This is a genomic window from Paraburkholderia sp. EG286B (assembly GCF_040965655.1).
GTDB lineage: Bacteria > Pseudomonadota > Gammaproteobacteria > Burkholderiales > Burkholderiaceae > Paraburkholderia.
Genome location: NZ_JBFRCF010000011.1, coordinates 168,992 through 280,494, shown reverse-complemented (window position 1 = coordinate 280,494; position 111,503 = coordinate 168,992). Strand labels below are relative to the sequence as shown.

Below are 111,503 nucleotides of genomic sequence, written 5' to 3'. Positions count from 1 at the left end.
GGCGCGGCGCGTCGACTGGGCTTGAGCGCCTCGGCAATGAGCCGGACCTTGACCCGCCTTCGCGAGGCGACCGGCGACCCGCTCCTCGTTCGCGCCGGCCGCGCCATGGTGCTCACGCCGCACGCCCAGGCGCTGCGCGAGCGCACGCGAAACGCGGTTCACGAAGCACGCGCCGTCCTCCTGCCGTCGGCCGCCGAGCCCGATCTCGCCACCTTGCAGCGGACCTTCACGATTCGCGCCAACGATGGTTTCGTCGAGGCCTTCGGCGCGCCGCTCATCGCCGCGGCTCGAGCTGCCGGTCACGACCGAAAACATCACGGTGTCGCAGATGTGGCATCCCCGCATCGAGGCCGATCCCGTGCATCGCTGGCTGCGGCAACTCGTGCTCGCCGTATGCCGGCAACGCGTGCCGCTGCGATGTCGCCGCGATCAATGCGCCGCGGCCCAGGCGACGATGAAGTCGATGAATGCGCGCGTCTTCGCGGGCGTGTAGTGGCGCGACGGATAGTAGACGTATAGCGGGAAGCGTTCATCGGGCCAGTCGGGGAACAGGTTCACCAGCCTGCCATCGGCAATCAGAGGCTCGGCGCCGAGCAGCAGCATTTGCGCAATGCCGGAACCGGCCAGGCACGCATTGAGCAAGGCGCCCGGATCATTCACGGTCAGCCGCCCATGCGTCGCCAGCACGACATGCTTGCGCTTGCGATGAAACTCCCACGGATAAGGCTTGCCTGTCTCGGGGTCGCGGAATTCGAGGCACCGGTGAGCGGGGCCTTCGAGATCTTCGGGGCGCAGCGGCCGGCCCCAGCGCGAGAGATAGGCCGGCGCCGCGACCGTCACGACGGCGGTATCGAGCAGCTTGCGGGCGACCAGCGTCGAGGAGCGCGGCTTGCCGAATCGCATCGCGACATCGAATCCCTCCGCCACCAGGTCGCCAAGACTATCTCTTGCGATCAGCTCGATCTCGAGTTCGGGATGAGCGTCCATGAACCGGTCGAGATCCGCGCCGAGAATCGCCCGATAGCACACCGGGTCCAGATTCACGCGCAGCCTGCCGCGCACCGCCGACGCACTCCCCGATGCCGCGATGGCCGCTTCCTCGAGCCCCGCGAGATGCGGGACGACCTGCTCGTAGAAACGGCGCCCGCCTTCGGTGAGTGAAATCGATCGCGTCGTGCGATTGAAGAGCCGGATATCGAGCCGTTTCTCCAGCCTCGCAATCGCGCGGCTCACGCCGGGCGGCGACATGCCGAGCACGTCTGCCGCGGCGGCAAAGGTCCCCGCGTCGACGACGGCGGCAAACACGCTGATCGCGCCGGAAATGTTCTCGAGTGTCGTTGTTCTCAATGTCGTCGTTCCAATGGCGGCCGGTACGGCGGCCCCTGGCAGCCTTTGGCGATGATGGCCCGGCCATCCGATTCGTGCGCCCGAGTCACTGATCTCGTGCCCTTCGCGGCATTTTGCTTCGGCCGCCTTGCGTCCAGAATGCGTCTCACCGAAACGGAACCAGGCAGCACCTCGCTGCCATCGTGTTCGGCATTTTCGACGAATTCGTCGTCGCATGCGGAGGGTTTCAAGTGTACGCAATTACAGGCATTACCGGAAAAGTGGGCGGCGCACTCGCCCGTGCGCTGCTGGCCTCGGGGCAACCGGTGCGGGCAGTCGTGCGCGACGTCGCGCGCGCCGCGTCGTGGCAAGCGCAAGGATGCGAACTGGCCACGGCAAGCATGGAAGACGCCGCCGCGCTGACCGCTGCATTCAGCGGCGCGCAGGGCGTGTTCATCCTGCTGCCTCCGCAGTTCGATCCCTCGCCGGGCTTCCCCGAGTCGCGCGCGGTCATCGACGCCGTTTGCACCGCAATCCACAACGCACGGCCCGCGAAGGTCGTGTGTCTGTCGACCATCGGCGCGCAGGCGCAAGAGAGCAATCTGCTCACGCAACTCTCGCTGATGGAGCAGGCGTTGGCCGCGCTGCCTGTGCCGGTGACTTTCCTGCGGCCCGGCTGGTTCATGGAGAACGCTGCGTGGGATGTTGCGAGCGCGCGCGACGATGGCGTGATCGAGAGCTACCTGCAACCGCTCGACCAGGCCGTGCCGATGGTCGCGACCGCGGACGTCGGCCGCCTCGCCGCCGAATTGCTCCAGCAAACATGGAGCGGCACGCGCGTGGTCGAGCTGGAGGGACCGCGCCGCGTGAGCGCGAACGACATTGCCTCGGCGTTTGCCCGCGTGCTTGGCAGACCTGTGCGCGCGGTGGCGGTGAACCGGCAGGAATGGGAGTCGCGCTTTCTGGCACAAGGCATGAAGCATCCCGTGCCGCGTATGCGCATGCTGGACGGATTCAACGAGGGCTGGATCTGTTTCTCGAAGCCCGCCGACGAGATCCTTCGCGGGCATGTCGAACTGGACACCGTGCTCGAAGCGCTCGCAAGCGGTGCGTGACGAAAGGCATTGGCGCGAATGACGCCAAAGTTGGCGGGTTCGGCCGTGGTCCGCCGAACCCGCCTCGTCTAGACTAACCTCGCAATCCGTTCACATTCTCTACTGGAGCGCGAATCATGTTCGATGTGCTGGCAACGAAACCGGCGGGCAGCAAAACCGCGCTCGACAACGTGCCAGGGCACGCGCTGACCGGCCGCCAGCGCCATCTCGCCGTTGGGAACGAGCGCGCAGTGCGGTATGCGCACGCCGTCGCCCCCTTTGCGGCGATGACGGACACGACGCCTGAATCGTTCGACGCCCTGCGAGGCCTGATCGAAGAGCACGCACCCGTCGCCCTGACCACGCTGGATGCCGTGGAGCCTCCCGAGGGCTTCGCGCTGATCCGGCACGCCACGCTGCTGCAAATGGTCTGGCAAGGCGAAGCGCCTGCGCCCACCGCGCTGGAGCACGTGCGCCTAACGGAACATGACGTGCCGGAAATGCTCGCGCTGGCTGCGGCAACGCAGCCCGGCCCGTTTGGTCCGCGCACCATCGAATTCGGCGGCTACCTCGGCGTGCGCCGGGAGGGCAAGCTCGTCGCCATGGCCGGCGAGCGTATGAAGGTCGAACGCCATACCGAAATCAGCGCCGTGTGCGTGGACCCGGCCTTCCGGGGGCAAGGGCTCGCGGCGGCCCTCATGAAGCTGCTGATGGCGGCAATCTGCGCGCGCGGCGAGACACCCTTCCTGCACGTGCTGACGTCGAATCACGGCGCCATTTCCATCTATCGCACCCTGGGCTTTGTCGAGCGCCGCGAGATGCATCTCACGGTGCTCGGCATCGCGCCATAAAGAGCCCGCTCGTTCACAACAAGTCGGTACGCAGCTCCCGCACGCCTCTTCCCAGGCGCTGCCGCAACAGGCTGCGCAGCGTCGCGCCGTCGCCGTAGCCGACTTCGGCGGCGATCCTCTCCAGGTCGAGCTTGCCGCTGCGCAGCAGCGACTGCGCGTGCTCGACCCGCAAATCCTGAAAGTACGCCAGCGGCGACTTGCCGAGCACCTCCTGGCAGCGGCGCTGCAATGAACGCGAACTCGTGGCCAGCGCCTTCGCGGCGTCCTGCAACGAGAATCCCGACTTGAGATTTTTTCTCGACCATTGTTCGAAGCGCTGAATGAGCGGATCGGCTTGCGCCAGATGATTCGGGATGATGTACGGCGCCTGCGAAGAGCGGATGTCTGCGAGCAGATAGCGCGACACGAGCGACGCGAGTTCCGGGCTTGCCGAACGGATCAGCCAGAGCGCGAGATCGAGATGCCCCATGGCCGCGCCGGCCGTCACGCCGATATCCGAAGGCACGAGCATGCGCGATTCGTTCAACTGAACATGCGGATAGCGTTGCCGGAAGAACGGTGCGAGCGACCAGTTGGTCGTGGCTTCGCGGTGATCGAGCAGCCCCGCCTCCGCGAGGAGGAACGTCCCCACGCACGAAGCGCCGACTCGCGCGCCCCCCGTTTGCCATTCGAGCAAGCGCGCCATGCCCTCCTCGACGTCCCGCCGCTCGAACGATTGGATCAGCTCCTGTGCGGACAACGTCACCAATGCCGGCACGATCACCCAATCGGGCTTCGCATCCGGCGCGACCGTTTGCACCGGCACCGCGAGGCCGTGAGCGGAGCGCACCCGCTTTCTCACCCCCACGAGCGCGACGTCGAAACGCGGCACGCCGCCCATGGTCGCGGCCGAAAGCTTGTTTGCGACCGAGAACGCGTCGAGCGTGACGGAGAGCCCGGTATCGAAGACGCCGTCGAGAGCCAGGATAGCGATGCGCATGGCGTAAATGCCTCTAAAGTTGTCGTTTGTGACAGTACAGCCGACGAGACCCCAACGATACACTCAATCGCGTTGCAAGTCGCAACAAACATGGATCAAGGAGGTTGTCATGAAGGTTCTCGCCATTGGATCGATCGTCAAGGAACTCACGCCCGCGCAGCGCGACGAGATCATGCCGCACGAAGTGCCGGCCACGCTCAAGCTCTACCTGGACGACAAAATCGAGCAGTACTGGTTTCGCCAGGACAAGCCGGGCGTGGTGTTTCTCATGAGTTCGGGCTCGGTCGACGATGTGACGGCCACGCTGGATACGCTGCCGCTCGTCGAGGCCGGCATCCTCGCGTTCGACCTGCTGCCGGTGGGCCCGCTCGCGCCGCTCGGCCTGCTGCTTCAAGGAAAGTAAGCGCTACCCAGGAGGCGCCGTCGACGCATGCGCCATGGGTCGTCGGCGGCCTCCTGGCAGCCTTCTTCTCCTCGCCGGAGATTTCACCTACAACGTACTGATCCGCCGCTTGTTTTCGATGCCGTCCGGCGGCGGGCGCAGAACCTTGGGGAACCTGCAGCACCTGGCAAAGGGAAGAAGGATGAAAACTAACGGTAAATACCAGATCGCCCGCGCGCTGGTCCTCGCGGCCATCGCGAGTGGCGCGGGCTATGCACATGCACAAACGGCGGCGAGCGCGCCCGGCGAGGCGTCCGCTCAGGAAGGCGCGCCCGCACAATCGGCCAGATCGGACAGCGCGTTGGTGCGCGACGTCCGCCGGGCCTTCACGCGCACCACGGGACTGAATTTCGCCAGCATCCACGTGACGGCGCATAGCGGCGTCGTCTCCCTGACGGGGTCGGTACCGCACCAGTCGCAGATCGCGCGTGCCGGCGACGCGGCCGGGGCGGTGCGCGGCGTCACCTCGGTGGAGAACCACCTGACCGTGCGGACGGCCCGCGGCAGCGGACCTTGATTGACGTATCCACAAGCGGACCTGGAAGCGGAGTCTTCGGAGGATTTGACCGGCGGCACAGCAGGATCGTCCTATTCCTCGCGCGCGCGTCCTGTCAAAGTGAGACATCGAACTTCGTTCAAGCAGCCCGCCGTATCCGGCCAGCCTGCGTCCTCGAGCCTCGTCTGCGAGACTTTCACCGATTCCGACATCGGGGGCGCCCACGCGCTTTCCCTGCAAATTCCGCTGGCCGCATCGTAGCGACCACTGGCGTTTCGCCGCCGCGACCGGACAAGCGCATCGAGAAGACGGAGCACGGCGCGCCGTTGCACGTCGATACCCAGTTCAGGCAGTTTGCAATCACGAGCCAGGCGGTGTGGTGAGCGCGGTCGCGTGGACGGAATCCGGCGTGCTACCACCCGGGCAGCGAACGGATTACCATTAGGATTCTCGTCTCGAGGGTGACGGTTATGGCTACCTATGGTATCGACGGTGTCCGCATCAGTTCCTCAACGGACCGCGTAACGCACGTGCGCTGGGCGCTGATCGACCCCCAGACGCACGACTGGCTCTCGACACCCACCATCTCCGAGGTGGCGGCCGTTACCAGCGACATCCGCTCGGGCGCCGTGGTTTATTCGGTGTTTACGCTGGGCGGCATGCGATTTCTTGGCCCGAAGATCAAGCCGGTGCCGCATCCCAACGGAATCGATGGAATCGATCTGGAAGTGCCGGACGGTAACGTCGAAAAATCCATCGACGATCTACCGCGTGTCTAGCGGCGCGTCGATTGTTCTGCCGGCTACCGGATAGAAGAGCGCGATGCGCCCGGATGGGCGCACATCGGCCGCTTGTCGACAACGTCGAACCGTTGAATCGCCGAATCAGATAATTCGGAATACCGAGTATTTGACCCGGCAATCAACTAGCGAACGTTGCTTGTCAGTTGTAGCCCAGTATCGCCGACGTAGCGACGTCTGCGCGGTCGCTTGGGTTGCCAGCCAGTACGACGGTGGGTTCGTGCAATAACGCACGATACGGATGCAGAAACGGTTCGTTTTCCGGATCAACGTCGTCCTGTTCGATCTCCTGGGAGTGGCTGTACTCACGTTTATCCATGATCGTCTCCTGATGTAGGGTCTAGTTGTTCGACTAGTAGGGTTCCCTACACACCGACTCAGCAAGTTTGGTGCCGTAGCCGCAACTGCGGCGGCCCATGCCGGGCCATCGCACGGATCCGCGCGGCCGCACGCCTTGTCCCCAAATCGCCGCACGGATTCGGCCTTGCATCGACTGGCGAACTCCCTGGATAGATATTACATCACATTGTGATGCTTCTACTTTCTATCCCTGCCGAGGAGTTTCTTCTGCCGCGCCCGACTATTGCGAAGTCGTGAGCTTCAGGTTCGGACGCAAGTCGTGCGTAACCGCTTCACGTTGCCCTTTGCGCAGGTCCGACACCTGTTCGATGCCCGCCTTCAGCACCTCCTCGCAAAACGCAATTCGCGTGCGGTAATACTCGGCCTGCAGTTGCGCATCCAGAACCCGCTGTTCGGCCTGGAACAGTGCCATGCGCAACTCACTCATCGCGCGTTGAGCCTGCTTCTCCGGCGTTGCGGCATTGTGGGCAATCAAGTTTGAAAGCCAATGCAACATGGATAAGCCCCCCTGTCTTCGATTTCACGATCGCACGCGTCAAGTTTGATAACCGCCCGAACTGTCGCTGGGAAAAGACTATCAGAGGCGAAGAAAACCAGTGTGTGTGCAAACGAACGTGTTGTATAAACGATGCAAAAGGTCGTATCCACGACGCGCTTTCATAGCGTGTTTTCATCGCGCGCTTTCGTTGCACGCTTTGCTCGCAAATGGGGAGCGATACATGTCCGTGGTGCCGGATCAGCCGATCGAGATGGGGCGCAACCGTGACTATCCACAAGCTGAGGGTTCGCACACTCGCGCTCTGCATCGCGTTCGCGTTACTGGGCCCCGGCGTGTGTCTGGCTGACCAGGTGAAAGTCATGATGTCGGGCTGGTTTGCGCCAGCGTATCGTGATCTGGGCCCGCAATTCGAGGACGAGAGCGGCTATACGCTGGCCACCGTCTGGGGGGCGGCAACAGGCAACGCCCTGAATGCGATTCCCGTGCGGTTTGCGCGCGGCGAGTGGGCCGACGTGCTGATCGTGGTCAGCAATGCGCTCGACGACCAGGTTCGGGCCGGCAACGTGGTGCCCGGCAGCAAGGTGGACTTCGCACGCTCGCCAATCGGCCTCGTGGTGCGCGACGGCGCGCCGAAACCGGACATCAGCACGGTCGACGCCTTGCGCCGCACGCTGCTTGCGGCGAAGTCGATTGTCTATCCGGATAGTGCGAGTGGCGCCTATATCGCCAACGAACTGTTTTCGCGCCTGGGCCTTGACGGGCGCGTGAAAAGCAGGAGCCGCATGGTCTCCGCCGAGCGGGTCGCCACTGTCATCGCGAACGGCGACGCGGAGATCGGCTTGCAACAGGTCGTGGAACTGTTGCCGGTGAAGGGGATAACGGTGGTCGGCAGTCTGCCCGCGGAAGTGCAACGTTACACGGTGTACTCCGGCGGTATTGCGACCACAGCGAGAAATCCGCTCGGCGCAGCAGCGCTGATCCGCTTTCTGTCCTCGCCCGAGGCGGCGGCCGCGATTGCGCACAGCGGGCTCGAACCGATCACGGCGCCGCAACCTCCTCCGCTGCCGCTGCTGCAGCCACAGCCGCAACTGGCACCGCAAGCACCGCTGCAACCGGTACCGCCGCCGCAACCACAACAGGCGCCACAAGAGCAGCAAGCGCAACCTCAACCTCAACCGAATTGAGCGAAGCAGTCGTCCCGCCGATCAGCCATCACCGAAAGCTGGACTTCAACTCGCCGCCATCCCTTTTTCGGCCAGTTCTTTCTTCGCGCTTTCGTTCTTGGTCAGGTGCGTCAGGCCCATGCCGCGCAGGACGTTCGGCGCCTTCGTGAACTGGATGTTGTCGTAGCCCACGATCTCGATGCGATTGCCCCAGGGATCGCGAAAATCCAGAAACGGACCGTCGAGCGGTTTCACGCCCGCCGCCGCGAGCGCGGCGCGCGCCGCCTCCTTGTCGTCGACAACGAGGCCGACATGCCGGCCGTCGTCGGCGGGCTGTTTGCGTCCCGCCTGCAACGCGATGAACTGATCGCCAAGATCGATGAACGCCATCGTCCTGCTCTTGCCGCGCAACTGAAAGTCGAAGATGCGACCATAGAAAGCCAGCGCTTCCTCGATATCGCCGACTTCCAGCGCGACGTGATTGAAGCCGATGACGCGCGGCCTGGTGGTTGTGGTGTCAACCATTTCCCTCTCCTTCTGCAGCCAGTGCATAGCGTTCGCAAACTCGCCCGGAACCGAAATTCCGGCGAGACACCTCAAGTATGGGGATTGAAGTCGACTCACACTAGCGGGTCAAACAAGATTTGTTTGAGGTATTTTTGAATAAGAATCGTACCCGATGCGGCGCGCGTGCGAAGCGTAACCTATGATGGTTCGAGCGCAATGAGCCGGCAAACCGTGAGGGCACCAGCACCATGGACAGGACAGAGCGAACCATCAAGTGGCGCAGTCTGCCAAATGTAAGCAACGGCGCGAGCGAGCCCCGCAATCCGCTGCCGGCGGTCTGCGACGTTTCGGTGACGAACGTTTGCAACGCTGCGTGCGACTTCTGCGGCTTTTCGCGCGAGAAGAAAATGGCAGGCCCGCGCCGCTATCTCGATCCCGATGCGTTCGCGCGTGCCATGCCGATGCTGCGCAGACGCAAGATCCGCTACATGACGCTCCAGGGCGGCGAGCCGCTGGTGCACCCGCAAATCGAATCGCTGGTAGGCTCGGCCACGCAAGCCGGCATCCAGTGCGGCGTGATCACGAACGGCTGGTTCCTCCCCCGCCACATCAAGCAGCTCGCTGAAGCCGGCCTCAAGCGTCTCCTGATCTCGATCGATAGTGCGGACATGAGCGAGCACGAGCGCAATCGCGGCTTGCCCGGCCTCGCGGCCCGCATCCGCGAGGGCATCGCCCAGGCGCACACCTTCGGCATTCCGGTCTGCGCAACGGTGACAGTGAGCCATCTGGTCCGCTACGCAGCGCTTCCCGAAACGCTCAGCCAGCTCGGCTTCGATTCCGTGGTGTTTTCCTACCCAAGGCGCGACGCATTCGGTTCCACATCGCTGGTTTACGACGAAAATTCGAAGCTCGTCGACCTCAGCCGTGACGAGCTGCTCGAAGCATTGAGTGCCATCGAGGCCCTCAAAAAGCGCTTTCGAGTGATGGACCCGGGCGCCGCACTGGACGAAGTCGCGCGGTTCGTGCGCGGCGAGCGGCAACTCGTTCCGTGCATCGCCGGCAGCAAGTATTTTTATATCGACTGGAACCTCGACGTCTGGCGTTGCGAACCGTGGCATGAACCCATGGGCTCCGTGTTCGACCTCGACCGCCTGCCCGATCAACGCGAACCGTGCAACGCCTGCATGATGGGGTGCTACCGCCACGCCAGCGTCCTGATGCACGGTGCCAAGGCCGTTACCGACTCGGTTTATGCGCTCGGCAGGGGCGAGCTTCGCAATGCTGTCGGCTTGTTGTTCCAGCGCGGCGTGGCGTATTCGCTGTGGGCACTGGCCACTGAAGAATTACCTCGAACGGCGCTCACCGCATTGGCAGGACGGACTGGCGCGCGCCGTTCATCGCCGCAAGGCGCATGAATCGAGGCTACGGGCAAATCACCGTCATGTTGAACGGGCCGCCGTTCGCCGCAGCATGCGCGACGGCCTCGTTCGCATCGTCGAGCGCGAAGGTCGTCACATCGAAATGGCCCAGATCGAGCAGTGCGCCGCGAATCAAGCCTGACATGAGCGTCACGGCGTGCGTGGGGTACATCCACTTGCCCCGCACCGTGATGTCATTGCGCATGAGCCACGGATAAGGCAGTTCGAGCCCGGCTCCGCCGAGCATGCCGACACCGCCCATCAGGACCACGCGCCCGTAAGGGCGGACCGCCATCACCGCGGCACGCACCGTCGTCGCCGGAACGGAGGGCGGCATCAGGTCCATCACGCAGTCGATCGGCCCAGGCGCCGCTCGTTGCATGCGTTCGCGGTCCGTTGCTTCGTCGCCCGAAAGCGCCACGGTTCGCACGCGCTCGCCGAATTTGCGCGCGAGCTTCTCGAGCGCCTGCACGTTGCGTCCGGGTGCAACGACGCAGCGCGCGCCCATGGCGAGCGCGACCGCGACGCACGCGCTGCCGAAGTTGCCGGTCGCGCCGCTCACGAGCAGGATTTCGCCGGCCCGCAGATCGGACGCGAGCAGTCCGCCATACGGCACGAGCAGCGTATTGAGCGCGCACCAGCGCGCGGCCTCGGCCGGATCGATATCGCCGATACGCACCGCGTTCTCGGTCGGCACCCTTACCCGTTCCGCAAACGGGCCGTCATGAAAATAGCGCTGCAATTTCTGGCCGCCCTCGCCTCGCGCGCTCCAGCCCTGCAGCACGATGTCGGGCATGAGTGCGTCGTCGCGCGCACGCACCGTCGGATCGCAGAACACCCAATCGCCCGGTTGCAGCTTCGTCGCATCCGGGCCGATGGTTCGAACCCGGCCGATCGCGCCGCAGCCAGGCACGATCGGCAGCGCGATGGCATAGCGGCGCTCTCCGCTGAACACTTCCTTCGCATAGGACAACACCGGCGCCGCAACGACGTCCACGATGACCTCGCCGGTGCCGGCAGAGGGGTCCGGTATCCGTTCGATCGCGAGCGGCGTGTCGAGCGTTTTCAGAATGGCAGCTTTCATGGCGCTTCCAGAAGGGGGAACGAGCCGATTCTGGCAGGCTTAGAATGGGCAACAAGGCCCGCTGCGATCCCAGGATTGCGCCGTCCCACCCTGCACGAAGCGAACGCGATGACAGCCACGACACAAACCCAATTCGGCGATTTTCTGCGCTCCCGGCGCAAGAAGCTGAGCCCCGACGACGTCGGCCTGGGCGGCGGACGGCGCCGCCGCACGCCCGGCTTGCGGCGTGAAGAAGTCGCGGAACTCGCGGGCATCGGCGTCGACTGGTATGTCCGGCTCGAGCAGGGACGCGCGGTCAGCCCCTCGAATGCGACGCTCGATGCGCTTGCCCAGGCATTGCGGCTCGACAAGGCCGAAACCGCCCATTTGCGCGCGCTCGCGCAGCGTGGCGAGGCACGCACTTTCGCGCGTGAGAGCGTGCCGCCAACCCTTGCGCGAATCGTCGCCAGTCTCGCGCTGCCGGCCTACGTGACCGGCCGGCGCTGGGACATCCTCGTGTGCAACGAGGCCGCCTCCGATCTGCTGGGCTTCGATCGCCTCGCTGCGAAAGACCGCAACATCATGGTCTACATGTTCATCGAACCCGAGGCACGGCGGCTCTTTGGCGCGGGCTGGTCCGACGAGGCCCGCCGCATGGTCGCGCTGTTTCGCACGAGCCACGACCTCCATGCGGGCGACCCGGCGTTCGTCGAGCTGGTCGAGCGCCTGCGTTCAGGCAGCGAGGAGTTCGCGAGGTGGTGGAGTGCGCACGACGTGCGCAGCGGCGCGTCGGGCCAGAAGGTCTTTGCGCACGCGAAGCGCGGTATGCAGCGCTATGAGTACGCGACGTTTCAGGCGAACGACGATCCGGCGCTGAAACTCGCAATCTATACGCCGGTCGATGCGGATGCCGTTTAGCCTGTCGCGGCAACCAGCGTATGGTGCGCCTGCTTGCCGGCGTGGTGTTTGACGCTCTGCCGGTGCGCACCGGACGTCGGGGCGCTCCGGTACGATGCGAGCCGCACCCTGACGCCGTGCGAACGCGCGAGCGTCGAATAGTGATGATGCGCACGGGCGCTTGCGTAATAGCGCGGTTCGACGACCGGCGTGTCTTCGCCGTTCAGCCAACGCCGTATCGTGACGAGATCGGCAGAGCGTCCCCACGAGGTTCGCGAGCCGAGCAGCGCAATCATCACCTGCCCGTTCGGCATGTTCGCATCGACCACGATGCAGCGCCCCGCCTCGCGGATATAGCCTGTCTTTGCGACCAGCACGTCCCAATCGGCTGAGCTCACTATCGGGTCGGTGTTGTGATAGAACCGCGTCCTCGTGCCGATCGCCTCTTCGTAACGGGGAAGCGTCGTGTATTCGCTGATCAACGGATAGCGCGCCGCGGCGTCCGCCATCTTCACGACATCGCGCGCCGTCGAGAGATTCTCGGGCGAGAGCCCGGTTGGATCGTCGAAGTGCGTATTGGCCATATGCAGCGCGCGCGCCTTTTCATTCATCAGGCGGATGAACGCCGGCTGGCCGCCCGGGAACGCATGCGAAAGCGCGGAGGCAGCGCGGTTCTCCGACGCCATGAGCGCAAGACGCAGCATCTCTCCGCGCTCGAGCGACGCACCGACAGGGAGGCGGGACCCCGTATGCTTGAGCCGATCGATGTCGTCGTTGTCGACGGTCACCGTGTCTCCCAAGGGCTGGGCGCTGTCCAGCACGACCATCGCCGTCATCAGCTTGGTGAGCGACGCGATCGGCTGGGCCTCGTCGGCGTTCTTTTCGAGCAGGACTTCGTGGCGCGCGACGTCGTACACGATCGCGCTGTGTGAATGGAGCAATGGCGTCTCGCCCCACGCGACGAACGGCGCCGAAGCGAGCAATAGCGCGCTGAGGAATTTATTCATGGCGTTCACACCCTGGGACGGCAATCAGGCGATGGCGGGTCCAACGTGCAACTGATCCCCAACGATTCAACTGTAGTTGCTCGTCGCACGAATGAGTGTGGGAAAGAGGACAGAATTCTTGTCCTTCAAAGCGGCTATTCAGCGCCTTGCGAACATACCTCCGACGTCTTGAGCTAGTGCGAGTGACGCGCGCGAGGCGTGCCGCGTTTCCTTGCGCGCCGCCCTCGCCCGTTCGTCTTCCAGTTCAGGAAGCTGGCCACGGCAGCCGCAATGAATGTGACGAAAGTCGAGGCCGACGAAGCGAGGAGCGTGTATTCCCCTGGATTCATCGAGGGCGTTGCCGACTGGAATCGGGATGCGGACGAGGATGGGACTGCCGGGGCGCTTCTCGGCGAGGCTGGCGAGATGCGCGACGCTGACGCGCCTTTGAGCTGCACGACGGTTGCTGGCGGCAGCGGAGCCGCCCACTTGTAGCGCACAAAGAGGGCGGCCGTGACGCAAAAGAATCCCATGAAGAGACCCAGAAACAACCGGCAAAACAGTTCGAGCCTGAGGGAATGAGCCATGTCAGCCTCCGTCGTCGTCAACGGTTCCCACAGGCTTATATTGCGCTGGCAATGGCAAAAGGGAATAGCTTCAGACAGATAGTCGCTCGACGATTTCATCGAACGACGGCCGCATTTCGACTTGCTCGGCGAAACAGTCTGCGATCAGCGCATCGAGCCCGGTATCGCGATCGCGAGCCTCTCCGGTCAAACGCTGCGCGAGTTCTTCCAGCAGGCAGCCAAACGCACGCACCTCGATGCGCTCGAGCGCCTGCGACTGTGCGCGATCGTCGCTATCGTGAAAGGACGCCGCGCCGAAGTCGCCGAGCAAGACGTGCCCTGAGCCGTCGTGCAGGATGTTGTGCGCATAGAGATCGCCGTGCATGATCCCGCGCCCGTGCAGATGCTGCGCCGCCGATGCGATCCCTCGTGCAATCTGCAATGCAACCGGGCGGTCGAACAGAACATCGGCCGCGTAGACGTCACGCGTACACGAGTCGAGGCTCGGAGGACCGGCGAGATTGGCGAACGACGGAGGGATGAGTTCCATCACGAGGCCGTGCTCGCCCAGCGGATGACCCGTGATCTTGCCGAGCACCGGGATGAGGTTCGGATGCGAACCGGCCTGCAGACACGCCGCCATTTCCAGCTCCGGCAAACCGTCGCTCGTGACCGCGCCCTTGAACAGCTTGACGGCCACCGCCTCCACCGGATGGCCGTCGCGCAAAAGACGCGTCGCGCGATGCGTCACGCCCGATGCACCCTCGCCGAGCGTTTGCCCGAGCGCGAGCGTATGCCAGTCGATATCGGGCACCGGCGCATCGGCCAGCGCCACCTGCTCACGCGCCACGTTCAGCGGATTGCCGGCATAGGCGAGCCACGCGAGCCGCGGCAGGCGCAACAGCCAGTCGGGCAAGGCATCGAGCCGGTTCGCCGAAATCCGCAGCAGTTCGAGCCGGCTGCAAGCGGCCATCGTCTCGGGCAACGCGCGCAGCCGGTTGCCGGCAAGCATCAGCTTCTGTAGATGCGGACGCTCGCCGATTTCGGCCGGCAGCGCATCGACGTCGTTATCGGTCAGGATCAGCCAGCGCAATTGCGGCGGCAGCGCGCGCCCCGAAACGCGGCGGATGCGGTTCGCCTTGAAGCCGACCATGCTCAGCGATTCGCAGTCGCCGAGGACGGGCGGCAACTCGGTGAACGGATTGTTCGAGGCGAACAGAATGCGCAGACGGCGCAGCTTCGGCAGGTCGTCGGGCAGTGACGTGAGCGCATTGCCCGAGAGGTCGAGCACCTCCAGGGTGTCGGCGAGGTCGAAGATCTCGCGCGGAAATTCGGTCAAGCCGCAGGCGAGCTTGAGCTGTCGGGCGCCGGCGAGTTGTCCGTCACGCAGTTGTTCGAGGGTAGCGGTCTTCACGCGTGGATGGAATCGAGTAATGGCAAGGAAGTCACAAGCGCCGCTGCACAACTCAGCGCCGACCCTTGCAATTCTAGCGGGTGACTCGCCTGGGCCGCATTTTGGGCTGCAAGCTTCAGGAACGCGCCTGCTCGCTTGCGGCAGCCTGCTCGTGCACGCTCGTCGCCGACCAGCCGCCGCCCAGCACCTTGTACAGCGTGACCTGATTCGAGAGCTTCGCCAGTTCGTCGCTGACGAGTTGCTCCTGTGCCGTATAGAGCGTGCGCTGCGCGGTCAGCACGGTCAGGAAGCTGTCGGTGCCGGTCTTGTAGCGCGCCTGCGCGAGATCGTAGTAATCCTGCGCCGATTTCACGTAGTCGCGGTCCGCCGCGACCTGATCGACATAGGTCGCGCGCCCCGCCAGTGCGTTCGACACTTCCTTGAACGCCGTCTGGATCGCCTTTTCGTAGTCGGCCACGTCGATATCCTTCTCGATCTTCGCCACGTCGAGCGACGCCTTGTTGCTGCCGTAATCGAAGATCGGCATCGTGATCGTCGGCGCGAACGTCCACGCGCCCGTGCTCGCCTTGAACAGCTGCGAGAGGCTCGTGCTGGCCGTGCCGGCGCTCGCTGTCAGCTCGATCTTGGGGAAGAATGCCGCGCGGGCGGCGCCGATGTTCGCGTTCGCCGCCTTGAGCGTATGCTCCGCCTCGACGATATCGGGCCGCCGCGCGAGCAGATCGGACGGCATGCCCGCATCGACGACGGCGAACATGGTGTCGCTCTCGAGCAGCGTGGGCCCGGTGGCGAAGTCGTCGGGCAACGGGCAGCCGATTTCGGCAATCAGATTGTTGCGGTCCTGCGCGACCGCGCGCGTGTATGACGCCACGCTCGCGCGTGCGCTCGCCAGCGAGGTCTGCGCCTCGCGCACGTCCTGCAGCGACGCGCTGCCGATCTTCATCATGCTCACCGTGAGGTCGTAGGTGCTCTGATCGGCCGCGACGGTGTCGGTCGAGACTTTCAGCAAGGTCTCGTCGGAGAGCAATTGCAGATAGTCGGTCGCCACGTCGGCCACGAGCGAAAGCTGCGTGCTGGTGCGCGAGGCCTGCGTCGACAGATAGTTTTCGAGCGCCTGGCGCTTGAGGCTGCGGATGCGCCCGAAAAAGTCGATTTCCCACGACGTCGTGCCGACCGACACGGTATTCGAGTGGCTGACCGCGCCATCGGTGCGCGTGTTCGTGAGCGAGCCGCCGGCGTCGATCGTCGGCGCCAGCTCGGCGCGCGTGATGCGGTACTGCGCCTCGTACTCGGCCACCTGCAGCGCCGCGACCCGCAGGTCCCGATTGTGGTCGAGTGCGAGCGCGATCAGCTCCTGCAGGCGCGGGTCCTTGAAGTAGTCGCGCCAGCCGACCTCGGCCGCGTTCGGTGCCGCAGGTGACGTGGCAGGCGCGGGGGACGTAGCCGCCGATGCACCCGCGTCGTACGCGGTGCCCGTTGGCCACGCGGTGGCGACCGGCGCAGCGGGCCGCTGATAAACCGGGTCGAGAGAACATGCACTCAGTGCTGCCGCACAAAGCACTGTCAAAAGCTTCAGTTTCATTGCTGGTCCTTTGCGGGCTGTGCGGCTTCGCCGTCGCCATGCTCCTTGAACAGCCGGCGCACGACGATGAAGAACACGGGCACGAAGAAGATGGCGAGCGCCGTCGCCGCGATCATCCCGCCGGCAACGCCGGTTCCGATCGCATGGCGCGCGGCCGAGCCCGCGCCGGTGCTGATCACGAGCGGCAGCACGCCGAACACGAACGCCAGCGAGGTCATCAGGATCGGCCTCAGACGCTGGTGCGCCGCTTCGAGCGTGGCCTCGACGAGCCCGCGGCCCTGCTCCTGGAGGTCCTTGGCGAATTCGACGATCAGAATCGCGTTCTTCGTTGCGAGGCCGATTGTCGTCAACAGGCCGACCTTGAAATAGACGTCGTTCGACAGCCCGCGCAAATGCGCGCCCAACAGTGCTCCAAGCACGCCGATCGGCACCACGAGAATGACCGCGAGCGGCACCGACCAGCTTTCGTACAGCCCCGCGAGGCACAGGAACACCACGATCAGCGAAATCGCATACAGATACGTGGCCTGCGAACCGGCGAGCACTTCCTGATACGACTGCCCCGTCCACTCGATGCCGAAACCGGCCGGCAATTGCTTCGCGAGGTTTTCGACGGCGGCCATCGCCTGGCCGGTGCTCACACCGGGTGCGGGCTGCGCGCTCATCTGCATCGACAGTTCGCGGTTGTAGCGTTCGATCTGCGGCGGACCAAACGTCCAGCGCGTCGTGGCGAACGCCGAGAACGGCACCATCTGGCCGTCGTAGCCGGTCGTCGTCGTGGACGATGTCGACGACGAACCCGAAGTCGAACTCGATGACGAACTCGACGATGACGAAGTACTCGACGACGACGAATCCGCGCGCACGTACCATTGCCCGATGTCGTCTGGCATCATCCGGTACGGTGCGTCCGCCTGCACGTAGACCTTCTGGATCCGCCCCGTATCGATGTAATTGTTCACGTATGCAGAGCCGAACGCGGTGGAAATCGTCGTGTCGACATCGGCGATCGACAGCCCGAACGCACTCGCTTTCTCCCGGTCGATATCGACATAAAGCTGCGGCGTATCTTCGAGGCCGGCCGAACGCGTCATGGCGAGCGACGGGTCCTTCGCGGCCAGCGCGAGGAACTGGTTGCGCGCCTTCAACAGCTTGTCATGCCCCTGGCCCGCGCGGTCCTCGATCTCGAAGTCGAGGCCGCTTTGCGTGCCGAGACCATGAATCGCAGGCTCGTTCATCACGAAGATCTGCGCATCGCGATTGCCCGCGAAGGCCGCGTTCGCGCGATTGATCACCGCCTGCGCGCTATCGTTCGAGCCGCGCTGGCTCCAGTCCTTCAGCTGCACGAATGCGAGCGCATTGTTCTGCCCCTGCCCGTTGAAACTGAAACCGTTCACGGCCATCACGTGCGTCACCGCGGGCTGCTTCAGAAAGTACTGTTCGACGGCGCCCACGGTCTGTAGCGTCTTCGAAGAAGGCGTGCCGACCGGCGCCGAAATCGACACCATGATCGAGCCCTGGTCCTCTTCCGGCAGATACGACGAAGGCAGCGTCACGTACAGAATGCCGACCACGCCCGCGATGAGTGCATAACCGAGCATCCAGCGCGCGGGCCTGGCCACCACGCGCGCAAGCGTGGTGCTGTAGCACGCGTTGCTCTTCGTGAAGAAGCGATTGAACGCGCCAAGCAAGCCGCGACTCTGCGCGTGCTCGACGGCCGACGGGTTCAGCAGGCTCGCGCAGAGTGCGGGTGTGAGCGTCATGGCGAGCAGCACCGAGAGCACCATCGCCGAAACGATGGTGACCGAGAACTGGCGATAGATCGCGCCGGTCGAGCCGGAAAAGAAGGCCATGGGGATGAAGACGGCGGTCAGCACGGTCGTCACGCCGACGAGCGCGCCGGTGATCTGGCTCATCGCCTTCTTCGTGGCCGCCTTCGCGTCGAGCTTCTCCTCGGCCATGATGCGCTCGACGTTTTCGACGACGACGATCGCGTCGTCCACGAGCAGGCCGATCGCGAGCACCATGGCGAACATCGAAAGCACGTTGATCGAAAAGCCGATCGCCGACATCACCCCCAGCGTGCCGAGCAGCGCGACCGGCACGACGATCGTCGGAATCAGCGTCGCACGCAGGTTCTGCAGGAACAGATACATCACGAGGAACACGAGGATCACCGCTTCGAAGAGCGTCTTCATGACCTCCTCGATCGAGATCTTCACGAACGGCGTGGAGTCGTACGGATACGCGATCGCCACGTCCTTGGGCAACTGCGGCTGCAGCTCCACGAGCTTCGCGCGCACGGCCTTCGCGACCGCCATGGCGTTCGCGCCGGTCGAGAGCTTGACGGCCAGCGCAGCGGCCGGCTTGCCGTCGAGCCGCGAGGACGTATCGTATGAATCGCCGCCCACCTCGACGCGTGCGACGTCCTTGAGCCGAACCTTCGAGCCGTCGCTATTCACGCGCAGGAGAATGTCGCCGAACTGGTCGGGCGTCGTCATCAGGCTCGACGCCGAGATCGTCGCATTGATCGCCTGGGAATCCGTAGCAGGCGCGCCGCCGAGTTCGCCCACGGAAAGCTGCACGTTCTGGTTGGTGACCGCCGTCGTTACGTCGGACGCGGTGACGCCGAAGCTGCGCAGCTTCACGGGATCGAGCCAGATCCGCATGGCATGCTGCGCGCCGAACAGCGTGACGTCGCCCACGCCGTTGATCTGCGTAAGCGGGTCCTCGATCTGCGTGGCGATGACGTTGCCGAGGTCGATCGAATTGAGCGTGCCGCCCGGCGACGACAGCGCGACGATCATCAGAAAGTCGCTCGACGCCTTCGCGACCTGCACGCCCTGCTCCTGCACCGTCTCCGGCAGCGAGGCGGTGGCCTGGGTCACCTTGTTCTGGACCTGCACCTGCGCGATGTCCGGATTCGTGCCGGGCCGGAACGTCAGGTTGATGGTCGCCTGCCCCGCGCCGCTGCTAGTCGACGACATGTACAGCAGGTTATCGATGCCGGAAAGCTTCTGCTCGATCACCTGGGTGACGGTCTTCGCGACCGTGTCGGCGGAGGCGCCCGGATAGGTCGCCGTGACCTGCACCGAAGGCGGCGCGATGGTCGGATATTGCTCGATCGGCAGCGTGGTCGTCGCCGCGCCGCCGATCAACATGATGACGATCGCAACGACCCACGCGAGGATCGGGCGCTGGATGAAGAAACCTGCCATGCGCCCTCCTTACGACTTCGCCGCTGAAGCTGCTGCTGAAGTCACAGCAACGCCCGAGGCGGCGTCAGCGGCCACGTGTACCGCCACGCCAGCCTGCACCTTCTGCAACCCGCTCACGATCACGCGATCGCCGGCCTTCAGTCCGCTCGTGACGATCCACTGGTCTGCATAGGCGCTGTCCGCGTGCACGGCCACCTGCTTCGCATGCCCCGTCGCATCGACGACCCATACGCTCGCGCCGCCGTCCGACGCGCGCGTGACCGCAAGCTGCGGCACGAGCAGCGCGCTCGTGCTCTCGCCCTCGTCGAGCTGCGCGCGCACGAACATGCCGGGCAGCAGTTCGCCGTCCGGGTTCGGGAAGACCATGCGCAGCGTGACCGAGCCCGTCGTCGCGTCGACGGTGATGCCCGAAAACTGCAGCACGCCTGCGTGTGCGTACGGCGTGCCGTCCTCCATCACGAGCTGCACCGCCGCGCCCGTGCCCGCGCGCTTGAGCCGGCCCGAGGCGAACGCCTTGCGCAAGCGCAGCCAGTCGGCGCTCGAGCGCGTGACGTCGAGGTACATCTCGTCGTATGCCTGAATGGTGGCGAGTGCCGTGGTCTGCTCCGAGGTCACGAGCGCGCCTTCCGTCACCGACGAAGCGCCGATGCGGCCTGAAATGGGCGCCGTGATCCGCGTGTAGCCGAGATTGATACGCGCCGACTCGAGCGATGCGCGATCCGCAATCACGTCGGCCTCGTCCTCGCGAACGGCCGCGATCGCATCGTCGTTGTCCTGCGCGCTGACCGCGTTGATCTTCACGAGCTGTGCGTAGCGGTCGGCTTTCGTCTTTGCGGAAGCGAGCGTTGCCTGCGCCTTGGCGAGCGTGCCGCGCGCCTGATCGTAAGTCGCCTGGTAGGTGGCCGGATCGATCTGGTAGAGCACCTGCCCCGCCTTCACGTCCGAACCCTCGACGAAGAACCGCTTCTGCACGATGCCGCCGATTTGCGGCCGCACATCCGAGACCTTGAGGGACGAAAGCCGGCCGGAAAGCTCGGCCGTCATCACGATGCGCTGCGGTGCGAGCGTCTTGACGCCGACTTCGACGCTCTGGCTGGCGGGGTTGGCGGGCATCCCAGCGTCGTGACGTTGACAGCCGGCGATCAATATGGCGGTCGAGCAGAAAAGCGCCGCGCCCAGGCGTTGGCTCTTCCAGCTCCGCCTCTTTCTAGCATGAATCTCTTGTGGCATATATCCCATCGAATCGTGCGTTGACTCGCCTTGCCGGAACATGGGCAGGCGCAAAGCCATTGACTCGCAGTACTAAGCGGTTGAAGTCTTGCAGCCCGGAAAGACTGATGCCTCGTTGCACATCAGCTTCCAACCCTGAATTGGATGTTCCCGGTCACATAACTAAACTGAACGGCATGGTTTATAATGGAACGATCGATGGCTGTCAATCGCCTTACCCGGCAACGAATGTTTCAATCCGTGACGGGCCGGGGTATTGGCGCGGGCGCTCGCGTCCCGGCCTGAGAGCGAGTGAGGAAGGGAGACCCCATGAGAAAGAAGACCGAAGAAAAGCGTCAATCCATCATCGAAGCCGCGCTGGCTGTGTTCCGGGACGTCGGCTTCGAGCAGGCGTCGATGACGCAAATCGCGGCTCGTTCGGGTGCGTCGAAGGCGACGCTGTATAGCTATTTCGAGTCGAAAGAGGCGTTATTTGCTGAAACAATGACAAGCCGCGCCGGGACGGAAATCCGCCATGCGTTCAGTCAGCTGACGCTCGATATGCCGCTGGGCGAGTCGCTCGTCGCGTTTGGGGTGCACTACCTGACGGCCGTGCTGCAGCCCTCTTTTCTGGCCACGCGCCGGCTGTGCTATCAGGAGGTCGACCGGTCGAACGTGGGGCGGACCTTGTACGAATCGGGTCCGAAACGGGGCTTGATGCACGTGCGCGATTTTCTGGCGAGCGCGATCGAAGCGGGCACAATCCGGCCGTGCGACCCAGGCGTCGCCGCGCACCATCTGCTGGCGCTGCTCGAAGCCGAGTTGGTCGAAATCGCGACGCTTGGCTATGAGGTCAAAGCCTCGCGCGCGAAATTGCTGGAGGTCGTAAACCGGGCAATCGATGTTTTCCTCGCGGGCTACGCCGTGGCAGCGCCGCAAGCGAACCGCAAGGGTTCGCAGAATGCGAAATGATGGCGGGCTTCACGACCGCAAGCCCGCGTCAGCAAGGCGCAACGTGCGGAATCATCGCGGCCTGCCCGTGCAGCACACCGGCTTCGTCGATCAGTTGCCATACGGTCGCGCACTCGATCCAGAAGCGCTGCCCCGATTTCGTGATGCGGATGCCGCGATAGTCTTTCACGAAGCCTTCGCGTGTCACCGAATCGAGAAATGACTGGCGCTCGCTACGCTCGGGTGCCTGCGCGGAAAGACGCGAAGGCAGCGCCGTGATTTCGTCCCAGTCGTAGCCGAAGATCGCTTGCGCGCGACGATTGCCATACATGAACACGGGGTCCGCCTGCGTGCCGTGCGCAAGCAAGCCGAACGGCGCGTGCTCGTAGAGCCAGGCCGCGCTCTCCGTGTCGCTCATGCCTTCGGGTACGAGCGCAACGCCCAACAGGCGGCGATAGCTGTTGGCGAGAAGGCGAAAAAACTCGGTATCCGTGTTCCGTGTCATGCAGACTGGCTCCTTCGAGTCGAGGGGTGGCTTGCGCGTTGCGCAATTCTATCAACCGCGCGTGAGGTGGGCGCCGAGCCCAGCGGCAAATACACGCCGGTACATACGCGCTAAAAACGGCTGCGTCTGCGCGCCGGGCCAGCTGGAATACGACCGGAACACTGAGTGTTCTGTTAGCGGATCAACATCTTGGGTCCGCCAATGGAACCTCACTATCTGAACACCGGCGCGGTGGGCTTCGGCCTCGCTACCGTCTCCCGCAACAACACGGTCCTCGACACGTGGTATCCATTCGCTTCGCTGCGAGCCGATGCCTGGCTTTCCCTGTTGTATTTGCCGAGGCTGGCCCTCATCGCCGTGCCCGCCTGGGACACGATCGATCCCATGTGGGACGGCATGCCGTTCTTCTACTGGTATCCGCTGTTCTGGCTGCTGGGTGGCTGCGTGACAAGCGGCATCGTGTTTCTCGCAAGCGACGTAAATGCCGCGAATCGCGCCGCAAGGGGCGACGGCACCTCGACGCCAGACCCGGACTCTGCGGCCGAGTTTCATTTCGAAGCGGTTGAAGGGGAGGCCGAGTTCTAGCTCGCGGCGCTGCACGCGCAAGGTGTTTACAACGGCATATGTATGACGAAAGCAGGCGTAATGCGCGAAAACTCAAGAACAGCAGGCTCGAGCCGTAATAAGGAGGTCGGCGCGTCATGCGCCCCTGCATTTACAGCCATACGACTCCCATGAAACTCAGCCGCAAGATTCCTCTCGCCTTCGCCGCGTCCCTCACCCTCATGTCGGCGGGTGCGTTCTACGGCATCCACACGCTCAACGAAGCCATCGATACTTACCGCACCACCGTGCAGGACGCTGCCGCGAGCGAGCGCATGGTGTCGGCCACGCTCGTCGAGTTTAAGCTGCAGGTGCAGGAGTGGAAAGACACACTCCTGCGCGGCAAGGACCCGCAAAAACTCGATCGTTACTGGAGCGCGTTTCAGAAGCGCGAGCGTACCGTGAACGATCTCGCCGCCGCGCTCGAAACGAAACTGCCCGAAGGCGAAGCGCGCACGCTCGTCGCGCAGTTCGCCGAGGCGCACGAGGCGATGGGCCAGGGGTATCGCAAGGGCTTCGAGGCGTTCAAGGCGGCGGGCGCCGATCCCGTTGCTGGCGATACCGTGGTCGCCGGCGTCGATCGCGCGCCAGCCCAGTTGCTCGACCGCGCCGCGCAGACCATTGCCGCCGCCAACGCGCAAGTGGCCACCCAGGCCGCGGTGCAGGCCGCGCACGCCACCATCGTGAGCGCGGTGCTGATGGTGGTCGCGTTCCTGCTCGCGCTGGCGGGCGGCGTGCTGTTCAGCCGCACGGTCACGAGCCCGCTGGGCCGCGCCGTGGACTTTGCGCGCGAGGTCGCCGACGGCGACCTGTCGACCGATCTGCACGCGCATGGCGACGACGAAACCGCGGAGCTGCTCACTGCGCTCGCGAAAATGCAGACGAGCCTCGCCCGTGTGGTGAGCGAGGTCCGCGCCAATGCCGAAGGCGTGGCAACCGCGAGCGCGCAGATCGCCTCGGGCAACCAGAATCTGTCCTCGCGCACCGAAGAGCAGGCGGCGTCGCTCGAAGAAACGGCCGCAAGCATGGAAGAGCTGACGTCGATCGTACGCATGAACGCGCAGAACGCGGAGCACGTCAGCTCGCTTGCGGGGACGGCGGCGCAGACCGCGGCGCGCGGCGGCACGGTAATGCGCGGCGTGGTCGGCACGATGCAGTCCATTGCGGACAGTTCGAGCAAGGTCGGCGAGATCATCGGCTTGATCGACGGCATCGCGTTTCAAACCAACATCCTTGCGCTCAACGCCGCCGTCGAAGCGGCGCGCGCGGGCGAGCAAGGCCGCGGCTTCGCCGTCGTCGCGGGCGAAGTCCGCACGCTCGCGCAGCGCAGCGCGAGCGCGGCGCGCGAGATCAAGGCGCTCATCGAACAGTCGAAGGAACACGTCGAAAGTGGATCGTCCCAGGTGGCCGACGCCGGCCACATCATCGACGAGATCGTCGAAGCCGTGCAGCGGGTTTCCGGCACCGTGCAGGATATTTCGACGGCGTCGCGCGAGCAGTCGACGGGCATCGAGCAGGTGAACATCGCCGTCACGCAAATGGACGAGGTCACGCAGCAGAACGCGGCGCTCGTGGAGGAAGCATCGGCTGCGACGTATGCGCTGGCCGAGCAGGCGCACGCGCTTCGCGAGACCGTGGCCGCGTTCAGGCTCAGGGAGGGCGCGATCGCCTGACTTCAAGCGGTTGCCGTGCGCGCGCTGGGGGACATAAGCGCCGCGGCATGTCCGGCATCTTGCGGGCGAGGCGCGCGTCCTCGCGCTCTGAGCCTGTTCCCCGGCTGGTCTGTGCAACGCAGGCTGGCCGTCACTGACTGACACGCCCGGCCGCGGCTCGCCTTGCGGCTCTGGCGGCCACCTCCGCCGTGTTCGCGCTCCAATTTTGTGAGGCGATACGCCGCACAAAAACTTCACCTCCATTGCTTGAAAGCAAATCTTACGAAATGTAAACTTGGTGCAAGCTTTGGATTCGGACGCAGTCTTCCCGGGGCTCCCCTCGAACCTCGAGTCAATCCATCGATAATTTAGTCATCCTTTATTTCATTGCCAGGGAGAAAACCATGAACTCGTACATCAACCGACTCAACGCCTCGTTCGCGATTGCCGGCCTCCTCATGATGGCGCCGTTCATGGCTATGGCCCGCTTGCCAGCGCCGACCTCTGTCCCGCACGGCGAATCCCTCGTCAAGAAGCGCACGTCGAACCGCGTCGCCGATGAGGAGCGTCGCGCCAGCGAATCCGGTGGAAGTGAATCCGTTAGTGAGTGATCAACATTCCTAAGGAAATTTCATCTCACTTCCTCTTTTCTTGAACGCTATTTGGAGCATTCACCATGAAAGCGAAAGTCACGACATTCTTCATTATTGCCGCCCTGCTCGCAACGACAGGCACCGCGTTCGCATCGCAGCCTGAACACCGTCCGGGCAACCCGCCGCCCACGTCGATCGAACGAGCCAACCGTCCGGTGGGTGCGATTCCGCATCGCGACTGGCAGCGCGGCGACCGCCTGCCGCCTGAGTACCGTGACCGGATTTTCGTGGTCGAAAACTGGAACCAGCACGGCCTGAAAGCGCCCCCGCGCGGCTACCATTGGGTCGGCGTAGCCGGCGACTACGTGCTCGTTGCCAGCGCGACCGGTGTGATCTCAACGGTTCTGCCCGCCGCCACCCATTGATCATGCCGTTGTTTTCCCACGCTTTGCCCGCTCTTCGCCGCCACGCGGCCAAGGGCCGGCATCAGATAGCGACCTGAAATCAAGCCGCAACGACGGCAAATAAAGCTAGCTCTCGCAAATACCCGGCACGGCCACTTTCTGGAAGATATGCGGCGACGCGATCACCGAGGAAGGGTAAGCGCCCAGGCTCGACCGGAACGCCGGCGCAGAGAACGCCGCCCGAAAATGCGCCGTGGATTCCCAGACCGCGTAATTCAAATAAGCCGCCTGCTCTCCGAGCGCCCGATGGAGTTGCGTTGAAATAAAGCCGGCTTGCTGTTTCACGAACGCAGCGTCTTCCTGCCAGGCCTCGAGAAACTTCGCCTCATCGGCCAGATCCAGTGTGAATACATTCACGAGCACAACGGGCTCGGCGTCAATGGCAAGTTGGCGTTCGATCGGGAAAGAAGGATCAAGCGGTCGCAATTGCAGCATGGTGCACTCCAGAGTCTAAAAGCATGATGTCAACCGGTCATGGCTAATTTATAGTAAATTGACATGATGATGTCAATTTGAAAATAAGGTGACATATGCATGAACCTGCGAGAACACCGGCCGGCGAACTTCTGTCGGGCATCATGCTCGACCTCTTCCGGCTCAATAGCGCCCTGCTCACCTCGGGCGACCGCCTGGTCGAGGGCCTCGGGCTCACGAGCGCACGCTGGCAAATGCTCGGCGCCATCCGAGCCGCGGAGCGGCCGCAGCCAGTGGCCTGGATCGCCCGCGACCTGGGGGCCAATCGGCAAAACGTGCAACGGATCGTGAACGACCTCGCCAACGACGGTCTGGTCCGCTTCGAGGCCAACCCCCACCATCGCCGCGCGCAGCTTGTCGTTTTGACCGACGAGGGCCGGCAAGCCTTCGAAGCGGCCATGCGTCTTCAGGCCCCCTGGGTCAACCAGCTCTCCAATGGCGTGACCGTCAACGAAATCAAGACCTTGCAGCGCGTCATCATGAAATTGCAGGCGAATCTGGACGACATGGCCGGAGCCGACGAGCCGGACTGATCGAGCGGCGCTGCTTGCGCATGCAATGTGCTACAGCAGGGCATCGTTACCATCCGCGAGGCGAGGCCCACGCATGTCGACCATTGCCCTCATTGTCGTGACGGTCGCGGTGACGCTCGTCGTCATCCTGGTGATCGCGAACCTCACGAGCGGCGAAAAGAAGATCGAGCACAAGATCAACCGGCTCTACGCGAGCGACAGTCCGCAGTTCATCCGTTCGATGGGGCTGCTGCTCGGGCCGCCCGTCGTGGAAGGCAACCGCTTCGAGGTGCTCGTGAACGGCGACGCAATCTTTCCGTCGATGCTGGCGGGCATCCGCTCGGCGCAGCACACCATTACCTTCGAAACCTTCATTTACTGGTCCGGCGCGATTGGCGAAGAAATCGCTTGCGCGCTGTCCGACAAGGCGCGCGCGGGCGTCGCTGTGCATGTGCTGCTCGACTGGATGGGTTCGTCGAAGATGGACAAGCGCTATCAAAGCATGCTGCGCGAGGCGGGTGCCCAGCTCGTGCTGTATCACAAGCCGCACTGGACGGGTCTTGGCCGCATGAACGACCGCACGCACCGCAAGCTGCTCGTGATCGACGGACGCATCGGCTTTACGGGCGGCGTGGGTATCGCCGACGAATGGACCGGCCACGCGCAGGACGAAAAGCATTGGCGCGACACGCACCTTCGCATTGAAGGCCCGGCGGTCGGACAGATGCAGGCGGTCTTCATGGACAACTGGGTCAAGTCGACGGGCAATGTGCTGCACGGCCCGGAGTACTTTCCCGAGATCGACGCCGCGGGCGACGGCCTCGCGCACATGTTCAGCAGTTCGCCCTCGGGCGGCAGCGACGACATGGAGCTGATGTACCTCATGGCGATCACCGCCGCCGCGCACTCCATCCATTTGTCGACGGCGTACTTCGTGCCGGACAAGCTGACGATCAACGCGATCGTCGAAGCGGTGAAGCGCGGCGTGAAGGTGCGCATCATCACCCCCGGCAAGCGCATCGACACCCACACGGTGCGCGAGGCGTCGCGCGCGTGCTGGGGCGACCTGCTCGCGGCGGGCGTGGAGATGTACGAGTATCAGCCGACGATGTTCCATTGCAAGCTGATCGTCGTCGACGAATATCTGGTGTCGGTCGGCTCGACCAACTTCGACAGCCGCTCGTTCAAGCTCAACGACGAGGCCAATCTCAACATTTACGACCGCGATTTCGCGCGCCAGCAGACGGCCATTTTCGATGCCGACGCCGCCCTCGCCAAACGCATCACGCTCGAAGACTGGCGCCGCCGTTCGCTCCAGGAAAAGCTGCTCGAACACGCGGCCGCCCTGCTCGATTCGCAGCTCTGAGGCCTGCGCGAGCGCGGCGATGCCAATCGACAACGAAGCGAAGATCGCCGACAATCGGTGCCCGACGTTGGGCAGTCGACAAAGCAAACAGAAAAAAGGGACCGCTATCCATGCTGCACATCGAGGACCTGGCCGCTCCGCCAGAGGGGTTTCTGCGCGACGAGCCGGAGGGAGCGGAGTTTTACCAGGCCTTTCAGACGGCCCGGCTGGACGATTTCAGCTTCGGTTATTTCGCCGTGTACCGCGACAACGCGCTCGTTACCGTGGCGCCCTACTTCGTGATGGATTTCCGGCTCAACACGCTGCTGCCCAGTGGCTGGCTAAAGCACAGCCTGAGCTGGATCCGCCTCAAGCTGGCCTGTATCGGGCATCCGACCGTCGATGCCGGCCGCATCGAGGGCGAAGTCTCGCAGGAGACGCTCGCGGCCATCAGCACGGCGCTTGCGAAGAAAGGGAGCCTGCTCGCGTACAAGGGTTTCGCCGAGGACCTGCCGCTGCGCGGCTTCGTGGCCGCGAAAGGCCTGCCCGTGCCGGTGCTGTCGATCGGCCCGGACTACTACCAGGCCATGAAGAGCGACCGCAGAAACCTGCTCAAGCGCAAGCTGAAAAAGGCCGCCGCGCTGCGCTATGAAGAATGCGCGGGTCTGCCCGATCACCTCGTCGCCCGAGTGTATGCGCTCTATCTGAACACCTGGCAAAAAGCCGAGTTGAAGTTCGAGAAGCTCACGCCGGAGTATTTCGCCAATACCCGCGGCCTGAGCCATTATCTGCTGTACTTTCTCGACGACGAGCTGATCGGCTTCACCCAGTTGATCGGCAAGGGACGGCATCTCGTCAACCGCTACATCGGGCTTGACTACGACAAGAGCCAGCAATACGGCCTGTACTTCGCCATGTTCATTCGCACGGTCGAATTCGGCATTCGCGAAGGCTACGAGGAAATCGAACTGGGCGCGACGTCCTATGAGTTCAAACGCATTCTGGGCGCCCGCCAGATTCCCACCTGGAATCACTATCGGCACAACAACGCGCTCGTCAACTGGCTGCTCGGCAAGCTGCGCAGCGTGCTGGAACCGTCGGAGTCCGAACTGCGTTAGCGCTCGCCGGATTGGCCCGGTGCGTCCCCGCTGCCGGCAACGCGCGTTACAGGCGATAATGTGCCAAACGCAATCGACTTGGGAAACGGAGTAAGCATGAGCAAGCAAGGCTTCACCACTGGCATCGTTCACGGCGACAGGATCGCGGGCACCGAGCACGGCGGCGTGCGCCAGCCGATTCATACGTCCGTGCAATATGGTTTCGAGCGCGTCGAGGACCTGATCGGCGTGTTTCAGGGCACGAAAAAAGGCGGCTTCAACTACGCGCGGCAAGGCACCCCCACGACGGCCGCGCTCGAGCGCAAGATCACGAGCCTGGAAGGCGGCACCGGCACGGTCTGCTTCAGCACCGGCATGGCTGCGATCACGGCGACCTTCCTCACGCTGCTGCGCGCGGGCGATCATCTCGTGTCGAGCCGCTATGTGTTCGGCAACACCAACAGCTTGTTCGGCACGTTGCGCACGCTCGGCGTGGAAGTCACGACCGTCGACGCCTGCGACGCCGAAAACGTGAAGAACGCCATCCAGCCGAATACGCGCATGGTGTTCGTCGAGACCATCGCGAACCCGGGCACGCAGATTCCCGACCTGCAAGGCATCGGCGAGCTGTGCCGCGAGCGCGGCATCGTCTACGTCGTCGACAACACGATTACCTCGCCCGCCCTGTTCCAGCCGAAGGCGGTCGGCGCGAGCCTCGTCATCAACTCGTTGACGAAGACCATCGCGGGCCATGGCGCCGCGCTCGGCGGCGCGGTGACCGATACGGGCCTGTTCGACTGGAGCGCGTATCCGAACATCGCCGACGACTATCGGCGTTCGGCGGCGAAAGATCAGGGGCTCCTGCAGATCCGCAAGAAGGGCCTGCGGGACATGGGGGCATCGCTGTCGTCCGAGCAGGCGCACGCCATCGCCATGGGCGCGGAAACGCTCGCCCTGCGCGTAAAGCAAAGCAGCGACAATGCGCTCGCGCTCGCGCAGTTTCTCGAAGGCCACGAAGCCATCGGCAAGGTGTTCTACCCGGGCTTGAAGAGCCATCCGCAATACGAGGTTGCCCAGGCGCTCTTCAAGGGCGCGTCGTGGCTGCTCGCGTTCGAACTGCTCAACGCGGAGCGCATGATCGACGTCGTCAACGCGCTCGAACTGCCGATCAAGGCGACCGGCCTCGGCGACACGCGCACACTCATCATTCCCGTCGCGCCGACGATCTTTTTCGAAGCCGGTGCCGAGACGCGCAAGGCGATGGGCATCTCCGACGGCATGCTGCGGCTGTCGGCGGGCATCGAGGATATCGACGACCTGATCGCGGACTTCTCGCAAGCGCTCAAGCTGGCGGCATAACGCCGGGAGCGTCGATGTCGTGAACAGGGCCAGCACTCGCTGGCCCCGTGCGTTTGCAGCGCTTACGGATTGAAGCGTTTTGCCTCGTCGCGCCAGTAGTGCTGCTGCTGCCAGCCGAGCAGCCGCTTGAGCTTCTCGTTGCTGAGCAGCGTCTCGAACTCGCCGAGGGCCTTCTTGACCGGCACGCCCGGATAGTAGCGATCCAGCAGCGTCTGGGTCGGCAAGTCGGACGACACGTCGTCCGCCGCGACGTTCATGATCTCGAAGCCGAGGCCGTCCGTTTCGATGGCGAGGCGGCATGCGTTGGCGAGGTCGCGCCCGTCGATATAGCTCCATGCAATGCGCTTGCGCAGCGCGGGGTCCTTGAGCCACGCGGAGAACTTCGCGTAGTCCTCGGGATCGAGCACATTGCCGATGCGAAAACAGTAAATGTCCGACCCGGTGCGCGCCTGGAATGCCTTGGCGGTCACTTCGTTGACCACTTTCGAGGTGGCGTAGCTGTCCATCGGATCCACCGGATAGTTCTCGTCGAGCGGAAAGTACGCCGGATCGCGATGCCGGTGGGCGAACACCACGCCGTAAGTCGTCTCGCTCGAGGCCAGGATCACCTTGCGGACCCCCAGCTTCGCAGCGGCGTCGAGAATGTTGTAAGTCCCCATCACGTTGATGCGGTAGACCTCGTTATCGGTCGTCAACATGATGCGAGGAATCGCCGCGAAATGAACGATCGCGTCGATCGGTTTCGGCTCGAGGTCGTCGGCGAATTCCACCGGCGCCGTAGTCGAGGCGATCGCATTGAAAACCTGGCCCGCGTCGGTGATGTCCGTGACCAGCGTGCGCGCGGTGCGCTTCGGCATGGGCACACGGTCCAGATTCAACACTTCGTAGCCGTGCGCGACCAGGTTCTCGACCACCCATTTGCCGGCAAGGCCGCTGCCGCCGGTCACTATCACTCGCTTTGTCATCTGTCTCTCTCCTGTTCGTGGCGTCATACCAGCCTCTGCAAACGCGCACGTTACCGCAAACATTGGCCGGCTGTAATGACCACCGCTCGCTTTCCAGCCGGATGGATTGTCTGCAGCGCGAGTAGACAAACAAGGGCTTTACGCGCCCGATTGCGCGGGCGCAGCCACTGCAGCGTGCCGATTGAACCGCTCCGCCAGAAAATCGATGAACGCTCGCGCACGCGCCGATTGATTGCGCTTGTTCGGGTAGTACACGAACAAATCGGCCAGCGGCTGCACGAACTCGGGCAGCACGACGCGCAAGCGCCCGCTCTCCAGATACTTCGCGAGGTCCCACTCCGAGCGCAGCAGAATGCCGTGCCCGTCGAGCGCCCAGCCGAGCACGATATCGCCGTCGTTGCTCGACAGCATGCCGTGGACCTTCACCGAATGTGCCTCGCCGCCGCGCTCGAGGCGCCATATGCCGTAAGCGTTGTCGTTCTGCCGATGCACGATGCATTGATGGTTGGCGAGATCGCCGAGCGTTGCGGGCGTGCCCTGCGTCTCCAGATAGCGCGGCGACGCGCACAGCAAGCGGCGGTTCGTCATGATGCGCCGCGCAATGAGCCGCTTGTCGGGCAGTTCGCCAAAGCGAATCGCCAGATCCACGCCGCTTTCGACGAGGTCGATCGGCCGGTCGGTGACATCGAGCTGCACTTCGACATGCGGATGCCGCCTCGCAAACTCCGAAACGAGCGGCGCGATCGTCGTGCGCCCGAAGCCGAGCGTCGCGTTCACGCGCAGCAAACCGCGCGTGACGGAGCGGCTCGACGACACCACATCTTCCATCTCCTTCACTTCGGCAAGGATGCGCGTCGCGTAGTGGAGGAAGGTCTCGCCTTCGGCGGTCAGGCTCACGCTGCGGGTGGTCCGGTTGACGAGGCGCACGCCCAGGCGCGCCTCGAGCTGCGCGAGCCGTTTGGTCGCCGCCGGCGGCGTGATGTCCATATCGCGCGCAACGCTTGAAAGGTTTCCGTAACGTCCGAGCAGGACGAAAAACTCCAGGTAGGAGGTCAGGTCATTCTTCACCGTGAGTTAATAAAGATGTGAAAACAAGTGAATCATAGTGCCGATCCGGGCGCATAACCTAGCGTCTCCCACAGCCAGCGCATCGCGAACGACCGCGAGAACGACCGCGCATGCTGGCCGTGCCACCAGGAGACACCCGTGAGAATCGTTGAAATCCGCGAAAAAACCGTGCCGATCAGTTCCTCGATCCGCAACGCCTATATCGACTTCAGCAAGATGACGCTCAGCCTCGTCGCCGTGGTCACCGACGTGATCCGCGACGGCAAGCCTGTCATCGGCTATGGCTTCAACTCGAATGGCCGCTATGGCCAGGGCACGCTGATGCGCGAGCGCTTCATCCCGCGCATTCTCGAAGCCGATCCCGCCTCGCTCGTGAACGACGCGGGCGACAACCTCGACCCGCACAAGATCTGGGCGACGATGTTCACCAACGAAAAGCCGGGCGGCCATGGCGAGCGCTCGGTTGCGATCGGCACGATCGACATGGCGGTATGGGACGCCGTGGCGAAGATCGAAGGCAAGCCGCTCTTCCAGTTGCTCGCCGACCGCTACGGCAACGGCCAGCCCGACCGCAAGATCTTCGTGTATGCGGCGGGCGGCTACTACTACCCAGGCCAGGACCACAACAAGCTCAAAGACGAAATGCGCAGCTATATCGACCGCGGCTACACGGTCGTGAAGAAGAAGATTGGCGGCGCGTCGCTCGACGAGGACTTGCGCCGCATCGATTCAATCCTGAGCGTGCTGGGCGACGGCCAGAAGCTGGCTGTCGATGCCAACGGCCGTTTCGATCTGGACACGGCGATCCAGTATGCGAAAGCGCTCTCGCAATACGACCTGTTCTGGTACGAGGAGCCGGGCGACCCGCTCGACTTCGAATTGCAGGCGACGCTGCGCAACTATTACGACGAGCCGATGGCGACCGGCGAGGATCTGTTCTCGATGCAGGACGCGCGCAACCTCATCCGCTACGGCGGCATGCGTCCCGACCGCGACTGGCTGCAGTTCGACTGCGCGTTGAGCTACGGCCTCGTCGAATATCTGCGCACGCTGGAGATGCTGCATCAGCACGGCTGGTCCGCGAGCCGCTGCATTCCGCACGGCGGCCATCAGATGTCGCTCAACATCGCGGCGGGTCTCGGGCTCGGCGGCAACGAGTCGTACCCAGACCTGTTCCAGCCTTATGGCGGCTTCCCCGATGGCGTGAAGGTCGACAACGGCTACATCACGATGCCCGACCTGCCCGGTATCGGCTTCGAGGGCAAGGCCGATCTGTTTGCGGAAATGCAGAAGCTCGCGGGCTGACGCCGCAGCGAAGAGAAAAGCGCGACCGGAAACACAACCGCTGCACGCATGGCGGTTGGCGGTCGCCGGAATTCACCTGGATGGCGCCATGCTCAGGAGACAGACATGCGGCCCTCGAAACTCAAAAAGTATCTTTCGAAGCTCTACATACAGGTCTTGATCGGGATCCTGGCGGGCATTCTCGTCGGCCACTTCTATCCGGATATCGGAGCCGATCTCAAACCGCTTGGCGACCTCTTCATCAAGCTGATCCGCATGGCGCTCGCGCCGATCATCTTCGCTTCGGTGGTCGTGGGCATTGCCCGCATGAACGATCTGCACAAGGCGGGCCGCGTAGGCGTGAAGGCGCTGCTCTACTTCGAAGTGGCATCGACCATCGCGCTTCTCGTGGGCCTCGTCGTCGTGAACGTGATCAAGCCGGGCAGCGGCATGAACATCGATCCGGCGCACCTCGATAGCTCGGCGATCGCCAGCTACGCGCACGCGGCCCACGATCACACGGCGCTCGGGTTCCTCATGAGCATCGTGCCGAACAGCATCGTCGGCGCGTTTGCGAACGGCGAGATTCTGCCGATCATCTTTTTCTCGGTGCTGTTCGCCATTGCGCTGGCGAAGCTCGGCCCGCGTACCGCGCCGCTCGTCGATATGCTCGACATGTTCTTGCAAGGCATGTTCGGCGTCGTGCGTATCGTCATGTATGTCGCGCCCGTGGGCGCGTTTGGCGGCATGGCGTTCACCATCGCGAAGTACGGGCTCGGCACGCTGGCGTCGTTTGGCGAGCTGATGCTTTGTCTGTACGTGACGTCGATTGTCTTCGTCGTGGTGGTGCTCGGGCTCGTCATGCGCGTTTGCGGCTTTTCGCTGTGGAAGTATCTCCGCTATATCCGCGACGAAATCCTGATCACGTTCGGCACGGCGTCGACCGAAGCCGTGCTGCCGCAGATGCTCGTCAAGATGGAGAACCTCGGCTGTTCGCGGCCGGTTGTCGGCATGGTGTTGCCAACTGGGTATACGTTCAACGCGGACGGCACGGCGATTTATCTTACGATGGCGGCCCTCTTCGTCGCGCAGGCGATGAACATTCATCTCTCGTTGCTCGATCAGCTTGTCGTGCTGAGCGTTTTGCTGCTGACTTCGAAGGGGTCTGCCGGGGTGGCCGGAGCGGGGTTTGTTGCGCTCGCTGCGACGCTTGCTTCGATGCATAAGATTCCGGTTTCCGGGCTCGTGCTGCTGTTGGGCGTGGATCGCTTTTTGAATGAAGCTCGTGCTGTGACTAATTTGATCGGTAATGGCGTGGCCACGATTGTGGTCGCACGGTGGGAAGGTGCGATGGATGTTGCGCGGGCTCGGGCGGTTTTGAATGGGGAGGTCGAGGTTGAGTTTGGGGAGGCGGCGGGTGCCGGTGACATGTCTTTGCCCAGCGGCGAGCCGGTTTCTGGCTCAAGGGGGCTGGTGGAAAACCATCTGTGAATTGAATGTTTTGGGGTTGCCTTGTGTTCGCTTCGGTCTGCCTGAGTTGCCACGATAGCGATCTGCCGATACCCGCTTACGCCCGAATCGTTGGCTCGAAGTAGCCGTTGACCGACAGCACGTCAGCAGCGCGGCAAACAGCCAGCTACACTACGGGCGCAGAGGCAATTGCAACGCCTGCGAGACAACTGCGCAAACCCCAGGAGGAGCACGCAAATGACGCTTTCGAAGAGAAAATTTGGGCGGACCGGCTGGAATGTGTCCGAAATCGGCTTTGGTGCATGGGCAATCGGCGGCTCGTGGGGCAGCGTCGGCGAAGACGACGCCAGAGCCGCGCTGAACGCCGCGCTCGATCACGGCGTCACGTTCATCGACACCGCCGACGTCTACGGCGACGGCCGCTCGGAGCGCATCATCCGGGACGTGCTGCGCGAACGCGGCGGCGAACGTCCCATCGTGGCGACGAAGCTCGGACGCCGGCTCGACCCGCATGTGACCAGCGGCTATCTGAACAAACGCGAACTCGAAGGCTTCATCGACCGGAGTCTCGCGAACCTGGGCGTGGACACGCTCGACCTCGTGCAACTGCACTGCCCGCCGACGGAGGTCTATTACCGCCCCGAGGTGTTCGACGCGATGGACAGCTTTGTCGCCGCCGGCAAAATCCGCTTTTACGGCATTTCGGTCGAAAAGGTGGAGGAAGCGCTGAAGGCGATCGAATATCCCAACGTGGTTTCGGTGCAGATCATCTACAACATGTTCCGTCAACGTCCTGCCGAGCTGTTTTTCCGCGAGGCGCTCAGGAAAAACGTTGCGGTCATTGCGCGAGTGCCGCTTGCCAGCGGCATGCTCACCGGCAAATTGTCCGCCGATTCCGCTTTCGCGGCAGACGACCACCGTGCGTTCAATCGCCATGGCGAGGCATTCGACGTGGGCGAAACGTTCTCGGGCGTGCCGTACGACGTCGCCTTGAAGGCGGTCGATGAACTGCGCGGCCTGGTACCCGTGGACGCCTCGATGGCACAGCTCGCCCTGCGCTGGATACTCATGGAGGACGCCGTCTCCGTCATCATTCCGGGCAGCAAGAACGCGGCCCAGGCGGCGGCGAACGTCTCGGCGGCGAACCTCGCGCCGCTCTCCGGCGCGGCGATGCAACGCGTGCGGGACGTTTACGAACGCCTGATCGCGCCTCACGTCCACCAGCGCTGGTAAAAGCCCTTGCGGTCGAGGCCGCTGGAATTTCTGCGCCCGCTTACTCCATTTTGCTGCGCCCCGATTGTTCGGCTGATCCTGCCAGTCAATTCGCGCCCGGCCGCTTTATCGCGGCGGCGCCGACCTTTAGATTCGTGGTGATCGCCGGCTGATGGCTTCATACGAGTCTAGACGCCGGTTCCATTCGATGCTGCGACTTACGGTAAGGAGAACATGATGGGCAAACTTGCAGGCAAGGTGGCGGTCGTCACGGGCGCGTCGAAAGGCATTGGCGCCGCGATTGCCAAGGCCCTCGCGGCCGAAGGCGCTTCGGTGGTCGTGAACTACGCGAGCAGCAAGGCGGGCGCCGATGCGGTCGTGAGCGCGATTGCCGCGGCTGGCGGCAAGGCGGTCGCCGTTGGCGGCGACGTGTCGAAAGCGGCCGACGCGCAAGGCATCATCGGCACGGCCGTCGAAACTTACGGTCGCCTCGACATCCTCGTCAACAACTCCGGCGTCTACGAGTTCGCGCCGATCGAAGAGCTCACGGAGGCGCAATACCGCAAGCAGTTCGACACGAACGTGCTCGGCGTGCTGCTCACCACGCAGGCGGCCGTGAAGCATCTTGGCGAGGGTGCGAGCGTCATCAACGTGAGTTCGGTCGCGACGACGGTTACGCCGCCGACAACGGCTGTCTATAGCGGCACGAAGGGCGCCGTGGATGCGATCACGGGTGTGCTCGCACGCGAACTGGGACCGCGCAAGATCCGCGTGAATGCGATCAATCCTGGCATGATCGAGACAGAGGGCACCCACGCGGCCGGCGTCATCGGCTCGGATTTCGAAAGCCATACGGTCAGCCAGACGCCGCTCGGACGCCTGGGCCAGCCGGACGATATCGCCTCGGCCGTCGTATTCCTCGCATCGGACGACGCCAAATGGTTGACGGGCGAGCATATCGTCGCCAGCGGGGGCCTGCGCTAAGGCGGGTGGGTGAAACCGGCTGGCGCGAAAAAACGCGTGCGTGCTACTCTCCCGAAGACCGGTCATGTCGCCCTGGCGGCGGCACGACCGGCAACGCTTCGGAACGAGGGGTTTGGCCCAGCCGCTTCATGCGAGTCTCCGACCTTGTAGACAGCCGCACGATCCTGCGCAGCCGGCGACGCTGGCTGTATTTCGGCGTGTTCTGGCTCGGCGCCATCGCGACCGGGCTCGTCGCGGTCGTGTATGCGCGGCTCGTCGACTTCGGTTACTCGCTCTTTGTGCAGATGACAGGCCACAACCGGTGGCTGCCACTCGTCATCACGCCGGCGATCGGCGCATTCTGCGTCTGGGCCACGCGCCGCTGGTTTCCGGGTTCCGAGGGCAGCGGCATCCCGCAGGTCATCGCAACGCTGCACGACGTGCGCAAATTCGGCCCGCGCCTGCTCACGCTGCGCATCCTGATCGGCAAGATCGCCCTGTCGTTCCTCGCCATTGTCGGCGGATTCACGATCGGCCGCGAAGGGCCGACCATCCACGTGGGCGCCGCGCTGATGTACAGCCTCCGGCGCTTCTATCCGGCGCGGCTGCGCAGCATGTATGGGGTTGGCCTCGAATACAAGCTCGCGCTCGCGGGCTCCGCCGCAGGCCTTTCTGCCGCGTTCAATGCGCCGCTCGCGGGCGTGGTCTTCGCCATCGAGGAACTCACGCGCAGCTTCGAGGCGCGAACGAGTGGCGTGATCATCGCGGCGATCATCTTTTCGGGCATCGTCTCACTTGCGCTCCAAGGCAACTATGTCTACTTCGGCACCATCGCCATCGGCAGTCATCTGCCCGATCTGCTCGCGGTCGCCGTCATTCTGGTCGGCGTGATTACCGGCCTCGCGGGCGGCGTGTTCTGCTGGCTGCTGCTCAACACCGAGCGATGGATGCCCGCCCGTTTATTGGTTCTCCGAAAGGAACAGCCCGTGGCGTTCGGTGCCGTGTGCGGATTGTTCATCGCCGTAATCGGCGTGGCGAGCGGCGGCAATCTGTTCGGCAGCGGCTATGCGGAAGCGCGCGGCATGCTCGAGGGTCATTCGCAGCTCGGCGTCGCGTATCCCGTGCTGAAAATGGCCTCGATGGTGGGCTCGTATCTGCCGGGCACGCCGGGCGGCCTCTTTGCGCCGTCGCTGGCGATCGGCGCCCGCATCGGCAATGCCCTGCACATGGTGTTCGGGCAGATGCAGCTGCCGATGCTGATCGCGCTCGGCATGGTCGGTTATCTGGCCGCCGTCACGCAGAGCCCGATTACGGCATTCGTCATCGTCATCGAAATGATCGACGGGCATGCGCTCGTGATCTCGTTGATGGCGACGGCGCTCGTGTCGAGCCAGGTTTCCAGGCTATTCGCTCCGCCGCTGTACGAAGCCCTGGCGCAACGCTTCCTGAAGCAGTGAAGCGCGCTCACGTCAGTTGATCGGCACGCGCCGCTACCAGCGCAGCAGCCGCGGCCCCAGCCACGCGCCAATGCCGGCGGGCAACAACATGCCGATCACGTACCAGACGCTCCAGAACGCCGGGCTCATCTCCGGGCAATGCAGGCAATACGCAATGGTCGCGAGCGCGCTCGCAAAGAGCCCGGCTACCGCGCCCGCCGCGCGCAGGCGGGTGGGCGCGAGACCGCGCACGGCCCAGAACACGGCCGCAAACGTGGGCACCGAAAGCAGCACGATATTGAACGGGCACGTGCGCCATGTGAGGCCCATCACGAGCGGCATGCGCTGCGCGGGTGCCGCGTCGGCCAGCGCGAGCCATGCGCCCGCCAGCACGGCGACGAACGGCAGCGCCACCAGCGCCCACGCATAGCCGCCGCGCCGGCCCGGCCGCCCGAGGCGGCTGACCGCGAGCGCCGCAGCGGCCGCGACGCACAACGGGAACGCGACCTTCGCCCAGAAGATCGGCGTGTGCATGACACTCATGAGATCGTGCCGCACGCCGAACACCACGCTCATCAGCACGACCGAGCCCGCAAAACCGAGCGCCAGCGCCCGCGCGAAGCGGCGCAGCACCGCCTTGCGGTCCACGCGCGCATCGCCGGCGGCGAGCAGGTTGATCAGATCGTCGGTTTTCATCGCGCTCCCCTGATGCGCGCGGCAAGCGCCTTCAACCCGCGATGAATGCCCACTTTGACCGCCGATTCGGAGAGTCCCGTGAGCTTCGCCGTTTCCACGACCGAAAGCCCTTCGAGCTTCACGTGGACGATCGGCAGGCGCTGCTTGTCGGGCAACTGCTCGAGCAGCTTGCCGATATCGCGGCGCGCCTGCGCGGGTTCGTCGTCGGGCGCGGCGAAGAGATCGGTGTGATCTTCGAGCGGGTCGTTGAGCACGTCGCGGCGTGCGCGCGAGCGGAAAAAGTCCATCAGCTTGTAGCGGGCGATCGCGTGCACCCAGGCCGTGAGTGGTTCGTCGGGGCGCCATGTGTGACGCGCGTTGTGAACCGCCAGCAGGATCTCCTGCACGAGGTCCTCGACGTCGTCGCGCAACTGCGGGATGCGGCGGCGCAGGTAGCCGCGCAAATGGCGCGTGAGTTCCTCGAGGAAGTCGCGATACGCTTGCGCGTCGCCTTCCAGGCCGCTGACGAAAAGCGCTTTGAGACGGGTTTCCGCGGAGTGCAAAGGTCGTCCTGGATGGTCGCGACGAATGGTTAACGGGCTTGCGGGCATGGTGCTCGCCGGGTCTTGCAATGACGAGCTTTCAAACTGATTACGAACGCCACCGCTTTCGCGTCTGTTCGCGTGAGCGTAGCCGAACGCTTCGCGCCCCGCAACGGCATGCGCTGCCCCGGCGCGCGCGCCGGGCGTCGCCCCTTCCGTCATCGCCGCCCATGTGCTGGTCAAACCCACCTTCTGCCTCTTTCGCGTAACGCGAGCGTGCGCCCGTTGCGGGTAGTTCGTTCGCCATGCCCGTTGGGTTACAGCCTCGGCGACTTATTTTTAGCCGCCCCGGCCGCGCGAATTTATTCTCGACGCGATGTAACCGGCACGCGCGCCACAGCGAATTCACTGTCAACTCTGCGCTAACCAGGAATCGCCATGCACACGTCGATCGGTGAATCGCCCGCACTTGCCGCCAGCGTGCGCCGCCCGCGCGCCATCCAGCCGCTCTGGCTGCGCGTCACGCATTGGCTCAACGCGCTCGCGGCGCTGGTCATGATGTTCTCCGGCTGGCGCATTTACGATGCATCTCCCGTGTTCGCGGGCTTCGTCATTCCCACCTCGGTCACCCTCGGCGGCTGGCTCGGTGGCGCACTGCAATGGCATTTCGCGGCAATGTGGCTGCTGTTTTTCAACGGCCTCTTCTATCTCGCCATGAATCTCGCCACCGGCCGCTGGCGCACGAAGTTCTTCCCGCTGAGCCCGCGCGCCGTGCTGCACGACCTGCGCGCCGCGCTCACGGGCCGGCTCTCGCACGCCGACCTGAGCCAGTACAACGCCGTGCAGAAACTCGCCTATCTCGTTGCGATCGCCGACCTCGTCGTCCTCGTGCTGTCGGGCCTTGCGATCTGGAAGTCGGTGCAGTTTCCACTGCTGCGCGAGTTGATGGGCGGATACGACCGCGCGCGCGTCGTGCACTTTTGCGCGATGTCCGTGCTTGCGGCGTTCGTGCTCGTTCACGTGACGATGGTCGCGCTCGTGCCGCGCTCGCTGCTCACCATGCTGCGCGGACGCTGACCAGGCCGACCGATGCCATTCGAGTCACTATCCTTCGATATCGATAAGGATTCCAGATGAACACGCAAGACCGCAAGATCATCGCAATCGACCGCGCGGCGATTCTTGTCGATGCACGGCGCGAACTCGACATGCCGTCACGGCGCCTGTTCGGCAAGCGCATGCTCACGCTCGGCGGTCTTTCGCTGCTGACCGGCTGCACGATCACCGACGACGCCTCGGTCAACACGTTCCTCAGCGCCGTTTCCCGGCTCAACGATCGCGTGCAGGCATGGCTGTTCGACCCAACCCGGCTCGCACCCACCTACACCGAAGCCCAGATCACGCGGCCCTTCCCCTTCAACGCGTTCTATAGCGAGAGCGAGGCGCCCGTGGTCGATGGCGGCGACTATCGGCTCAGGCTCAGCGGGCTCGTCAAGGGCCAGCGCGTCTGGACGCTGCCCGAGTTGTACGCGCTGCCGCACGCCGAGCAGATCACGCGGCATATCTGTGTCGAAGGCTGGAGCGCGATAGGCCGCTGGGGCGGCACGCCATTCGCGCATTTCCTGCGCCGGGTCGATGCGGATCTCACCGCAAAATACGTGGGCTTTCGCTGCGCCGACAACTACTACGAAAGCATCGACATGGCGACGGCGCTGCATCCCCAGACCTTGCTCGCTTTCGACTACGACGGCGAGCGCCTGCCGGCGAAATACGGCTATCCGATGAAGCTGCGCATGCCGACGAAGCTCGGCTACAAGAACCCGAAGCACATCGTCGAGATTTTCGTCACGAATACGTATCCAGGCGGCTACTGGGTCGACCAGGGCTACAACTGGTTCGGCGGTTCGTGACGTCTTCCTGCCGCCGCCTGATACGCCACTTCATGCGACGGCTCCATTTCACTTCCGCCCGCAAAAGGGGCAACGGTTTTTTCCACCCAGCAAGGAGCAATGCAAATGAACACGATCCGATTCGCAGCCATCGCCATCTCGGCCGCCCTGTTGAGCATGAGCGCGGGGGCATTCGCGCAGGCTAGCGGCGCGATGTCGAACGACGCCATGTCGAAGGACTCGATGCAGAAGGACACCATGGATAAAGGCGCCATGTCGCACGATACAATGAGCAAAGGCGGCGCGATGAGCCATGATCAGATGAAAAAGCCGATGAAGCACGACGCCATGGGCATGGATCACCCGGCATCGGGCGCCATGGCGCATTGAACCGTCGTAACGCGCTCCCGGCGTAGCTTGCGCCAGGAGCGCAGCGCGCGCCCCGGCACAATGCGCAAGCGATGCACGATTTCCGCGGGGCCGCACACCCTGCACCGGGAGTATGTGATGGGAAGCGAATGGCAACGCCGCCTGAAATTATTCGTTCAGCGCTTCTGGCAGCCAACCAGTGCGTGCATGACCTGCATGCCGGGGAGCTGGGGCAACGTCATGAGCCTGCCCCATTGGACCATCGCATTCAAGACGGGACTGTTCACCGGCGCGCTGGCCGTGCTGCTCACCTTCACGCCAGCAGCGAAGTGGTACGCGAATCGCTATGGCAACGCGCTGCTGGTGGGCTGCCTAACCATCATCGGCGATGCCTACGCGCACACGAGTCACTATCGCATTCATGTTCTCGAACACATTGCGACGGGGGTCGTCGCTGGCCTGATCGCGCTCGCAGCGTCGTATCTGTTTGACGAGCGCGCGCGCCGCATACGAACGCTATGGACGCGCCTGACCGGGTGATTCACGAGGCGAAGCGGGCTTCCGCATAGGCCATAGGTCCGATTGACTGCGCACCCACGCATGGCACTCTTCGACAAAGCCGTCCTTTGGCTCATCGAAGGGGAACCCAATGCGCGCTTGCCGATACGTGGTCCTTTGCGCTTTGCCATTCACGATCGTCGGCTGCAACACGCCGCCGATCCCACCGGGCAAGCCGGTTGATATTCCGACCGCTCTCGAGCAGGTTCTCACGGGCCTGTGCAATTTCAGGAAGGAACAGGCCGAGCGCAAGCAGGATATGGGCGTCGCAATCGACACGGTCACCGTGGAACTCGATTTGACCGTCGACGGCGCAAGGAATCCCCCTGTCGCGGTCGCACCGGATATCCAGTTCATTCCCACGGTGAGCTATGGGCAGATCATCACGGCGAACCGGGGCAGCCGGCTTACGCTCACCCTGAAAGGCACTGGCACGCACGGCGGCTGTGACGTCATGACATCGGCAAAGTAGCGGCTGTTCGTTTTCGCTATAGGACCATGGGCCCATAGCCAGATCGTGCGGTTGTGACATGATGGGAGGGCGCGTCACACTCGGCCCTGGCACCATGCGCATTGTTCATACGTTGCTGATCATCCTGGCTTTCGGGATGAGTATTGCCAGCCGGCCGACAGGCTGCCTCGCGGCCCAGGGAACGCCTGCGCAAGCCGCGGCGTCACAGGCCGCGACGGCTGCACCAGCTAGTGCGCCATCGCCCCTTGCGGCCCCCACCTCCACCACCACGCGCCGGCTCAACCTCGCCATCCAGCCGAAGTTCGGCGATTTCGATGCCATGCTCGACCGCAGGCTGATCCGCGTGCTGGTGCCATACAGCAGGACGCTCTATTTCAACGAGCTCGGTCATGAGCGAGGGCTGACCGCCGGGCTCATGCGCGACTTCGAGCGTTACCTGAACAAGACGTACCGGAGCAGCCTCGGCAAGCGTCCCTTGACGCTCGTGATCATCCCGACGACGCGCGACCAGCTCCTTCCCGCTCTGCTGGCCGGGAAAGGGGACATTGCCGCCGGCAATCTGACCGTCACCGAAACGCGGCTCAAGCAGGTCGACTTCGTCGCGCCGCGCGACCGCAAGCAGGTTCGCGAGCTGGTCGTCACCGGTCCGAAGTCGCCCGCGCTCACCAAACTCGACGACCTGAGCGGCAAGACCGTGCACGTGCGTGCGAGCAGCAGCTATTTCGAGAGTCTGACCGCCCTGAACGCGCGCTTCAAAAAAGAAGGCAAGCCGCCGATGAAGCTGGTATTGCTGCCCGATGCGCTCGAGGACGAGGACGCCATGGAAATGCTCAATGTCGGGCTGATCCAGATTCTCGTCGTCGACGACTGGAAGGCGAAATTCTGGGCGCAGGTGCTGCCGGGCATCGTGGTGCACGACGACATGGCCGTGCGTGACGCCGGCTATATTGGCTGGGCGATCCGCAAGCAGAGTCCCAAACTCCAGCAGGCCATCACCGACTTCTACGTTGGCTACGTGAAAAAGCAGAGCGTGGCGGAAGTGCGTCTGCAGCAGGAACTGCAGCGCGTCAAGCAGATCACCAGCAATACGGAGGACGCCGAACTGAAGCGCTTCACGCAAACGGTCGGTCTCTTCGAAAAGTACGGCGCGCAATATCACTTCGATCCATTGATGCTCGCCGCGCAGGGGTTCCAGGAATCGCAGCTCGATCAGAGCGCCCGCAGCCACGTTGGCGCGATCGGCATCATGCAGCTCATGCCGGCGACCGGCAGGGAGCTGGCCGTCGGTGACATCCGCGTGACGGAATCGAACATCCACGCCGGCGCGAAATACCTGGACCTCCTGATGTCCCGCTACTTCCCGGATGCGCACTTTTCCGACTCGGACCGCGCCCTGTTCGCGTTTGCGAGCTACAACGCGGGTCCGGCCAGGATCGCGAAGATGCGCAAGGAGGCGGCCGCCCGAGGGCTCTCGCCCGACAAGTGGTTCAACAACGTCGAGATCGTGGCCGGCGAGAAGATCGGGATCGAGACGACCACCTACGTGCGCAATATCTACAAGTACTACGCCGCCTACCGGCTCGTACAACAGGCGCAGGCGGCACGCGAACGCGCCATCGGGCAGGTGCGCAAGCAGGGCTGAGGCAGACTTACGTGTCAGGCGTCCAGCACCGCGAGATGAATCTCGCGATCTCGTCCAGCGCATACCGCGCACTCGACAGCTCGTGGGTCGATCGCTGGAAGACGTGGTGCAGTCCTTCGTAGATTTCCAGCTGGACCTCGTTGCCCTGCTCCGCCGCGGCCGCCGCGTAACGGCGCGCGTCGTCGAACAGCAGCTCGTCCGTGCCCACCTGGAGCGCGATGGGCGGCAGGCGCCCGGGAATGGCATGCAGCGGCGACGCGCGTCCATCCGCGGGATCGGAAGCGCCCAGGTACGTCGCGGCGGCATTGGCGAGCACAGGCCGCGTCAGGACGGCATCCCGCGTCGCATCGCTGTGGAACGACGGCCCCGTCAACCCCAGATCGACCCACGGCGAGAAAGCGGCCACGCTCGCGACGTTCAACGTGCGCCGCTCCTCGACACCCAGAGCCGCCAGTGCAAGGCCCCCGCCTGCGGAGTCGCCAACCAGGGCGACTTCGCGTATGCCGCCGTGCGCCAGCCATCGCAGCGCGGCGAGCACGGCATCGTGCGCCGCAGGAAACGGATGCTCGGGGGCAAGCGGATAGTCGAGCACGAACGTGTCCACGCCGGCGCGCACCGCGATCTGGCTCGCGAACCCGCGATACCCCCAGGCAGACCCGAGCACAAAGGCCCCGCCGTGCAGGAACAGGATCGCGCGATGGGCAGGCGCGGCGCGCGGCCGAATCCACCATCCTTGCACGTCCGCGCTCGCGATGCGCTCCATGCCGACGCCCTCCGCCACCGGCGTCTGCGCGGTCATGGCGTCGTACGCCTCGCGCATCGTGCCATGGAATTCGTTGAAATGCCGTTGCGTGCGCTCGATCGAGGCCCTCGCCGCCTCGCGGTCGTCATCGCTGAGGCTGTGCCGCACTTCGATCAGGTTTGCGCGTTGTCCGATGCTCATCATGGCTCAGTCGTTGCGTGAATGCGTTGTCGATGGGCATGACGATATCGATTCCATCTACACCATGGAAGAAGGCCAAATGGAATAGAATCCATTCCACTCAGGAAGTTTTGGAGAAGAAGCAATGGACCGGCTCGACGCGCTCAAGCTTTTCATTCGCATCGTCGAAAGCGGGAGTTTCGCCGCGGCGGCGCGCGACATCGGCGTGGGTCAGCCTGCAGTCAGCAAGCAGCTTGCGTCGCTCGAGCGCTATCTTGGCGCTCAGCTGGTGCGGCGCACCTCGCGCAGCATGACGCTTACCGAGACCGGTCAAACGGTCTACGAAGCGGGCTTGCGCATCATTGGCGACTTCACCGATCTCGAGTCCTCCGTCGGGCATGGCCAGCTGTCTCCGGGCGGGCTGATCCGCGTCACCGTGCCGCCAGTCTTTGGGCGGCTGTATGTCGTGCCGCACCTGCCGGCGTTTTTCTCCCGCTATCCGCAGGTGTCCGTGGACCTTTCCGCAACGGAGCGAATCGTCAATCTCGTCGAGGAAGGTTTCGATCTTTCGATCAAGATCGGACCGCTCGCCGACTCCTCGATGATTTCGAGGCATCTGGCCTCGAGTCCGGTCGTTGTCGTCGCAACGCCGCAATACCTCGAAAAGCACGGGCGCCCCGAACGGCCACACGAAATCGAACGGCATGCCTGTGTCGTTTTCGCGCCCCTGCACGAGCCGCGGCCATGGCGTTTCGGGAACGTCGAAGGATCGGGTCTGCAGGTTCCGTCCGGCAATTTCCGCACTGGCGACGCGGAGCAGATTCGCGCGGCCGTCCTGGCCCATATGGGCCTGGTTCAGGCGCCCGCCTGGCTCTTCGCCGCGGAGATGGCGAGCGGCGAGATCGTTAGCGTGCTGGAGGATTTTGCGCCGCCGCCATTGCCGATCCATGGGGTGCATCCATCGGGCAGGCGGCTGCCGAACAAGACTCGCGTGTTTCTCGACTTCGTTGCCGAAATGCTCGCGGCCGATCCGCGCCCGGCTTTCGTGGCGGTCTGATGACTTTGCGTGGTCTTCGCGCGCCTGTGCGGAACGGTGCTTGCTGGGATGAGAGGGTCACTCATCAAGGAGAGCCAAAATGCCCGAGAAGAAAACGATCGAGCGTGCGCGCGCTGACAAGCGCGCGGGGAAATCCGCAAGTACCCAGGCCGGCGAATTCGTGAAGGAGGAATTCGATCGCGTACGCGAAGGCAAGCATGGCGTGCGTTCTGCGAAGCAGGCCGTCGCAATCGGCCTTTCGAAGGCACGGCGCGCCGGTGTGGACCTGAAACCGCCGGCGCCCGGCAAGACCAGCGAAGCGACACGCAAGAAGGCCGCCAAGGATAGCGCGGCGGGCCACGGCGAGAAAACGGCCCGCGCGAGCACGGAATCGAAGGCCAAACGCTCGCGCACGACGACGCAAGTGCTCAAGGGCGAAAGCCGGGCGGGCGCGTCGCCACAGGCCGTGTCGAAGCAGGCGAAGAGCGCGGCGGCGCGCCGCCCCGTGGCAAGCCGCTCGGCGGCGGCGAAGAAGGCTGCGCAGACCAAGGGCGCAGCGGGCCGCTCCGCCGCGGCAAAAAAGGCAGCGAAGACACGCGCCGCACGTGCGCAACACACCCGCCACTAGCGGGGCGCGGGGTTATGAGACTATGTTCCTCATCGCCCCGCACGCGCATGCTGCACAACCGCCGATGTCCTCACCCGCTCTGCTGCTCGAACAGATCCTTCGCGACGTCCCACGCCGTTATCGCTTGCCGCTAGAGGCCGCGGCTTCGGCGCTGCCGCCTGGAGACGCCAATCCGGCGACGGCGCTGGCACGCGTCATCGAACAGGCGCGAGAAGCCATCGCGCATGGCCGAGCGCCGGACGCGACGCTGAAGCCGCGTTTCACCGACGCGCTCGCGGCCATGATCACCGAGGCCATGCACGCCGATTCCGGAGACCGCGCATTTCAGGCCATGGTGCTGCGGCACCGCGCCCCGCAGGTGCGCGAATTTGCGTCGCTTTCGGCACAGGCCGATCAGGACCGCCGGCAGATCCATGCGGCCGTCAATGCGATTGCGCATCCAGCCAAACAGCAGCGCGCCCTGCAAGCCTGGCAGCGCGAAGCCCTTGCGCGGCTGCATGCGTCCGCGTCTCTGGCGCACCACGAGGCCCATTACGCGGGACTTCACGAAACGGTGCTAAACGTCCTCGCCTTGCCGGAGCTTGCGAAGGGCTCGGACTTCGAGCCCGCGCTGGCGGATCTGCGGGACAGTCCGGCGCTTGCGCGCTTGTGCCGGATCGAAGCCCTGGCGCCCGATCCACTTGTGCAGCAGTACGTATCATTGCTCGATGCATATGGTCCGCGGCCGGGTACGCCGGCAGCCGTGGCGCAAGGCCGGGCGTCGCAGCGGCGCGGCGCGGCTGTCGAAGCGCTGGCCGTACAAGCCCTCGAAACTCTGGCTCAAAGGCTCAACGCCGCGCAGGAGAACCCGCACGCGTACCGTGTCGTGAGTTCAATGCGCGTTCCGGCCTCGATACCGGGCACGCACGAGCGCGCCAAAACGGAATGGGACGTGGTCCTGCTGGAGCGGCTGCACGCGAAGACCTTCGATATCGTGCCCGTCTGGAACGTGCGCCTGCTCGTTGAAGCGAAGGCATCCGTCGAGTCCGCGACGACCGACCTCCCGCGGCTCATGCGCGGTTTGCGCCTGCTCGCGCACGCCGAAGAAAACATCGTGTATACGTTCGAAACCCAGCAGGGGCCGGTACGACTGCACGGCGCCTCGCTACGCGCACAAGGCATCGACGAGTCCGGCTTGCTGAACGCCGTACTCTATTGCTGCGATGCGCCCGCCAACGGCACTTCGCGAATGCTCAACGCCGCGAGCCGCATGCAGCTTTTGTCCGCACCGGCGAGCCTCGCATACGCCAGCGCCCAGTGGGACGGGCACCGTGCAGATCCGGAAATACTGGCTGCCGTCTGGCAGCACCTCACGCAATCGCCGCGTTGGCATGCCGTGCTCGATCAGTATTCGATGCTGCGTCTCGTGCGCGAATTGATGGTCCACCCCGAAGACCTGATGGCCACGATTCGCGATGCAACGGGGTGTTCACCGGGGTGTTCACAGTACACGGCGAACGAACGCCCTTAATGACGTGTGCGTGCGTTCGTTCGAGAGAGGCGCGCTGACGCCTCAATGCTCCGTGCTTGCGCGCGCCGCCGCGGGGCACGCCGGATCCTTGCCCCAATGCCCGTCGCAGACGCGCCAGCGGCAAAGCTGATCCTCGAAAAAGCCCTGTTCTCCGCACGCCTTGACTTGCTGCGCGAGCGTGAGCTTGCTTGCCGCCGGCTTCGACGCGTGCGCGGACGCGTCCTTGCCATCGCCCGGCTTCGTGCGGGCAACGAGCACGGCTAGCAGGTCGACATCGGAATCGTCCTTCTGGCCGCCTGGACGCCCATCGTGCCGCTTCTTCGCCAGGGCTTCCGTCCTGGCGTTGCCTGCATGCGCGGCGCTTTTCGCTTCGTGGCGGGATTCTGCGCCCTTGGCCGGATGCTTGTGATTCGCGTCTACGGACGCGCTCGTCAGCGGCGCGGCGCCGCCTGCCGGCGCGCTCGCTCCGGCATCGCGCGCGCCATTGGCCAACGCACGCGAAAGCCGGCCGTCGTCGGGTACCGTTGCGGACGCAACGGCGTCGGGTCCGGGCTTCGCGTTGTCGGCGCTTTCGTCGTCGCTCACGATGGTGGCGGCGTGCGAAGCCGACGCCGTATCAGGCGCGCTCGCCGCGTTTGCAACCGCTGGCGCAGCGCCTGCGGGGGCAACTGTTGGGGTCACTGTCCCGGCAGCCGCCTGCGTCCCGGCGTTCGCCGGCGCGCTACGCTCGGCCACGTGCCAGGCGCCGAAACCGGCAGCGCTGATCAGAACCAGCGCGCCAATCAGCATCGGCGCGCGCGCGCGCCGGCCTGTGTCAGGCGGCGTGGCTGGCGGCACGACGCGGCCCTCGAGATTCGCGAGGATGCGCGAGCCGCCCGGCTGTGCGCCCGGCACGCTGGCAGGCGTGTCGGCGAGGAGGCTGGGGGCAGCCTTGGGGGTAGAGTTGTCCGGCGCACTCATTCACTGTCTCGTTGGAATCGTGCTCATTGTGCTCATTGAATTGAGCCTGTTTCACCGCAATAATACGGGGCGGCCCAACTTCGGGCAGCGCTGATTCTAAAATCAAGCATTACAAAAAACAATTGCCACTCCGCGGGTTCGCTTTTGGTCGCCATTGCTCTCGTCGCCTATTTTGCCATTGCCGTACCACTGGCCGCACTATTGCTGCTGCCCGCCGTACGTGCAGCGCTTTTCAGCACAATATTCGAATTGCATAGTTTGATTATGCGCCGCGCTTCAGCGAGCGCCACTCACGCCCGGAGTCAGTTCTTTAAGTCGGCAAAAATTTCTCATTCGAGAATGGCCGATATGAAAAATATACTCATCAGGCGGCGCTTGCTGATTTTCATTACCGCAGGTATTCTTGCGACGCCGCCGCTCATTGCCATTACATTGCGCGGTCACCTGTTATTTCAATACGATGACACGCCCCGGGTGCCGGACGAAAAAATCGCTGCCTTGCTGAATGGCGAGCAGCTGGTTCCACCGCCGCCGCTGCCTCCCGAGGTATTCGCCACGAAGGAGGTCGAGCAGGTGCGGCCCGCGCTGCACGACGCAAGCCGCGACTGGAATCTGCTGGACGCCGATTTCCGCACGCGGCTATTGCTCGTCTACAAAATCATGCGCGAGCAATACGGTTATGAAATGGCACTACTGGAGGGTTACCGCAGCCCCGAGCGGCAAAACCGGCTGGCGCAATTAGGCGGTAATGTGACAAATGCGGCAGCTTTCCAAAGCTATCACCAATATGGACTCGCGGCCGATAACGCATTTCTGCGTGACGGCAAGCTTGTCATTTCAGAAAAAGATCCCTGGGCGATGCGGGGTTATCAGTTATACGGCCAGGTGGCCGAGCAGGTTGGCCTGACCTGGGGCGGACGCTGGAAATTGATGGATCTGGGCCACGTCGAATATCACAAACCCGGCTTCGTTCTGGGTCGCGCGCCGGCAATTGTTAAATGAAGCGCAGCGGAAAAAAAATGGGGAGTTTATGGGGCGTTCATTCATTCTGCCGGGCGGCAAAACCTCTTGCTGCGTGACGACACCGCACACCACGACAAACAGCACCCAAGGCACCAGGACCTGAACGGCTTATGCAACGCTTCTTCAACGTGTTGACAAACACGCGCACGCTCTCTGTCGTCGGCGTGATCGCGCTCGCGGCCGCATTGTTCATCGCGGCCGATGCACTGCAAATCAGTCCCGTCTGGCCCGCTGCCGTTCTCGGCGCGCTGTTCGTGCTCTGGCTCGTGTTCTGGCTCTGGCGCCGCGCGCGCGTGCGGCGCGCGAACCGCAAGCTCGGCGACATGCTGGAGCAGCAGGCGCAGACCGACAACGCCGCGGCGCCGGCAGCCGCGCCCGCCAGGCAGGCGGAGCTGGACACGCTGCGCACGCGGCTCGTCGACGCCGTCAAGACCATCAAGACCTCGAAGATCGGCCAGCTTTCGGGCGGCTCAGCGCTGTATGAGTTGCCGTGGTACATCGTCATCGGCAATCCGGCGGCCGGCAAGAGCAGCGCCGTGCTGAACTCGGGCCTGCAGTTCCCTTTCGCCGACAAGCACGACGCCGTGGTGCACGGCATTGGCGGCACGCGCAACTGCGACTGGTTCTTCACGACCGAAGGCATCCTGCTCGACACGGCGGGCCGCTATTCCGTCCACGAGGAAGACCGCAGCGAATGGCTCGGCTTTCTCGGCCTCCTCAAGCGCCATCGTCCGAAGGCGCCGATCAACGGCATCATCGTCACAGCGAGCATCGCGGAACTCACGGGCAACCGCCCCGAGTTCGCCATCAACCTCGCGAAGAACCTGCGCCAGCGCGTGCAGGAACTGACCGAGAGGCTCGAAGTGTTCGCGCCGGTGTACGTGATGTTCACGAAGGCCGACCTGATTACCGGCTTCACCGAATTCTTCAGCAGCAACGACCGCCAGGAGCACGACCGCGTGTGGGGCGCCACCCTGCCCTACGAGCCGGACGAGAAGCGCGATATCGTCGCGCTGTTCGATGAGCGCTTCGAAGAGCTTTACGAAGGCCTCAAGGAAATCAGCATCGCACAGATGTCGCTCAGCCGCGGCAAGCAGCTCTCGCCCGGGCAACTGAGCTTCCCGCTCGAATTCTCGGCGATCAAGCCGGCGTTGCGCGCGTTCCTCGCCACGCTGTTCGAGAACAACCCGTTCCAGTACAAGCCGATCTTCCGCGGCTTCTATTTCACGAGCGCGCTGCAGGAAGGCGAAACCAGCAGCGCCGCCGCGCAGCGCATTGCCAACCGCTTCGTGCTCTCCGCCGAGGGGCTGCCCAAGCCGCATAGCGCGTTCTCCAAAAACGGCTTCTTCCTGCGCGATCTGTTTTCGAAAGTGATCTTCGCGGACCGGCAAACGGTGAAGCAGTTCGCGAGCCCCGCCAAGACGCGTCTGCGCTATGCCACGTTCTTCGGCTTCGTCGCGGTGCTCGCGCTCGCGCTGGGCGGCTGGACGTGGTCGACCATCGGCAACCAGCAGCTCGTGGCGAACGTGCAGGCCGACCTCGACAACGTCGAGCGCCTTCAGCAGAACCGCAACGACCTGCAGTCGCGCCTGCAGGCCATGGACATTCTCGAAGACCGCATCGAGCAGCTCGAGCAGTTCCGCCGCGACCGCCCGCTCGCCGTTTCGCTCGGACTCTACCAGGGCGACCGGCTCGAACAGCATCTGCTCGAGGAGTATTACAGCGGCGTACGGCAGATCATGCTGACGCCCGTCTCGCAGAATCTCGCCTCGTTCCTCAAAGACGTGGACGCGCATCCCGAACTGCTCGCGCCGATGTCGCATACGCCCGATTCGGGTGCGATCCCCGTCTCCGCGCACACGGCGATGGCGGGCAGCAGCCAGGGCGGCCTCTATAGCGCGGCCTCGCCCACGAGCGTCGAAGACGCCTATAACGCGCTCAAGACCTACCTGATGCTCTCCGACAAGCGTCACGTCGAGGCCGCGCACCTGACCGACCAGATCGCGCGCTTCTGGCGCGGCTGGCTCGAAACGAATCGCGGCAACATGCCTCGCGACGAGATGATCAAGAGCGCCGAGCGCATGATCACGTTCTACCTCGCGCGCGTATCCGACGACGACTGGCCGATGATCGACGCGAACCTCGCGCTCGTCGACCAGACGCGCGAAAACCTGCGCCACGTGGTGCGCGGCATGCCGGCGCGTCAGCGCGTGTACGAGGAGATCAAGGCGCGCGCCTCCACGCGCTTCGCGCCCATGACGGTGGCGCGCATCGTCGGCGACACGAATACCTCGCTGATTGCGGGCAGTTATGCGATTTCCGGCACCTTCACGCGCGAGGCGTGGTTCCAGTACGTGCAGCCCGCGATCCGCGACGCCGCGACGAAGGAACTGCAAGCGAAGGACTGGGTGCTCAACACCTCCGCGCAAGACGACCTCACGCTCGAAGGCAGCCCCGAGCAGATCCAGAAGGCGCTGGTGTCGATGTACAAGACCGAGTACGCGCAGAACTGGCAGAAGTTCATGCAGGGCATTGCCGTGCAGGACTTCGGCACGTTCGGCCAGGCCGTCGATGCGATGAATCGCCTGGGCGACCCGCAGGATTCGCCGATCCGCAAGATCCTCGAAACCGCGTACGACCAGACCTCATGGGACAACCCGTCGCTCGCGAGCGTGAGCATCAAGCGCGCGGAAAGCGGCGTGACGGGCTGGGTCAAGCAGTGGTTCTCGCGCATGTCGGGCAACACTGCCACGGCCAATCTCGACCTCAACGGCAATCCGGTCGAGCCCTCGATGGGTCCGATCGGCCAGGCATTCGCGGGTCTGGGCCGCATGGTCGTGACGCACGACAACGCGTCGCTGCTCGGCGGCTACATGGATTCGCTCTCGAAGGTGCGCACGCGTCTGAACGTCATCAAGAATCAGGGCGACCCGGGACCGGGCGCACGTCAGCTCATGCAACTGACGCTGGACGGCAATGGCTCCGAACTTTCCGATTCGCTCAAGCTCGTCGACGAGCAGATGCTCACCGGCTTGACCGACGCGCAGAAGAAGGCCCTGCGTCCGCTGCTCGTGCGCCCGCTCATGCAGGCCTACGCCGTGGTGATCCAGCCCGCGAGCGTGGAAGTGAACAAGGTATGGAATGCACAGGTGTACCAACCGTTCCAGGCCTCGCTCGCGAACAAGTACCCGTTTGCGGGCAGCGCGAAGATCGAGGCCGGCGCAAGCGAAATCGCCCAGATGTTCGGGCCGGAGGGTGCGATCTCGAAGTTCGTCGGCACGACGCTCGGACCGCTCGCCGTGCGCCGCGGCGACACGCTCTCCGCACGCACCTGGGGCGACATGGGCCTCACGCTCACGCCCGACTTCACGAACGGCTTCGCGCGCTGGGTGGCGCCGCTCGCGGGCGGCGCGGCGGGCGCGGGACAAGGATCGTCCGAACCGCAGACCGTGTTCCAGATCCTGCCGCAGCCTTCGAGCGGCACGACCGAGTACACGATTGCGATCGACGGCCAGCAAATGCGCTACCGCAACACGCCGCCGCAGTGGACGAACTTCGTCTGGCCCAATCCGCAGGGCGCGCCGGGCGCGACGCTCTCGGCCACCACGTTCGACGGTCGCACGATCCAGTTCGTCAACGAGCCGGGACGTTACGGCCTGGAGAAACTCATCAACTCGGCGCAGCGCACGCGCCATCCGGATGGCACGTTCGACCTTTCGTGGACGCAAGGCAGCGTGACGGTGTCGGTGAGCATGCGCATCGTCAGCACCTCGCAGCCCACGGCTGCGAGCAGTAACGCGCCGCAGCAGCAAGGCTTGAGCGGCGTGCAACTGCCCTCTTCGATTGCAAGCGTCGGGACGATGAACAGTGCGGCTGCCAACCCTGCGGCCGGCGTGAGTGCGTCGGCCGGCGTGAGTGCGTCGCCCGCCGCCGTGGCTGCCGTGACAACATCGGCGGCCGCCACTCAGACAGGAGGAACCGCGCAATGACGCAGTCCGTTCAGGCGCAGATCGCGTACTTCGGCAAGATTCCGTCGCGAGGCGACTTCGTCAAGAGTGCGCGCAATCCGCAGCTGCTGCAGACACTGGACCGCTGGATCGCCCAGGCGATGGAACTGCTCGCCGACGACCCGCGCTGGAAGATCGTCTATGCCGAAGCGCAGCCTATGCACTTCGCGTTTCTCGGCTCGCAAAGCAAACTCGCGATCGCCGGGCACATGGTGGCGAGCCAGGACCAGTCATCGCGGCGCTTTCCGTTTCTCGCGGCCACCGCGCTCGAAGTCGAGCAGCCGCTCGCCTTTCTCGCGCGCAGCCCGCTCGCCTTCGCGCGGCTGTGGTCGCGCGCGGCCCAGCAAATGCAGCCGCTCCTTGGCACGAGCGAGCCGGCGGGCGCGCTGCACGCGCTCGGCGAAACCCAGGTGCCCGTAGATGTGGGCGGCGTGGGCAACCCGCACGACGGCACCTTCAATGACTTCGTCGAACACCAGACGCTCGAAGGCCTCGAGCGGATGCTGCTCGCGAGCGGCCACCCCGTGCGCCTGCGCGGCGCGATGCTCGCGCTCGGCTCGCTGCTGCGGCCCGTGATGACGAGCGGCTCCTCGCATCTGGAGCGCGGCCTCACGCTGCCGCTGCCGGTCGACCCGTTCTACCGCAGCCTCGTGGCCGCATTCTGGCTGGAGCTGATCGCGCCGTTCGTTTCGAAGGCGGACTTCGAACTCGCCATCTTCATCGGCACCATCGCGCAGCGCGAGCGGCTCATCGTCGGCTTCAACGGCGCCTCGGCCCGAACCCTGCACAGCGTGGTCGATCCGCAAACCTACGCCGCCCACAACATCGATATCGACGATCCCGAATGGATCGACGGTCACGCACAAAGCGACCATGGCATCAGCAAACTCGTCAGCTACCTCGATCAGCCGCAATTGTCGCTGCGTCTTGCGATCGACACGTTCCAGGAAGCGTTCGTTGGGGAGGCTGGGCATGCGCGGCGCGGATAAACGGGCGCGGATTCCTGTGCGTACTGCGGTGGTTGCGGCGCTCGCGGCTGGCGTGTTCGGGTTCGCTGGCGCGAACGCGTGGGCCGACGAAGCGAGCCCTGCTCGCGTCACGCCCGTGAACAACAGCGGCGCGCAGGTCAGCACGACTGAGCTTCCTGCGGCGAACCCGACGGCCTCTACTGCTGCCACTGTGCCTCGCTCGACCGCCACGTCCACGCCAGCGCCCGTCGATACGGTGCCCGGTCAGGTCGTGGCAGGCGGCAAGGTACCCGACGAAGCCACGCATGCGGCCGTGCTCGCTCGCCTGCGCGAGACCTATGGCGCGGCGAACGTCGTCGACCAGATCGAAGTGGGCGACGTTGCGACGCCGCCCAACTGGTCGGACAACGTGCAGAAGCTGCTCAACGCGCAGCTCAAGCAGATCCACAAAGGACAGCTGAAGATCGACGGCACGCAAATCGACGTGCGCGGCGAGGTGGGCAACGAGGCCACGCGCCAGCAGATCGCGAGCGACATGGCCACCGCGCTCAATCCGACCTATACGATTCGCAATGGGTTGCGCGTGAGCGCGTCCGAGCAGGGCCTGCTAGATCAGACGCTCGCGAATCGCACGATCGAGTTCGAAACGGGCAGCGCGACGCTCACGCCGCAAGGCCGCGCGATTCTCGATCAGATGGCGGCCGTGCTCGTGAAGATGAATACGCGTACTGTGGCGATCATTGGGCATACGGACAATGCGGGCAATCGCACGTCGAATATTGCGCTGAGCCAGGCGCGCGCCGATGCTGTCAAGGGTTATCTCGTCGGCAAGGGGATCTCGCCGCAGCAGATGACTGCGACGGGTGTGGGTCCTGATCAGCCGATTGCTTCGAATGAGACGAGTGATGGGCGGGCAAGGAATCGGCGGATTGAGTTTCGGGCGGGGTTGTAGGGGGGCCGGGAGACGGGAAGGCGAACTCACTGTCTTTTCTCTTCCGGCGCTGGACGTTCATCGACGTATTCTTTGGATGCTTCAGCCACGGCGGTTTCATTTGGATACACATGCATCGTGAGTACTCTGGAGTCTCCCGGCAATTCCCGCAAGACGGCGGTTGCATGAATTCTTTCGCCTAATCTTGGGGCGCCCTCTGGCCCGCCCAGCGAATAATCGATCGAAATCGGGCCAGGCTTCACATTCACGCAGCAGACGGTCGAGCCACCCGCACCGCCTGGGTGATAGGCCATATAAGCACCACCTGCGTATTGACCGTTGACCGCGACATCGTAGATCGCGCGGGGCCAGTAGTTGTAGATTGAGACGTCGATGTTCATCGGCCGCTCCGAGCAAGCGGCGAGCGGCAATACGGACAGCAAACCGACGAGCAAGCGGCGGGTTAAGGTGTTGAACGCAGCGTCATACATCATGCATCGACGGACATGGACTGCTGCGATGCCACAAGCTTCGGCGGCGGATCGCATTTGCAAATACAGAGGTCATCGCTCAATGCCGCATGTCGTCCATCGGGCGCGGTCATCACCTGACGCGGTCCATCGCATTTGATTTTTCCCGTGGTGTTGCATGCGGGGCATTGCACATCATCGCCTTCGTGAGCGACGTCATGGCCTTCAAGTTGAATTGTGGTTGACATAGCGACCACTGTTCCGTTCGCGGTAGTTTTGTCGCCGTTGAGTATCAGGAAGCGTTGCATGGTTTTTAGTGCCTTCAGCGTTGCAAGATGGCCACGTCGGTCATCAGGTACGTCACATCAAATTTGATGTCGGACTGCTTTCCGGGGTTCGCTACCCGGCCACCAACACCGGCTTTCCGCGTTCCTTCTCAAGTTGTCTCGGTAGGAAGACCATGACGACATAGACGCGAACCAGCACCCCCCCAACCCACAAGGACACTGGCATGCCCAACACCGCCAGAAAAAACAGGACACCGTTCGTTCCGAAACTGGCACTCAGCACCCGACTTAAAATAAGATAAAACGGTGCAACACCGGAGACGATCCAGTAATAAATCTTCGGAAACGGCAAACGCTCGCTGTGGAGTTGGTCGAACAGCGTCATTCCAGGCTGTATCCGGAAGCCGAGGCAGGATTGCTGTTCGATAAAAGCCCGCTCGACGAAAGGAGTCGCCGTGATCGTATGAAGGACGCTTCGTTTGATACTGGCCAGCCAGTAAAACGTCAACGCGATGCCACCCAGAAGCCCCGGCCATTTAACCAGCGGCTGCAGGGGCGCAAAGATGAAATAGTAAAAGTACGCAAAAATTCCGAAAAAGAAGTAGACCGCAAATATGCCAATCGACTGCACCAGCCCACACACACCCACAGCAAGTTCGTGCGGCGGTACATCATGTAGATCATGAAGGGCGAGAAAAAACACGTCAAAGTGACAAGCATCGCGATTTTCCATGGCCATCCAGAGACTGACAGGTCATCGGCATAGGCGGCGTATGAAACGCCAGTACCTAGCAGAGGCAATAGCAGGCTCATCGGTGTGACTCTTCTCACCATGTGCCACACCGAATCCTTGGGTGCCGCGTCCCGGCCGTCTGTCGCGGATATCACTTGGCGCAGACCGTCGCGGTCGCCTTCGCCCGCGGTATTGCATGCCGGCCGCCGCCGCCCATCATCGCTATCGTGTGGAATGTCACGACCTCCAGATTGGATCGTGGTTGGCGTCGCGACTCCCGTTCCGTTCGCGGTGGTCTTGTCGCAATGAAGTATCCGGTAACGTGGCACGGTTCACCCCGTTTCGACGTCGGGTCATATTAGTGAACGTCATCACTAACAACGACGACCAATTTCCCTTGCGTGCGCTCCAGCTTTCTGGGCAAACGTATCATCACGATATACTGCCTCACGCCGATTGCGGCAATCCACTGCGAAACGGGAAATAGAATCAGGGCGACCAGCAGGATCGGGCCGTGCGCACCGAAAACTGGAGTCAGAATTCGCGCGATCACGAGCGAAAGAGGCGCAATCAGCAGCACCAGGTACATGTGAACCTTTCCAGACGGGCTGCGTGAACTCAGCACTGCCTCCAGCTTGGCGATACTTTGCAGCCGATACTGCAAGACACTCCCTTTGTCCTCAAAGGCCTGATGAACGAAGCGCGAGGTCGCTAGCGCCTTATTGACATCCCGGGCTGTAAATGCCATCCAGTAGCCGGTCAGAGTGATGCCGAGCGCGAGACCGCCGGCCTTTGCATACAGAGGCATCGGGGCGAACAGAAAGTAGAAAAAGAAGCAAACGATGCCAAAGAAGAAGTAAAACGCCGCCACCATGATCGCATTCGCGAGTCCCAGCGAAACGAGCCTCGATTGATCTCTGTCGATCAAAACAATGACGCATGGTCCCACAACGGCAACTATCAACATCGCCGTAGCCAGCCAGAAAGGCGCTAGTGACACACGAAACGCCAGCGCGTAAAAGCCATAGGCGACGGCGATCGAAACGACATTGACGAACAGCGTCAGCGGAATTGTCTTCTTCACCAAGTTCCACAGAATATGGTTCGATTGAGTCGTGGTTGTAGTCATGGCATGAACATCATAGGATATCCGTTGTAATCTTTCGGGTAGCTTTCTTCCAGAGCTTTAGCTGCGTGGCGTAACTTTTCGGCAACCCAGTGCGTAATGTGAAATTCATTATCGGCCAGATTGATCAAATATCCTACCGCCACCGCTACGCCGATTGCAGCGGCGGCCACCGCCCATACGGGTGCGCTGGCAATCAAACCCGCGGACAGTAACGCCGTCGTCACAGCACCCACCAGTGCTGTCGAAACAGCCGCGGTGATGCCGGCTGCCACGAGGTCGACGCCGACCTTTGCAAATAGATCGTACAAGTCCTTCGAGTGCTTTCCATCCGGGCCAACCTTCGAATAGTCGTGGTACCACTCGGCAGCATCGAGTGCAATCGTGAACACCAGCGCAATTCCGGTCGCACGTTTGAATGCACCCTTACTGGCCTCCCATGCCGCCGCCGTCGCCGATTCGAATGTCCCCGTACCTGCCGTAATCGCGAGAATCTTCGAGCTTTTCGCACCATACCGGGTGCCAGTAATCACTTTTCGTAACCCAGCATTGCCACGGAATACGACATACGTCTTTGCTCCCGCCTTCGGATGCACGATTTGCATCACGCGGAAGCTACGGTTCCAGAGGTCTCGCAACTCCCCAAAGTTATCCTTCACAAACGACGTTCCTCCGGCCAGTTGCCCCAATAGCCAATTGCGTGTGACGATCTTGTTTGTGTCAAGCGCCGTGTCTTCACCACCGTTTTCCGCAAACGCGACGATCTCCGCTGGCGCGTTTGACAAACTCACCTCAAAGACGTGAACAACCGTGTCTTCTTCCGCATGCGCCTGCAAAGCAGCCGGCATCGACGCAGTTGTGCTGACGTGCGCCTGCTCCCCGAAGTCGAGCGGGATCATCCCACCCCACCACGCCGCCCCAGGCAATTCGCCGTTTGTATTGCGACAAACTAACGTATTCGGCTTTGCAAATAGGCTCATACCCTGTTGTAGACCGCCTGTAAATTGAGCCTGCGTTTTCGAGCCGGGCTGATTACCAAGTGTCAAGATCAGCGGCGCCGGCTTGACCTTGGGATCGCTACTTTCGCCCCGCAGATTGAGAGCCGCAAGCGAATAGCGATGGAGCACGGTGCCGTTCATGCTCAGTACCAGTTCACCCTTGAAATCTCTCCCCACCCACAGGTGGTACCGCTCTCCGTCCTGGAACTGGCCTTTCTGCACACGCCTTTTCTTCTTGACGTCGTACATCCAGTCCTGCGTGGCTTCAACCGAATATGTAGCGCCTTTTTTTAATTCGATATCGAAAATCACGTCACGATGCTTGCGCAAAAGCACGGTCAAGTCTGTTTCGGCCCAACAGTTGACAGGTTCCCCGGGAAGGTCGATACAGGCTGTATGCTGCACCAGTGGACGTTCGCCCATATTCAATCTCCAACACGTTTCGTCTGAACCGCGGTCAAAGAGCCAAAATCGATATTTTTCAACACTGCCTTACCTTCTCTGTCAAGTGAAACGCTATGAGTTGCGCCATCCTGCGCAGCTAGCCGGAGTGGCTCGCCGGTGGGTACATTGCCGTCGGCATCGACGTAGCGGAGGCGCATTTCAGCCTTCTTGCCTTCGAGGTTGTATGCCTCGCCAAGACTTGTTGGACCAGCGAACGAATGTTGCGCGCCCTTGATATCAATCTTTCCCGGCGCATGAATCTCGATGTTCCCGTCTTTGACCCTGATGTATGCGCCGCCAGAGGTCAGGAGAACTTGTTCCTTCGCGGTCGCTTCTATGCTTCCTGTCGCTGAAAGCAGCTTGACCGTCTTTTGCGCCGTGACCTCCACATTGTCGGAATATGCGCGCAACTCAACCTTCCCCTTGGCCGCAAATAGTTTCATGCCCGCGTTCTGCACGAACAGACTGATCTTCTCGGCAGCACTGGCTACGAGCGACTTCCCGCTGGCGATGAACGTGCTCTGTCCACTAATGAGGTTAGTCTGCTGATCGCTCGCCACATGCACCGACTGCTGTGTCGACAACGCAATACCGGACGGACTCGCAACCAGCATGACGGGCGACTTGAACGCGTTCGCACTGCCGGTGCCCCCTCCGGCCGTTCTGCCACCAGACGACGCCCCACCCTGCGCACTGCTCTGTGTCGCATCGGTAAAGGACTTGAGCGCATCCTGCCCGTCACTGAGACTCTCCGCCTGATGCGCCTCACTAGCCTGCGACATCGACTCGACCACGCTCTCGGCGCCCATGAGTTGCTGTCTGGCCTCGCTCACGTCCAGTTGCTGGCTGCCAGCCTGTTTAGGATGCGTCGTGACGTACAGCCCCTGCGAAGCACGCACCGCACCGTACGAATCCGTCTTCAGATCGAATCCCGATCCAAGGTATGAACCGCGCGTATTTCCGCTCTGGTCGATCAGATACCCCAGGTGAAGCACGCTGCTTCCCGTACTACTGAATAACCGAGCCCGATTCTGCCCCGTCGCATCGTCGAGCACCATTTCATTAAAGCCGGAACCCGAATACTCCTTCGACCGGTAGCCCGAGAGAATCCCGTTGCTGTGCCATTGCGGCTGGACGCTCCCGTTGTAGACGCGATGCAAGACGATAGGTCTGTCGCAGTCTCCGCCCACATACCCGATCAGCACTTCTTCACCGACTCGCGGAACGTGAACGCTGCCGTACCCTCCGCCCGTATCCGACTGCGCGACCCGCACCCAGCACGAAGCACCCACATCTCCAGAATTCTGCCGGTCCCAGATGAACATCACCTTCACGCGGTTCAGTTCGTCCGTGTAGACCTCTTCGCCCTGCGGCCCGACGACGATAGCCGTCTCCAGGTGCATCTCCGGCTTCTTGTGCTCGAACGGGCTGCGGTACGGAACCGTCACACGCTGCGCCTCGACTTCGACCAGATAAAAACCCGCGGAACCGTCTTCCTGGGTCACAGTCTCTCCGGTGTATCCGGATTTGGCTCGCGCCAATTCGTTCTGCAGGCCGTGTGGAAAGCTCGCTTCGTGGTCCGAAAGCGGCAGGTTGTTCTCGATGTACCGGCGCACCTTGATCGCGGCGAATTCTCGCTGGCTCGCCGAATCGTGATCGTGTTCCGGGTGACCGGTCAATTCGAAGCGCAGTCCCGCATCGATACCGCGAACCCCACCCGCCGCGTAGAAGCGCTTGGCCCGCGATTCCCACTCCTCCAGATGAACCCTTGAAAGCTGCTCACCGCGAGTCTGATCCGAGTACGTATATGCACCGGTATATTCGTAAACTTCGGTCTGCTCGGGCAAATCCCCCTGGTTCGCCATCGTCGGCAGCGTTGTCCCTTTGGGGTTGACCGCCGACGACGGCGCCTTGTAGTCGAACGTGCGCGTCGTATGCACAGTACTCTGCAACGTCCGCGAACCCGACCACTGCGTGAAGGCGTCCGTTTCGCTGCCAGTGCCCGACCGGTAGAACGTAACCGGATTAGGCGACACCTCGTCGAGCGAATGAATGTCGTCGGTCACAACCAGTGTATGTGACTTGCCGTCCTTGGCCTGGCGCCAGAAGCCGAACAGGCCTTCCTCCTCCATCAGCCGGTGAACAAAGTTCCAGTCGGTTTCGCTCTGGCGACAATACGAGCGTTGCGGCAGCGGCTTGCTCAAGGCGAACTGGAACTGGCCTCGCGCCTGCGGATGCTCGTTGAATACGTCCGTGATGATGGCGTCGGCGCTCTTGTCCTGCCAGTACCGCATGTCGCTGCGAAACCGGAGAAAGTGCATCCATGAGGCGTAGATCAGCTGGTAGCTCGTGAAGCTGCCGTCCGCGCCGAGCCTTCGGGCCGTATGAATATAGCCGTTGACCGGGAGATAGGACTTGTCCGCTTGCTGAATCCACAGCGTCATTGGCTGCGCGATGAGCTTCTTGAGCTCGATGTCGCCAGCCGTAGACACCATGTCGAGCGTGCCGTTGAAATCGCGCGCCAATTCCGAACAAAGAACTGCCCTGCGCGGCACGAGCGCACTATCCGGCAAGGCTGGAATATCGGTCTTGATCAGGCGGTCCTGCTGGATCAGACCGCCCTGAATGACTTGAACAAGTTCAGTGAAATTCATGCTCAACCCGCATCATCCGTCTTCACACCAAGCATCTCGCGAATCTGCGCGAGCGTGCCATCGTCTTTCACCACCGTCGAAAGCCACTTGTGCAGCGGCATTTCCGCCCACTCGGCCGCTTTGTCCGCAAGATAAGCGGCTGGGCTATGCGGTTCGGTCTCGCGAAAGAAGACCGCCACCGCACGCAGTTGCGCAACGGCTTCGGCACGGCTCTGTATGCCCGCGTACGCGCGGACCGGCATTCGAATCGGATTCGCCATGGTGTCCTCAACGGCCAAAGGTGTCTTGAAGCTCGGTTCTGCGCGTTCGACAGCCACGGGCGAAGCGGCCGGCTGCACGGCAGGCTCCAAAGCCCCCGCATTCAGGTTCACGCCCACGTCACGCGCGAACCGCTCCGCAAGTCCATAGACGCTCTCGCTGGCCTCGCGCGCTTGCCGGAAGCTCGGCGCCGCATCACCGGCTCGCGCCTCGAGCACCATATCGAGCGCAGCGAGAGCGGCTTCGAATGCTTTCAACTGCGCGAGCAACGTTCGATAGAACGAAGCCGGCGTGGCCCGCTTCGAGGCGTCGATCTGCTCAACCGAAGGCTTGCCGCGCGCGATATCGTCCGCATGATCCGGATCGCGCTTGACTGCCTGCGCGACATGCATCGCGACATCCCAGTCGATCGCGCTGAAAGCCACCCCCGACTGCGTGAGCGGCACCGAACGCAGCAATTCCGCCGTGCGGCCCGCGAGCCACGCGACGTTACCAAGTCGATATTCCGTGTCGTCGCCTTCGGGTAGCGGATGCACCTGTTCCCAATACTGCTCGACCAGTCCGCTCAGGAGCGCGTAGCCCTGCGTGAGTCCCGGTACGCCCTCCTGAATGGCGAGCGCCTCGGTGAGCCACACAGCGAGCCGCAAGTCCTTCGTCTGCGTGCGTAGCATTGCCGCGCAACGCTCGACCACGAAAGGCCAGTCGGCTTCCTTGATCTCGGTAATCCACTCGCCCTGGTCGAGCGACGGGTCGTCGAAGCGGCGTGCATGCTGGATCGCATCGAAATCCGCCGAAAACAGCAGATCGGCGCCGCACGGCGACGCTTCATTAATGGGCGCTAGCAGCGCGGTCGTGTCAGTCGACATGGCGTTCTACATAATGGCTAAGGCGGTGCGCTTCGAGCGAGGCATGGCGGCCGCGTTTCATGGACATGGTCATGGTCATTGCACCGCGTACTCGAACTCGCCTGCCTCATCGGCGCGCACGCTCACGCGCGCGAGCGACGTGCCCTGCGCGATGCGCTCCAGAATCTGCTGTGCGAGTTCCGGCAAGAGCGTGCCGTTCAGAATGTGATCGACATTGCGCGCGCCCGAATCGACTTCGGTGCATCGCGCAAGCACCGCATCGACGAGCGACTCGTCCCATTCGAATGTGGCACCGTGGTTCGCCTCGACGCGGCGGCGGATGCGTTCCAGCTTCAGCTCGATGATCTCCGCGAGCACGTCATCGGAAATCGGGTAATACGGCACGACTTTCATGCGGCCGAGGAAAGCAGGTTTGAACGACTTGTACAGTTGCGGGCGCAGCAGCTCTGCCAGCGCCTGTGCGTCGGGCAGTTCTTCATTGGGCTTGTTCAGGCAGGCCTGCATGACAGCAGTCGATCCCACATTCGACGTAAGGATGATAAGCGTATTGCGAAAGTCGATCGCACGCCCCTCGGCGTCGTCCATCGTGCCTTTGTCGAAAACCTGGAAGAACATTTCCAGCACGTCCGGATGGGCCTTTTCCACTTCATCGAGCAGCACGACCGAATATGGATTGCGGCGCACGGCCTCGGTCAGCACGCCACCCTCGCCATAGCCCACATAGCCGGGCGGCGAGCCCTTCAGGCCCGACACGCTGTGCGCCTCCTGATACTCGCTCATATTGATGGTGATGAGCTTACGCTCGCCGCCGTAGAGAATGTCGGCCAAGGCGAGCGCCGTCTCCGTCTTGCCCACGCCGGACGGTCCCACGAACATGAAGACGCCGCGCGGCTTGTTGGGATCCTCGAGATTCGCGCCCGCCGTCCGCACGCGCTGCGCAATGGCTTCGAGCGCGTGATCCTGGCCGATCACGCGCTCGGCCAGCAGCGGATGAAGATTCAGCATGGTCTGGATTTCATCCTTCACCATGCGGCCAAGCGGAATACCGGTCCATGAAGCAACGATTTCCGCCACCGCGTGCGCATCGACCTGCAGCGGCACCATCGGCGCGTTCTGTTGCAGCGCGTGCAGGCGCGCGATGAGCGGCGGCAACGATTCGCGCGCGGCATCGGCTTCGCGCATTCGTTCGGATGACGTACTGTCTTCGCGCGCCGCGTCGATCTGGCCGCGCAGTTTCGTGATCTGCGCCACGAGTTCGCGCTCCTCGGCGTGGCGCGCCTCGCTTTCTGCCAGTTCGCGAGCGGCAGCTTCGCGCGCCTCGCGCAGCGTCACGAGGCGCTCCTCATGCTCGGCGCCATGCACGGTTTCCCGCTCGAGCGAGGCGATCTCCGCTTCGATACGTTCGATGCGCTTCTTGCCGTCATCGATCGCACCAGGCGTCGCGCCCTGCGCGAGCGCCACCCTGGCGCACGCGGTATCGAGCACGCTCACGGCCTTGTCGGGCAGTTGCCGCGCGCTGATATACCGGTGCGAAAGCCGCACGGCTTCGGTAATCGCCTCGTCGAGAATGCGCACGTCGAAGTGGCGCTCCATGAGCCCCACCATGCCGCGCAGCATGGCCGCCGCAAGCGTTTCGTCGGGTTCCTCGATCTTGACCACCTGAAAACGCCGCGCCAGCGCCGCATCTTTCTCGAAGTAGCGCTTGTACTCGCTCCACGTCGTCGCGGCGATTGTGCGCAGCTCGCCACGTGCGAGCGCGGGTTTGAGCAGGTTCGCCGCATCGTTCTGGCCGGCCTGACCGCCTGCGCCGATGATGGTATGCGCCTCGTCGATGAAGAGCACAATGGGCTGTGCACTCTTTTTGACCTCGTCGATCACGCTTTTCAGACGGTTCTCGAATTCGCCCTTCACGCTCGCGCCAGCCTGCAGCAGCCCCATGTCCAGCACGCGCAATGCAACGCCGCACAGCGCCTCTGGCACATCGCCCGCGGCGATGCGCAGTGCAAGCCCTTCCACCACGGCCGTCTTGCCCACGCCCGGTTCGCCGGTAAGGATCGGGTTGTTCTGGCGGCGACGCATCAGGATGTCGATGGTCTGGCGGATCTCCGCTTCGCGCCCGATCACCGGGTCGACGAGCCCATCACGCGCACGCTGAGTCAAGTCGGTCGTATAGGTGTCGAGTGCCGGCGTTTTCGTCGCAGCGACACTTGTTGCGCCCGCAACTTCGTTGCCAGCTTCTGCAGCGCCTTCGATAGGCTCGACCTCAACCGAACCTTGCGTCACTTCATCAAAGCGATGCTTAAGTTCGGCGACGGGAACCTCGGCGAAGCGCGCCGACATGCGCTGCGCGAACTGCGCAAGATCGGGCGCGCTCAACAGCGCGAGCAGCAGATGACCGGAACGGATGCGTCCGATCTGCGAGTCGAGCGACGCAATCAGCCAGGCCTGCTCGAACAGCGCGATCAGATGCGGGGAGAACACCGGCGTGCGCGTATTGCCCGTCTTGAGCCGTTGCAGTTCGCGCTCCAGATCCGCACGCAGCGCATGCGCATCGACGCGCGACGCACGCAGCACGCACGCGAGGTCGCTGGCCGGTTCCTCGAGCAGCGCGAGCAGCACATGTTCGAGGTCCACTTCGTAGTGCCCGCGTGACAGGCACGCACTGGCCGCACGCTCGGTAGCCAGCCGGCAAGTCGTGTTCAGCTTCGCGATCAGGGTTTTCAGGGGCGTGCTCATGTGGTCCGGTCCGGCCTCGGGTCTCGTGTGTTCAATGAATGACGTGCAGTTCGTAGCGCGCGTCGCGGCGGTCGCGGTCGACTTCGTGCGTGCAAAGGAAGGCATCCCAGCCCAGACGCACTCCGGCGCCCAGGCGGCTTGGCCCGACTTCCTCGCGGCGCAGCACCAGCAGCACCTCGTATTCGAGCGTCACGCGCGCGAGCAGCGTGAGCATGCGTTCGAGTGCGAGCGCGTGTTCCGCGCCCGGCAGGAAGGCCTCGTAGTCGCTCTTCGAAAGCGGCCCGATCACGAGGCGCGCACGCATGTCGCGCTGCCAGACGCGCTCGCCCGCAAGCGCCGTTGCACCGAGCATCACGTTGCGCTGGCCGAGCATGGAAAGCTGGTCGGGCGGCACGTCGTACCACTTGCCCACGAACTGCTCGACCTGCACGGGCACGCCGAAATAGTCGGAGAGCGTCTGGCGCAGATACGCGGCGGAAACCGGTTGATGACGCGCGGCCACGGCATGACCCGCGATCGCCTCGTCGAAGAGCGCGCCGCCGCCGTCCTGCAGGCTCTCGCGCGATGCATCGTTGGCCACGCCCGCAAGCGCGAGCAGCAGCGGCAGATAGCGTTCGTCGCGATCGAGCTCGTAGTGCAACGGCAGCCGGTACTTCTTCCACGCCGAATAGAACAGCGCCGTGGCGCGGTTCGAGAACACGTCGAAGAACTCGCGCGCCGCGCGGTCGCGCCGCAACTGCTCGCGCGCGACGATCTGCTCGGTATAGTTCAGCGGCAACGCGCCTTGCGCGCCCAGCAGCCCGAAGAACGCGGGCGTGAGATCCACGCGTTCGAGTTCGCCCGCATCGAGCGCGGCCGTGCGTTGGCCGGCATCGGCCAGTGGCGCGCCAGCCGCGTCATACGACACGGCGCCCGCGATTTCGCTGGCCGGAAACGCAAGCGACAGCGTGTTGCGAAAGCCGATACGCTGCGGGAGCACGTCGCGCTGCCGCGCGCCGGCCTTGTCGACGAACCAGCGTTCGAGCAGGCGCACCGCCTGGAAAAAACCAAAGCGGTGCGGTTCCTCGAGCAGCCGCTCGATTACGCCAGAATCGATTCGCCGCTGCGGGGACTGCATCGCATGATCTCCTCGCCGGTGCGCCGCGAGACGACGACCAGTTGCACGAAGCTGTTGATGTGCACGTAAAGCCCGAAAAACACGTCGATGACGCGTACGAACGTTCCGAGGCTTGTGCCGACGAAGTGATCCTCGTCGACGGTCAGGCGGATCTCGATGCCGCGCACGAAAGTCGCGAATGGCTTGCCGGGCAGCCATTGCACGGCGGCGCGCTGCTCGACGTCGACAATGCCGTCCACGTGCCGCGCCGACACCGCCGTGCGCCGCAGGTCATACAGCGCGAGCATTTCCTTGAGCGTGGTGGCGCCGTGGTTCACGAGCGAGACGTGGTTGAGCGCGAGATGCGAAATGAGCCGCCAGTGCGCGGCCTGGCGGCGCTCGAAGCGCACGCACGGCGTGGGCCGCATCAGGAGCGCGATGCTGATCGCAATCGCGCCGCCCTCCAGAAACAGATCGCCGCCTTCGAGTCCAGTCGCGAGCGCCGTGGGCAAATCGCGGTTGGTACAGGTCAGCTCGAGGCTCAATGTTTCGTTTTGCTCGGTATCGACTTCGAAGTCGATGTCGACGATCGAGATTTCGGTTTCGTAGCCCGGGCTCTTTTGCGCGACGGCTTCGTCGCGCCGGGCGAACCAGTAGTGGCCGGCGCGCATCGATTCGCCATGCCGCAGCGAATAGAAAGGCCGGAACTCGACGACCGTTTCTTCGTGCGCGCGTTGCCGTACCAGTTGCACGGAGTCGATCGAATAGACCTCATAGGCGAACGCGCGCCGCCCCTCTGCCACCACCGGATACGAGACCGCCTGATGATCGAGGCGAATCGGCTCGCCGTGCTGCTTGAAGAGGTTCACCACGGGCGTGCAGAAGAGCCGCAGGTGGTGCGCCGCGAGCGCGTCGAGCAAGCGCGCCACGTGCGAGTCGCCGCGCACGTCCTTCAGCACGATATGAAGCGTGAGCCGCTGGCAGCGGCCCGCCGCGGCGGTCATTGCCGCGAGGTCGAAGTCGACGAAATCGAACTTGTCCGGAAACGCGAAATACTCCGTGAGCAGGCGGTACGCGGGGTGCGATTTCGCGGGATAGTCGATCAGCGCGTCGGCCACGTCGAAGCCGGCCTGCGCGAACGGCAGCACGGAGAGCGCGCGCCAGCGGCCGTTGCGTTCGGGCTCGGCGTACGCGGCGATCGCGTGCACGAACAGGCAGTCGCCGAGCGCCGCGATGAACGACTGCTCGCCATTCAGATAAGTGCGCAGCCCGCCGCTTCTCCACGCCGAGAGGTCGAACTGCGGCGACGTCGATTCGAACGTGATCGACAGGATGCCGGTTGCATTCGGCGGGAGCACGGTCGCGCTCGGTGCGATCGCCGCCGGCACGTAGCGCGCCTCCGAAATGCGGATCGGCGCGAGCGTCACATCATAGGCGGTGCGAAAGCGGCATTGCACGCCGCGGATCGGCCGCGACTTCAGTTCCGTGCCGCGTTCGATCACGGCCGGCTCGGTGAGATTGCCGGGCGTGCCCGCAGCGCCGAACTGGGCGATCGAGCACGAGGGGAACGGACGCAGATAGTGCGGGTACAACACCTCCAGCAGCGCCTCGGTGAACTCCGGATAATCGTCGTCGAGGCGCTTGTTGATGCGTGCGCCGAGCAACGCGAACGACTCGATCATCCGCTCGACGTGCGGGTCTTCGCAGTGCTCCCCCGTCATCGCGAGGCGGGCCGCGATCTTCGGGTAGCGCTGTGCGAATTCGCGCGAATAACGCCGCAGGAACGACAATTCGCGCTCGTAATACGGCAACAGCTCTTCCATCGGTACGCTCCCGCCCCCCAAAACTACCTTTGTTTCATGCCATGTCGCGCGCCGCCGGTCGCGGCCGCATCATGCTTTTGCGCGTGCGCGCGAGACCGAATACTGCAGCGTCGAAGGCTGCAGCATCGCGTCGAAACTCACCGGCTCTTGCGCCGGATGCACCACCAGCAACGCCTGAATCGCGAAGTACAGTGCGTTGGTCGAGCGCTCGTTCAGTTCGAGCGTCACCGTTACGCGCTGCAAACGCGGCTCGTGCCGCTCGATCGCCTGCTGGATCGACTTGCAGATGAACGCGCGATCGTAATGGCTCGCAAGGCTCAAGCCCGCGAAATCGTTCAGCCCGTAGGTCAGAATCGAACGGCGGCACTCGGGCAACATCGCAAGTTCGTGCTCGGTGAACGCGATGCGCGAGTTCAGGATCGACTCCAGATCGCGCGCAACGGTCCCCTTGAGCTCTTCGATCGAAAACTGCCGCACTGCCGCCGGTGCCGGCGAATGCGGATCGTCGTCGAAGAGCTTGTCGAGCAGTCCTGGCTCGAAACGCTTCATCGGTTCAAATAGAGTCGATCAACAAGAAAACTTGCGCAGGCAGTGCACGCGATCGCGCGCACGCCGCCTGCGCGCGCCGCGTCAGACCGCGTAGGTCTTGTCGTTCTTCGTGAGGCTCCATGCGCCTTGCGCATTGCCGCCCTGGTTGCCGCCGATCTTCTGCTGCGTGTACTTCCACTGCACGGCCGCATACTTCAGCGAGAACTGCTCCGTGGGCAGTCCTTCGCCGATCACTTCCGGCGTGATGCTGGAAATGATCACGTACTTGAGCTTGATTTCGAGGTACTTGATGCGGTTGCCCTCGCCGTCCGAGCGCATGAAGTCGATGGTGACTTCGTCGAAGGTCGTGCCGCCCGAAGCGTGCTGATAGAGCAGCGGGCTCACCACGTCGATGTCCTTCAGGAAGCGCATGTCGGCATGCTCGCAGCGCTCGACCGTGTGACCGCCGGCCGTCGAGGCCGTTGCCGAACGCGGCTGCAGAATCGAGTGATTCCACGAATCGATTTCGATCCAGCCGGCATGGTCCTTGTCCTGCGACTCGCCCTTGATGGCCGGATTGCCGAATTTTAGATAGATGTCCTTCATAACGCCTCGACTCCCCAGAGTGGTGGTTTACGGTAGTTTGCGAACGCGGGCCCGAGGGCGATTCCTCGGGTTGCTTCCCGGAACGATCCGCGGATCAACGGCGGACCGCTCCGGCTCAACTCATTCGCACGCTTGCGCGACTTTACGAATTAGCCGGCTTCGGCAGATCCGCCACGAGCCGCAGCGAAATCGACAGTTCGTCGAGCTGGAAGTGCGGCCGCAGGAACGCGACCGACCGGTACGAACCCGGCTTGCCCGGAATCTCGCTGACCTGGATCGATGCCTCGCGCAACGGAAACTGCGCCTTTTGCTCCTGCGAGGCGTTGTCGTCGAGCAGCACGTACTGCGAAATCCAGCGGTTCAGGAACACTTCGACGTTCTGCGCGGATGCGAAGCTGCCGATCTTGTCGCGCATCATCGCCTTCAGATAGTGCGCCACGCGCGACACCGAGAAGATGTACTGCAGTTGCGCCGAAAGCACGGCGTTCGCGTTCGCGTTGTCGGTACTGTATTTTTTGGGCTTCTGCACTGACTGTGCGGCAAAGAACGCAGCGTAGTCCGAGTTCTTGCAATGGACGAGCGGAATGAAGCCGAGGTCGCTCAGTTCCTTTTCGCGCCGGTCGGTGATGGCGATTTCGGTCGGGCATTTCAGCGCGATTTCGCCGTCGTCGGTCTTGAACGTGTGCGTGGGCAGGTCTTCCACGAGTCCGCCGCCTTCCACGCCGCGAATCGCCGCGCACCAGCCGAAGTCGTCGAACGCCGCGGTCAGGCGCGCCGCGAAGGCCCAGGCGGCGTTACACCACAGGTATTTGGCGTGATCGGTGCCGTCCACGTCTTCGACGAAATTGAAGCCTTCCGCCGTCGCGCCGTCCTTCGGATTGAACGGCAGGCGGCCGAGAAAGCGCGGCAGTGTGAGACCCACGTAGCGCGAATCTTCCGCGTCGCGAAACGACTTCCACTTCGTGTATTCGACGGTGTCGAACACCTTGCCGAGATCGCGCGGCTTGCCGAGGTCGGCGAACGACTCGAGCCCGAGCAGTTCCGGCGACGCCGACGCAACGAACGGCGCATGCGCCGCCGCCGCGACATGCGACATCTGCTCGATGAAGTACATGTCTTCGGGCTGGCGCGTCACTTCGTAGTCGCCGATCAGCGCACCGAAGGGCGCACCGCCGAACGTGCCGAACTCTTCTTCGTAGATCTTCTTGAAGAGCGCGCTCTGGTCGAATTCGACGGCGGTCTTGAAGTCGCGCACGATGTCGCGCTTGGGCGCGTGCAGCGCCTTGATCTTGATGGTCGAGCCGGTATTGCTTTCCTTGCACAGATACTCGAGGCCGCGCCAGGTGCCTTCCAGCCCCTGGAATTCCGGCGCGTGCATCACGGCGCTCAGCTGCGCCGAGATCAGGCGGTCGAGTTCGGCCACGCGGGCATCGATCGTCGCGGATAGATTGTTCGAGACGATCACGGTGCCGTCCAGCACCTGATGCACGAGCTCGCCGATGAGGTCTTTCGCGCGCGCGTGCTCGGATTCGGATTTGGCCACCTTGCTCTTTTCGACGATCTCGTCGAGCAACGAGGGCGCGGCCTGGGCTTCTCCCAGGACCGGTACGCGAACTGCGCCAGTCTGTTGATTCATGTCGATCTCCCCTCGCGCTTATTACTCGTTGCCTTCGCCGGATTCGTTGCGTTCGCCACGATCCACTTCGCCAGCGCCACCCGTGTTGCCCGCGAGCGCCTGCAATTGCTGCGTATTGGCCAGCACCTCGCTCAGCAGGTCTTCGAGCTTGTCGTTGCCGGCGAGCTTGTTGCGCAGGTCCGCGAGCTTCGAGCGCGCCTCGAGCAGACGGCGCAGCGGCTCGACCTGCGCGACGACTTCGTCAGGATTGAAGTCGGCCATCGAACGGAAGCGCAAGTCCACGGCGAACTTGCCGCCCGCCTCGCTCAAGCGGTTCTCGACCTGGAAGGCCGCGCGCGGCTCGATGCCCTTCATGACGTCGTCGAAATTGTCACGGTCGATATTGACGAACTTGCGGTCGCGCAGTCGCGGCTGTTCGACTTCCGACTGCCCCGCGAGATCGCCCATCACGCCGACTACGAACGGCAGCTCCTTCACCTCAATGGCGTCGCCGAGCTCGACCTCGTACGTCAACTGGACGCGCGGCGGCCGCACTTTCTGCAAGCGCTTCTGAATACTTTCTTTCTTGGCCATCGAGGGCTCCCCTGTTCGAGTCGTTCAAGACCTGTTGTCTGCAATTCACCGCCGGGCGGTTCAGCGCAGTGCGCTGAACGGATCGGACGCACCACCGCTTGCCGCCGCTTTAGCCGGCGCCGCTTTGGCGGGCGCGGGAGCCGCGGCCGCGGGGGCGGCGGGCGCAGCCGGTGCAGCCGGCGCGACGTCCGCCGTTTCAACGGGCTTCGCCGCCGGCTTCTGCACGTGGCGCACGATGCGGCGCTTCTTGGGCGCGGGCTTTTCCGCCTGCTCGGGCGGGAACAGCGAATCCTCGCCGAGCGTGTCGCGCAACTGCTTCGCGAGCGCCTGGGCATCGGACTTCGCGTCGCCCTGCAGCGAGGCATCCTGGCGCAGTTCGCCGAGCGACTGCGTCGCGACCCGCAGGCCGGCCACGGCCAGCACGCTCTTCGCGGCGCGGTCGGTCTGGTCGCGCTGCAGCGCTTCCTGCGCCGCCACGATGGCCTGTCCATAGTGTTGCTGCTGGAACTGGATCTGTGCGATGCGCGACCACGGCTCTTCGCGCGTGGGATCCGCCGCGGCGAGTTTCTGGTAAAGCGCGATCGCGCGATCCTGATCGCCGCCCTTCGCCGCGGTATCGGCGTCGGCTAGCGCCTTGTTGAATGCGTCTGGCGATGCCGCGAGATTATGGTCCTGCGTAGCGCAGCCCGCGATTACCCCGCATGCCAGCACCACCCCGGAGAGCCTTGAAATGACCCGGTTTATCATTCTTTCACCAACGTGTAATTATTAATTCGATGGGAGGGAACTAGAGTTTTGCTTTAGCTCTAGCGCGCGGGTATAGTACAGCCCAAATTTTGATAATTCAACTTCTTAATGTAATGCGCCGACACTAAATAGCTTCTTTGACGCGGGGTTTACTGCCACAAGAAATTCACACAGGAAAGAATTTCTCACTCGTGCAATTGAAAACACGAGCGAGCCGGAAAAGTTTGCCGCCTCACATAATCGACCGCTTATCGGCTCCACGCGGGGTTAAATGCGCCTTTATGCGGATAGCATTATCCGGATCGCATATCACCACTTAACGGACCCCGGGCATTTGCGCCTGGCCAACAAATAATGAATGCGCGTCTTATTCGTTTCGCATCGATCCTCATGGTCACGGCGCAACTCGCCGGCTGCGCGGCGGCCGTGCCGGCGCTCGGCAGTGCGGCGTCGGCGGCCTTGCAGCTCGCGGGCATCGGCAAGCCCGACGTGCCGGACAGCCAGAAACCCCCGCGCGACCTCGGCATCACGCTACTGGCGGCGCAAAACCTCAACGCGGCGACCGACCACAAGCCGCTTGCGCTCGTCGTGCGGCTCTATGTACTGAAGGACCCGACCTCATTCCAGCAGGCGTCGTTCGATACGTTCACCGACCCGGCAAAGGAAAAGAGTGCGCTGGGCGCCGACCTGCTCGGCGTGCGTGAAGTGACACTCATTCCCGGCCAGCGATATAACGCCACCGAAAAGGTTTCGCGCGAGGCGCAGGCATTCGGCATCGTCGCGCTATTCCGCGATCCGGCCATGCAGCGTTGGAAGTTCGCCTTCGATCCTGCGAAATCCGAGAAATCCGGCATAATGGTCGGCCTGCATAACTGCGCAATGACCGTCACGAGCGGCACGGTGATCTCGCCGGACCAGGGATTACCGCCGCAGCAGCTGAATATGCTTTCGTCGGTGACTTGCGGGTGAATAAAGGACAAAGCACCGGGCAGAGTAACGAGCACGCGGGATATTTAACAATTTCAGTCCGCCGATCGCCGGCGCGAGCGGCACGGGCCGAATCACGCATAAAGCCGATTTAACATGAGTTATTCCTCGAAAGTGCTTTGGGGAGAAGGCCTGTTCCTGAGGCCTCAGCACTTCCAGCGGCAGGACGCCTACCACGAAGCGCGCCTCTTCGAATCGATCCAGGCCATTGCGCCGTACAACTGGGGCGTGCGCACCGCGCGGCTCGACCAAGACGCGCTGGGCAGCAACATGCTGCGCATGAGCGAGCTCGCGCTCGTGTTTCCGGACGGCACGCTCTACAGCGCGCCGCAGGCCGACGACCTGCCGCCGCCCGTGGCGCTCGACACGCTGCCAGAGGGCATCAACGAATTCACGTTCTACCTGGCGCTGCACCAGATGCGCGAAACCGGCACGAACTACGCGCCGGATCGCAACAACGGCTTCGTCACGCGCTACGTGAGCGAGCAGGCGAGCGTCGCCGATCACTACACGGACGCGGCGCAGGCCGACGTGACGTTCCTGAAAACGAACGTGAAGCTGATCGCGCACAGCGAGCCGCGCGACCAGTTGCTCTCGGTGCCCGTCGCGCGCGTGCGGCGCACCGCGACGTCGGGATTCGAGGTCGACGAAAGCTTCGTGCCGCCGAGTCTCGCCATCGAAGCGTCGCCGCTCCTGCACCAGCGGCTGCGCCGCCTCATCGACGCGCTGCAGGCCAAGGTCAATGCGCTCTATGGCTTTCATCGCGAGCCGACCAAGAACATCATCGAGTTCCGTTCGGGCGACATCGCCTCGTTCTGGCTGCTGCATACGGCGAGCGGCGCGTTCGCCACGCTCGCGCATCTCTATCAGCATGCGGCGCTTCACCCCGAGCGGCTCTTCCACGAGCTGCTGCGCCTCGCGGGCCAGCTCATGACGTTCTCCAAGGGCTACGCGCTGGCCGACCTGCCCACGTACCGCCACGACGATCCCGGCCCCGGCTTTGCGCGCCTCGATACGATTCTGCGCGACCTGCTCGAAACAGTGATCTCCACGCAATACTTCGCCATTGCGCTCGAAGAAGTGCGCCCGTCGTTCCATATCGGCCGGCTCGATTCGGGCAAGATCGACGACAAGACTACGTTCTATCTCGCCGTTTCGGCGGACATGCCCGCCGTCGATCTCGTCGAGGCGGTGCCGGCGCGCTTCAAGGTCGGCGCGCCCGACGACGTCGACAAGCTCGTGCTCTCGGCCATGCCGGGCGTGCGGCTCGTCTACACGCCCCAGGTGCCGCCCGCCATTCCCGTGCGGCCCGGCGCGTGCTATTTCGCATTCGAGGCGCGCAGTGCGCTCTATGAGCGCATGATTCAGTCGCAGTCGGCCATGGTCTACGCGCCTTCGGGCATCAACGATCTCAAACTCGAACTCATCGCGGTGACGTCATGAGCAATGCCCCTTCCCTTTTCGGCGACGCGGCGCCGCCCGTGTATCACCCCGCGCCTGCCGCGGAGCCCGCTTACCAGGTGCGCTCGCTGCTCGATCTGCTCTACGACGGCTTCTTCATGCTGTTCCTGTTGAAGAACGGCCGCGAGCCGGGCGACGCCAGCGAATTCGGCGCGCGCGTGCAGCAGTTCCTGGGCGACTTCGAGCGCGGCGCGAAGAAGCTGAACGTCGCGGCCGAAGACGTGTACGCGGCCAAATTCGCGTTCTGCGCCGCCCTCGACGAGTCGGTGCTGGCGTCGTCGTTCCGCATTCGCGCCGAGTGGGAACGCCGCCCCTTGCAGCTCGCGCTGTTCGGCGAGCAGCTTGCGGGCGAAAAGTTCTTCCAGTATCTCGAGGAAGGCCGCGCGCAGGGCGCACCGCGGCTGCAGTCGCTCGAGGTCTTCCATATGTGCCTGCTGCTCGGCTTCCAGGGCAAGTACATTCTCGAAGGGCCGGAAAAGCTCGCCTATCTCACGGCGCGCCTGGGCGACGAGATCGCGCATATCAAGGGCAAGCGCGCGGCCTTCGCGCCGCATTGGCCGCTGCCCGATCAGGTTGCGCACCGCCTCAAGCGCGAGGTGCCGCTGTGGTCGATCGGCGCGGTGTTCGCGCTGGTGGCTCTGCTCGCGTGGCTCGGCCTCAGCACCTGGCTGCGCGACAACACGGTGCACATGCTCGCGCCGTATACGCAACTCATCAAGCTCGGGCCGCAATCGGCGAATCTGACGATCTCGTTGCCTTGAGCGTATGAAAGGGGCGTGGCGTGCAGCCCGCCCCTTTTCGCACTCGATCAACACGAAAAGCCGGACCAAAGCAGCAGCAGCGGATATTTCGAAGCTACCGCAGAAGTAGCGGGATTGACGCATTGTCGATACGAACAACTAAGCAAATCATAATTCGTTGGTTTGCCTGAAATCGTTGCAGATCGACAATCATCGAGCATCGTCAATTCACATACCTACCTGCTCGTTGCCGAGTCTCCGCTCATGAAGGCGTCCCCCCCGAAATTCCGTCGGCGCTCCGCCGGAACCGTTCTGCTTGCCGCGTGCGCCGCTGCGGCCCTGATACTCCAAAGTGGTTGCAAACCGCAAGGGGAGCAGGCGCAAGACGCGTCTGTCACGACCCAACACGCGTCGGCGCAGCAGGCAATCACCTACTTCAAGTACCCCGACAATCCCGCGTTCGACCTGGTCTATCTCGCCGACAAGCTCGGCTATTTCGACAACACGAGCACGCGGCCCAGATATGTCGGCAAGATTTCGGCGCCGCAGATCATTCCGCTCGTGGGTACCGGCGATATCGATTTCGGCACGCGCATGGTCCCGCTCGTCATCTCCGCGATTGCCAGCGGCGCCGATATCAAGGTCATCTCGGCAGGCGGCGAAACGCTGCCCGACGCGCCGCACATGAAGTATTTCGTGCGCAAGGACTCGGGCATTCTCGGGCCGAAGGACTTCGAGGGCAAAACCGTGGCGTTCAACAGCTTCGGCGCGTGCGCGGAGTTCGTCACCAAAAAGTATCTGGCGCAGCACGGCGTGGATGTCTCGAAGGTGAACTGGCTCGTCGTGCCCGACAACCAGTCCGAGCAGGCGCTCGTCACGAAGAACGTGGACGTCGCGATCATTCATCCGCCCTTTTCCGGCTCGGCCGAAGCCGATCCGCAACTGCGCAAACTGTGGAGCGACTGGGACGAAGATCACGGCCTTGGCGGCATGGCGCCCTATAGCGTGAACGGCGCGTTCGCCCGCGCCCACCCGCAGGCGGTGCGCGACTTCGTCACGGCCATCGCGAAGGCGGGCAACTGGGTCAATGCGCATCCCGACGAAGCGCGCAAGCTGACGGCCGAGCGACTCGGCATCGACGTTCGGCTCGTGGAGCGCTATGCCTACGTGAAGGACCTCGTGGTCACGGAGCCGCCCATCCAGTACTACATCGATATCCTCGAGCAGGCCGGCAAGATTCCGAAAGGCAAAGTCAACGTCAAGGATGTCTACACGAACGACTTCAATGAGTTCGCGAAGCACGAGGCCCAGGCCAGCGCCGCGACCTTGCCGAACGGAACACGCTCGTGAACACGGAAGCTGCACTACGCGAGAAGATCGTCGCACGCGATCTCTCGCTCACCTATGGCAACGTCCAAACGGACACGCACCATACGGTCCTCAAGCGCTTCGATCTCGCCGTGCGCGAGGGCGAATTCATGGCGCTTCTGGGCCCGAGCGGCTGCGGCAAGTCGACTTTCCTCAACGTGCTCGCCGGCCTCACGCCGCCAACCTCGGGCGATATCCTCGTGGACGGCGCCCCTGTGAGCGCCGTGCGGCAAAAGCTCGGCTTCGTGTTTCAGGGCTACGCGCTCTTTCCGTGGCGCACGGTGCGCAAGAACGTGGAAGCGGGACTCGAAATTCGCGGCATGAAGCGCGCCGCGCGGCGCAGCGAGGCCGAGCGCTTTTTGCGCCTCGTGGGCCTGCTGGAGTTCGCGGATCACTATCCGCATCAGCTTTCCGGCGGCATGCGCCAGCGCGTGGCCATCGCGCGCGCGCTCGCTTATGGCCCCGAGATTCTGCTGATGGACGAGCCGTTCGGCGCGCTCGACGCGCAGACGCGCGAATTGCTTCAACAGGAACTGCTCGCAATCTGGGAGCAGAGCGCCACGACCGTCGTATTCGTCACGCACAGCATCGACGAGGCGATCTTTCTCTCCGATCGCATCGCCGTTCTCGGGCGTGGCCCCGGCCGTGTGAAAGAGATCATCGACGTCGATCTGCCGCGCCCGCGCGACGCCGCGCTGCGTCACTCGCCGGCGTTCGTCGCGCTGCGGCAGCGCACGTGGGCGAGCCTCAGCACGGAACTAGACACGCGGCTCGACGCACAGCCGCAAACCCATGCATTGACGGGAGCCGATCATGTCCGATTCGATGTCTGACTCGATGTCCAACCCAGGCGCGGTCCGCGAAACCTCGCGCAGCCTGCGGCGCGTGCGTGCCGCTTCCTCTTTCGCGCACCTTTACGTAGGCGTGGAGCGCTCCATCGCGCTCGTCGCCTTCCTGCTGTTGTGGGAGTTGGTGCCCCGGCTCGGCGTGGTCAACGCGGCTTACCTGAGCCCGCCTTCACAGGTCGCCCTCGCCATCGCGCGGCTCTTCGAAAACGGCGACGCGTGGACCCATATCGGTGCGAGCGCCGTGCGCTCCGTTAGCGGCCTGCTGCTCGCCGTGGCGGGCGGCATCGTCTGCGGCTTCGTGCTGGGATGGTTCCGGCGCGTCGAGCGCATCGTCGATCCCGTCTTTCAGTTGCTGCGGCAGGTGTCGGCCTTCGCGCTCTTTCCGGTGTTCATGCTGTTTCTCGGCATCGGCGAGTCGTCGAAGATCGCCATTGTCGTGTGGGCCGCGTTCTGGCCGGTGCTGCTCAATACCATCGCGGGCGTGAAGCAGGTCGAGCGCGTGCTGATCGACTGCGCGCGCTCGATGGGCGCCTCGCAGCGCTTCATCGCGACGAAGGTCGTGCTGCCGGCTGCCCTGCCGCAGATCCTCACGGGCGTGCGTCTGGCGGGCGCGTACAGCATTACGGCGCTGGTGGCGGCGGAAATGATCGGGGCGCGTTCGGGGCTCGGCTTCTATACGCTCAATTCGCAGGAGACGTTTCAGATTCCCGACATGTACGCGGGCATCGTACTACTCGCCATCTTTGGATTACTGATCAATCAAAGTCTGTCGATACTCGAGCGGCAATTGCTGCGCTGGCGCGTCGGGCTCGCGCAGAATGGCTAGGAACGCTCGACTCGAAGTGTCGCCAGTTCCGCGGCGCTGGCCGTGGCCGGCCACCGCGCGAACGGCCACGCTCGCATCGCTTGCATTACTCGCCCTGCTCGCGTGGGCGCTGAACGACGACTTGCCACGCGCCCTTCCCGAGAGCGACCGGCCTTTCGCTGCTGCAGCAGCGCGCGGCGTTCTGATCGTGGCGGTGCCGCCGCGCCCCGCGCCCACGCTTTACGTCGGCAAAGTCGACCGCACGCTGCGCGCGCCCGATCCGTTCGCGGCGGCGCTCGCTTCGGACCTTGCTCGCCGCGCAGGGCTGCCTGTGCAGTTCCTGCTGGCCGAACCGGCCGCCGCGCGCGCCGCCCTGCAGTCGGGCAAAGCCGATGCCGCCATCGCTGGCCTGGGCTTCTCGCCCGACGCGCGGGTTGCGTTCGCACCGGCTTCGTATTCGAGCGGCCGTGGCATGGCGCTCGTGCTGGGCCATGGCGACGCGCGGACATGGCGCGACCTGCGCGGTCGCGCGATTTGCGCATCGCGAGGCAACCCTTATGCACAGCGCGCAGCGCGCGAATACCACGCGAGCGTGCACGGTTTCGACCGGCCGCTCGATGCCCTGCTGGCGTTCCAGGCAGGCGATTGCGCCGCGCTGGTCGACGACGAGTTCGTGATCGAGGCGCTGCTCAAGCAGGCGGACTGGTCCTACTATCGCCCGCTACGCGGAACGATCGCGGCGCAGGCCGCGTTCATCGCCACGCGCGCGGGCGACACGGCAAGCACCGTCTTCGTCGGCGACACGGTGATGGCGTGGCGACGCAGCCGGTGGCTGGCGACCGTGCGCAAAGATCAGGCGATCAGCCTCGCGTTCGACATGTTCAATGCGGAAAACGACCTGTATTGCCACTAGTTGCCACTAACCACGTCGCTTCAGTTCTGCCACGCGCAGCTGATAGCTTTTCAACAGGCACGCCTTGTCGCCGCACGCATTGCGTGAGTTTCGAAGCCATGCCCGTTGCTCCGCCCTTAGCCGGTCTTTGTTGGTCGATACCTTCAGCTTCTGGTTAAAGAGTTCGGCCATGGTCTTATCGATGCTGGCGAGTTCCGAATCTCCGCAAACCAGCTGTGCCTGAGCGGAGATGAGTTCGCTGCAATTGAAGCTTTGCGCCAGCGCCGCTTTCGTTGCGGGCTGCGCTTCCAGCAGCCCTGGCCTGCAAAGCCCGTGAAGCAAGGTGCACGCGACACTGCGCCCGACCCACGCCATGTCCGACGCGCCATATTGCTCGACGAAGCGGTTGATGCCGGCGTGGCTCACGCCCCGTTGCATGGCGTTCGCCGCGATGATTTCGTTGCAGAGCGAATCCTCGGCATAGCTGCTGCCGGCGCGCCGATAACAACTGTGAAAGCCAAGCTGTCCCGTGCCCATGACACTTCTGCGCTCCCCAGAGGCGAACAGGATCGAGGCGCATGCGGACGCGCACCTCGCATTATCCGCAACGATCGTATAGACCCTGACCCGGTCCATGGCGTCTACCACGCGAAACGCTGCTTCGACATTTCCGCCAGGGCTATCCAGGACCAGGGGAACGAGTCCTTCGCGATCACGGCCGGCGAGTCTGGCGGCCGCCAGAAACTTTTCGGCATCGCCACTCTGAATCTTTCCCTTCCCGATCACCATGTTCAGTTTTAGATCGGGCTGGTAGTAGATCTTGAACTCCATGGCCCGCAAGACGCCCGGCGGCGCGAGCAGCGCAGCCAATAGCCACGCACGCGCGAGGCGGTGCGGGGTCGTCGAATGCCGCGCGTTACGCATACGCGCCTCCGTGAGGCGCAAGCCTCTGAACGGAACCTGGTCTAGAACCCGCGCCTCAGGTTCCGGTCGCGTAATGGATCGGGCGTCTTCTGCGTGAGCCGCAAGATGCCCTGATCATCGAAGTAGAAATGAAACATCATGTAATCGACGTTGTTCTCGATGTAGCGATAGGACCAGACTTCCCGCTGCATGCGCGAAAAGTAGGCCGTTTCCGCGGGCCGGCCGAAATTGATCAGGACGTCGTTACGTGTCCACTCGTTGACCTTCGCGCGATAGAACTCGCTCGCCTGCATGACCTGACGCACGCTCACGACCTTGCCGCTCGCGTCGATGTCGGCAACGGTGTTCGTCGACCCCATTGGCTGGGTCGGCCACATGAGACGTTTGCCGCCTTCCGGCAGGTTATAGGTTTCGCGCGGCGGCCCGAGACGCGCGATCAACGCGGACTGGTCGGCGCCGGGCTCGACGCTTTGCCACGGCTGGGCGCAGCCGGCCACGAGCGCCACCACGGCGGCAAGCCACGCTTGCTTCACGAACCTGGACAGAGTCCCCATTCTCGCTCCCCTGAGCAACGAACCTGGCGAGCAACACGTGCAGATCATGCCGGCCGCGCGGGCCGCGGACAATCGGACCATGGTCCTACCGGCAAGGCAGCCGTGGCGGCGCGCGAGCAAGCGCTGCCAACGCGCATGCCCGTTGAAAACGAAGCGCCAAAGAGTATGCTTTGCTCTGATATTCGGGCTCCCGGGCCTCTGAGGCGCCCCACCTGTGCGTCCAGTCTGTGGTTCGTTGCCTAACGTTCCATCCTCCGGGGTGCGAAATGATCAAGCGCATCACGCTGATTTCGGCTTCGGTCGCACTCGGGTGCCTCGCCACCCTCGTCCCCGTTTTCACGAGTCTTTACGTCGCGGACATGGACGTCCAGCGGCGCGATCGCGCCGAGCTCAGGGAGTTCGCCGACAAGGCGGTCATGCGCACGGACCTCGTGACGTACCAGGCCTTCGCCGCGCTTTCCGACCTGGACCGGGAAGCGGGCACACCCTGTTCGCCGTCCAGCCTCGAACGGGCCGCGCGCGTCATCTACAACTACCGCTATGTTCAGGATGCCGGCGCCTACGCCGAGGGGCACTATCTCTGCTCTCCGCTGCTTGGCGACGCGCGCGGCAAGGATCTTACGCTCCCGCCGCCCGACTATCGCAGCAACGACGGCTACCTGGTGTGGTTCGAGCAGAAGAGCCCGCTAAGCGATGTCCGCAAGGACATCCAGATTGGCCGCAATGGCCACTACGTCTCCATCGACCCGGGCTCCTATGTCGATCTCATCGATCCGGCGAGGCGCCCGATCGCCGTGATCCAGATTACGACAGGCAGGCTCCTCGCAGTCTCGGCCGGCGCGGATCCGGACGACATGCTCGACGCGTGGAAACGCAACGGCAACGTGAAAAGCGATGACTGGAATTACGCTGTCGCCCGCTCGGCGACACGCCCGCTCGGCGTCGTGGTGAAGTCGCCGCGCAGCAGCGTGGCGGGCGACTGGCCCAAGCTGCTCGCCGCGTGGCTGACCATCGGCGTGTTCTCGGGCGCCGCGCTCGGCTGGCTCGCCTACAAGCGCGTTTCGCGGCAGCTCTCGTTCCCTTCGACGCTGCAATGGGCCATCACCCGGCGCAAGATCGAGGTGGTTTTCCAGCCCATCGTGCGGCTCGAGGACAACCAGTGTGCAGGCGTCGAAGCGCTGGTGCGGTGGACACTGAACGGCCGCGCCATCTCGCCCGAGGTCTTCGTGCGCGTGGCCGAAGACAATCATCTCATTCAGCCCCTGACCGATCTCGTGCTCGAAAAGACCATCGCGCAGCTTGGGAAACTGCTCACGGCGAACCCGGCTTTATATGTCTCGATCAACGTGGGCGCCGAGGATCTGCAAAGTTTGCGCTTCCTGAACCTGCTGACCGCCTCGCTCGAAGGCACCGGCATCGCGCCCGCGCAAATCCGCATCGAGGCGACGGAGCGCAGCTTCATGAACGCCGAAGCCACGCGCGGTGTCATCGCAGCGTTCCGGGCCGCGGGCCATCCCATCTATATCGACGACTTTGGGACCGGCTACTCGAGCCTGGCGTATCTGCAGTCCTTCGAGATCGATGTGCTGAAGATCGACAAGTCGTTCGTCGATACGATTGTCCAGGATACCGCTTCGAGCGTGGTCGCGCCGCACATCATTTCGATGGCGCATGAGTTGGGTCTGGCAATCGTCGCCGAGGGTGTGGAGACGGGCGCACAGGTGACGTGGCTGCGCAGCAAGGGCGTGCAGTATGGCCAGGGCTGGTACTACTCGAAAGCGATGTCCGCCGCCGATCTCGCGAAATGGCTGGGCAAGCAGCGTGCGCCGCGCGAGGCGAACAGCATGCCGGCGAATCTCAGTTGATAAAAACACGGCGAGCCGCTGAGGCCGGCCACGCCGTGTGCAATACTGGCGCAACCTTGTTGCGCGTCCTGAACGGAGCCTCGATGACTCTCACCCCTCCTGCCCCCGCCCTCGTCGGCGACCCGCTTGCCTTGGTCGGCACCCCTTCGCTCCTGATCGATCTCGACGCATTCGAAGCGAACCTGCGCGACACGGCGGCGTTCGTCGCCGGCCACGGTGTTGCCCTGCGGCCTCACGCCAAGGCTCACAAGAGCAGCGCCATCGCCCTGCGGCAGCTCGAAGCCGGCGCGGTGGGCATCTGTTGCCAGAAGCTGAGCGAAGCGTATCCGTTTGCCGCTGCCGGCGTGCGTGACATCCACGTCACCAATGAGTTTGTCGGCAGGGACAAGCTCTTGATGGCCACCGAACTCGCCTCGCACGTCCGTCTGAGCGTTTGCGTGGACGCACTGCCACAAGTGCGCGCGCTTGGCGAAGCCGCGGCGTCCGCGGGCGTCACGATCGACGTGTTGCCGGAGATCGATGTCGGTCAGAACCGTTGCGGGGTGACAACCCATGACGCCCTGCTCGAACTCGTCGATGCGATCTCCGCGCATCCGGGCCTGCGCTTCGCGGGTTTGCAGGCCTACCACGGCGGTGCGCAGCACATTGCCGACTGGGCGGCAAGAAAGAACACGGCCGGCCGCGCCGCCGAGCGCGCCGCAACCTTCGTCCGCGCACTCGAGGCGCGCGGCGTGCGATGCGCGCGCGTGACCGGCGGCGGCACCGGCACGTTTGAATTCGACGTCGCCAGCGGCGTTTACACCGAAGTGCAGCCGGGCTCCTACGCGATCATGGACGGCGAGTATGGCGGCATTGCGTGGCATGGCGCCATACGGCCGCGCAACAGCCTGTTCGTGCTATCCGCGATCATGAGCGCAACCCGCCCCGGCATGGTGGTATGCGATGTTGGCCTCAAGGGGCTGGCCGTCGATGCCGGACTGCCGCGAACTGTGACGTGGGCGGGGTCCGAAGGTCCGCCGCTCGCCTACATCGCGGCCAATGACGAGCACGGCAAGCTGGAGACAGTCGGTGCGCCGGAAACCGATACGACCGAACTCCTGGGGCAGCGCGTTCTCGTGACACCGGGGCACTGCGACCCGACCGTGAATCTCTATGATCAGTACGTCTGCTTCCGGGGCGAGCGCGTGGAAGCGATCTGGCCGATCGACGCACGCGGTCTCTCCCGATGACGCCCTGATGCCGCAGCCATCGCTACGGCATCGGCTTTAACGTCAAGCGCCAGCGAACCTGAAAACCGACACCGCCTGCTGCAACTGCGCCGCCTGATCGGCCATCGAGTTTGCCGCGGCAGCCGCCTGCTCGACCAAGGCCGCGTTTTGCTGCGTGACCTGGTCCATTTGCGCGACCGCGCGATTGACCTGCTCGATGCCGGTGCTCTGCTCGCCCGAGGCGGCGACGATCTCGCCCATGATGTCCGTGACGCGCTGCACGGCCGCCGTCACCTCGACCATCGTCGAGCCCGCGCGCTGCGCCAGCGTGGCGCCATTGGCAACGCCCGCCGTCGAGGCTTCGATCAGCTCCTTGATCTCCCGCGCCGAAGCCGCGCTGCGCTGCGCGAGCGCGCGCACCTCGCCCGCCACGACTGCGAAGCCACGCCCCTGCTCGCCGGCGCGCGCCGACTCGACGGCGGCGTTGAGCGCAAGGATGTTGGTCTGGAAGGCGATCTTCTCGATGGTCGCGATGATGTCGGTCATGCGCTTCGCGTCCTGCGCGACCTCGCCCATCGTCCTCGCCACGTCGCTCACCAGTTCGCTGCCGCGCGCCGCGACTTCGGACGCACCACGGGCGAGCCCGCCCACCTGTCGCGCGTTCTCGGCATTCTGCCGCACGGTCGAGGTCAGTTGCTCCATGCTCGTTGCGGTCTCGCCGAGCGACGCCGCCTGCTCTTCGGTGCGCTGCGAGAGGTCCGTGTTGCCTTGCGAGATCTCGCGTGCGGCGAGCAGGATGGAACCGCTCGAGTCGTGAATGTTGGCGACGATGCCAGTGAGTTGCGTACGCATCTCGCCCAGCGCGTACAGCAGGCTGCCCGTATCGCCGCGACGTGTTGCTACGGATACCGAAAGATCGCCGGCCGCGATACGGCCTGCGATTTCCATGGCGCGAGCCGGTTCGCACCCCAGCTGGCGCGCAAGCCGTTGCGAAATCAGCCAGGCCAGCAACGCGCCGGTCGCGACCGTCCCAAGCAGAATCGCCATGATGAGGGTGCGCATGTGCTGGAATTGCGCCGTGGCTTGGGTCTGCGCGCTCTTCGCCTCGCGTTGCAGCGAATCGATCAGCGCGGCCACGCTGTCGCCTGACGCAACGCTCGCCGCAATGGCACGGCGTACGAGTTCGGCATTGTCCACGCCTGCGGGCACGGGCGCTGAACCGATCTGCTGATGCACGATCGCCTCCCATGCCGAGGTTTTCCCGAGCACGTCGTCGTAAAGCGCGCGGTCGCTGGCCGAGACGCCTGCAGCGGCATAGCGATCCAGCGATTCGTGCATGCGTTTGAGTTGCGCGACGATGTCTTCCTTCAGACGATGGCGTCCCGCTTCGTCGGCGAAGCCCAGATTTGCGGCGTCCAGGTCGGTGCTCAGCTTGCTGCGGGCCGCTTCCTCCAGCCAGAACTGGCCGCTCATGTGGCGGTTGCAGATTTCATCGGCGATGTCATGCATCGATGCCAGCGACGCAACGCCAGCCACACCGACGGCCACCGCAAATACGATCACAACGGCGAATGCTGTCAGCAGCTTTTTGAACACCGTCATGCGATCGAGCCACTTCATGGCTGTCCCCTTATCCGTTTCCGTTTTATGTGGCTCACGGCAAGAGAAAGCCTCGACGCGAGCGCGCCAAGCTTGACGCATTCCCCCCCACCAGGGGTAGGCGTGCAACGGATATAGGGAGAATCAGCCAGCGCTTCTAGCGGTGTCGGCGGAGTTCTGCTAACCGGCCGCGCGCGCCAACCCGAGCACCCTCAGTTTGCGGCCTGCTGCGCGCCGGCCGGCACGAGCTTCAGCGTATGCACCGCTGTGCCCGGCAGGAACGGCGCCGCGTCGCCATGCACCCACGTTTCGTGCCCCGCGAGGAAATACGGCGACATGGGATTGCCCGACTGCCCGCCCGGCATCTCGAAGATGCCGTCCTGCTCGCGCCCCGGCGACACCGCGAAACGCTCGGAGGCGCCGAACGCCGGCGTCTGCACGCGCGGCATGTTGATGTCACCCGGCAGCAGGTCGTGCGGCGCGCTGAGCCAGCCGCGAACCCACGGCACCCACGCCGGCACCATGCGCGCGAACGGATGCGCAATGACCGAGTGGTTGCGCTCGCCCCAGCGCGCCGCTTCGAGCGTGGTGCCCTTGGGCAACCGGGCGATCGCATGATCGATGCGGTCCAGCATGAACGCGCGCCAGTCCGCGAAGCCGCCCGGTATCCACGCGCGATGGTCGGCCAGCGTCTCCATCGTCGCTTCGTAACGCGAGTTCGCCGCGCGATAGCTGAGGTCCGGCGCAATTGCAGCCATCTGCTTGTCCAGTACACCGAACCATGCTTCGTAGAGCGAGTCGTAGAACCCGCGTACCAGCCGGTAGCCGACTGCATTGACATCGGCGCGGCCATCCCACGCCTGAACGAGGCGCTGGAACTCGGCGCGTTGGGGATGGCCATCGAGCGCGCGCGCATCGAGCGCGTCTAGCGCCACGCGTCGCCAGTACGCGATCCAGAACGCGTGGTCGTCGGTCTGTACCGCGAGCATGTCGCGCTCGCTCGCGCGCGGCAGCGCGAGCAGGTCGTTGCGAATCTGCGTGGCGCGCGCGCCGAGATCGGTGCCGGCGTCGCCGATTCGCGCCACATCTTCCATCGGCAAAGTGCGGTTGTTCGCGGTCCAGATGCGGCCGGCCGGCGGATCGATGCGCACTGGATACGCATCGGGCGTCCGATACCCTTGCCAGCCGGCGTACGTTCCGGAGGGGAATGGCAAGCTCGCGAGCGCTGCCGCCTGAGCGTCCACTTCAGCGTCCGCATCGGCATCCGCGAAGCGCGGCAGCGGGCCGGCAAGCGTCCAGCCGATATGGCCTTGCGCGTCGGCCACCATGAAGTTCTGCGTCGGCAGGCCGAAAGTCTGCGCGGCGCGCAACGCGTCGGCAACGTTCGTGATGCCTTCGAGCCGCATGAAGTTCATGTTGGTCGCCTGCGGATCCTGCGCGACCCAATGCAATGCATACGCGCGCTCGCCGGCCACGATCTGCGGCCCCCAGCGCGTTTGCACGACCGGCAGATCGACGCTCGCGCCGCCGTTCACGTCGAGCCGCTCGTGGATCACCTGCGCACGCGCCCATCCACCGTTCGGGACACGGTAGCGCAGTGGGTCGGCCGGATCACGTTGAAGTTCGACCAGATCGACGAAGCGCCCATAGCTGTTCGTGAAGCCCCACGCGATATGGCCGTTGCTGCCGGCCACGACGAACGGCGTACCCGGCAAGCTGACGCCCGTGATGCGCCGCTCGCCGCCCCCCGGCGCGGGATAGACGAGCGAGATCCGGTACCAGATGTTCGGCAGCGACAGGCCGAGGTGCATGTCGCTCGCGAGCAGCGCGCCGCCGTGTGCGCTGTGCGGGCCGTCGACCGCGAAACCGTTGCTGCCGACCATCGAATCGACCGCGCTCCCGGCGCCCGCAAAAGCGTTCACAAAACCAGGCAGGCCGGCGAGCAGCGCGGTGGCCTCCGGTTCGGCATCGACGGCGGACTGCGTTGACGGGAGCCATGACGGCGGCGCGGCGGGCAGTGCCGCCGGCGGCTGCGCCAACGCGCGCAGCCCGTCGAGTGGGGCGTCCCAGTGGCTCGTCTCAGGCAGCAGGAACGCAAGCAGATCGGCCGGCACGCGCTCGCGCAACGCCGCGCGCGAGAGCACGCGCCTCACCTGGTCATACTGCAGATCGAAGTACATCGCGTAGACGGCGAGCACGGTGTCTTCGGGACGCCACGACGCCGGTTGCGCGCGCAACAGCCAGTATTCGAACGGCCGCGCGCGAAGCGAGCGCAGGCCGTCGTTGACGCCCGCCGTATAGCGCTCGATCAGCTCCCGCTGGTCGGCGGAGAGTGCGGCGAGCGCCGCCTGCGCGTGTTCGCGAAAGCGCAAGGGCCGGTCGCGGCGGTCCAGCGGCAGCGCCGCCGGGCCGATGAGCGCCGCCATCTCGCCGGCGGCGACCCGGCGCAGCAAGTCCATCTGGAAGAAGCGGTCCTGCGCGTGAAGGAAGCCGCTCGCATACGCAACGTCGCCACGCGTGCCGCCCTGCACCGTCGGCACGCCGAGCGCGTCGCGCCCGATCGTCACCGCTGCGGAGAGCGGCGCGGCACGCGTGCCGTCCAACTGCGGCAAGCTGCCGCGCAACGTCAGCCAGCCCGCCAGCACCATGGCGGCCAGAATGATGATGACGGCACACAACAGCATCAGCGGCCACGCACGGCGCCGCTTTGACGGGAAAGGACTCGAACGGGTCATGGAGAAGCACGCGGGTCGTTGTGTTCAGCGCTTCCGGGCGCGGCGACCGGATCGGCCGGACGCCGTACGACCATAGCATGACCCTGTGGCAATAACACGCAGGCAGAGCGCCGCGACCTTTCCCCCTTCACCGCGCTTCCTGGGCGCGACACTCTGCCATCTGCCACCGTGCCGCGGAAAGAACACAATCTCAATATTGCGTTCTGCCCGAGACCGCACAGGGGCGACATCCATGGCAAAGAAGTTTCCGATTCACCCGCTGCACCCCGAGCGCCTGTGCTGGGGCTGCGACCACTACTGCCCGGCCAACGACATGCGATGCGGCAACGGCCAGAGCCGCACGCAGCATCCGGCCGAACTGCTCGGCGACGACTGGCTCGAACAGGGCGACTGGGGGATCGAAGCCGACGCCTCCGGCAAAAGCGTCACGCCCTAACGCGCGCAATCAACCGCGCAATCAGATATGAATGCCGCCGGCCACCTCGATGCGCTGCGCGTTCACCCAGCCGAAGTCATCCGACAGTAGACGCGCAATGACGGGCCCCACGTCAGTCGGTAATCCCACGCGGCCCAGCGCGGTATGTTCCGCCACCGCCTTGTTGACCTCCGGATTGTCACGCACGATGCCGCCGCTGAAGTCGGTCGCAATGGCGCCCGGCGCCACGACGTTGACCGCGATCCGGCGCGGCGCGAGTTCGAGTGCCATGTAGCGCGTGAGCGCTTCCACGGCCGCCTTCATCGGGCCATAAATCGCGCGACCCGGATACGCGAAGCGTGCAAGGCCCGAGGAAATGTTCACGATCCGGCCGCCGTCATGAATGAGCGGCAGCAGCTTTTGCGTCAGCAGAAACGGCCCCTTGAAATGCACCGCGAATTGCGCGTCGAGTTCCGCTTCGGTGCCGGCTGCGAGCGTGGCGGTCGAAGAGATGCCGGCGTTGTTCACCAGATAATCGAAGCCCGTTGCATTGAGCTTCCCAAGCGCTTCTCGCAGGCGCGCGACGAAGCCGTCGAACGTGCCTGAATCCGCGATGTTCAACTGCAGGGCGATCGCCCGGCCGCCCGCTTGCGCGACCTCGGCACAGACCTTCTCTGCCTCGGCGTGATTGGTGTTGTAAGTGAAAACCGAGTGGACGCCGCGGCTTGCCAGCCGCAGCACCGTGTCGCGGCCGATGCCGCGGCTGCCTCCGGTGACGACCGCGATTTTCGGGCCCGACTGACTGCCGTTGTGCGTTGCCATTTGGCACCTCTCGCTGTGTTGGGTAGCGTCGATTCTGCGCCTGACGCCACCGGCGAGTGAATACCCGAACCTGCCGGATTCTTGCCTAATCCTGCTTCGCTGACTAAGATGGGTCGGCGCGCACCTTCCTTCGCGCGACCCTGATCGAGCCGCCATGACGAACGAACTGGCCGCCGCCATGCTGCGCTACACGCAAACGCAGCCGGGCACGAGCCCATACAGCACCGCTGTCGACGGAATGCTCGTCCTGCGTTCCGACCACCCCGCGCCGCCCACCTTTCGCTCGGCGAGCCCGGCTTTGTGCATCGTCGCCCAGGGCGCCAAATGGGCCAGTTTTGGCGGGGTGCAACTGGAGTACCGGGCCGGTCAAGCACTCGTGGTCGGCGTGGAAACGCCGTCGCGGGGCCGCGTGTTCGAGGCGAGCCCGGACCAACCTTGCCTGGTTCTGATTCTCGAGCTGGACCTGGCCATATTGCGTGCGGTAGCAAAGGAGATGTCGCCTGCACCCGTGCCGGCGGCGGACGCAAGCCGCGGCGTGTTCGTCGCGAACTTCGACGGCCCCCTCGCCGATTGCGCGCTGCGCGCCGTGCGTCTGCTGGACACGCCGGACGCCATCGGCATGCTGTATCCCATGCTGATGCGCGAAATCTGCTACTGGTTGCTAAGCGGTCCGAATGGTTCGGAAATCGCGAGGCTGGCGTCGACCGAGAGCCCTTCTCACAGCCTGCTGCGGACGGTGGAAAAATTGCGTGCGCGGTTTGCGGAACCCGTACGGGTGGAAGACCTGGCGGCAGTCGCCCAGCTGAGTGCCTCGGCGTTCCACCGGCAGTTCAAGGCGCTGACAGGGCTGCCGCCCCTTCAGTACCAGAAGCAGTTGCGGCTGCTGGAAGCGCGCAGACTGCTGCTTTCGCAGTCGATGAGCGTACAGGCCGCCGCATTCGAGGTGGGATACGAGAGCGCCTCGCAGTTCAGCCGCGAATACACGCGGATGTTTGGGGCGCCACCGAAAAAAGATTCTTCTCAAGCGAAGACAATGCGCGAGGCCGCGTAGCCAGTTCCGGTGACACGCGGCGCGAGAGCGGTGCGTCCGCTCTCGCGCCGTGCACGTGTCACGCCGGACGCGTCACATCACTTGCCGTACACGTCGAAGTCGAAGTACTTCTTCTCGATCTTCTTGTACGTACCGTCCTTGATGATGCTGGCAATCGCGCCGTCGATCTTCGTCTTGAGCGCGGTGTCTTCCTTGCGCAGGCCGATGCCGGCGCCGTTGCCGAGCGTGGCCGGATCGTCCAGATCGCCGCCCGCAAAGCTGTAGCCCTGGCCGCGCGGCGTCTTCAGGAAGCCCACTTCGGCCTGCACGGCGTCTTGCAGCGCCGCGTCCACGCGGCCGGCCAGCAAGTCTTGATAGACCTGGTCCTGATTCTGGTAAGGCACGACCTCTACGCCAGCCGCTGCCCAATGCGCCTTTGCATAGGTCTCCTGAATCGTGCCCTGCTCCACGCCCACGCGCTTACCCTTGAGCGATTCCGCGGTCGGCATGATGCCCGAGCCCGTCTTGACGACGAGACGCGTCGGCGTGTTGAACAACTTGTCCGAGAACGCGATCTGCTCTCTGCGCGCCGGGGTCATCGACATCGACGACAGCACGCCGTCGAACTTGCGCGCCTTCAGCGCCGGAATCATGCCGTCGAAGTCGTTCTCGATCCAGACGCATTTGGCATTCAGACGGTGGCAGATCTCGTTGCCGAGATCGATGTCGAAGCCGACCAGTTTGCCGTCCGGGGCTTTCGATTCGAACGGCGGATAGCTTGCATCGACACCAAAACGAATGGTGTCCGCCGCAAAGGCACCGACGCTGGCCGTGGAGGCGATCAAGGCAATAGATACGGCTGCAAACAACTTTTTCATGGGATCCCCTCGGTTCTGGATATCAGGGTGGTCAAGACATGGACACCGCCCGCATGGTTGCGGCGCGGACATTCCCCCGCGGCGCCCGCCGCAAGCGTGATCGACGCTGCGGGGTACACCTGTGCCCGGTAAGGTAGCAGTCCAGAATACTCGCGTCGAGTCGTCAAAAACAGGCGGAAACACCTATGGCAGGGAAGACCCTAAAGGGAGTTGCAGGTCCCGGTTGATAGCGGCAGTTGAGGGCTTACCGGAATGTCCAGTTGCTCTTGCCGGCGCGCGCCGGTTCGGCAGTTCCGTCATGTCGTCGATCAAGGCGCGTTGTGCGAGATGCTCGTTGGCGAGCGTGAGTTGTTCGATGAGCCGCTCGCGCTCGATATGCTCCGAGATCAGTTTCGCGAAGACATTCAGCGCGCCGCGCGCCCGCGCGTTGACTTCGAGACTCTCGCGGCTGATGCCGCATAGCGTGCCGATGACGGCGCCGCCTTCCGCGCAGACCGGCGCGCTCGCGTAGGTGCAAATGCCGAGGTCCGAGGCCGCCCGCGAATCGCCCCAAATATCCTTGACGTTGCTGACCACGCGCCGCCCGCTTTCCAGACTGCGCTTGCAGAGGGTGTCGAACCACTGAACCTGCAGGCCCTCCATGATCTGCACGTCGCCCTCGTTGCGCGAATAGAGGGCGGTCTGCACCTCACGACGGAAGTCCACCGATGTCAGGTAGGTCGACTCAAGTCCGGTCAATATTCCAAGCATTTCGAGAAGCGGCCGCACGAGTCCTTCCAGATTCTGCGCCGCGACAACCTTCTGGGAAAGCCGCTCAAGCAATTCATCCATATTGGCGATTCACCGTAAAGCAATTGAAACCCTGTTGTGGCAACGGCCTGCCAGCCGGGGTTTTGTGCCAATGACAGTAGCAGGTTTTCTATGACGAATCCAAGCGGCTTTATCCCTGATAACGGGCGAGCGTAGTGCCGCTTTAAAAGCGCGTCGCCGGACGAACGGCGCGGCGAAGATCGCGGCGCACTGCGCGAAGCCGCCAGACGCGGCGGCGCGAGCGGGCCGCACGCATGCCCGCACTGTCACGCAATCGGGACAGACCGCTTTCCCGTTCGATGGCGGCGTCGTCTAGCGCGCAGCACGGGAAGTCGATCAGAGCGGAGAAGTCGGATTCTCGCCCAACGGGAACGAAGACTCGGGCGAGTTCGGAGAAGAGGCGCTTGAACATGGGCAGTTATCCGGCATGAACACCGTTGCGGACGCCATTGCCCGGGTAATGATTGGCCTGCCCGGTACGACGCGCCGGGTCGCACGAAGCCGGCGTCGCTGCCGGTTTTCGTCAGCGCGAATTTTCCCTGGAATAAATTTGCCGGGCAAGCATTTCTTTAACGCGATTCGGCGAGGTAGCGGGCTTCGCCTTCCTCGGCATCCGATGTCATGACGACGCGATTGCGCCCCGCCGCCTTCGCGACATAGAGCGCAGCGTCGGCGCGCACCATCGCGCTCTCCAGCGTATCGCCCGGCACGAACCTGCCGACGCCCGCGCTGAGGGTGCAGCGCACCCCTTCGGCGGACGATCGTTCGACAGCGAGCCGCAGCGTATTCGTCAACGTCGCTGCATCGTGCTTTTGCGCGTAGGCAAAGAGGATCGCGAACTCTTCGCCGCCCAACCGCCCGAACAGATCGCATGACCTCAATTGCGCGGAGACGACCGAGGCGACGTGCGCCAGGATGCGATCGCCGACCGCATGGCCGAAGCCGTCGTTGACGGCCTTGAAGTTGTCGATGTCGAGAATCGCGATCGACAACGGATCGCCCTTCTCCCGCGCCTGCGCGAGCAGGACCTGCGCCCTGGCGATGAACGCGCGGCGCGTGAGCGCGCCCGTCAGTTCGTCGATCGTCGCGAGCTTTTCCATGCGCCCAAGGATCCGGTCGTGAGCGAGCATCACCATGCCGATCGACATGCAGGGCAACGTGACGATCGCAAGGCCGAGCAGCGCCACGTTCCAGGGCGACGGCTGCACGAACGTAAGCGACGGCACGGCCCCGGAGACGATCGCGGCGATGCGCGCGACATACACGAGCGCACCGACCCCGGCGGCCACGGCGATCAGCCGGCATGCGTAGCGCGTACCCTCGCGCGAGGCGTGCCGCAGCACCAGCGTACCGATCGCGAGCCGCCATAGATGAGGCCCAGCGAGACGAGCACGCCTCGCGCGCCGACACTGGGCGACACCCACATGAAATAGACCAGCGCAGCGCAGATCATGACCAGCGCCGCCGATTCCGTGTGCCACACGGCGCGCATGCCGAAGAACTGGCGCGTGCCCTGCACGAGCAGCACGACCGCGCCCAGGGTCGCGACCGACGTCGCGACGATCGTGATCGCGCCAGCACCCGGGCCGGCGAGCACGATCCAGGTGGAGGCCGTGGCCACCAGCGCATAGCCCAGACACCAGCGGCCCACGCCCGGCACGGCGGTTCGGATCAGCGAGCCCAGGATGGCGACGCTCATCAGGCAAGATACGATCAAGATCCCGAATAGAGCGAAGGCGCTGAGCATGAGAACGGGCCGGGCAACGAAAGGAGAGAGTCAAGACGCGTGAGGCGGCACTCGACCGGTGAAAGCAGATTGAAAAGAATTTCGGCCGCGTGTGGCGCATATTGCTTGAGCGTCGGGGACGTATCGTATCGCAGGTTCGGCCTGAATCCATGCAATCCGGATCGAGCTGGTCGGCCGGCAAGAATCCCGCGAACGATCGACGCTACACTAGGCGGCACTCGCGGACTCGACGATCGAGGTACTTGCCATGCCAGCACCTGACGCCAGGCGCTCAATGCGACTTGTCTGCACCTTGCTTTGCATGCTGTTCTGGCTAGGCGGCTGCGCGGGAATGATGGGAGACCCGCTGCGGGTCAACGTGGCAGGGCTCGAGCCGCTACAGGGCGAAGGCATGGAGATGCGCTTCAACGTGAAGCTGCGCATCCAGAATCCCAACGACACACCGGTCGAATTTAGCGGCGTGTCATTGCAACTGGACCTGAACGGTCAATCGTTTGCCAGCGGCGTGAGCGATCAAAGCGGCGTCGTGCCGCGCTTCGGTGAAGCCGTGATCGTCGTGCCGCTGACCGTGCCGGCCTTCGCCGCCGTGCGCCAGGCTTTCGCCTTTGCGGGCAGCGCACAGGCCGGCAACGTTCCCTACGAAATACGCGGACGCCTGGCCGGCGGCATCGGCGGCGGCACGCGCTTCGTCGATCACGGCAAACTGTCGCTGCCGACGCAGGGACTGTTCGGCCCGTGAACGGCGCCAGCGCTCCGGCCGGGTATACCGCGGCTTGCCGCGGCGCTCAGGCGTTACCTCCCTCGATGCCGAGCGCCGGACGCGCTTCGTCCGGCGGAAAGATGTACCAGCTGCCGTCGTCGTGACGGAAGAAGAACATGCCCGATTGGCCCACGGTGCCGTCCGCGCTGACGTAGACGCACAAGCGGTGCTTCCTTGCACCCTGCGCGACACGCGTGACGTGCACGCGCGTGTCCGGCCGCAAGATAAGCCATTTATCGGCCATGGCTCGCAATGATCGTGATTTCCTGCGCATCGTCGTTTCCCTCCCAGCTCACCCCGATGTTCCAACCCCGGCATCCCCATTTATCAGTGCATCGGGCATGCCGGCATGGTCAGACAATCGGCCTTATCGGATACCTTTAAATTCGCATCGCATGTTCCTGCGGCGCCCACGTGGCGGGCTCGTTGCAAACGCAACTGGATATAACCCTATTTACAAGCCGGCAACACACGGCTCTGACAAAGCCGCATAGAATATGCGGATTGCCGGTACTGGGCGCCCCCGTACAGAACCACTATGACGACGCGAGACGCAGATCCGTTAATGAATCCGGCCCCGGCGGTCAGCACCGACCCCGCAACGCTGATCGCCCTGCTCAACGAAGATCTCTCCGCGAGCCGATCGTTGCACGAACTTTCGCTCCACCTGCTGGTGGAGCATCAGCCGGCGGCGCTGTATAGCCGTATCGTCGAGGCGGCCCGGCAACTCCTCTGCTCCGATTTCGCGAGCCTGCAAATGCTGTCCGGCGAGGAGCACGGCCCCCAGCGGCTCGACCTCATCGCGCATTGCGGCTTCACGCTGGCCGCGGCCGAACACTGGCGCATCGTCCAGATCGACTCGACCACGAGCTGCGGCGCCGCCTGGGCGCGGGGCGAGCGCGTGATCGTCCCCGACGCGGAAGCCTGGCCTGAGTTTGTCGGCACCGCCGACCTCGACGTCTACCGCGAGACAGGCATCCGGAGCATGCAGACCACGCCGCTGCGCGCCCGCGACGGCAAGCTGATCGGCATGCTTTCCACGCATTGGGCCGTGCCCTGGCGGCCCACCGAGCGGCAGCTTCAGCTCTTCGACATCCTTGCGAACCAGGCGGCCAGTCTCATCGAGCGCACCAGGGCCGAGGCGCTGCTGCGCGAGCGCGAAGCGAAGCTCGCGCACGTCGACCGCATGAAGGATCACTTTCTCGCGACGCTCGCGCATGAGCTGCGCAATCCGCTCGCGCCCATCCGCAATGGCCTGCAGATCCTGCGCGCGAGCCCCGACCCGGCCGACGGCAAACACGTGCTCGACATGCTCGACCGCCAGCTCGGTCATCTCGTGCGGCTAGTCGACGACCTGATGGAAGTGGCGCGCATCAACAGCGGTGCGATTGCGCTGCGCCGGCGCCGCATCGATATCCATACCGTGCTGGAAACCGCGCTTGACCTGAGCCGGCCGGCCATCGAGAAGGCGCGGCATGCGCTGGCGGTGAGCAAGGCGGCCGCGCCGCTGCATCTGCACGGCGACGACGTGCGGCTCGCCCAGGTGTTCGCCAATCTGCTCAACAACTCGGCGAAATACACGCCCGCGGGCGGCCGCATCGAGATTGCCGTGGAATGCGACCTGAACCGTGTGGTCGTCACGGTCACCGACAACGGCATGGGCTTCACGCCGGAGGAGTCGTCCCTGCTCTTCACGCTGTTCGGACGCCTGCAGCCCGAGCGGCACATGGACGGACTCGGCGTGGGGCTCGCGTTGTCGAAGAAGCTCGTCGAACTCCATGGCGGCACGATCTCGGCAACCAGCGAAGGCAGGAACCTCGGAAGCCGCTTCGTCGTTTCACTGCCCGTCGACCACGCCTTCGAGCCGGCCGCGCCCATTAACGTCGCCCGGCTCGACGGCACCAAGGTGTTGATCGTCGACGATAACCGCGACGCCGCGGACAGCCTCGGCGAACTGCTTGGCGTACTCGGCTGCGAGTGTGCCGTGTTCTACGACGGGGAAACGGCGCTCGCTGCGCTGGAACGGTCCACGCCGGCGATCGCATTCGTCGATCTCGACATGCCGGGCATCGACGGCTGCGAGTTCGCGCAGCGGGTACGCGCACGCGCAGGCTTGCGCGATCTGTGCCTCGTCGCGCTCACCGGCTGGGCGCAAGCCGGCGACGTGCTGCGCAGCGCGCAGGCCGGCTTCGACCGGCATCTCGTCAAACCCATCGGCCTCGATCAGATCACCGCCGCGCTCACGCTTGCGCGCGAGCGCTGATTCGCCTTTGCTTCATCGATCGCCGTGCTGCGGGCATTCGCGTTGCTCCACCGTGATTGCGCAAGTGGAGCGCGCATATTCAATGACCCACCCTGAGCACAGGAGCACGATCATGGACACGAGACACGCACACGCCGTCGCGAGCGAGGTCGCGGGAGAGGCGCAGCACCTGGCCGGCCGCATGCTGGGCGACCCCGCCATGGGCCTGGCCGGCAAGGCAAAGATCCTGTATGGCAAGTCCCAGCAGGCCCTGAACAATGCCGCCGACGCCACACGCGACAACGTCGCCGACAAGCCCATGACTGCGCTCGGGCTCGCCGCCGCCGTCGGCTTCGCGCTCGGCGCGGCATGGGTCTTGAACCGCAATAAATCGGAAGGCTGAGCATCCGCCGCGGCGCGGGAACGCTTTATGCGCGTGGTCTGAAACTGCCTCACTGATGCGAATCGTGTGTCATCGCGAGGCGTAGTCAGGAGCCCCGCCCATGACGATTGGCTGTCCCGAATGCGGCGCCCTCGAGGACATCCCTCCGCTCGGCCCGCGCATGCTCGCGCGCTGCAGGATCTGCCACTACCCGCTGGAGCGGCGCAGCGGGCGCAGCATCAGCGCTTCGCTCGCCTGCGCCATTACGACATTCGTCCTGCTGTTCCCCGCCAACCTCGCGCCGCTGATGACGGTGCACATGCTCGGCGCCGATCGTTCCGCCGTTCTCGCGTCGGGCATCGTGTCGATCTGGCGCGACGGCTGGCTCGCGCTCGCGCTGTTGCTCGGCGCGTTCGGCATCGTGCTGCCGTTCGTGCGCTTCGGTGTGCTCATGATCGTGCTTGGACTGGTCCGCTTCGGCGTGCGATTCAGGCATATCGGCACGCTCTTTCGCTGGTCCATCGCGCTCGACATCTGGGCCATGCCCGACGTGTATCTGGCGGGCTGCCTCGTCGGCTATGCGCGCGTCACGCAAAACCTCACCGGAACGATCGGGGCGGGCGGCTACTGTTTCATCCTCGCCGCGCTCATGTCGATGCTCACGCGCGCCTCGCTCGATCGCCGCACTGTCTGGCGCGCCATCGTCCCCGACCAGCAAGCGCCGCACGGGCATGGCGCGCTGTCCTGCCCCGTGTGCGACCTCGTCGTGCCCATTGCGCATGAGGGCCGGCCATGCCCGCGCTGCGGCCTGAAATTGCGCGCGCGCAAGCCCGACGCCGTGGTGCGCGCGGCCGCGCTCACGCTTGCGGCGCTCGTGCTCACCGTGCCCGCCAACTTCTATCCGATGACCATGTCGCGGCAGCTCGGGCGTTACGACTCGCACCGCATCATCGACGGCGTTTATCAGCTCTTCCACGTCGGGTTATGGCCATTCGGCATCCTGATCATCTGCACGAGCATCGTGATTCCCGTTGCGAAGCTCGGCGGCATGGCATGGTTCATCACCTCGGTGTTGTGCCATTCGCGCCGGCATCTGCGCGCCAAGGCCCATCTCTATCGCTGGATCGACGAGCTCGGACGCTGGTCGAACGTCGATGTCTTCACGATTGCGGCCTTCGTGCCGCTGATCCACTTCGACGGCGTGGCGGTGGCTAGACCCGCCATCGGCGCGACGGCGTTCGCGCTCGTCGTCTTCTTCACGATGATGGCTTCGCGCAGCTTCGACCCGCGCATGATGTGGGACGCGCATACGCGGAGAAAGCCATGAGCGGCCCGCGTCGCCACCGCACGCAGGCCGAAGTGCGGCGCAGCGCCTGGCCCGGCTGGATCTGGGCCGTGCCGATCGCCGCCATTGGCACGACGGGCTGGCTCGGCCTGCGCGCGCTCATCCATGACGGCGAGACCGTTGTCGTCACGTTCGACAACGCCTACGGCATGAAGCCCGACGACACGATCGTCACGCTGCACGGCGTGAAGGTGGGCACCGTCTCGGACGTGTCGCTCGCGCCCGATGGTAAGCATGTCGAAACAAAGCTCCGGATCGACCGGGCGGAGAATCCGTATTTGCGCTCGGGCACGCGGTTCTACCTGCGCGGCGCGAAGGTGGATTTGAGCGATCCGGCCTCGCTGAAGGGCATGCTTTCGGGGCCCGAGATCGTCATGGAGCCGGGTCCCGGCAAACATGCCGACCACTTCGACGGCAGCGATCGCCGGCCTCCGCTCGCACCCGAACACGGCCCGATGGTGACCTATGCGGTGCGCTTCGACGGCGCGGTCGGCAACCTGGAGACCGGCTCGGAGGTAGATCTGCGCGGCTTTCCCGTGGGCACCGTCACGAGCGTGCGCCTGAGCTACGACGCGCGCACGGGCGCGCTGAGCACGCCGGTTCAGCTCGCGCTGGACCCATCGCAGCTCGGCATCGTCGGCGCGCCGCCGCCCGCGGACGGCAACTGGCGGCCGCTCGTCGACGGCATGCTCGATCACCTCGTCGCCGACGGGCTGCGCGCGCGCCTTTCGCAGGACCCGCCGCTCGTCGGGCCGCGCAAGGTCAATCTCGACTTCGTTGCGGGCGCGGCGGGCGCGACGCTCACCGCCGACAACGGGCTTCCCGTGATTCCGAGCGTCGCCCCTGCCGATTTCGACACCATGACCTCGCGCGCCAGCGACGTGATCGCGAAGATCGACGACCTGCCCATCAAGCAAACGGGCGACGAAGTGCGCAGCATTGCGGCGCACGTGAACGCCATCAGCTCCTCGCCGCAGATCCGCGACAGCCTGAAGCACATCGACCGCTCGGTGGCGCAAATCGATCAGACGCTCGCGCAGGTGTCGCCCCAGATCGGCCCGCTCGTCGCGCAGCTGCGCGAGACGGCGAACGAAGCCGATCGCACCGTCGCGGCGGCCAATCGCACGCTGGGCGCCGACGCTTCGAGCCAGAACGACCTGCCCGCCGCGCTGCGCGAGCTGACCGATACCGCGCGCTCGGTGCGCGCGCTCGCCGACTATCTCGACCGGCACCCCGAAGCGCTGCTGCACGGCAAGGCGCAGGAGGAGAGCCAATGATGCGCCGCCAAGCGCGCTGCGCCGGATGCGCAGCGGCCTCGATCGCGCGACTGCTGCGTGCGGCCGTGGTCGTGGGCATCGGCGCCGGGTTCGCCGGATGTGGCCACAGTCCGCCCACGCGTTACGTCACGCTCAACGCGACGCCCGCGCAAGCGCCGCTTGCCACCGCCGCCATGGCGCCGGTGCAACTGAGCGCCGTGCATATTCCCGCCGTGCTCGACCGGCCCGAAGTGGTGACGCATATCGCGCCCAACCGGCTCGCAGTCGACGACAACGACCGCTGGGGCGCGCCGCTCGCGCAGATGATGCGCAGCACGCTCGCGCAAGACCTGCTGCCGCGCCTGCCGGCCGGCGCATTCGTTTTTCCGGACGCGCCCGCGCCCGCCGGCACGCGCACGCTCGTCGTCACGGTGCTCGACTGCAACGCGAGCGCAGGCGGCACGCTCACGCTGCAAGTGGCGTGGACGCTCCTGGCGGGACAGCCCGCACGCACCACGCTTTCCCAGCAGGCGGCGCTGAGCGCGCCGGTCGAGGGCCACGATGCGACCGCACAAGCCGCTGCGCTCAGTCGCGTGCTCGGCGAACTCGCCGACCGGATCGCGGCATCGATCGCCGTGCGCTGACACGGCGATCGACGGCACCGATGGCTCACCCCGCGGCGCTAACCTCCCGTCTGGAATCCTAACGACGCCGCCTTCGCGCGCAGGTCCGCGAAGCGGTCCACGTTCGGATTGGTCGCGAGCTGCGACTGATCGATCGACGACACCGGGTTCGACGACGACGTTCCGGGCGTCCCCGAGCACTCCCCGCCGAACGTGCCCTGGGCAATCGTGAACGCCGGCGCGTCGGTGCGCGGCGCATCAGTGAAGTCGAGCGCATAGGCGAGATTGAAGGTTGCCGAATCACTGCCGCGCACGCCGAGTGGCTGCAAGCCGAAGCGCCATTGCAGCAGTGCGTGAATGGAACTCGGGTCGAACGGGTAGCGCGTGACCGTGCCCGCGCGAACGCGCGGCCCCAGGAGCGCGAGCGGCACGCGAAAGCCCAGCTTGCCGTCGTTGCCGAGCGCGAGCTCGTTCTTGCTGATCGGCCGCGTGGGCGGCACCACGTGCTCGAGAAAGCCGCCCCATTCGTCGTACACGACGATCATCAGCGTGCGGTTCCAGGTCGGGCTCGTGCGCAGCGCCTCGTACACCTGGCCGAGAAACGCCTCGCCGTTGCGAATGTCCGCGTGCGGATGATCGTCCGCGGAAGTGCCTTGCGGCTCGCCCGCGAACGCCGGATCGACCATGCAGAACGGCGGCAGCGTGCCCGCCTCGGCACGCGCGACGAAATCCGCAAACGGACGCGAAATGCCGACATAGCGCGTGCCGTAGAGCGCCGTGAACGGCACGTCGTGATAGTAGTAGTTGCCGCCGATATTCGCGTCGCTGAGCCGGTCCCAGATCGTAGGGAGCGTCGAATTGTCGATACCGTCGTCGAGGCGGTCCGTTGCGCCGCTGTGCAGATAAAGGCGGTTGGGAAACGTGCTGGTGAGGATGCCGCTGAAGTAGAAGTCGCCGATCGTGTAGCTGCTCGCCACGGCGTCGAAGAACTGCACATCGGCCGACGTGTAATAACCGATGGGCAGCAAGTCGCCCTGATGCAGGCTCGTGCCCGGCGTGAGGAGAAAGCCGTTCATCTCGCCCGAAGCCAGTTGCGTGCGCGCGCCGTCGTAGCTGTGATTGGGGTCCTGGTACGCGCACGCCTGGTAGCCATAGGCGGCGTTCGCCGCGAGCGAAAACGGCGTTTGCGTCGCGCCGAACGCGTCCTTGAACTGGCGGTTCGCGGGCGTGCCTTCGGCGCCCGGCACCCAGCCGAGGAAGTGGTCGAAGGAACGATTTTCCATCGTGACCAGCACGATGAAATCGATGCCCGAACTCGCCGGATCGGGCAACCCCGGGCGCGGCAGGCTATAACGGTCGGCGCCGTCCGGTGAGGGAACGTCGCCGATCGATGGTGCAGGCGCGTCACTGTCGTGGCCGCCCGGGTCGTCACCGCCGCCGCCTCCGCAGCCCGATAGCGCAACACTGCCGGCAACCGCCGCTACGCCGGCGAGAAAACGGCGCCGGTCGTACCCGTGATGCGGGCCATTCTCGTCTCCCATGACACGTCTCCTGGTTGGATGCGGCGCCGGCAATCCGCTCATGCCTCGCTGCCGCGAAGCGAAACGCGCTCGCCACGGCGAGCACCGGACGGCCTTTGCCCGCAAGCGTCGCGCCCGCTGTGGTGCAGTCAGGACAAGCCCGGAGTGTTGCGATGGGAGAGGAAGACGAGAGAGGTCAGCATGCGCGCGGCGGTGTCACGACTGCTCGATCAACGCCTTGATGCGTTCGGCCTGCCCGGCATCGACCGGGTTGTAGACGATCATGTGCAGGTCGGGCCGGCCATCGACGGAAAACGCCGACTGCTCGAGCGCGATCAGACCCAGCGTGGGATGGTGCAAGCGCTTCACGTGGTCGGCTTCCGCGTGCGCGAGCACTTCGTTCTCGCGCCACAGGGCGTCGAACTCGGGGCTCACGCTGCACAACTCGTCGACGAGTTCGCCAACGGCCGAAACGAGACCCGCGCGTGCAACGTCGGCCCGGAACGCGCCCACCACGAAGCGCGCCACGTTATCCCAGTCGTGCTGCTTGGCGCGCACGTCCGGGTTGCAGAACAGGAAGCGCAGGATGTTGCGCTGGCCGGGCGGCAGCTTGCCGTAGTCGGTGAGTACGATGGCCGCGGCGCGATTCCAGGCCACGACCTCCCAGGTGGCCGTCTTGACGATGGCCGGGCTGTAGCGCAGCGAGTCGAGCAGGCGTTGCAGCCGCGGATTGACTCCGTCCACGGGCTTGTAGCGCACTTCGGGCGGCCGCCCGAGCCCCAGCATGAAGAGGTGCTCGCGCTCCGGATCGGTGAGCATCAGCGCGCTGCAGATGCGTTCGAGCACCTCCGGCGAAGGCGCGCCGCCACGCCCCTGCTCGAGCCACGTGTACCAGGTCGGACTGATACTGGCCCGCTGCGCCACTTCTTCGCGACGCAACCCCGGCGTGCGCCTGCGACCGCTGAAACCGAAGCTCGCGGGGTCGAGCCGCGTACGGCAGCGCTTCAGGAAGTCGCCGAGCGAGCCCGCCGAGTGGATCGGAATGGAAAGCCTGTTAGTCATCTTAATATGATGAACTCACTACTTTAACGGTATAGAGAATTTGGAGATAGTACGCCAGTCATGACCCAGGAGAGATGACCATGCGTATTTTTCTGACCGGCGCGACCGGCTTCATCGGCTCGGCGCTCGTTCCGGAACTCATTGAAGCCGGTCACGAAGTGATCGGCATGACCCGCTCCGAAGCGGGCGCACAGGCGCTCGCGAGGGCGGGCGCACGCGTGCATCGCGGCACGCTCGAGGAACCGGCAAGCCTGCGCAGCGGCGCGGAGCAAGCGGACGCCGTGATCCACACGGCCTTCGACCACGACTTCTCGCGCTTCGTCGAAAACTGCGAGAAGGACAAGCGCGCCATTGCGGCGCTCGGCGCCGCGCTCGCCGGCTCCGATCGTCCGTTGCTGATCACGTCCGGCACGGGCATCGGTAATGCCCAGCCAGGCGAGCCGGCGAGCGAGGACGTCTTCAATCCGGGTCATCCCAACCCGCGTATTGCTTCCGAGTTGGCTGGGCAGGTACTGCTGGAACAAGGGCTCAATGTAGGCGCGGTGCGGCTGCCCCAGGTCCACAACCCGTTCCGGCAAGGGCTCATTACGCCGCTCGTTGCGATCGCCCGCGAAAAAGGCGTTTGCGCCTACGTGGGCGACGGCCAGAACCGCTGGCCCGCCGGCCATCTCTCCGACGTCGTGCGCCTCTATCGGCTCGCCGTGGAAAAAGGTCAGCCGGGCGCGCGCTACAACGCGGTCGGCGAAGAAGGCGTGACGAGCCGCGCAATCGCCGAGGCGCTGGGCCGCGGGCTCGGCCTGCCGGTCGTTTCGATCGCGCCGGAAGAGGCGGCCGCGCATTTCGGCTGGATGGGCATGTTCGTGGGGCTCGACATGCCCGCTTCGAGCGCGCTCACCCAGGCGCGGCTCGGCTGGCGCCCGACGGGTCCCTCGCTGATTGCCGATCTGAACGAAGCGCGCTTTGCGGAGGTGGGCGCTTCAAATTGATCCGATAGCGGTCCTGAATATCCTCACCTCACCGTCTCGTGGTCGCTAGCGGCCGCGAGACAGGCCCCGTGCTCGACGAGGTCATCGCGGCGCTCACGCGGGGTCGCGTCGCGCGCCCTGCGCGCGCAATGCCTCGGCGAACCGGCCCGGCTCCCAGTCCTCGCGCAGCGCGCGCTGCATGAGTGCCTGCTGGCTTTCCGGCGCGAGGCCACCCAGAGGCGGGTCACGGTCGAGATTGGTGGGAAACGGATAGCCCTCGGCACACGCTGCGATGACCGCCACCGTCGCGAGGTCGATCGCATCGCTCGGGCCCTTCCTGCGCCGCTCGCGCAGCACGGGATAGATCGCCTCGCACATGCTCGTGCGGTCGAGCGCTTCCATGGCGCGCCCCATCGCCGATGAAACCTGCAGCAGGTTCGCCATGCGCTGCACGTCGGCGGTGCGGTTCGCGCCCGCCGCATGAAATAGCGCGGGATTGAAGAACAAGGCATCGCCTTTGGTAAGCGGCAACTGTACGCAATGCGCTTCGAAATACGCGCGGAAATCGGCGCGCCGCCACGCAAGATAGCCCTCGGCATAGCGTTGCGAGCACGGCAGGAGTTTCGTCGGCCCGCTCTCGACCGGCATGTCGCTGTGCGCCACCGCCCCCTGGAGCGTGAGAAAGGCGGAGACGTGATGCACATGCGCCGGATAGCGCTGCGCCTCCTCGATCGTCTGGAATCCCAGGTGATAGTCGCGATGCGCTTCCTGCGCCGCGCCGCCCGGACGCACCACGTTGACCTGCGAGGTCATCTGATAGCACGGTCCGAGCCACGCCTCGCACACGGCCATGAGCGGCAGATTCGCGAAGTAGTCGACGAACACGGCGGGTGCTTCGAGGCAGAGCTTCTGTTGCGCATTCCAGATGCGGTCGTTTGCGCCCGCCTTCGCAAAATGGTCCGCACCGCTCGTGCCCTGCTCACGCTCGGCCCGGATGATGGATTCGAACACGGCGGTCGCATCGTCCACGGTCTGCATGTTGGCGTAAGCGCGTTCGAGCACCAGTACGCCGGCGCCGTCGCGCAGCACGTGCGCCCATTCCGCCTGCAACTGCGCGCGCTGCGCCGCGTCGTGAAGCGCGCCTTCGAGCGCCGCGCAGTCGTACACGGGAATGCGCTGCCTCACCTCGCAGGCGTAACGCGGCGGGCTGCCGTCGTCGCGCAGCCGGCTTACGAATGCCTCCAGCGAGCATTCGCGTTCGACGTACCATTGCCGCCCCAAATCCGTCACCGGTGTTTCGTGCTGGTCCATGCGTCTGCCTCCGTGTTGCGTCAAGCATAACGTCGGCACCGGGCGCCGTGGATACCAATAATCTATCAAGAACGCATCAGGAAGGCGGCGGCATGGCTGCGTGCGCCAGGTCACTCCAGCGGAAAGCCATCCTTGAACGTCTGCCGCAGAAACTCCGTAAAGTGCTTGACCGCTCGCGGCACCTGCGCCCCATACGGCCGCACGACGTGCAATTGCGAAGCGAACGCGCCCACGGGGCGCCAGTTGGGCAGCAGCACAACGAGCTTGCCGGCCTGCAGCGCGGCCTGCGCGCTGAAATCGGGCAACAGCGCGATGCCGAGATGCTCCAGCGCCGCGTCGCGCAACGCCTCGCTGTTGTTCGCCGAGAACGGGCCATTCACCGTCACCGTCTCGCGCGCGCCTTCGGCGCGGCGGCCGGCTTTCTCGAACGACCACACCCCCGCGCCCAGCGGGCGCGGATAGAACAGACAGTCGTGCTGCGCCAGATCGGCCGGCGTTTGCGGCATGCCGCGCTGCTTGAGGTAAGCCCGCGTGGCGACGATGACCGAGCGCGTGTCGCAGAGCTTCCAGGCCACGTGGGTTTCCGGCACCTGCGCGCTATGGCGAATCGCGAGATCGAATCCTTCGGTCGCGATCGAGCTGAGCCGGTCGGAAAGCTCCAACTGCACGCGCACCTCGGGATGCGTGCGCGAAAACTGCGCGAGACGCGGCACCAGTTGCTGGCGCGCGAAGGCCACGGGCGCGGTGACGCGCACCGTGCCGCGCGCGACATCGGCCATCTCGCGCACGCTCGCAAAGCTGGTGGCAATGCTGTCGAACTGTGCGCGCGTGTCCTCCACGAGCCGCAGCCCCGCCTCCGTGAAGCGCACGCTGCGCGTGGTGCGCTGCACAAGCGGCACGCCCGCCACGCGCTCCAGTTCGGCAATGCGCTGGCTCACCGCCGCCTTGCTCACGCCGAGGCGCGTCGCCGCCGCGGTATAGCTGCCCTGGGTGGCCAGCACATTGAGCCAGTGCAAATGCGTCCAGAGTGCTTCGACTCGCTGTGTATCCATCGATAAAAAGTCCGCGTCAAAACTCGTGATTCCCGCGCCGATACTAGCATGCCGCTCGTGGACTTTTCACAGACCACGCGAGCGATTGTTCACAGCTGAAAACAATCAATTCAGCGCCAGCGTCTTTCCTCGCCCCCGCACCCTCCGTAGACTGGCGGCACGCACTCACCTAACGAGGAGATGACATGCAGCCCTATACCGATTCCGCAGACGTAGTCCACTTCATCGGCGGCAAGACCGGGCGTGGCACGGGCGACCGCACGCAAGCGATCTTCAACCCCGCGACCGGCGCCGCCGCGCGCCGCCTCGTGCTGGGCGAAGTTGCCGACGTGGATGCCGCCGTGGCGAGCGCGAAAGCCGCGTTCCCGAAGTGGCGCGACACGCCGCCGATTCGCCGCGCACGCGTCATGCTGCGTTTTCTCGAACTGATGAATCGCCACGCGGACGAACTCGCGGCAATCATCACGGCCGAGCACGGCAAGGTCTTCTCCGACGCGCAGGGCGAAGTGGCGCGCGGCATCGACGTGATCGAATTCGCCTGCGGCATTCCGCAACTGCTCAAGGGCGACTACACCGAGCAGGTTTCCACGGGCATGGACAACTGGACCGTGCGCCAGCCGCTGGGCGTGGTGGCCGGCATCACGCCGTTCAACTTCCCCTGCATGGTGCCGTGCTGGATGTTCCCGGTGGCACTCGCAGCCGGCTGCACGTTCATCCTCAAGCCTAGCGAGCGCGACCCTTCGGCATCGCTCTTCATGGCGCGTCTGCTCAAGGAAGCCGGCCTGCCCGACGGCGTGTTCAACGTCGTGCAAGGCGACAAGGTCGTGGTCGACGCCCTGCTCGCGCACCGCGACGTGAAGGCCGTGAGCTTCGTGGGCTCCACGCCGATCGCGAACTACATCTACGAGACCGGTGCGAAGCACGGCAAGCGCGTGCAGGCGCTCGGCGGCGCCAAGAACCATATGGTCGTGATGCCCGACGCGGACCTCGACAAGACCGTCGACGCCCTGATCGGTGCAGGCTACGGCTCGGCCGGCGAGCGCTGCATGGCGATCTCGGTGGCGGTGCTGGTGGGCGATGTGGCCGACAGGATCGTGCCGCGCCTCGCCGAGCGCGCACGCAGCCTGATCGTGAAGAACGGCATGGAAGCCGATGCGGAAATGGGCCCGATCGTCACGAAGCAGGCGCTCGAGCGCATCGAAGGCTATATCGCGAGCGGCGTGGAAGAAGGCGCGACGCTCGTGGTGGACGGGCGCGGCCTCAAGGTGCCGGGCCACGAAGCAGGCTTCTTCACCGGCGGCACGCTGTTCGACAACGTCACGCCCGAGATGCGTATCTACAAGGAAGAGATCTTCGGACCGGTGCTCGCCTGCGTGCGCGTGAAGGACTTCGCTGAGGCCGTGCAGCTGATCAACGATCACGAGTTCGGTAACGGCGTCGCCTGCTTCACGAGCGACGGCCACGTGGCGCGCGAGTTCGGCCGCCAGATCGAAGTGGGCATGGTGGGCATCAACGTGCCGATTCCGGTGCCGATGGCATGGCACGGCTTTGGCGGCTGGAAGCGCAGCCTCTTCGGCGACATGCACGCGTATGGCGAAGAAGGTGTGCGCTTCTATACGAAGCAGAAGTCGATCATGCAACGCTGGCCGGAAAGCACCGAAAAGGGTGCGGAGTTTTCGATGCCGGTGGCGAAGTAACGGTTGCTGGTGAAAGCAAAAAGCCCACTTCGGTGGGCTTTATTTTTGGTTCATCGCGGGCGGCGTTACATCTGCCCCCGCCGCGAGCAGATCTGGGCAATGCGCGAGATCGCGGACGGTTCCCTCGCACCGGGCATATTCTGCAGGATGCACTCATGGTATGCCTTCTCGCGCGGCAACAGCATTTCGCCGTTCCGGTACAGCGCATAGCACGAGCGCTGGATATAGTTCGATGCCATCTCATTACGGGCGTCGCGCAAGCCAGCCAGCATGCAGTCATCATAGGACGACTGACCATAGGCCAGCGCGGCATGCGCGGTCAGGAGACCCAGCACGCCCATCGCAGTGCGCAGGGCGGCACTCCATCTGCCATTCTTTACCATGACGTTCCTTATTATGCTTCTTGTCTGTCTGCGTGAGTTTGCGTGGCGTGGACACTGGCCTCGCAGTCGCAGCAGTGTAGCAAAGGACGTCATTTATGCTTCGAAGGAAGTGTCACCTGAGAGTCGGCATTGGTCTCATGACGACTTCGGTATTGCGAGCTTCGTACGAGGTTCATGCGATTGAGGGAATACTGCTGCAAACGGACGGAGACGCCCCATGACGGACACCGCATCGCCGCGCCGCAAGCGCACGGCGCGTTTCGTGGAGATTGCCGAAGCCGCGGGCGTGAGCCCCGCCACGGTGGACCGCGTGCTCAACGAGCGCGGCAGCGTGTCCGCCGCGATGCGCGCGCGGGTCGTCGCGGCCGCCCGCCAGCTCGGCGTGCCGCGCGTATTACCCGAAACGCATCACGGGCTCGTGCATATCGACGTTCTGCTGCCGCAAAACAGCACGCCGTTTTTCCAGCGGCTGACGCTGGGACTTGAGCGCTCCATGCAGATGCTCGACCGGCGCATCGTGCTGCACCGGCAGTTCCTCCCCGAAGCCGACGACGCCGTCATCACCCGCGCCATCCTGCAACCGAACTACAAGCGCGCGGGCCTGATCGTCACCACGCACGACACGGAGGCGGTGCGCGACGCGCTGCGCACCGTGATCGACCAGGGCGAGGCCGTGGTGACGAT

The 111,503-nt window shown here is 64.2% G+C and carries 106 protein-coding genes and 1 pseudogene (2 of these 107 running past the window's edge); 57 read left to right on the top strand and 50 right to left on the bottom strand.

All coding sequences use genetic code 11. From position 1 onward, the window contains the following. Positions 1–412, top strand: a pseudogene (locus AB4Y42_RS24860) (LysR family transcriptional regulator); its annotated part reaches 66 nt to the left of the window's first position; the annotation flags it as partial. 17 nt (positions 413–429) lie between these two features. Here AB4Y42_RS24860 and AB4Y42_RS24855 read toward each other — a convergent pair. Then, positions 430–1,347 (bottom strand): LysR family transcriptional regulator, encoded by a 918-nt coding sequence (locus AB4Y42_RS24855; RefSeq protein ID WP_368695653.1) that lies wholly within the window; start codon positions 1,345–1,347, stop codon positions 430–432. Positions 1,348–1,577: 230 nt separating this feature from the next. Between AB4Y42_RS24855 and AB4Y42_RS24850 the strand changes: the two genes are divergently transcribed. Together AB4Y42_RS24850 and AB4Y42_RS24845 are read left to right on the top strand one after the other, a co-directional pair. Further along, the gene (locus tag AB4Y42_RS24850; protein WP_368695652.1) at positions 1,578–2,441 is read left to right on the top strand and encodes an NmrA family NAD(P)-binding protein; all 864 of its coding nucleotides are present in this window, start codon (positions 1,578–1,580) and stop codon (positions 2,439–2,441) included. 116 nt (positions 2,442–2,557) lie between these two features. Continuing rightward, on the top strand, positions 2,558–3,271 hold the full coding sequence (locus tag AB4Y42_RS24845; RefSeq protein WP_368695651.1) for a GNAT family N-acetyltransferase: 714 nt from the start codon (positions 2,558–2,560) through the stop codon (positions 3,269–3,271). 13 nt (positions 3,272–3,284) lie between these two features. Here the strand turns inward: AB4Y42_RS24845 and AB4Y42_RS24840 are convergent, their stop codons facing one another. After that, a complete protein-coding gene (locus AB4Y42_RS24840; RefSeq protein ID WP_368695650.1) occupies positions 3,285–4,250 on the bottom strand; it encodes a GlxA family transcriptional regulator in 966 nt (321 codons plus the stop codon). 109 nt (positions 4,251–4,359) lie between these two features. Between AB4Y42_RS24840 and AB4Y42_RS24835 the strand changes: the two genes are divergently transcribed. From AB4Y42_RS24835 to AB4Y42_RS24825, 3 genes are all read left to right on the top strand, one after another. After that, positions 4,360–4,653, top strand: coding sequence for a hypothetical protein (locus AB4Y42_RS24835; RefSeq protein WP_368690800.1), 294 nt, complete (start codon positions 4,360–4,362; stop codon positions 4,651–4,653). Between the two features lie 181 nt (positions 4,654–4,834). Continuing rightward, positions 4,835–5,209: a BON domain-containing protein gene (locus AB4Y42_RS24830; protein WP_368695649.1), complete on the top strand. Its 375-nt coding sequence runs from the start codon at positions 4,835–4,837 to the stop codon at positions 5,207–5,209. Positions 5,210–5,658: 449 nt separating this feature from the next. Next, the gene (locus AB4Y42_RS24825; protein ID WP_028207982.1) at positions 5,659–5,967 is read left to right on the top strand and encodes a hypothetical protein; all 309 of its coding nucleotides are present in this window, start codon (positions 5,659–5,661) and stop codon (positions 5,965–5,967) included. 163 nt (positions 5,968–6,130) lie between these two features. On the opposite strand, the gene AB4Y42_RS24820 is transcribed toward AB4Y42_RS24825, so the two are convergent. Then, the gene (locus AB4Y42_RS24820; protein ID WP_368690798.1) at positions 6,131–6,307 is read right to left on the bottom strand and encodes a hypothetical protein; all 177 of its coding nucleotides are present in this window, start codon (positions 6,305–6,307) and stop codon (positions 6,131–6,133) included. A gap of 261 nt (positions 6,308–6,568) precedes the next feature. Next, positions 6,569–6,844 (bottom strand): hypothetical protein, encoded by a 276-nt coding sequence (locus AB4Y42_RS24815; RefSeq protein ID WP_342924756.1) that lies wholly within the window; start codon positions 6,842–6,844, stop codon positions 6,569–6,571. Between the two features lie 266 nt (positions 6,845–7,110). Between AB4Y42_RS24815 and AB4Y42_RS24810 the strand changes: the two genes are divergently transcribed. Beyond that, positions 7,111–8,031, top strand: a complete 921-nt coding sequence (locus AB4Y42_RS24810; RefSeq protein ID WP_368695648.1) for a substrate-binding domain-containing protein — start codon at positions 7,111–7,113, stop codon at positions 8,029–8,031. A 45-nt stretch (positions 8,032–8,076) separates the two neighbouring features. On the opposite strand, the gene AB4Y42_RS24805 is transcribed toward AB4Y42_RS24810, so the two are convergent. Continuing rightward, positions 8,077–8,535 (bottom strand): VOC family protein, encoded by a 459-nt coding sequence (locus AB4Y42_RS24805; protein WP_368690796.1) that lies wholly within the window; start codon positions 8,533–8,535, stop codon positions 8,077–8,079. A gap of 230 nt (positions 8,536–8,765) precedes the next feature. On the opposite strand from AB4Y42_RS24805, the gene AB4Y42_RS24800 reads away from it, so the two are divergent. Further along, positions 8,766–9,932, top strand: a complete 1,167-nt coding sequence (locus AB4Y42_RS24800) for a radical SAM protein (RefSeq protein ID WP_368695647.1) — start codon at positions 8,766–8,768, stop codon at positions 9,930–9,932. Between the two features lie 7 nt (positions 9,933–9,939). Here AB4Y42_RS24800 and AB4Y42_RS24795 read toward each other — a convergent pair whose 3' ends face one another. Continuing rightward, a complete protein-coding gene (locus AB4Y42_RS24795; protein WP_368695646.1) occupies positions 9,940–11,019 on the bottom strand; it encodes a zinc-binding dehydrogenase in 1,080 nt (359 codons plus the stop codon). Positions 11,020–11,127: 108 nt separating this feature from the next. On the opposite strand from AB4Y42_RS24795, the gene AB4Y42_RS24790 reads away from it, so the two are divergent. Beyond that, on the top strand, positions 11,128–11,916 hold the full coding sequence (locus AB4Y42_RS24790) for a helix-turn-helix transcriptional regulator (RefSeq protein ID WP_368695645.1): 789 nt from the start codon (positions 11,128–11,130) through the stop codon (positions 11,914–11,916). Here the strand turns inward: AB4Y42_RS24790 and AB4Y42_RS24785 are convergent. Beyond that, complete coding sequence (locus AB4Y42_RS24785; protein ID WP_368695644.1) at positions 11,913–12,902, bottom strand: D-alanyl-D-alanine carboxypeptidase family protein; 990 nt, start codon at positions 12,900–12,902, stop codon at positions 11,913–11,915. The two genes, AB4Y42_RS24790 and AB4Y42_RS24785, sit on opposite strands and share 4 nt — an antisense overlap. Before the next feature lie 270 nt (positions 12,903–13,172). On the opposite strand from AB4Y42_RS24785, the gene AB4Y42_RS24780 reads away from it, so the two are divergent. Further along, positions 13,173–13,376, top strand: a complete 204-nt coding sequence (locus tag AB4Y42_RS24780) for a hypothetical protein (protein WP_368690791.1) — start codon at positions 13,173–13,175, stop codon at positions 13,374–13,376. Positions 13,377–13,538: 162 nt separating this feature from the next. On the opposite strand, the gene AB4Y42_RS24775 is transcribed toward AB4Y42_RS24780, so the two are convergent. The 4 genes from AB4Y42_RS24775 to AB4Y42_RS24760 all read right to left on the bottom strand — a co-directional run bounded on the left by AB4Y42_RS24775 (position 13,539) and on the right by AB4Y42_RS24760 (position 20,771). Continuing rightward, positions 13,539–14,861, bottom strand: coding sequence for a leucine-rich repeat-containing protein kinase family protein (locus tag AB4Y42_RS24775; RefSeq protein ID WP_368695643.1), 1,323 nt, complete (start codon positions 14,859–14,861; stop codon positions 13,539–13,541). 115 nt (positions 14,862–14,976) lie between these two features. Beyond that, entirely contained in the window at positions 14,977–16,440 is a 1,464-nt protein-coding gene (locus tag AB4Y42_RS24770; RefSeq protein ID WP_368695642.1) for an efflux transporter outer membrane subunit, read from the bottom strand. Beyond that, positions 16,437–19,658 (bottom strand): efflux RND transporter permease subunit, encoded by a 3,222-nt coding sequence (locus tag AB4Y42_RS24765; protein WP_368695641.1) that lies wholly within the window; start codon positions 19,656–19,658, stop codon positions 16,437–16,439. Before AB4Y42_RS24765 ends, AB4Y42_RS24770 begins: the two co-directional genes overlap by 4 nt. 9 nt (positions 19,659–19,667) lie before the next feature. Then, entirely contained in the window at positions 19,668–20,771 is a 1,104-nt protein-coding gene (locus AB4Y42_RS24760; protein WP_368695640.1) for an efflux RND transporter periplasmic adaptor subunit, read from the bottom strand. 426 nt (positions 20,772–21,197) lie between these two features. Between AB4Y42_RS24760 and AB4Y42_RS24755 the strand changes: the two genes are divergently transcribed. Beyond that, positions 21,198–21,839 carry a TetR/AcrR family transcriptional regulator gene (locus tag AB4Y42_RS24755; RefSeq protein ID WP_368690786.1) on the top strand — a complete coding sequence of 214 codons (642 nt, stop codon included), beginning with the start codon at positions 21,198–21,200 and terminating at the stop codon, positions 21,837–21,839. 28 nt (positions 21,840–21,867) lie between these two features. Here AB4Y42_RS24755 and AB4Y42_RS24750 read toward each other — a convergent pair whose 3' ends face one another. Beyond that, positions 21,868–22,323, bottom strand: a complete 456-nt coding sequence (locus AB4Y42_RS24750) for an MEKHLA domain-containing protein (protein ID WP_368695639.1) — start codon at positions 22,321–22,323, stop codon at positions 21,868–21,870. Positions 22,324–22,524: 201 nt separating this feature from the next. On the opposite strand from AB4Y42_RS24750, the gene AB4Y42_RS24745 reads away from it, so the two are divergent. The 4 genes from AB4Y42_RS24745 (at position 22,525) to AB4Y42_RS24730 (ending at position 25,596) form a co-directional block, all read left to right on the top strand. After that, positions 22,525–22,908, top strand: a complete 384-nt coding sequence (locus tag AB4Y42_RS24745; protein WP_368695638.1) for a DUF3311 domain-containing protein — start codon at positions 22,525–22,527, stop codon at positions 22,906–22,908. Between the two features lie 149 nt (positions 22,909–23,057). After that, positions 23,058–24,599, top strand: coding sequence for a methyl-accepting chemotaxis protein (locus tag AB4Y42_RS24740; protein ID WP_368695637.1), 1,542 nt, complete (start codon positions 23,058–23,060; stop codon positions 24,597–24,599). Positions 24,600–24,982: 383 nt separating this feature from the next. Then, positions 24,983–25,189 (top strand): hypothetical protein, encoded by a 207-nt coding sequence (locus AB4Y42_RS24735; RefSeq protein WP_154678146.1) that lies wholly within the window; start codon positions 24,983–24,985, stop codon positions 25,187–25,189. Between the two features lie 65 nt (positions 25,190–25,254). Continuing rightward, positions 25,255–25,596 (top strand): RcnB family protein, encoded by a 342-nt coding sequence (locus AB4Y42_RS24730; RefSeq protein WP_342924740.1) that lies wholly within the window; start codon positions 25,255–25,257, stop codon positions 25,594–25,596. A 105-nt stretch (positions 25,597–25,701) separates the two neighbouring features. On the opposite strand, the gene AB4Y42_RS24725 is transcribed toward AB4Y42_RS24730, so the two are convergent. After that, positions 25,702–26,070, bottom strand: coding sequence for an antibiotic biosynthesis monooxygenase (locus tag AB4Y42_RS24725; RefSeq protein WP_368695636.1), 369 nt, complete (start codon positions 26,068–26,070; stop codon positions 25,702–25,704). A 95-nt stretch (positions 26,071–26,165) separates the two neighbouring features. Here AB4Y42_RS24725 and AB4Y42_RS24720 point away from each other — a divergent pair, with 95 nt between their 5' ends. The 4 genes from AB4Y42_RS24720 to AB4Y42_RS24705 all read left to right on the top strand — a co-directional run bounded on the left by AB4Y42_RS24720 (position 26,166) and on the right by AB4Y42_RS24705 (position 30,422). Next, on the top strand, positions 26,166–26,642 hold the full coding sequence (locus AB4Y42_RS24720) for a MarR family winged helix-turn-helix transcriptional regulator (protein ID WP_368695635.1): 477 nt from the start codon (positions 26,166–26,168) through the stop codon (positions 26,640–26,642). A gap of 73 nt (positions 26,643–26,715) precedes the next feature. Further along, the gene (cls, locus tag AB4Y42_RS24715; protein ID WP_368695634.1) at positions 26,716–27,987 is read left to right on the top strand and encodes a cardiolipin synthase; all 1,272 of its coding nucleotides are present in this window, start codon (positions 26,716–26,718) and stop codon (positions 27,985–27,987) included. A 110-nt stretch (positions 27,988–28,097) separates the two neighbouring features. After that, positions 28,098–29,084 carry a GNAT family N-acetyltransferase gene (locus tag AB4Y42_RS24710; protein ID WP_368695633.1) on the top strand — a complete coding sequence of 329 codons (987 nt, stop codon included), beginning with the start codon at positions 28,098–28,100 and terminating at the stop codon, positions 29,082–29,084. Positions 29,085–29,180: 96 nt separating this feature from the next. Next, positions 29,181–30,422, top strand: a complete 1,242-nt coding sequence (locus tag AB4Y42_RS24705; protein ID WP_368695632.1) for a cystathionine gamma-synthase family protein — start codon at positions 29,181–29,183, stop codon at positions 30,420–30,422. Between the two features lie 62 nt (positions 30,423–30,484). On the opposite strand, the gene AB4Y42_RS24700 is transcribed toward AB4Y42_RS24705, so the two are convergent. Further along, complete coding sequence (locus tag AB4Y42_RS24700) at positions 30,485–31,387, bottom strand: NAD-dependent epimerase/dehydratase family protein (RefSeq protein WP_368695631.1); 903 nt, start codon at positions 31,385–31,387, stop codon at positions 30,485–30,487. 138 nt (positions 31,388–31,525) lie between these two features. Next, positions 31,526–32,455 carry a LysR substrate-binding domain-containing protein gene (locus tag AB4Y42_RS24695; protein ID WP_368695630.1) on the bottom strand — a complete coding sequence of 310 codons (930 nt, stop codon included), beginning with the start codon at positions 32,453–32,455 and terminating at the stop codon, positions 31,526–31,528. 138 nt (positions 32,456–32,593) lie between these two features. On the opposite strand from AB4Y42_RS24695, the gene AB4Y42_RS24690 reads away from it, so the two are divergent. The 5 genes from AB4Y42_RS24690 (at position 32,594) to AB4Y42_RS24670 (ending at position 38,841) form a co-directional block, all read left to right on the top strand. Continuing rightward, positions 32,594–33,760, top strand: a complete 1,167-nt coding sequence (locus tag AB4Y42_RS24690; protein WP_368695629.1) for a mandelate racemase/muconate lactonizing enzyme family protein — start codon at positions 32,594–32,596, stop codon at positions 33,758–33,760. Positions 33,761–33,865: 105 nt separating this feature from the next. Then, positions 33,866–35,230 (top strand): C4-dicarboxylate transporter DctA, encoded by a 1,365-nt coding sequence (dctA, locus tag AB4Y42_RS24685; RefSeq protein WP_368695628.1) that lies wholly within the window; start codon positions 33,866–33,868, stop codon positions 35,228–35,230. 216 nt (positions 35,231–35,446) lie between these two features. Then, positions 35,447–36,442 carry an aldo/keto reductase gene (locus AB4Y42_RS24680; protein WP_368695627.1) on the top strand — a complete coding sequence of 332 codons (996 nt, stop codon included), beginning with the start codon at positions 35,447–35,449 and terminating at the stop codon, positions 36,440–36,442. 216 nt (positions 36,443–36,658) lie between these two features. Beyond that, complete coding sequence (locus AB4Y42_RS24675; RefSeq protein ID WP_368695662.1) at positions 36,659–37,405, top strand: SDR family NAD(P)-dependent oxidoreductase; 747 nt, start codon at positions 36,659–36,661, stop codon at positions 37,403–37,405. Positions 37,406–37,533: 128 nt separating this feature from the next. Next, on the top strand, positions 37,534–38,841 hold the full coding sequence (locus AB4Y42_RS24670) for a chloride channel protein (protein ID WP_368695626.1): 1,308 nt from the start codon (positions 37,534–37,536) through the stop codon (positions 38,839–38,841). 33 nt (positions 38,842–38,874) lie between these two features. Here AB4Y42_RS24670 and AB4Y42_RS24665 read toward each other — a convergent pair whose 3' ends face one another. Together AB4Y42_RS24665 and AB4Y42_RS24660 are read right to left on the bottom strand one after the other, a co-directional pair. After that, positions 38,875–39,516: a DUF1109 domain-containing protein gene (locus tag AB4Y42_RS24665; protein ID WP_368695625.1), complete on the bottom strand. Its 642-nt coding sequence runs from the start codon at positions 39,514–39,516 to the stop codon at positions 38,875–38,877. After that, a complete protein-coding gene (locus tag AB4Y42_RS24660; protein WP_324159364.1) occupies positions 39,513–40,058 on the bottom strand; it encodes a sigma-70 family RNA polymerase sigma factor in 546 nt (181 codons plus the stop codon). Before AB4Y42_RS24660 ends, AB4Y42_RS24665 begins: the two co-directional genes overlap by 4 nt. Before the next feature lie 417 nt (positions 40,059–40,475). On the opposite strand from AB4Y42_RS24660, the gene AB4Y42_RS24655 reads away from it, so the two are divergent. From AB4Y42_RS24655 to AB4Y42_RS24630, 6 genes are all read left to right on the top strand, one after another. Next, on the top strand, positions 40,476–41,114 hold the full coding sequence (locus tag AB4Y42_RS24655) for a cytochrome b/b6 domain-containing protein (protein WP_368690768.1): 639 nt from the start codon (positions 40,476–40,478) through the stop codon (positions 41,112–41,114). Positions 41,115–41,170: 56 nt separating this feature from the next. Further along, on the top strand, positions 41,171–41,947 hold the full coding sequence (locus tag AB4Y42_RS24650) for a molybdopterin-dependent oxidoreductase (RefSeq protein WP_368695624.1): 777 nt from the start codon (positions 41,171–41,173) through the stop codon (positions 41,945–41,947). A 105-nt stretch (positions 41,948–42,052) separates the two neighbouring features. Continuing rightward, positions 42,053–42,316: a pentapeptide MXKDX repeat protein gene (locus tag AB4Y42_RS24645; protein WP_368690766.1), complete on the top strand. Its 264-nt coding sequence runs from the start codon at positions 42,053–42,055 to the stop codon at positions 42,314–42,316. 117 nt (positions 42,317–42,433) lie between these two features. Continuing rightward, complete coding sequence (locus AB4Y42_RS24640; protein WP_368695623.1) at positions 42,434–42,835, top strand: hypothetical protein; 402 nt, start codon at positions 42,434–42,436, stop codon at positions 42,833–42,835. Positions 42,836–42,944: 109 nt separating this feature from the next. After that, positions 42,945–43,325: a hypothetical protein gene (locus tag AB4Y42_RS24635; protein WP_368690764.1), complete on the top strand. Its 381-nt coding sequence runs from the start codon at positions 42,945–42,947 to the stop codon at positions 43,323–43,325. Positions 43,326–43,419: 94 nt separating this feature from the next. Further along, positions 43,420–44,967, top strand: coding sequence for a transporter substrate-binding domain-containing protein (locus tag AB4Y42_RS24630; protein ID WP_368695622.1), 1,548 nt, complete (start codon positions 43,420–43,422; stop codon positions 44,965–44,967). Between the two features lie 7 nt (positions 44,968–44,974). Here the strand turns inward: AB4Y42_RS24630 and AB4Y42_RS24625 are convergent, their stop codons facing one another. After that, positions 44,975–45,913: an alpha/beta fold hydrolase gene (locus tag AB4Y42_RS24625; protein WP_368695621.1), complete on the bottom strand. Its 939-nt coding sequence runs from the start codon at positions 45,911–45,913 to the stop codon at positions 44,975–44,977. A gap of 121 nt (positions 45,914–46,034) precedes the next feature. Here AB4Y42_RS24625 and AB4Y42_RS24620 point away from each other — a divergent pair, with 121 nt between their 5' ends. From AB4Y42_RS24620 to AB4Y42_RS24610, 3 genes are all read left to right on the top strand, one after another. Next, positions 46,035–46,946 carry a LysR family transcriptional regulator gene (locus tag AB4Y42_RS24620; RefSeq protein ID WP_368695620.1) on the top strand — a complete coding sequence of 304 codons (912 nt, stop codon included), beginning with the start codon at positions 46,035–46,037 and terminating at the stop codon, positions 46,944–46,946. Positions 46,947–47,025: 79 nt separating this feature from the next. After that, the gene (locus AB4Y42_RS24615; RefSeq protein ID WP_368690760.1) at positions 47,026–47,553 is read left to right on the top strand and encodes a DUF6496 domain-containing protein; all 528 of its coding nucleotides are present in this window, start codon (positions 47,026–47,028) and stop codon (positions 47,551–47,553) included. 64 nt (positions 47,554–47,617) lie between these two features. Further along, complete coding sequence (locus AB4Y42_RS24610) at positions 47,618–49,063, top strand: 3-deoxy-D-arabino-heptulosonate 7-phosphate synthase (protein ID WP_368695619.1); 1,446 nt, start codon at positions 47,618–47,620, stop codon at positions 49,061–49,063. Between the two features lie 42 nt (positions 49,064–49,105). On the opposite strand, the gene AB4Y42_RS24605 is transcribed toward AB4Y42_RS24610, so the two are convergent. Beyond that, a complete protein-coding gene (locus tag AB4Y42_RS24605; protein WP_368695618.1) occupies positions 49,106–50,023 on the bottom strand; it encodes a hypothetical protein in 918 nt (305 codons plus the stop codon). Positions 50,024–50,167: 144 nt separating this feature from the next. Between AB4Y42_RS24605 and AB4Y42_RS24600 the strand changes: the two genes are divergently transcribed. From AB4Y42_RS24600 to AB4Y42_RS24585, 4 genes are all read left to right on the top strand, one after another. Next, a complete protein-coding gene (locus tag AB4Y42_RS24600; protein WP_368695617.1) occupies positions 50,168–51,025 on the top strand; it encodes a M15 family metallopeptidase in 858 nt (285 codons plus the stop codon). 131 nt (positions 51,026–51,156) lie between these two features. Further along, positions 51,157–55,035, top strand: a complete 3,879-nt coding sequence (gene tssM, locus AB4Y42_RS24595; protein WP_368695616.1) for a type VI secretion system membrane subunit TssM — start codon at positions 51,157–51,159, stop codon at positions 55,033–55,035. Continuing rightward, positions 55,032–56,042: a type VI secretion system-associated protein TagF gene (gene tagF / locus AB4Y42_RS24590; RefSeq protein WP_368695615.1), complete on the top strand. Its 1,011-nt coding sequence runs from the start codon at positions 55,032–55,034 to the stop codon at positions 56,040–56,042. Before tssM ends, tagF begins: the two co-directional genes overlap by 4 nt. Next, a complete protein-coding gene (locus tag AB4Y42_RS24585) occupies positions 56,026–56,973 on the top strand; it encodes an OmpA family protein (RefSeq protein WP_368695614.1) in 948 nt (315 codons plus the stop codon). Before tagF ends, AB4Y42_RS24585 begins: the two co-directional genes overlap by 17 nt. Before the next feature lie 26 nt (positions 56,974–56,999). On the opposite strand, the gene AB4Y42_RS24580 is transcribed toward AB4Y42_RS24585, so the two are convergent. The 15 genes from AB4Y42_RS24580 to AB4Y42_RS24510 form a co-directional block, all read right to left on the bottom strand. Beyond that, a complete protein-coding gene (locus AB4Y42_RS24580) occupies positions 57,000–57,353 on the bottom strand; it encodes a hypothetical protein (RefSeq protein WP_368690754.1) in 354 nt (117 codons plus the stop codon). Between the two features lie 89 nt (positions 57,354–57,442). After that, the gene (locus tag AB4Y42_RS24575) at positions 57,443–57,730 is read right to left on the bottom strand and encodes a PAAR domain-containing protein (protein ID WP_368695613.1); all 288 of its coding nucleotides are present in this window, start codon (positions 57,728–57,730) and stop codon (positions 57,443–57,445) included. Between the two features lie 91 nt (positions 57,731–57,821). Then, on the bottom strand, positions 57,822–58,442 hold the full coding sequence (locus AB4Y42_RS24570) for a hypothetical protein (protein ID WP_368695612.1): 621 nt from the start codon (positions 58,440–58,442) through the stop codon (positions 57,822–57,824). Between the two features lie 358 nt (positions 58,443–58,800). After that, positions 58,801–59,571, bottom strand: coding sequence for a hypothetical protein (locus AB4Y42_RS24565; RefSeq protein ID WP_368690751.1), 771 nt, complete (start codon positions 59,569–59,571; stop codon positions 58,801–58,803). Continuing rightward, complete coding sequence (locus AB4Y42_RS24560) at positions 59,568–60,989, bottom strand: hypothetical protein (protein ID WP_368695611.1); 1,422 nt, start codon at positions 60,987–60,989, stop codon at positions 59,568–59,570. The genes AB4Y42_RS24565 and AB4Y42_RS24560 overlap by 4 nt, the downstream gene beginning before the upstream one ends. Before the next feature lie 2 nt (positions 60,990–60,991). Further along, a complete protein-coding gene (locus tag AB4Y42_RS24555; RefSeq protein ID WP_368690749.1) occupies positions 60,992–63,664 on the bottom strand; it encodes a type VI secretion system Vgr family protein in 2,673 nt (890 codons plus the stop codon). Positions 63,665–63,666: 2 nt separating this feature from the next. Next, the gene (gene tssA, locus AB4Y42_RS24550) at positions 63,667–64,788 is read right to left on the bottom strand and encodes a type VI secretion system protein TssA (protein WP_368695610.1); all 1,122 of its coding nucleotides are present in this window, start codon (positions 64,786–64,788) and stop codon (positions 63,667–63,669) included. Between the two features lie 75 nt (positions 64,789–64,863). Then, positions 64,864–67,524 carry a type VI secretion system ATPase TssH gene (tssH, locus tag AB4Y42_RS24545; RefSeq protein WP_368695609.1) on the bottom strand — a complete coding sequence of 887 codons (2,661 nt, stop codon included), beginning with the start codon at positions 67,522–67,524 and terminating at the stop codon, positions 64,864–64,866. Positions 67,525–67,555: 31 nt separating this feature from the next. Continuing rightward, positions 67,556–68,641 carry a type VI secretion system baseplate subunit TssG gene (gene tssG, locus AB4Y42_RS24540; protein ID WP_368695608.1) on the bottom strand — a complete coding sequence of 362 codons (1,086 nt, stop codon included), beginning with the start codon at positions 68,639–68,641 and terminating at the stop codon, positions 67,556–67,558. Further along, positions 68,605–70,443, bottom strand: a complete 1,839-nt coding sequence (tssF, locus tag AB4Y42_RS24535; RefSeq protein ID WP_368695607.1) for a type VI secretion system baseplate subunit TssF — start codon at positions 70,441–70,443, stop codon at positions 68,605–68,607. Before tssF ends, tssG begins: the two co-directional genes overlap by 37 nt. Positions 70,444–70,512: 69 nt before the next feature. Beyond that, positions 70,513–70,992: a type VI secretion system baseplate subunit TssE gene (gene tssE / locus AB4Y42_RS24530; RefSeq protein WP_324162170.1), complete on the bottom strand. Its 480-nt coding sequence runs from the start codon at positions 70,990–70,992 to the stop codon at positions 70,513–70,515. Positions 70,993–71,073: 81 nt separating this feature from the next. Next, positions 71,074–71,577: a type VI secretion system tube protein Hcp gene (locus AB4Y42_RS24525; RefSeq protein WP_324162172.1), complete on the bottom strand. Its 504-nt coding sequence runs from the start codon at positions 71,575–71,577 to the stop codon at positions 71,074–71,076. Between the two features lie 142 nt (positions 71,578–71,719). Beyond that, the gene (tssC, locus tag AB4Y42_RS24520; protein ID WP_368695606.1) at positions 71,720–73,213 is read right to left on the bottom strand and encodes a type VI secretion system contractile sheath large subunit; all 1,494 of its coding nucleotides are present in this window, start codon (positions 73,211–73,213) and stop codon (positions 71,720–71,722) included. A 21-nt stretch (positions 73,214–73,234) separates the two neighbouring features. Next, positions 73,235–73,786: a type VI secretion system contractile sheath small subunit gene (gene tssB, locus AB4Y42_RS24515; RefSeq protein WP_368695605.1), complete on the bottom strand. Its 552-nt coding sequence runs from the start codon at positions 73,784–73,786 to the stop codon at positions 73,235–73,237. A gap of 60 nt (positions 73,787–73,846) precedes the next feature. Then, the gene (locus tag AB4Y42_RS24510) at positions 73,847–74,533 is read right to left on the bottom strand and encodes a tetratricopeptide repeat protein (RefSeq protein WP_368695604.1); all 687 of its coding nucleotides are present in this window, start codon (positions 74,531–74,533) and stop codon (positions 73,847–73,849) included. Positions 74,534–74,887: 354 nt separating this feature from the next. Between AB4Y42_RS24510 and tssJ the strand changes: the two genes are divergently transcribed. From tssJ to AB4Y42_RS24475, 7 genes are all read left to right on the top strand, one after another. Continuing rightward, positions 74,888–75,502 (top strand): type VI secretion system lipoprotein TssJ, encoded by a 615-nt coding sequence (gene tssJ / locus AB4Y42_RS24505; protein WP_368690740.1) that lies wholly within the window; start codon positions 74,888–74,890, stop codon positions 75,500–75,502. Between the two features lie 114 nt (positions 75,503–75,616). Next, positions 75,617–76,963: a type VI secretion system baseplate subunit TssK gene (gene tssK, locus AB4Y42_RS24500; RefSeq protein ID WP_368695603.1), complete on the top strand. Its 1,347-nt coding sequence runs from the start codon at positions 75,617–75,619 to the stop codon at positions 76,961–76,963. Continuing rightward, positions 76,960–77,742 (top strand): type IVB secretion system protein IcmH/DotU, encoded by a 783-nt coding sequence (gene icmH, locus AB4Y42_RS24495; RefSeq protein ID WP_368695602.1) that lies wholly within the window; start codon positions 76,960–76,962, stop codon positions 77,740–77,742. Before tssK ends, icmH begins: the two co-directional genes overlap by 4 nt. 243 nt (positions 77,743–77,985) lie before the next feature. Continuing rightward, positions 77,986–79,071 (top strand): ABC transporter substrate-binding protein, encoded by a 1,086-nt coding sequence (locus AB4Y42_RS24490; protein ID WP_368695601.1) that lies wholly within the window; start codon positions 77,986–77,988, stop codon positions 79,069–79,071. After that, the gene (locus AB4Y42_RS24485) at positions 79,068–79,922 is read left to right on the top strand and encodes an ABC transporter ATP-binding protein (RefSeq protein ID WP_368695600.1); all 855 of its coding nucleotides are present in this window, start codon (positions 79,068–79,070) and stop codon (positions 79,920–79,922) included. The genes AB4Y42_RS24490 and AB4Y42_RS24485 overlap by 4 nt, the downstream gene beginning before the upstream one ends. Next, positions 79,903–80,763: an ABC transporter permease gene (locus tag AB4Y42_RS24480; protein WP_368695599.1), complete on the top strand. Its 861-nt coding sequence runs from the start codon at positions 79,903–79,905 to the stop codon at positions 80,761–80,763. Before AB4Y42_RS24485 ends, AB4Y42_RS24480 begins: the two co-directional genes overlap by 20 nt. A gap of 16 nt (positions 80,764–80,779) precedes the next feature. Then, a complete protein-coding gene (locus tag AB4Y42_RS24475) occupies positions 80,780–81,655 on the top strand; it encodes a transporter substrate-binding domain-containing protein (protein WP_368695598.1) in 876 nt (291 codons plus the stop codon). Positions 81,656–81,661: 6 nt separating this feature from the next. On the opposite strand, the gene AB4Y42_RS24470 is transcribed toward AB4Y42_RS24475, so the two are convergent. Continuing rightward, positions 81,662–82,558, bottom strand: a complete 897-nt coding sequence (locus AB4Y42_RS24470) for a lysozyme inhibitor LprI family protein (protein ID WP_368695597.1) — start codon at positions 82,556–82,558, stop codon at positions 81,662–81,664. 41 nt (positions 82,559–82,599) lie between these two features. Continuing rightward, the gene (locus AB4Y42_RS24465; protein WP_368690732.1) at positions 82,600–83,112 is read right to left on the bottom strand and encodes a hypothetical protein; all 513 of its coding nucleotides are present in this window, start codon (positions 83,110–83,112) and stop codon (positions 82,600–82,602) included. Between the two features lie 266 nt (positions 83,113–83,378). Between AB4Y42_RS24465 and AB4Y42_RS24460 the strand changes: the two genes are divergently transcribed. Together AB4Y42_RS24460 and AB4Y42_RS24455 are read left to right on the top strand one after the other, a co-directional pair. Continuing rightward, positions 83,379–84,977, top strand: a complete 1,599-nt coding sequence (locus AB4Y42_RS24460) for an EAL domain-containing protein (protein ID WP_368695596.1) — start codon at positions 83,379–83,381, stop codon at positions 84,975–84,977. Positions 84,978–85,060: 83 nt separating this feature from the next. After that, positions 85,061–86,206 carry a DSD1 family PLP-dependent enzyme gene (locus AB4Y42_RS24455; RefSeq protein ID WP_368695595.1) on the top strand — a complete coding sequence of 382 codons (1,146 nt, stop codon included), beginning with the start codon at positions 85,061–85,063 and terminating at the stop codon, positions 86,204–86,206. Between the two features lie 42 nt (positions 86,207–86,248). On the opposite strand, the gene AB4Y42_RS24450 is transcribed toward AB4Y42_RS24455, so the two are convergent. Both AB4Y42_RS24450 and AB4Y42_RS24445 read right to left on the bottom strand, forming a co-directional pair. Then, the gene (locus tag AB4Y42_RS24450; RefSeq protein ID WP_368695594.1) at positions 86,249–87,805 is read right to left on the bottom strand and encodes a methyl-accepting chemotaxis protein; all 1,557 of its coding nucleotides are present in this window, start codon (positions 87,803–87,805) and stop codon (positions 86,249–86,251) included. 191 nt (positions 87,806–87,996) lie between these two features. Further along, complete coding sequence (locus AB4Y42_RS24445) at positions 87,997–90,519, bottom strand: penicillin acylase family protein (RefSeq protein WP_368695593.1); 2,523 nt, start codon at positions 90,517–90,519, stop codon at positions 87,997–87,999. Between the two features lie 232 nt (positions 90,520–90,751). On the opposite strand from AB4Y42_RS24445, the gene AB4Y42_RS24440 reads away from it, so the two are divergent. After that, a complete protein-coding gene (locus AB4Y42_RS24440) occupies positions 90,752–90,955 on the top strand; it encodes a DUF3079 domain-containing protein (protein WP_368690727.1) in 204 nt (67 codons plus the stop codon). A gap of 21 nt (positions 90,956–90,976) precedes the next feature. On the opposite strand, the gene AB4Y42_RS24435 is transcribed toward AB4Y42_RS24440, so the two are convergent. Then, complete coding sequence (locus tag AB4Y42_RS24435) at positions 90,977–91,756, bottom strand: SDR family NAD(P)-dependent oxidoreductase (protein WP_368695592.1); 780 nt, start codon at positions 91,754–91,756, stop codon at positions 90,977–90,979. 154 nt (positions 91,757–91,910) lie between these two features. On the opposite strand from AB4Y42_RS24435, the gene AB4Y42_RS24430 reads away from it, so the two are divergent. Beyond that, complete coding sequence (locus tag AB4Y42_RS24430; protein WP_368695591.1) at positions 91,911–92,807, top strand: AraC family transcriptional regulator; 897 nt, start codon at positions 91,911–91,913, stop codon at positions 92,805–92,807. A gap of 77 nt (positions 92,808–92,884) precedes the next feature. Here the strand turns inward: AB4Y42_RS24430 and AB4Y42_RS24425 are convergent, their stop codons facing one another. From AB4Y42_RS24425 to AB4Y42_RS24405, 5 genes are all read right to left on the bottom strand, one after another. Further along, the gene (locus AB4Y42_RS24425; protein ID WP_324153421.1) at positions 92,885–93,664 is read right to left on the bottom strand and encodes an ABC transporter substrate-binding protein; all 780 of its coding nucleotides are present in this window, start codon (positions 93,662–93,664) and stop codon (positions 92,885–92,887) included. Positions 93,665–93,847: 183 nt separating this feature from the next. After that, the gene (locus AB4Y42_RS24420) at positions 93,848–94,486 is read right to left on the bottom strand and encodes a hypothetical protein (protein WP_368695590.1); all 639 of its coding nucleotides are present in this window, start codon (positions 94,484–94,486) and stop codon (positions 93,848–93,850) included. Positions 94,487–94,637: 151 nt separating this feature from the next. After that, entirely contained in the window at positions 94,638–94,886 is a 249-nt protein-coding gene (locus AB4Y42_RS24415; protein WP_368690723.1) for a hypothetical protein, read from the bottom strand. 157 nt (positions 94,887–95,043) lie between these two features. Then, a complete protein-coding gene (locus AB4Y42_RS24410; protein ID WP_368695589.1) occupies positions 95,044–95,817 on the bottom strand; it encodes a GGDEF domain-containing protein in 774 nt (257 codons plus the stop codon). Then, the gene (locus tag AB4Y42_RS24405) at positions 95,769–96,173 is read right to left on the bottom strand and encodes a hypothetical protein (RefSeq protein ID WP_368695588.1); all 405 of its coding nucleotides are present in this window, start codon (positions 96,171–96,173) and stop codon (positions 95,769–95,771) included. Before AB4Y42_RS24405 ends, AB4Y42_RS24410 begins: the two co-directional genes overlap by 49 nt. A gap of 322 nt (positions 96,174–96,495) precedes the next feature. Between AB4Y42_RS24405 and AB4Y42_RS24400 the strand changes: the two genes are divergently transcribed. After that, complete coding sequence (locus tag AB4Y42_RS24400) at positions 96,496–96,960, top strand: LEA type 2 family protein (protein WP_368690721.1); 465 nt, start codon at positions 96,496–96,498, stop codon at positions 96,958–96,960. Positions 96,961–97,006: 46 nt separating this feature from the next. Here the strand turns inward: AB4Y42_RS24400 and AB4Y42_RS24395 are convergent, their stop codons facing one another. Next, complete coding sequence (locus AB4Y42_RS24395) at positions 97,007–97,144, bottom strand: hypothetical protein (protein ID WP_368695587.1); 138 nt, start codon at positions 97,142–97,144, stop codon at positions 97,007–97,009. 402 nt (positions 97,145–97,546) lie between these two features. On the opposite strand from AB4Y42_RS24395, the gene AB4Y42_RS24390 reads away from it, so the two are divergent. The 5 genes from AB4Y42_RS24390 (at position 97,547) to AB4Y42_RS24370 (ending at position 102,850) form a co-directional block, all read left to right on the top strand. Then, a complete protein-coding gene (locus AB4Y42_RS24390; RefSeq protein WP_368695586.1) occupies positions 97,547–99,244 on the top strand; it encodes an ATP-binding protein in 1,698 nt (565 codons plus the stop codon). A 112-nt stretch (positions 99,245–99,356) separates the two neighbouring features. Then, positions 99,357–99,626 (top strand): CsbD family protein, encoded by a 270-nt coding sequence (locus AB4Y42_RS24385; protein WP_342924616.1) that lies wholly within the window; start codon positions 99,357–99,359, stop codon positions 99,624–99,626. A 100-nt stretch (positions 99,627–99,726) separates the two neighbouring features. Next, positions 99,727–100,932, top strand: a complete 1,206-nt coding sequence (locus tag AB4Y42_RS24380; protein WP_368690718.1) for a paraquat-inducible protein A — start codon at positions 99,727–99,729, stop codon at positions 100,930–100,932. Then, positions 100,929–102,227 (top strand): MlaD family protein, encoded by a 1,299-nt coding sequence (locus AB4Y42_RS24375; protein ID WP_368690717.1) that lies wholly within the window; start codon positions 100,929–100,931, stop codon positions 102,225–102,227. The genes AB4Y42_RS24380 and AB4Y42_RS24375 overlap by 4 nt, the downstream gene beginning before the upstream one ends. Then, positions 102,224–102,850, top strand: a complete 627-nt coding sequence (locus tag AB4Y42_RS24370) for a membrane integrity-associated transporter subunit PqiC (protein ID WP_368690716.1) — start codon at positions 102,224–102,226, stop codon at positions 102,848–102,850. The genes AB4Y42_RS24375 and AB4Y42_RS24370 overlap by 4 nt, the downstream gene beginning before the upstream one ends. Positions 102,851–102,888: 38 nt before the next feature. Here AB4Y42_RS24370 and AB4Y42_RS24365 read toward each other — a convergent pair whose 3' ends face one another. Both AB4Y42_RS24365 and AB4Y42_RS24360 read right to left on the bottom strand, forming a co-directional pair. After that, entirely contained in the window at positions 102,889–104,370 is a 1,482-nt protein-coding gene (locus AB4Y42_RS24365; RefSeq protein WP_368690715.1) for an alkaline phosphatase family protein, read from the bottom strand. Positions 104,371–104,565: 195 nt separating this feature from the next. Beyond that, positions 104,566–105,411, bottom strand: a complete 846-nt coding sequence (locus AB4Y42_RS24360) for a helix-turn-helix transcriptional regulator (protein WP_368690714.1) — start codon at positions 105,409–105,411, stop codon at positions 104,566–104,568. An 80-nt stretch (positions 105,412–105,491) separates the two neighbouring features. Here AB4Y42_RS24360 and AB4Y42_RS24355 point away from each other — a divergent pair, with 80 nt between their 5' ends. Then, complete coding sequence (locus tag AB4Y42_RS24355; protein ID WP_368690713.1) at positions 105,492–106,397, top strand: SDR family oxidoreductase; 906 nt, start codon at positions 105,492–105,494, stop codon at positions 106,395–106,397. A 93-nt stretch (positions 106,398–106,490) separates the two neighbouring features. Here AB4Y42_RS24355 and AB4Y42_RS24350 read toward each other — a convergent pair whose 3' ends face one another. Further along, on the bottom strand, positions 106,491–107,687 hold the full coding sequence (locus AB4Y42_RS24350; RefSeq protein WP_368695585.1) for a phytanoyl-CoA dioxygenase family protein: 1,197 nt from the start codon (positions 107,685–107,687) through the stop codon (positions 106,491–106,493). A 110-nt stretch (positions 107,688–107,797) separates the two neighbouring features. Continuing rightward, positions 107,798–108,739, bottom strand: a complete 942-nt coding sequence (locus AB4Y42_RS24345; protein WP_368695584.1) for a LysR family transcriptional regulator — start codon at positions 108,737–108,739, stop codon at positions 107,798–107,800. Between the two features lie 185 nt (positions 108,740–108,924). Here AB4Y42_RS24345 and AB4Y42_RS24340 point away from each other — a divergent pair, with 185 nt between their 5' ends. Further along, positions 108,925–110,436: a CoA-acylating methylmalonate-semialdehyde dehydrogenase gene (locus tag AB4Y42_RS24340; protein WP_368690710.1), complete on the top strand. Its 1,512-nt coding sequence runs from the start codon at positions 108,925–108,927 to the stop codon at positions 110,434–110,436. Positions 110,437–110,501: 65 nt separating this feature from the next. On the opposite strand, the gene AB4Y42_RS24335 is transcribed toward AB4Y42_RS24340, so the two are convergent. Next, positions 110,502–110,819 carry a VF_A0006 family four-cysteine protein gene (locus AB4Y42_RS24335; protein ID WP_368695583.1) on the bottom strand — a complete coding sequence of 106 codons (318 nt, stop codon included), beginning with the start codon at positions 110,817–110,819 and terminating at the stop codon, positions 110,502–110,504. A 217-nt stretch (positions 110,820–111,036) separates the two neighbouring features. Here AB4Y42_RS24335 and AB4Y42_RS24330 point away from each other — a divergent pair, with 217 nt between their 5' ends. After that, a protein-coding gene (locus AB4Y42_RS24330) for a LacI family DNA-binding transcriptional regulator (RefSeq protein WP_368695582.1) crosses the window boundary here: on the top strand, positions 111,037–111,503 show its 5' portion. 598 nt of this gene lie beyond the right edge of the window; 467 of the gene's 1,065 nt are visible here — the first part of the coding sequence; it begins with the start codon at positions 111,037–111,039; its stop codon lies beyond the right edge, outside the window.

What these genes read in the sequence shown, in the direction of transcription:
- AB4Y42_RS24785 (WP_368695644.1), bottom strand. Translation starts at nt 12,902, where the DNA reads ATGAATAAATTCCTCAGCGCGCTATTGCTCGCTTCGGCGCCGTTCGTC.
- AB4Y42_RS24845 (WP_368695651.1), top strand. Translation starts at nt 2,558, where the DNA reads ATGTTCGATGTGCTGGCAACGAAACCGGCGGGCAGCAAAACCGCGCTC.
- AB4Y42_RS24655 (WP_368690768.1), top strand. Translation starts at nt 40,476, where the DNA reads ATGCACACGTCGATCGGTGAATCGCCCGCACTTGCCGCCAGCGTGCGC.
- tssJ (WP_368690740.1), top strand. Translation starts at nt 74,888, where the DNA reads ATGAATGCGCGTCTTATTCGTTTCGCATCGATCCTCATGGTCACGGCG.
- AB4Y42_RS24560 (WP_368695611.1), bottom strand. Translation starts at nt 60,989, where the DNA reads ATGGGCGAACGTCCACTGGTGCAGCATACAGCCTGTATCGACCTTCCC.
- tssA (WP_368695610.1), bottom strand. Translation starts at nt 64,788, where the DNA reads ATGTCGACTGACACGACCGCGCTGCTAGCGCCCATTAATGAAGCGTCG.
- AB4Y42_RS24840 (WP_368695650.1), bottom strand. Translation starts at nt 4,250, where the DNA reads ATGCGCATCGCTATCCTGGCTCTCGACGGCGTCTTCGATACCGGGCTC.
- AB4Y42_RS24525 (WP_324162172.1), bottom strand. Translation starts at nt 71,577, where the DNA reads ATGAAGGACATCTATCTAAAATTCGGCAATCCGGCCATCAAGGGCGAG.
- AB4Y42_RS24770 (WP_368695642.1), bottom strand. Translation starts at nt 16,440, where the DNA reads ATGAAACTGAAGCTTTTGACAGTGCTTTGTGCGGCAGCACTGAGTGCA.
- AB4Y42_RS24720 (WP_368695635.1), top strand. Translation starts at nt 26,166, where the DNA reads ATGCATGAACCTGCGAGAACACCGGCCGGCGAACTTCTGTCGGGCATC.
- AB4Y42_RS24710 (WP_368695633.1), top strand. Translation starts at nt 28,098, where the DNA reads ATGCTGCACATCGAGGACCTGGCCGCTCCGCCAGAGGGGTTTCTGCGC.
- AB4Y42_RS24835 (WP_368690800.1), top strand. Translation starts at nt 4,360, where the DNA reads ATGAAGGTTCTCGCCATTGGATCGATCGTCAAGGAACTCACGCCCGCG.
- tssE (WP_324162170.1), bottom strand. Translation starts at nt 70,992, where the DNA reads ATGAAGCGTTTCGAGCCAGGACTGCTCGACAAGCTCTTCGACGACGAT.
- AB4Y42_RS24815 (WP_342924756.1), bottom strand. Translation starts at nt 6,844, where the DNA reads ATGTTGCATTGGCTTTCAAACTTGATTGCCCACAATGCCGCAACGCCG.
- AB4Y42_RS24565 (WP_368690751.1), bottom strand. Translation starts at nt 59,571, where the DNA reads ATGACTACAACCACGACTCAATCGAACCATATTCTGTGGAACTTGGTG.
- AB4Y42_RS24465 (WP_368690732.1), bottom strand. Translation starts at nt 83,112, where the DNA reads ATGGGGACTCTGTCCAGGTTCGTGAAGCAAGCGTGGCTTGCCGCCGTG.
- AB4Y42_RS24740 (WP_368695637.1), top strand. Translation starts at nt 23,058, where the DNA reads ATGAAACTCAGCCGCAAGATTCCTCTCGCCTTCGCCGCGTCCCTCACC.
- tssC (WP_368695606.1), bottom strand. Translation starts at nt 73,213, where the DNA reads ATGAATCAACAGACTGGCGCAGTTCGCGTACCGGTCCTGGGAGAAGCC.
- AB4Y42_RS24790 (WP_368695645.1), top strand. Translation starts at nt 11,128, where the DNA reads ATGACAGCCACGACACAAACCCAATTCGGCGATTTTCTGCGCTCCCGG.
- AB4Y42_RS24780 (WP_368690791.1), top strand. Translation starts at nt 13,173, where the DNA reads ATGAATGTGACGAAAGTCGAGGCCGACGAAGCGAGGAGCGTGTATTCC.
- AB4Y42_RS24830 (WP_368695649.1), top strand. Translation starts at nt 4,835, where the DNA reads ATGAAAACTAACGGTAAATACCAGATCGCCCGCGCGCTGGTCCTCGCG.
- AB4Y42_RS24610 (WP_368695619.1), top strand. Translation starts at nt 47,618, where the DNA reads ATGTCCTCACCCGCTCTGCTGCTCGAACAGATCCTTCGCGACGTCCCA.
- AB4Y42_RS24555 (WP_368690749.1), bottom strand. Translation starts at nt 63,664, where the DNA reads ATGAATTTCACTGAACTTGTTCAAGTCATTCAGGGCGGTCTGATCCAG.
- AB4Y42_RS24370 (WP_368690716.1), top strand. Translation starts at nt 102,224, where the DNA reads ATGATGCGCCGCCAAGCGCGCTGCGCCGGATGCGCAGCGGCCTCGATC.
- tssM (WP_368695616.1), top strand. Translation starts at nt 51,157, where the DNA reads ATGCAACGCTTCTTCAACGTGTTGACAAACACGCGCACGCTCTCTGTC.
- AB4Y42_RS24435 (WP_368695592.1), bottom strand. Translation starts at nt 91,756, where the DNA reads ATGGCAACGCACAACGGCAGTCAGTCGGGCCCGAAAATCGCGGTCGTC.
- AB4Y42_RS24750 (WP_368695639.1), bottom strand. Translation starts at nt 22,323, where the DNA reads ATGACACGGAACACGGATACCGAGTTTTTTCGCCTTCTCGCCAACAGC.
- AB4Y42_RS24640 (WP_368695623.1), top strand. Translation starts at nt 42,434, where the DNA reads ATGGGAAGCGAATGGCAACGCCGCCTGAAATTATTCGTTCAGCGCTTC.
- tssF (WP_368695607.1), bottom strand. Translation starts at nt 70,443, where the DNA reads ATGGAAGAGCTGTTGCCGTATTACGAGCGCGAATTGTCGTTCCTGCGG.
- AB4Y42_RS24405 (WP_368695588.1), bottom strand. Translation starts at nt 96,173, where the DNA reads ATGAGCGTCGCCATCCTGGGCTCGCTGATCCGAACCGCCGTGCCGGGC.
- AB4Y42_RS24735 (WP_154678146.1), top strand. Translation starts at nt 24,983, where the DNA reads ATGAACTCGTACATCAACCGACTCAACGCCTCGTTCGCGATTGCCGGC.
- AB4Y42_RS24450 (WP_368695594.1), bottom strand. Translation starts at nt 87,805, where the DNA reads ATGAAGTGGCTCGATCGCATGACGGTGTTCAAAAAGCTGCTGACAGCA.
- AB4Y42_RS24345 (WP_368695584.1), bottom strand. Translation starts at nt 108,739, where the DNA reads ATGGATACACAGCGAGTCGAAGCACTCTGGACGCATTTGCACTGGCTC.
- AB4Y42_RS24670 (WP_368695626.1), top strand. Translation starts at nt 37,534, where the DNA reads ATGCGAGTCTCCGACCTTGTAGACAGCCGCACGATCCTGCGCAGCCGG.
- AB4Y42_RS24605 (WP_368695618.1), bottom strand. Translation starts at nt 50,023, where the DNA reads ATGAGTGCGCCGGACAACTCTACCCCCAAGGCTGCCCCCAGCCTCCTC.
- tssK (WP_368695603.1), top strand. Translation starts at nt 75,617, where the DNA reads ATGAGTTATTCCTCGAAAGTGCTTTGGGGAGAAGGCCTGTTCCTGAGG.
- tssH (WP_368695609.1), bottom strand. Translation starts at nt 67,524, where the DNA reads ATGAGCACGCCCCTGAAAACCCTGATCGCGAAGCTGAACACGACTTGC.
- AB4Y42_RS24680 (WP_368695627.1), top strand. Translation starts at nt 35,447, where the DNA reads ATGACGCTTTCGAAGAGAAAATTTGGGCGGACCGGCTGGAATGTGTCC.
- AB4Y42_RS24700 (WP_368695631.1), bottom strand. Translation starts at nt 31,387, where the DNA reads ATGACAAAGCGAGTGATAGTGACCGGCGGCAGCGGCCTTGCCGGCAAA.
- tssG (WP_368695608.1), bottom strand. Translation starts at nt 68,641, where the DNA reads ATGCAGTCCCCGCAGCGGCGAATCGATTCTGGCGTAATCGAGCGGCTG.
- AB4Y42_RS24455 (WP_368695595.1), top strand. Translation starts at nt 85,061, where the DNA reads ATGACTCTCACCCCTCCTGCCCCCGCCCTCGTCGGCGACCCGCTTGCC.
- AB4Y42_RS24665 (WP_368695625.1), bottom strand. Translation starts at nt 39,516, where the DNA reads ATGAAAACCGACGATCTGATCAACCTGCTCGCCGCCGGCGATGCGCGC.
- AB4Y42_RS24360 (WP_368690714.1), bottom strand. Translation starts at nt 105,411, where the DNA reads ATGACTAACAGGCTTTCCATTCCGATCCACTCGGCGGGCTCGCTCGGC.
- AB4Y42_RS24620 (WP_368695620.1), top strand. Translation starts at nt 46,035, where the DNA reads ATGGACCGGCTCGACGCGCTCAAGCTTTTCATTCGCATCGTCGAAAGC.
- AB4Y42_RS24705 (WP_368695632.1), top strand. Translation starts at nt 29,181, where the DNA reads ATGAGCAAGCAAGGCTTCACCACTGGCATCGTTCACGGCGACAGGATC.
- AB4Y42_RS24630 (WP_368695622.1), top strand. Translation starts at nt 43,420, where the DNA reads ATGCGCATTGTTCATACGTTGCTGATCATCCTGGCTTTCGGGATGAGT.
- AB4Y42_RS24795 (WP_368695646.1), bottom strand. Translation starts at nt 11,019, where the DNA reads ATGAAAGCTGCCATTCTGAAAACGCTCGACACGCCGCTCGCGATCGAA.
- AB4Y42_RS24480 (WP_368695599.1), top strand. Translation starts at nt 79,903, where the DNA reads ATGTCCGATTCGATGTCTGACTCGATGTCCAACCCAGGCGCGGTCCGC.
- AB4Y42_RS24570 (WP_368695612.1), bottom strand. Translation starts at nt 58,442, where the DNA reads ATGGAAAATCGCGATGCTTGTCACTTTGACGTGTTTTTTCTCGCCCTT.
- AB4Y42_RS24385 (WP_342924616.1), top strand. Translation starts at nt 99,357, where the DNA reads ATGGACACGAGACACGCACACGCCGTCGCGAGCGAGGTCGCGGGAGAG.
- AB4Y42_RS24440 (WP_368690727.1), top strand. Translation starts at nt 90,752, where the DNA reads ATGGCAAAGAAGTTTCCGATTCACCCGCTGCACCCCGAGCGCCTGTGC.
- AB4Y42_RS24380 (WP_368690718.1), top strand. Translation starts at nt 99,727, where the DNA reads ATGACGATTGGCTGTCCCGAATGCGGCGCCCTCGAGGACATCCCTCCG.
- AB4Y42_RS24800 (WP_368695647.1), top strand. Translation starts at nt 8,766, where the DNA reads ATGGACAGGACAGAGCGAACCATCAAGTGGCGCAGTCTGCCAAATGTA.
- AB4Y42_RS24825 (WP_028207982.1), top strand. Translation starts at nt 5,659, where the DNA reads ATGGCTACCTATGGTATCGACGGTGTCCGCATCAGTTCCTCAACGGAC.
- AB4Y42_RS24730 (WP_342924740.1), top strand. Translation starts at nt 25,255, where the DNA reads ATGAAAGCGAAAGTCACGACATTCTTCATTATTGCCGCCCTGCTCGCA.
- AB4Y42_RS24335 (WP_368695583.1), bottom strand. Translation starts at nt 110,819, where the DNA reads ATGGTAAAGAATGGCAGATGGAGTGCCGCCCTGCGCACTGCGATGGGC.
- AB4Y42_RS24350 (WP_368695585.1), bottom strand. Translation starts at nt 107,687, where the DNA reads ATGGACCAGCACGAAACACCGGTGACGGATTTGGGGCGGCAATGGTAC.
- AB4Y42_RS24645 (WP_368690766.1), top strand. Translation starts at nt 42,053, where the DNA reads ATGAACACGATCCGATTCGCAGCCATCGCCATCTCGGCCGCCCTGTTG.
- AB4Y42_RS24575 (WP_368695613.1), bottom strand. Translation starts at nt 57,730, where the DNA reads ATGCAACGCTTCCTGATACTCAACGGCGACAAAACTACCGCGAACGGA.
- AB4Y42_RS24375 (WP_368690717.1), top strand. Translation starts at nt 100,929, where the DNA reads ATGAGCGGCCCGCGTCGCCACCGCACGCAGGCCGAAGTGCGGCGCAGC.
- AB4Y42_RS24580 (WP_368690754.1), bottom strand. Translation starts at nt 57,353, where the DNA reads ATGAACATCGACGTCTCAATCTACAACTACTGGCCCCGCGCGATCTAC.
- tagF (WP_368695615.1), top strand. Translation starts at nt 55,032, where the DNA reads ATGACGCAGTCCGTTCAGGCGCAGATCGCGTACTTCGGCAAGATTCCG.
- tssB (WP_368695605.1), bottom strand. Translation starts at nt 73,786, where the DNA reads ATGGCCAAGAAAGAAAGTATTCAGAAGCGCTTGCAGAAAGTGCGGCCG.
- AB4Y42_RS24425 (WP_324153421.1), bottom strand. Translation starts at nt 93,664, where the DNA reads ATGAAAAAGTTGTTTGCAGCCGTATCTATTGCCTTGATCGCCTCCACG.
- AB4Y42_RS24355 (WP_368690713.1), top strand. Translation starts at nt 105,492, where the DNA reads ATGCGTATTTTTCTGACCGGCGCGACCGGCTTCATCGGCTCGGCGCTC.
- AB4Y42_RS24400 (WP_368690721.1), top strand. Translation starts at nt 96,496, where the DNA reads ATGCGACTTGTCTGCACCTTGCTTTGCATGCTGTTCTGGCTAGGCGGC.
- AB4Y42_RS24745 (WP_368695638.1), top strand. Translation starts at nt 22,525, where the DNA reads ATGGAACCTCACTATCTGAACACCGGCGCGGTGGGCTTCGGCCTCGCT.
- AB4Y42_RS24415 (WP_368690723.1), bottom strand. Translation starts at nt 94,886, where the DNA reads ATGTTCAAGCGCCTCTTCTCCGAACTCGCCCGAGTCTTCGTTCCCGTT.
- AB4Y42_RS24340 (WP_368690710.1), top strand. Translation starts at nt 108,925, where the DNA reads ATGCAGCCCTATACCGATTCCGCAGACGTAGTCCACTTCATCGGCGGC.
- AB4Y42_RS24725 (WP_368695636.1), bottom strand. Translation starts at nt 26,070, where the DNA reads ATGCTGCAATTGCGACCGCTTGATCCTTCTTTCCCGATCGAACGCCAA.
- AB4Y42_RS24430 (WP_368695591.1), top strand. Translation starts at nt 91,911, where the DNA reads ATGACGAACGAACTGGCCGCCGCCATGCTGCGCTACACGCAAACGCAG.
- AB4Y42_RS24460 (WP_368695596.1), top strand. Translation starts at nt 83,379, where the DNA reads ATGATCAAGCGCATCACGCTGATTTCGGCTTCGGTCGCACTCGGGTGC.
- cls (WP_368695634.1), top strand. Translation starts at nt 26,716, where the DNA reads ATGTCGACCATTGCCCTCATTGTCGTGACGGTCGCGGTGACGCTCGTC.
- AB4Y42_RS24365 (WP_368690715.1), bottom strand. Translation starts at nt 104,370, where the DNA reads ATGGGAGACGAGAATGGCCCGCATCACGGGTACGACCGGCGCCGTTTT.
- AB4Y42_RS24445 (WP_368695593.1), bottom strand. Translation starts at nt 90,519, where the DNA reads ATGACCCGTTCGAGTCCTTTCCCGTCAAAGCGGCGCCGTGCGTGGCCG.
- AB4Y42_RS24625 (WP_368695621.1), bottom strand. Translation starts at nt 45,913, where the DNA reads ATGATGAGCATCGGACAACGCGCAAACCTGATCGAAGTGCGGCACAGC.
- AB4Y42_RS24490 (WP_368695601.1), top strand. Translation starts at nt 77,986, where the DNA reads ATGAAGGCGTCCCCCCCGAAATTCCGTCGGCGCTCCGCCGGAACCGTT.
- AB4Y42_RS24635 (WP_368690764.1), top strand. Translation starts at nt 42,945, where the DNA reads ATGCGCGCTTGCCGATACGTGGTCCTTTGCGCTTTGCCATTCACGATC.
- AB4Y42_RS24650 (WP_368695624.1), top strand. Translation starts at nt 41,171, where the DNA reads ATGAACACGCAAGACCGCAAGATCATCGCAATCGACCGCGCGGCGATT.
- AB4Y42_RS24675 (WP_368695662.1), top strand. Translation starts at nt 36,659, where the DNA reads ATGGGCAAACTTGCAGGCAAGGTGGCGGTCGTCACGGGCGCGTCGAAA.
- AB4Y42_RS24585 (WP_368695614.1), top strand. Translation starts at nt 56,026, where the DNA reads ATGCGCGGCGCGGATAAACGGGCGCGGATTCCTGTGCGTACTGCGGTG.
- AB4Y42_RS24510 (WP_368695604.1), bottom strand. Translation starts at nt 74,533, where the DNA reads ATGATAAACCGGGTCATTTCAAGGCTCTCCGGGGTGGTGCTGGCATGC.
- AB4Y42_RS24390 (WP_368695586.1), top strand. Translation starts at nt 97,547, where the DNA reads ATGAATCCGGCCCCGGCGGTCAGCACCGACCCCGCAACGCTGATCGCC.
- dctA (WP_368695628.1), top strand. Translation starts at nt 33,866, where the DNA reads ATGCGGCCCTCGAAACTCAAAAAGTATCTTTCGAAGCTCTACATACAG.
- AB4Y42_RS24470 (WP_368695597.1), bottom strand. Translation starts at nt 82,558, where the DNA reads ATGCGTAACGCGCGGCATTCGACGACCCCGCACCGCCTCGCGCGTGCG.
- AB4Y42_RS24805 (WP_368690796.1), bottom strand. Translation starts at nt 8,535, where the DNA reads ATGGTTGACACCACAACCACCAGGCCGCGCGTCATCGGCTTCAATCAC.
- AB4Y42_RS24765 (WP_368695641.1), bottom strand. Translation starts at nt 19,658, where the DNA reads ATGGCAGGTTTCTTCATCCAGCGCCCGATCCTCGCGTGGGTCGTTGCG.
- icmH (WP_368695602.1), top strand. Translation starts at nt 76,960, where the DNA reads ATGAGCAATGCCCCTTCCCTTTTCGGCGACGCGGCGCCGCCCGTGTAT.
- AB4Y42_RS24615 (WP_368690760.1), top strand. Translation starts at nt 47,026, where the DNA reads ATGCCCGAGAAGAAAACGATCGAGCGTGCGCGCGCTGACAAGCGCGCG.
- AB4Y42_RS24760 (WP_368695640.1), bottom strand. Translation starts at nt 20,771, where the DNA reads ATGCCCGCCAACCCCGCCAGCCAGAGCGTCGAAGTCGGCGTCAAGACG.
- AB4Y42_RS24820 (WP_368690798.1), bottom strand. Translation starts at nt 6,307, where the DNA reads ATGGATAAACGTGAGTACAGCCACTCCCAGGAGATCGAACAGGACGAC.
- AB4Y42_RS24755 (WP_368690786.1), top strand. Translation starts at nt 21,198, where the DNA reads ATGAGAAAGAAGACCGAAGAAAAGCGTCAATCCATCATCGAAGCCGCG.